We start from the raw sequence: 113,933 nt of genomic DNA on the forward strand, positions 1-113,933 counted from the left end.
GGGTCGCGACGAGGTCGGCGAGCTCGGGCTCGACGCCGGCTCGCGCGGCCGCGGCATCCACGACGGCGAGATCGAACGTCTCGCGACCGGTGCTCTTGGGCGTCGGCGCCGAGAAGTAGGGATGCGCGAGCAGCTCGCCCAGCATCCGCTCGTCCACGCGGCCGGTGGCGGCGAGCAGGCCATCGGTGTCCTGTCCCTGGCGACCGTCGGTCGCGCGGGCGACCGCGGCGTCGATGAGGGCGTTCGCCGGTCCGCTGTCGAACGCGACGAGGCCCCCGTCCGGCTCGACGATCTGCACGTTGGCGATGCCGCCGAGGTTGACCGTCGCGACGGGACGGCCGCTGCGCGCGGCCTCTCCCGCGAGCCAGGCGCGGTCGAAGAGCCCCATGAGCGGAGCACCCTCGCCGCCTGCTGCGATGTCGGCCGACCGCACGTCGGAGAGCACCGGGACGCCGAGGCGCTCGGCGATCCACGCCGGCTGGCCGACCTGGAGGGTGCCGCGGGCGTGGCCGTCCTCGACCCAGTGGTGGAGGGTCTGGCCGTGCGAGACCGCCAGCTCGACGCCGCCGGCCTCCTCGGCCGCGCCGGCCGCAGCCTCCGCGAACTCCTGACCGGCGAGGGTGTCCATCCGCACGAATTCGGCGGGAGTCAGACTCTGCCCTTCGACCGCCGCGAGCAGGAGGGCGCGGGTCGCCTCCGACCACGCCACCGTGCGGGCGACGACGGAGGTGAGCCGGACGACGGGACGGTCGCTCGCGTCGAGCGGGTCGATGTCGACCACGGCGACGTCGATCCCGTCGACGCTGGTCCCGGACTGCAGGGAGAGGATCCTCACGCCGCGACCCCCTCGAACGCCTCGGAGACGACCTGCGCCGTCACCCGGCTGGACCCGTACGTGTCGAGGCCGGGGAGCGCGAGCTCGTCCGGCGCGGGGAGTCCTGTGTTCACGATGACCGCGGACGGGCGAGCGGCGGCGAGGATCCCGAGCGCACGGCGCTGCGGCGATCCGGGCTGCACGGCATCGACCAGGGCGACCACCGCGCTGCTCTCCGGGATGCCGCCGAGGGCATCGCACATCGCGGCGACGACGTCGCGTCCTCCGAACGGGCCGACGACGACGCGCGTGGCGCCGAGGGCGACGCTGAAAGGCTCGGCGGTGGAGGCGACGGCGCCGCTGGCACGGTCGCGCAAGTCGAGCACGACGCGGTCGCCCGCCGCGACGGAGACGGTGCCGCGGACCACGATCGCCTCGCGCACGACCTGCCGCGCGTCGAACGCACCGACCTCGCCGGTGGAGGCGCCGCCCGCGCGAGATGCCGCGGCCGTCCAGTCGGAGAGGCCGGCGACCGAGTGCGAGGCGCGTTCGAGCGCCGGGATCGGGAGGGTGCCGTCGTCCACCGCGGCCAGCAGCGCGTCGCGCACCTCCGCGTAGTCGTCGAGGTCGCTCGTCGCGCCGTGCTTCGGGCCGAGATCGGACGGGTTGCCGATGCACAGGAGGTCCGCGCCGGCGAGGATCGCCCGGACCGCGCCAGGGCCCGCCCCGAACTCGGAGCGGATGGCGGCCATGTCGAGCGCGTCCGTGATGATCGTGCCCGCGAATCCGCGCTCGCGCAGCATCCCGAGCACCCGCGGGTCGAGCGTGGCGGGGAGGTCGCCGAAGGCATCCACGACGACGTGCGACGTCATGACGGCGGCGACGCCCGCATCGATCGCGGCCTGGAACGGCGGGAGGTGCTCCGCCTCCACCTCGACGCCGGGGAGCGTGACGTGCGGCAGTCCGAGATGCGAGTCGACGGCGGTGTCGCCGTGACCAGGGAAGTGTTTGACGCAGGCGGCGACGCCTCCGGCCTGGATGCCGGACACCATCGCGGCGACGTGCCGGCCGACCAGGTCGGCGGTCGCACCGAACGCGCGGGTGCCGATCACCGGGTTGCGCGGGTTCGTGTTGACGTCGGCGACCGGAGCCAGGGCGACGTTCGCGCCCGATGCGCGCAGGCGGCGCGCGAGCTCGACGCCGGCGGCGCGGGTGACCGCGGTGTCATCGACGCGACCCAACTGGGACGCGCTCGGCAGCGTGGAGCCGAGGGCGGCCTCCAGTCGCGTGACCGGTCCGCCCTCCTCGTCGACGCCCAGGAGGGCGCCGGGGCGCGCCTCCCGCAGCCGGGCGGAGAGCGCGGGCAGCTGCTCCGCATCCGACGGGTCGATGTTCTGACCGAAGTACACGACGCCGGCGAGCCCCTCGTCGAGGGCGTGCAGCAGCCAGTCCGGGGCCGTCCGCCCCAGGAAACCGGGCCAGAGCACGCTCGCGACCAGCGAGCGAACGGCCGGATCGGTGCTCGCGCTCATCCCGCTCCCCCTAGCCCTTGACGGCGCCGGCGACCAGGCCGCTCGACAGGCGGCGCTGCACCAGCACGAAGAACATCATGACCGGGATCGTGATGATGGTCGAGGCCGCCATCACGTAGCCCCACTCGTTGGTGTGCTCGCCGAAGAACTGCTTCAGACCGATCGCGACCGTGTAGTTGTCGCTCGCGCCGCCCAGCAGGGTCATCGCGAAGATGAACTCGTTCCACGCCGTGATGAAGGCGAAGACGCTCGTCGCGACCAGGCCCGGCATCACCAGCGGGAACAGCACAGAGCGGAACATCCGCCACCAGCTGGCGCCGTCGAGGTAGGCGGCCTCCTCCAGCTCCACCGGCACCGCCGCCACGAAACCGCGCAGCATCCAGATGCCGAAGGGCAGGGACAGCGCGACGTACACGACGATCAGGCCCAGCAGCTGGTTCAGGAGGCCGAGGTCGCGCACCTGAACGAACAGCGGGATGACGAGGGCCTCCAGGGGCACCATCTGCACCGACAGGATCATGAACAGCATCGCCGTGCGGAACTTGAAGTTGAACCGCGCCACCGCGACCGACGCCAGCAGGGCGAGGACCGCCGAGATCACCACGACCGCGACCGCGACGATCAGCGAGTTGCGGAGGAAGACGTCGAACCCGCCCTTGGTGAGCACGTACGCGAAGTTGTCGAGCGTGAACTCCTGCGGGATGAGCGACTGACCACCGCTCGACGCGCGCTTGTCGAACGCGCTGGACAGCATCCAGTAGACGGGGAAGAGCGTGAAGACGAGCAGCAGGGCGACGAGGACGCCCTTGCCGATCTTGCCGCCGATCGAGCGCTTCACAGCTTGTCCTCCTTGAGCATCGTGCGGACGTAGACGACCGTGATCGCGAGCAGCACCAGCGTGAGCAGGACGGCGATCGCGGAACCGAAGCCGTACCGGTTCTGACCGAACGACTCCACGTACGACCACACGCCGAGGTTGAGCACCTGGCGGTTGGACCCCGAGCCTCCCGGCATCAGATAGACCTGCGCGAACACTTTGAAGTCCCAGATCGTGGAGAGGATGATCACCACGGCGAAGACCTGCTTCAGCGACGGCACGATGATCGAGAAGAAGCGGCGCACCGCTCCCGCGCCGTCCATCGCCGCCGCCTCCAGCATCTCCTTCGAGACGCCGAGCAGACCGGCCAGAACCGTGATCGCCACGAACGGGAACCCGTGGTGGATGATGTTGAGGAGCACGATCCCGTAGAACGTGAACGGGTTGGTGAACCAGTTGAACGACTCGTGCATCAGCCCGAGGTTCTTGAGCACCTGGTTGACGATGCCGTTGTCCGCGTCGAAGATCCAGACCCAGACATAGGTGCCGGTCACCGCGGGCATCGCCCAGGCGACCATGATCGCGCTGCCGACGATGGTCCGCCAGGTCGGGCCGAGGCTCGCCATCAGCAGCGCGACGAGCGTGCCGAGGGCGACCGTGCCGGCGACCGACAGGATGGCGAAGATCACGGTGTTGGGGAGCGCGACCGTCCACAGCGTGGCATTGCCGAAGATCTCGGTGTAGTTGTCGAAGCCGATGAAGTTCGTCTTGCCGCTGACGATCTCGCGCAGACCGTAGTCCTGCAGCGAGATGATGACCACGCGGATCAGGGGCCACAGCAGCAGCCCGGCGAGCACGACCAGCGCGGGGGCGAGCAGCAGCCACGGCCGGCTCACGGCGATGAACGAGCGCTTGCGCTTCGGGGCGGGGGCGCCGGGGCGCCGGCCGCGCGCAGTGCGCACGGCCGGCGTCTCGGGACGAACGTCGATGGCCATCGGGCTACTTGTCGTTCAGCAGCTGGGTCATCTCCTTGGCCGCGTCGGTCGTCGCCTGGTCGACCGTCTTCTGCCCGGAGAGGATGGACTGGATCATCGCGTTGGTCGTCTGCTTGGCCTGCACCGCGCCGAACTGCGGGGTGACCGGCACGGACGCGCCGCCGTCGACCATCTGCGTGGCGAACGGCTTGACCAGCGGGTCGTCCGACTCCATCGCCTTCTTGACCAGCGAGTTCAGACCGGAGAAGTAGCCGGTCTGCGACGCCCACTCCTCGGCGTACTTGCCCGTGGTCATCATCTCGACGAACTTCCAGGCCAGGTCCTTGTTCTTGGCCGTGTTGAACACGCTCAGGTGCGAGCCACCGAGGACCGACGGGCTGATGCCGCCGTCCTTGCCCGGGATCGGGGTCGCGGCGATCTTGCCCTCGAGGTCGGGGGCCTTCTGCACGATCGTGGCCGGGGTCCAGGAGCCCTGGATGGCCATCGCGACCTTGCCCTGGTTGAAGTTGTCGAGCACGTCGGTCTCCTTCCAGGTGGTGGCGCCGGAGGTGGAGAAGCCGTACTTGGTGGCGAGGTCGGTGTAGAACTGGATGCCCTCACGCGACTTGGCGCTGTCGAGACCCGAGGTCCAGGTGCCGCCCTTCTCGGTGGCGACCTGGCCGCCCGCGCCCCAGACCCACGGGTACACGCCGAACTCGGCGGTGCCGGGAACGGCGAACGGGATCATGTCGGGCTTGGCGGCCTTGATCTTCTCGCCGGCGGCGACGATGTCGTCCCACGTCTTCGGAGCCTCGATGCCGAGCTCCTTGAACACGTCGGCGCGGTAGACCAGCGAGCGGACGCCGGCGTACCACGGCATGCCGTAGAGCTCGCCGTCGTAGGTGCCCGACTCCTTGAGGCCCTTCACCAGGTCATCCTCGAGTCCGGCCTTCTCGACGTAGTCGCCGATCGGGGCGAGCGCCCCGGCGTCGGCGAACTCGGCGGTCCAGGTGGTGCCGGTCTCCGCGACGTCCGGCGTCGTGTTGCCGGCGATGGAGGTCACGAACCGGTCGTGCGCGTCGGCCCACTGGACGAACTGCACGTCGAGCGTGGCTCCGGTCTCCTTCTTGAACTCGTCGCCGACCTCCTTGAAGAAGGCCGTGGAGTCGGGGTTGGTGCCCTGCATGATCCACACGCTGAGCTTCTGGCCCTTCGCGTCGACCGAGCCCCCATCGCCGCTGCCACCGCTCGAGCAGGCCGTGAGGGCCAGTGCTGCGATCGTGACGGCGGCGACGGAGAGGTAGCGCTTCTTCATGGTGCTGTCTCCTCTTCGAAACCGGGAATGTGTTGGTGGATGCCCTGCATCCGGGATGAAACTATCCTTCACACTTCGACGTGTGCTTGCAAGTTATTTCCACTCTACACATGTAAAAGGTATGTAACGGCGCCGTGACGGAGGTCTGGTGCTGCTCCGTCAGGCGATGCTGACCTGGCGCAGGAACGCCGCCGCTGCCGGGCTCGGCTCCTCCGACGCCGCGACCGCCACGGTCCACTTCGGGACGTCGCCGGAGAGCGGGACGGCCCGCAGCGTGTCGGGGCGCTTGCGGGCGAAGCTCGCGGGGACGACGGCCACTCCCAGGTCGTAGCCGACCAGGTCGAGCAGCGGGTGCACGTCGTTGACCTCCATCGCGGGCCGGTAGTCCAGCCCGGCCGCTGCGAACGCGCGCCGCGTCAGGGCTTGTGCGCCCCAGCCCTCCTGGAAGCCGATCATCGTCTCGCCTCGCAGGCTTTCGATCGGGAGGCTCTCCTCACCGGAGTAGCGGTGGTCGGGGTGGCAGAGCACGAGCAGGTCTTGCGTGCTGAGCCGGCGCAGGCGCACCCCGACGGGCGTGTGGCCGGTGTCGACGACGAGGGCGACATCCACCTGCCCGTTCGCGACCGCGTCGACCAGTTCGACCGATCCGGTCTGGCGGAGTCGCACCTCCACGCCCGGGTTGGCGGTGCGGAACGCGGCCAGTTCGGCGGGCAGGTCGACGGAGCCGAGGCACGGCTCGGCGCCGACGGTCAGTCGTCCGCGCTGCAGTCCGCGCACGGCCGCGACGGCGTCGCGTGCGGCGGCGGCGCTCGCGAGGGTGCGCACCGAGTCGGCGAGGAGGGCTTGTCCGGCCGTCGTCAGTTCGACGCGGCGGGTGCTCCGGATGAAGAGGGAGGTGCCCAGTTCCTGTTCGAGGGAGCGAATGGAGGCTGACAGTCCCGATTGGGAGATCTGCAGCAGCTCGGCTGCGCGGGTGAAGTGCCGCTCCTCTGCGACGGTGACGAAGTGCTCGAGCTGACGCAGTTCCATTCAGCAAGGATACTGCTGAATCCGGGCCTCTCGATTTGCTCGACCGATGCCTGGGGGTGCGCGGAGGAGCCTGTCAGCGGCCGCAGCGCCCCGTCGGCGCGGCGGTCGCTGCGTCGGTGTGGGCGTGGCGGTGGGGGTCGACGTTGCTCAGCGTGACGGGTCCGTGGGCGGGGAGGGCGACGAGGTCGCCCGGGTGCAGGTCCGCCGGCAGGTCCATGAGGCGGGGGCCGGCGTGGACGGTGCAGAGCGGCGCCGGGGACGCCCGCCCGATGAGCCGCGCTTGGGAGGTCTCCGCGGCGATGGTGCGCAGGTCGGCGTCGAGTTCGATGTCGAGGCCGCCGCCGGGGTGTCGCGCCACGTTCGTGACGCTGGTGACGACGGCGGCTGCGTCGTCGTCCGTGTGGACGCAGGGGGTGGTGCACCAGTCGGCGAGGCGGACGAGCGAGACGCCGGCGATGACCACGTCCGTCGTCGTGGGGTGGGTGTGGGCGGGCCAGCGGGTGGCGTCGAGGGGTTCGGGGATGCTGCAGCGGAGCGTGGGGATGATGCGGGTGAGGGTCATGCGTCCGGTCTACGCGGCGAGCGCCTCCCGCGGGCCGGTCCTGACGGATCCCATGCGGGAGGCGCGTCTTTCCGTGCGGATCCCTGACGGGGGCCGGTCAGCGCACTCCCTTCATCATGCGCAGGACCCAAGGGGTGAGCAGCACGAGGACGACACCCACGGCGACCGCCACTCCTCCGATGATGCCGAAGTAGACCCCTTCTGTTGCCGGCGTGTACAGCTTGGCGAGCTGTCCGGCCATCGCCGTCCCGAGAGCGACGGAGAGGAAGAAGAGGGCGACCATCTGCGCTTGGAACGCGTGCGGCGCGAGTTTGGTGGAGGCGGAGAGGCCGACCGGGGAGAGCAGGAGTTCGGCGATCGTGAAGGCGAGGAGGATGCCGACGACCGCCAGGAGGGGCGTGCTGTTCTTGCCGCCTCCCGCCCAGAACAGGAACAGCCAGAACGTGAGCCCCATGAGGATCGTCCCTGCGGCGAACTTGATCGGGGTGGACGGCTGCTTGTCTCCCCATTTCGTCCAGATCGCTGCGAAGACGCCGGAGAGGATGATGATGAAGATCGGGTTGATGGACTGCACCCACGAGACGGGGAAGTCCCAGCCGAACAGGTTCCGGTCGAGGCGTTCGTCGGAGTAGATCGTCAGCACCGTGAACTGCTGCTGGTAGAGGGACCAGAACGCCGCACTGGTGATGAAGAGCGGAATGAACGCCAGGATCCTGCTGCGTTCCTCCTTGGTGACAAGGCGGGACGTCAGGATGACCGTGAAGTACGCGATCGCGGCCGCGATGGTGACGACGATCACGACCAGCGCGAGGTTCTGCGCCGTGATCACCCCGGTGAGCACGAGTGCGACCACGACCACCAGGGCTGCGGTGGTGATGCCGATGACGAGCGGGTACCGCTTCGCCGGGAGCGGGTTCGGCACGGCGCGCGCTTCGTCGGGGAGCCGCTTGCGGCCGATGGAGTACTGGATGAGGCCGATCGCCATTCCGAGTGCGGCGAGCGCGAACCCGTAGTGGAAGCCGAGCGTGGTCTGCAGCAGTCCGGTGAGCAGCGGTCCGAGGAAGCCGCCCAGGTTGATCCCGAGGTAGAACAGCGAGAACCCCGCGTCGCGGCGGGAGTCGTGCTCGTCGTAGAGCGTCCCGACGATGCGGGTCGCGTTGGCCTTCAGGCCGCCGCTGCCGACGGCGACGAAGATCAGGCCGACGATGACACCCGCGAACCCGGGCAGGAGTGCCAGTGCGATGTGTCCGGCCATGATGACGACCGCGCTCCAGAACAGGATGCGTTCGGAGCCGAAGAGCCGGTCGGCGAGCCACGCGCCGAGGATGGTCGACAGGTAGACGGCTCCGCCGTACGCGCCGACGATCCCCGCCGCGGTCGCCTGGTCGAGCCCCAGGCCGCCCTTCTCGACCGAGTAGTAGAGGTAGATGAGCAGGATGCCCTGCATGCCGTAGAACGAGAACCGCTCCCACATCTCCACCCCGAAGATGTTCGCCAGGGCGCGCGGCTGGCCGAAGAAGCCGTGGCTCTCGCGGTCCTCCGGCTGCGGTGCCGGCTTCACTTCACTGGTGTCGCTCATGCGCACATGCTCCCACCGTGTCGGGGCGTGCGGGAGGCCGCACTCATTCGAACATCTCCGCGACGGCCCGGTCGACTTCGCGATAGGTCGCCGCCGCCGCCTCCGCGATCGCAGCGGCCCCGGCGAGCTCCTCCACCTGCGTCCGGTGGTCCTGGTCCCAGCGCGTGTGAGCCGCGACGAACTCGTCCCTCGCGCCCCCCGACCACTTTCCCGCGACCCCCCGCGCCGCTTTCGCGAGCACCTCACGCCCCTCCGAGAGCCGCTCCCCGCGCCTCCGCAACTCCCCCGCCAGCTCCTCGAGCTTGTCCGGATCCACCCTGAACTCGGTCATGACGGGACCTGACCTTCGAGGTCCGGATCCGAGGGGACGCACCGGCTGTAACCCCGAAAATCTGCGTAGCCCTCACCGACCGTGAAAACTGCCCCGAATCCTTCCGGCGTGGTTCCAGTCAAGTAGGCCGGATACGAGACCACCTTGCGCGGCGGGGTGAGGGTGTCATCGGTCTCGACCTTCACCGAGTACCCGAGTCGATTCCACTCTTCCGCTACCTGCTCAGCGATCACCAGCACGGGTGCGTTCAACTCCCCGAAACGTTGGTTCACTCGCGACCAGCTGTCCATGTAGTCACTTCGGCCGCTTCGCGCGCACCCTCCCCACGAGGATTCGGCGTCGGACGACCCCCACCCCGGCCCGACGACAGCGAGAGTCTCCTCGTATAACTCTTCGACCTCAGCCTTCGCCCCATCTCGATCCACGCTTCTTTCCCCTTCCTCAGCCGTCGAGCAGCCCGACAACACACCCATGAGGGCGGCCGTTCCAGCGACAGTCACGACGAGCCTGCGAAAACGTCTCGTCATCGTCCCCACTGCCGAAGCATTCCTTCTGCTCTCGCGCGCGATCGGTCGTCCGGTGTCCCGCCGCGCGCAAGCCAGTCCATTTCACCCGCGGCCCCGCGCGCCGCTTTCGCCAGCGCCTCGCGCCCCTCCGCGAGTCGTTCCCGTCGCCGCCACGACTCCCCCGCCAGCTCCTCGAGCTGCTCCGGATCCACTCTGAACGCGGTCATGACGGGTCCTGACCTTCGAGGTCCGGATCGGAGGGGACACACCGGCTGCGTCCCCGGAAATCCGCGTAGCTTTCACCGATAGTGAACACGGCTCCGAACCCGTTCTCGGTCGTGCCTGTGAGGTAGGCCGGGAAAGAGACGACCTTGCGTGGCGGCGTGAGCGAGTCGTCCGACACGACCGTGACGGAATACCCCATTCGGTTCCAGCCTTCGGCTACCCGCTCCGCAATCTCCTGAGGAGAAGCATCGAGCGGTCCGAACCGTTGATTGAAGCGCGCCCAACTATCCACCTCACGGGCGATACCGCTGCGCCCGCAGCCGCTCCATTCGGACTCTGAAGCGTTCCAGCCATCGCCCACGATTTCGAGCGTCTTCTCGTAGAGCCCCTCGATCTCCGCCTTGGCCCTCTTATGTTGCATCTGGATTGTCTTCCCATCTATCGGGGATTGAGCGCACCCGGCCAATGCGGTGAACCCAACGACCGTGCAGAAGACGACGGTGAGGCTCTTCACGAGCACGTGACTCATCTCGTAAGCCCTCCGACCCGGTTACCGGTCCTCAGACCTGATCGATCGTCGGGCGTTCCCTCGTATTGCAGTTCCGCACCCTTGCCCATCGATGCCATGGCGGCGGCGTACTGCGCAGAGGTGAAGTCATTCAGGTAGCTGGGCTCCTTCTCCGAACCGAATGGTCCGTGACTCGAAACTCCTTTGAGGTCTCTGCCATTTATGGAGGTGCCTTCTGATGTGAATACTTTCGCGCCGTAGCCAGGATCAGTCGGATCGGTCCGTCCGGACACAAATTGCCCGAGTGGCGCCCACTCGTCAGCGACCGCCTGAGTTGCGTACACCTCTCCCAGCGGCACATTCAGCACCCCTGCCACCGGCGCCCCGCCGGAGACTCCAGCTGACCCGAGCATCACGACGTTTCCAGCACTGACTCCCGGGCGCGCCAGGGCGATGGCAGCGACATTCGTACCGTAGGAGTGCGCAACCACGGACAGCTGTGATGACTGCGCGCCCCAGCCTTCTATGCCCTGAAGACCCTGAAGCGTCCGGCCGAGCCGATCCGCGCCTGCTTCAGCCAATTCGTTGCGGATCACGCCAACGACATCGATCGCTCCCGGTGGGTCGTAGTCGAGCCACGCGATGACGGCGATCTTGGACGCATCCAGACCGGATGCCACAGCTTGTGCTTCGCGAAGCGCCCGTGCCGCATTGCCGTAGTTCCAGATGTCCCCCGCCGTCGTCCCCATGCCCGGCACGATCAGGCTGACGTGTTCGGCGTCGTCGATGAGGCCGGTGCTCAGCGCCACCTTGGTGTGCTCGCCCGGCTGATACGCGTAGAGCTGGTGCGGCGGGGCGCCCTCGGGGCCGCCGCCGAAAGCGCGGCGGATGGCCGTGAGTTCGGCGAGGAGCTTCTCGTCCTTCTCGATGAGGCGGTCGAAGAGCGCGCGGGCGCCGGGGGCGAGGCCATCCCTGGTCCGCCTCAGTCTCTCGAGCTCGTCTTCCAGGGCGGCGATGTCTTTCGTCAGCATCCGTTCGTTCACCTCGGAGCGGGTGCGGGCGTCGACGCCGTCGAGATTGCCGACGACGCGCGGGATGCTGCGGGCGAGGCGGGAGCGGGTGGCGTCGTCGAGCTTCCGCCACCAGGCGGCGATGTGTCCCGGTCCGAGATCGAGAAGGCGGTCGAGCAGCTCGGGGTGCGCCGCAGCATACGCTTCGAGTTCGGAGCCGGACATGCGCCGGAGGTCGCGGAGCAACTTCTTCTCGCCGGCGTACGCCATGACCTCGGCGAGCCCCGCGGGCAGCGGAGCCGCCCCGAACACGGATCCCGTGAAGGCCCGGTCCGTGAGAGTGCGGAGCACCCGGGCGGTGTCACCGTCGCTCGCGGAGACCGCCGCGCGCGCATCCGTCAGGAGCGCTTCGGCGTTGTCCCGGATCGCCACTCCCGGATCGACGAAGACCGACAGCACCGGAAGCGCGAACGGCGCGCTCGCTGCACGTGCCTTCTCGTCGTCATGCTTGCGACGGGCGGCCGCGGTCGCCGTCTCGCCCCGCGACCACTCGGCGATCGCCCGGTCGGCGACGCGGAGTGCAGCAGCGATCTCCGCAGCGTGCGCGGAGAGTGCAGCGGCAGCCTCCCGATAGGCCGTCGCTGCCGCCGTCGTCCGGGTGAGGTGGCGCTCTCGCGCGGCGGTGAAGGCCTCCGCCGCAGCCCCTTCCCACACTTCCGGTACGGCTTTGCGATATTCCGCGGCGGCCGCGACAACTGATCGCGCCTGAACCTCCCACCGTTCCGCCTGCTCGCCGAGCGCGTGCGGGTCGCCCTCGACGAGGTCCTCCGGGCGCGAAGTCTGCCCCAGCTCGAGCGTCACGAGCCCGACCGCCTTCCTTGCTCGGCGATCGACGCCTCCGCTTCCGCGAAGAGGCTCGATGCCCGGGTCAGCCGCGCGACGAATTCCCCGTCGTCGTTCGCGATCCGCCCATCGGCCCTCCCCCACGCGACGGCGAAGCCCGACACGGCCGTACTCACGCTCTCGGACCCGGACATCGCGACAGCGACCGGCGATTCCGGATATCCCTCGAATCGCCTGCCGCACGCCCCGACGTCGTCGGTATCCACCCCCACAACAGACATGACTCGAAGGTATCGATCAAAAATACCCAGCTCAATATTTGGAATGCATGGAAAGAACGAGATGTCACGATCGGCGCAGAGGGCCCGTCGTTGACCACTCCCTGCGTATCCACGCACGATTCCCGCGTAACACTCCCGGCCACGCAACGATCCACCCTAAGCTTGCGCCGTGGACAACCTCGATCGCAGCATCCTCGACCTCCTCCGTCAGAACGCGCGGGCGGGATACGGCGACATCGGCTCGGTCGTCGGGCTGTCCGCGTCCGCCGTGAAGCGCCGCGTGGACCGGCTGGTGGCCGATGGCGTCATCCGCGGGTTCACCATCCAGGTCGACCCCGCGATCGACGGCATGAGCACCGAGGCCTACGTCGAGCTCTTCTGCCGTGGCACCGTCTCGCCCGAGGAGCTGCTGCGGATCCTCTCCGCCGTCCCAGAAGTCGTCGACGCCGGCACGGTGACGGGCAGCGCCGACGCGATCGTCCACATCCGCTCCCGCGACATCCCGAGCCTGGAGGCCGCCCTCGAGAAGGTGCGCCTGGCCCCCAACGTCGATCACACACGCAGCGCGATCGTGTTGTCGCGCCTGATCAACCGCGGCAACTCCTGACCGCGTCGCGAATCTTCAAGACGATCGGTCGGACCACGCGCACACTCGTGGCATGACCGAGACAGCACGCACGAGCCTCCCGATCGCCGCGCGTCGCGACGCGATCTGGCACGCACTGACCGACCCCGACACGATCGCCCGCTACATGTACGGCGCGCGCGTCACGACGGACTGGCAGGCGGGCTCGCCGATCACGTACCGCGGCGAGTGGGAGGGCAAACCCTACGAGGACAAGGGGACCATCCTCGAGATCGTCCCCGGCGAGCGCCTCGTGACCAGCTACTACAGCCCTCTCAGCGGCAAACCCGACGTCCCGGAGAGCTACCAGACGGTCTCTTATCTGCTCGCCGACGACGGCGATCGCACCCTCGTGACCATCACCCAGGACGGCTGCGCCGACCGGGCGGAGTCCGACCGGATGTCTGCGAACTGGGCGTCGACACTCGAGTCGTTGCGATCCGTGGTCGAGCAATCCTGAACGTCCTCTGCGAGAATCCTCAGACCGCGCGACGCCCGGCGACCACGGAACCGAGCGCCACCACGGCGAAGAGTGGCACGATGGGCGCATGAAGCTGCTCGTTGTGGAAGACGACCCCGACATGGGAGGCCTCGTTCAGCGCGGTCTCGCCGCCGAAGGTTACGAGGTCACCCTCGTCACCAATGGTGTCGATGCCCTGATCGCGCTGCGCAGCGACGCCTACTCGGCCGCCGCGATCGACGTGATGCTGCCCGGGATGAGCGGCTTCGAGCTGTGCCGCCACATCCGCGAGGCGGCGAACCCGATGCCGATCCTGCTCCTCACCGCACGCGACGCGATCGAGGACCGTGTCCACGGGCTCGACTCTGGCGCCGACGACTACCTCACGAAGCCGTTCGCCTTCGCCGAGCTCGCCGCCTGCGTGCGTGCTCTGCTGCGCCGCGAGCCGACCGGGATGCGCCCCCAGGTCACCGTGGGTCGGCTCACCGTCGACTCGCACGAACACCAGGCCCTCGTCGACGGACACGAGATGCCGCTCAGCCGCCGGGAGTTCACGCTGCTGCGCCTCTTCGCGACCAACCCGGACAAGACGCTCTCGCGCGCCGACATCCTGGAGTCCGTGTGGGGGACGACCGAGAACATCGGCACCAACGTCATCGACCAGTACGTCTCGTACCTGCGCAAGAAGCTCGACCTCGCCGAGGCCGGCCTCTCGATCGTCACCGAGCGCGGCCGCGGCTACCGGCTCGACGCCAAGAACGCGCTCGACGCCAAGGCGACGGGCGAGAGCAAGCAGGACGAGAAGCTGGAGACGTCGACGTCGTGAGGTGGCTGCGACGGCTGTCGATCACGGCGCGCATCACCATCGGCAGCCTCCTCGTCGCCTCGCTCTTCGGCCTCGCGGCGGTGGTCGTCATCCGCATCGGCGTCGCCTCGATCCTCCACAACGCGACGGTCACGCTGCTCGACAACGACATCGCGGCTCCCGCCGAGTCGGTGAAGAACAGTCCGCAGGGACCGTTCGACCTCCCCGGCGGCGGCCAGGAGCTCGCCGTCGTGGATGCCAGCGGCGCGATCCTCGCCTCCACTCTGCCCGCCGCGATGGAACCGAAGGTCGACAAGCTGATCGCGTTCGGCAGCACGCCGACCATGTACCAGCTCGGCGACGACCAGTACCTCGTGCTCACACAGACCGTCAGCACGCCCGAAGGGGTCGTGCACATCGTCGCGGCGCGCAACGACGAGACGACCGCGCTCATCCTCGACCGACTGACGGCCGCGCTGCTCATCGGCGCCGGCGTGCTCATCCTCGGCTTCGGCGGCGCGTCCTGGCTGCTGGCGCGGGCCGCCCTTCGACCGGTGAGCAGGATGCGCGAGCAGGCCGAGCTGATCGCGGGCGAGGAGCGCACGGGCCAGGAGGCGTCGACCAGCGTGCTCACCGTCGGGCCGGCGCAGGACGAGCTCTCGGAGCTGGCCACCACGCTCAACGACCTCATCCGCCGGCTGCGCGCCTCCGCCGACCGTGAACGCCAGATGGTCTCCGACGCCAGCCATGAGCTGCGAACTCCCCTGGCCGTGCTGCGCGGACAGCTGGAACTCGCCGAGCTCGATGCGGGCGACCCGACCGCGCTCCTCCACGACATCCGCTCCTCGCACGCCACCGCACTGCGTCTCGGTCAGCTCGCCAACAACCTGCTGGAGCTGTCGCGCATCGAGGCCGGCCCGACGAGCGGCCGCATCGACTGGCGCACCTTCGTCGACGAACTCACGGACGCGATCGATCGGGCTCGTCTCCTCGCCAGCGGTGACGACGACGCGGGTAGTATTTCGGTCGACTTCGAGTACGACCCTCGGCGCAGACCGGCCGCGGACGCCCGCATCGCGCTGAGCCCGACCGATGTCGGCCGCATCCTGGACAACCTCCTGGGCAACGCGATCACCGCGATCCGCTCGGTGCCCGGGCACGGGGATGCGACGGTGACGGCGGAGATCACCGTCGACGCCGACCGCGTCGTACTCACGGTGCGCGACACCGGTCCCGGGATGCCGGAGGATTTCATCCCGGTCGCGCTCGACCGTTTCACGCGTGCCGACGGGGCGCGAACGTCGACGTCGGGCGCCGGGGGCGGCCTCGGGCTGGCGATCGTCGCGGCTCTGGCCGGGGCGGCGGGCGGCGAGGTCGTCCTCGCCAACGGGCGACCGAACGGGCTGGTCGTCGCGGTGTCGCTGCCGCTCGTGCGGCCGGCGGATCAGTGACCGCTGCGGTCTGAGTCGACGCCGGCATCGGGGCCTTCGTCGAGGGTGGCGATCGCGGCGAGGTCGTCTGCGTCCAGCTCGAAGCCGAACGCCGCGAGGTTGTCGGCCATCCGCTGCGGGTTGGCCGACTTCGGAATGACGACGAGGCCGTTCTGGATGTGCCACCGCAGGACGATCTGACCGGGCGTGCGGTCGTGCTTCTCGGCCACGCGGGCGAGCACGCGGGAGGAGAGCAGGTCGCCCGAGCCTCCGCCCAGGGGGCTCCACGACTCGGTCAGGATGCCGTGCTCGGTGTCGTATGCTCGCTGCTCGCGGCGGGTGATCGCCGGGCTGAGCTGGATCTGGTTGACCCCGGGGACGACGCCCGTGGCGGCGATGAGCGTGTCGAGGTGCGCCGGCTTGAAGTTCGAGACGCCGATCGCGCGGGCCTTCCCTGCCTCGCGGAGACGGATGAAGGTCTCCCAGGTGGAGACGAACTCGCCGCGCGCGGGCAGCGGCCAATGGATCAGGAGCAGGTCGACGTAGTCCAGCCCCAGTCGCTCGAGACTCGCGTCGAGGCCGGCGACGGCTCGGTCCTGTCCCTGGTACTCGCCGTCGAGCTTGGTGGTGACGAACCAGTCTTCGCGGGCCACGCCGCTCGCGGCGACGCCCCGGCCCACACCGATCTCATTGCCGTACTTGACCGCGGTGTCGACGTGGCGGTAGCCCAGCTCCGCTGCCGCGACGATGGCCTTCTCGACCTCGGCGTCGTCGAGCGGCCAGGTGCCGAGTCCGAGCTGCGGGATGGAGCCGCCCGAGTTGAGGGCGAGAGACGGCACGGCGGACGGGACGGAGGCGGGGGTCGTCATGCCTTCAGCCTACGCTCGCGGTCCGGATCACCTCATCGGAGAACCGGGTCGGGTTGCCGAAGCGGTGGTTCGTGATCGAGATCGCCTGCTCGTGCAGGAACGGGAGCACCTCCACCCGCCCCGACGGCGTCACGGCCCCGGAGTACACGGCGATGTCAGGTGCGCCGCTGAGAGCGTCGGCGAGGGCCACCGGGTCGCCTCCGATGAGCCGGATGCGGTGTACGCCCGCCATACCGCCGCGCAGTCGCGCCAGCCACTGGGCGTCGTCCTCCACGGTGACCTCGATCTCGCGTTCGCGGAGGAGGTGGTGCGTCGCACGGGGCAGTTTGAGCGCGGTGCTCACCGAGAACGGCGAGCGCGCGATCGTCCCCGCCGCGATGATGCGCAGCAGTTCCGCGAGTGTGCTCCCCTCCGAGAGCCGGATGGTCACGGGGACGGGACGGTAGCGGAAGAGGTTGCGCTCCACCCCGAGCGCGGACACGTCCTTCACCTGGCGGTACTCGGTGGCGACGGCGATCGCGTCGCTGAGTGCCGAGCGACGGACGAGGTCGAACGCAGCGTAATCCATCGACGATTGCCCGGACTCGATCAGATCCGACACGCGGTCCTCGAGGCCGCGGAGATGCAGGCTGGCGCTGGACCGCCCCGTCTCGGGGACCCATCCGCCGAGTCCGAGGAGGTAGTTGGGACCGCCCGCCTTCGTGCCGGCCCCCACGGAGGAGCGCTTCCAGCCGCCGAACGGCTGCCGCCGCACGATCGCGCCGGTGATGCCGCGGTTGACGTAGAGGTTGCCGGCTTCGACGGTCTCCAGCCACTCGGCCAGCTCATCCGAGTCGAGGGAGTGCAGCCCGGCCGTCAGGCCGTACTCGACGGCGTTCTGGTACCGCACCGCCTCGTCGAGGGTGCGGGCGGTCATGATCCCGAGCACCGGGCCGAAGAACTCGGTGAGGTGGAAGTAGGAGCCGGGCTGGACCCCGGTGCGGATGCCCGGGGACCAGAGGCGGCCGGTGTCGTCCAGCCGCTTCGGTTCCACGAGCCACTCCTCGTCGGATCCGAGCGTGGTGAGGGCGTGCAGGAGCTTGCCTGCGGCCGGCTCGATCAACGGGCCCATCTGGCTGGTCGGATCGGAGGGATAGCCGACGCGCAGGCTCGTGGTGGCGTCGATCAGCTGGCGCCGGAACCGCTCCGAGCGAGCGACCGAGCCGACCAGGATGACGATGCTCGCCGCGGAGCATTTCTGCCCGGCGTGGCCGAACGCGCTCTTCACGATGTCGGAGACGGCGAGGTCGTAGTCGGCGCTCGGGGTCACGATGATGGTGTTCTTACCGCTGGTCTCCGCCAAGAGGGGGAGGTCGGGCCGCCACGAGCGGAAGAGCGTCGCCGTCTCGTACGAGCCGGTGAGGATTACGCGGCCGACCCGCGGGTCCGCGATCAGCGATCGGCCGAGCTCGTTCTCCGGCGCATCGGCGAGCGCGAGGAGTTCTCGCGGGATTCCGGCCTCCCACAGCGCCTCGACGAGCACCGCTGCACAGCGCTTGGCCTGCGGTGCCGGCTTGATGATCACCCCGCTACCCGCGGCGAGCGCGGAGAGCACGGATCCTGCCGGGATGGCGACGGGGAAGTTCCACGGCGGCGTGACAACCGTGAGTGCGGAGGGGACGAATCGCGCGCCCTGCACGCGGTCGAGGTCGCGCGCGAGCGCCGCGTAGTAGTGGGCGAAGTCGACGGCCTCGCTCACCTCCGGGTCGGCCTCGGCGATGGTCTTGCCCGTCTCGGCGGCCATCACCTCGATGAGGCGGTCGCGGTTGGCCTCCAGCGCGTGGCCGGCGCGGTCGAGCACGGCGGCGCGGTCGTATCCGCTGCGCGTCCCCCACGAGGTGCCGGCTGTGACGGTCTGCCGGAGGATGGTCTCGAGCCGGGTGGCGTCCGTCACGGCGGCGGCCGCGATGGTCGCGGAGCCGAGGTCGGAGGCGGTGGACCGGGAGAGGATGCGACGCCCCCAGCTGCGGTTCGCGGCGATCGATGGGTCGGTGTCCGGCGCCTTGCGGAAGGCGGCCGCCGCCGTCCCCGCCGCGACGGGAGCCGACGCAGCGGGCGCAGTCGCCGAGTCGGACGACGCCGCCGCTTCCACCGAGGGGAGCGCGGGATCCTCGACGTCGAACAGGCCGTCGCCCGCGGATCCGCGCGACAGACCGAGGACCACGCTCGTGAGGCCTTCGTCGGTCTGGCCGCTGGGAAGCACTGCGGGCGGCCGCGTGAACGACGGAGCGGTCGCCTCCTCCCATTCGCGGGTCCGGTCCTGCTGACGATGCGGCACGGGAGCGGCGCCGCGCGGGAGCGCGTCGGCCTCGAGGGCCGCCACCGAGGCGAGGAAGCGCTCCTTCTCCCGGTCGAACAGCGCCGGGTCCGAGTCCAGCTCGAAGACCGCGGACATGAAGTTCTCCTGGCTCGCGTTCTCCTCCAGCCGGCGGATCAGGTACGAGATCGCCACGTCGAACTCCCCCGGGTCGACGACGGGGGTGTAGAGCAGGAGGCCGCCAACAGTCCGCTTGACCGCGTCCGCCTGCGCCGTCGCCATCCCGAGCAGCATCTCGAAGTCGATCCGTTCCGTCACGCCCCGTTGCGAAGCAAGGAGCCATGCGTACGCCACATCGAAGAGGTTGTGACCGGCGACGCCGATCTTCACCGCGTCCGTGTGCTCGGGCGTCAGCGCCCAGTCCAGCACCCGTTTGTAGTTCGCGTCGGTCTCGAGCTTGCTGCCATAGGTCGCGAGCGGCCAGCCGTGGATCGCGGCATCCACGCGCTCCATGGCGAGGTTCGCTCCCTTGACGACACGGACCTTGATGGGGGCGCCGCCCTGCACGCGTCGCTCCGCAGCCCACTCGGTGAGCGTCTGCAGGGCGTCGAGAGCGTCGGGCAGGTACGCCTGCAGCACGATCCCCGCCTCGAGTCCTCTGAACTGCGGCTTGCCGAGGATGCCGGTGAAGACCGCGACGGTGAGATCGAGGTCGCGGTACTCCTCCATGTCGAGGTTGATGAATTTCGGGGTGGGGGAGGTCGCGGCCAGCTCGTAGAGCGGAGTGAGTCGTTCGACCACGCGCTGCACGGTCTCGTCGAACGCCCACATCGACAGCTGCGACGCGATCGAGGAGACCTTGATCGACACGTAGTCGACGTCGTCCCTGGCCAGGAGCGCCCGCGTGCCTTCCAGACGGCGTGCGGCCTCCGCCTCGCCGAGCACCGCCTCGCCGAGCAGGTTCAGGTTGAGCCGTGCGCCGTGGCCTTGCGGGTCGGCGGGAGCGCGGAGGTGCGCGATGGCCGGGCCCAGCTTCTGCGGCGTCGCGTCGACCACGAGGTGGCCGACCATGCGGCGGAGCACCTGCCGGGCGATGGGGATGACGATCCAGGGCACCACCGGACCCAAGGCGCCTCCGAGCCAGATCGCCAGCCGCATGTACCAGGGGAGGAAGCGCGGGATGCGCTTGGCGACCCGCTGCAGGTTGTAGCCCGCCACGAAGAGGTCCTGCGGGCGGGCGACGCCGTCCACGAACCCGACCGCGAAATCGAGGCCGTCCGGGTCGCGGAGCACGCCGGCGAGGCGTTCGGCCGCCGGGTCCTGCCGGGAGCCGTCGCTCGCGCGGGCACTCTCGGTCAGCCAGACGCGCACCAGCTCGACGGCCTCGTGGGCCAGCTGAGCAGGGCGCTGCGGGGCGCCGTCCGTGTCATCCACCATGATCACGACTGTAACGACCCCGGCCGCGCGGACGCTGGCGGCGCTCGAACATGTGGAGAAGTCGCAGCCGGAGCGACCGTTGTGGAGAGCATTCGTCTCCCCGTGGGCGTCGCCTAGGCTCTCTTGCATGACGGACAGCGCACCCTCCTCCCCCGCCGCGACGCACGACGTCGTGATCGTCGGCGGCGGCCACAACGGGCTCACCGCCGCGGCCTATCTCGCGAAGGCCGGCAAGAGCGTGATCCTGCTCGAGCGCCTCGACGACGTCGGCGGTGCAGCGGTCAGCGCGCAGGCATTCCCTGGGGTGGAGGCGCGACTCTCGCGCTACTCCTATCTCGTGAGCCTCCTCCCCCAGCGCATCATCGACGACCTGGGGCTCGACATCCGGCTCGCCCGGCGCCGGTACTCGTCGTACACGCCTGTCCCGGGAGACCCCACGGGCGCCGGCCTGCTCATCGACAACACCGACCAGGAGGCGACGGCGGCGTCCTTCGCGCGCGTCGGCGCAGCGGCGGACGCCGAGGCCTTCACCGCCTTCTACGAGTCGACGGGAGAGGTCGCGCGCGCCCTCTGGCCGACGGTGACCGAGCCCCTCCTGACCCGCTCGGAGGCCCGCGGCCTGGTCGGTGACGACGAGCTCTGGGACGCCCTGATCGAGCAGCCCATCGGCGGCTTCATCGAGTCGCGCCTGCAGAGCGACCTCGTCCGGGGCGTCGCCGCGACCGACGCACTCATCGGCACGTTCGCCAGCGTCTCCGACGCGTCGCTCGATCAGAACCGCTGCTTCCTTTACCACGTCATCGGCCAGGGCACGGGCGAGTGGGATGTCCCGATCGGCGGGATGGGCGCCGTCACCGGCGAGCTCGCCCGCGTCGCTCGCGAGGCCGGCGCGCGCATCGTCACGGGCGCCGAGGTCACGGCCATCCACCCCGACGGCTCGGTGTCCTACCTGCGCAACGGCCACGAGCGTCATGTCGAGGGCGAGCACGTCCTCGTGAACGTCGCGCCGGAGGTCCTCGACCGCCTGCTCGACGCGGACGGCGACCCCGATGCCCGCACCGGCACCGATACCCCGGCCCGCGCGCGCGCCGAGGGCGCACAGGTGAAGGTCAACCTCCTGCTGAGCCGCCTCCCCCGGCTCCGCGACGAGTCGCTCGACCCGCAGGCGGCCTTCGGCGGCACGTTCCACATCAACGAGACCTACACGCAGCTCGAGGCCGCTCACGCCGGGATGCTGCGCGGCGTCATGCCCGAATTCCTGCCCTGCGAGATCTACTGCCACACTCTCGCCGATCCCAGCATCCTCGATCCCGAGCTGGCGGAGAGCGGCGCGCAGACCATCACGGTCTTCGGCCTCCACACCCCTGACCGCTGGCTGACCGACGAGAACAACGACGCCACACGCCAGCGCCTGCAGGATGCCGTGCTCGCCTCGCTCGACTCCGTGCTCGCCGAGCCGATCGAGAGCCTCCTGCTCACCGACGGCGACGGCAACCCCTGCATCGAGACCAAGACCACGCGCGACCTCGAACGCGCCCTCAACATGCCCGGCGGCAACATCTTCCACGGGCCGCTGTCGTGGCCGTTCGCCGAGGACGACGAGCCCCTCGGCACGCCCGCGGAGCGCTGGGGTGTCGCGACGCAGCACCCCCGCATCCTCCTCTGCGGCTCGGGCGCCCGACGGGGCGGAGCGGTCAGCGGGCTCGGTGGGCACAACGCCGCGATGGCCGTTCTGGAGGGCTGAGAGCGGCACGTGCGCGGGCTGAGAGGACTCGCACCCACCACCCATCACCCGCCCAGCGCCACCACTGCCGCGATGCCCGGGCGGTGACTATGGTGAGGGACACGAGGGTCGGACTCAATGGGAGGTCATCATGACACCGCAGCCGACGGGAAGACTGGTCCGCAAGGACGACGGGGTCTATGTGGTGCTCGACCGCATCGTCCACGCGCCGATCGAGGAGGTCTGGGCCTTCTTCAGCAGGTCCGCGTACCTCAGCCGATGGATCGGCGAGTTCACCGGCACCCCCTCCACCGGGGCCGTGAAGTTCCGGATGAACGCGGAGGGCGACGGCGCCGAGTGGGAGAACGTGACCATCCGGCTGTGCGACGCCCCGCACCGCCTGCACGTCGACGTCGGCACCGCCCCGGCGCGCCGGATGTTCGTACACCTGACGGAGTCGAGCGGCCACACCACGATCACGTTCGGCGACCTCCTGCACACCGTCGCGGAGGGCGCGGATTACGGGGTGGGCTGGGACTACTACCTCGACCGGATGATCGCGGCGCACGACGGCAAGCCGCTGCCCGTCTGGGACGAGTACTACCCCGACTTCCTCGACCACTACAAGACGCTGTGCCGAGAACTCGACCACGATCTGAAGATCGAGCACGCCGAGGCCCTGCGCAACGGCACCACCGGCTGACCGGCTAGCCCACCGCAGGACGCGCCCCACAGCCCGCTCAGTGCCAGCGGTGATCCTGCACGGTCATCCGCGGCCCGCGACGTTCGAATCGGAATCCGCTCGCGAGGATCAGCCGCACCACGCGCTGCCGGTGCCCCGTCCACGGTTCCAGGAGTTCGAGCATCCCGTCGTCGTCCACGCGGCGCCCGATGAGGGCTTCGCCGACGTAGTGAGCCAGGTGGTAGTCGCCGACACTCACGAGGTCGGGATGCGCGTGCGACCGCTGCAGGGTCTCGGCGGCGGTCCACTGCCCGACGCCCGGCACCGTCCGCAGCGCGTCGGCCGCCGCGGCCAGCGTCTCCGCCCGCTCGGCCGCGCGCTCGAGCGAGGTGGCCACCACGAGCACCGCTTGGGCTGCACGCGCCCGCCGCGGGTCGACGCCCGCCCGATGCCAGTCCCAGGAGGGGATGCCACGCCACTGCTCGATCGTCGGCACCACGCGCATCCCCTCGGGCGCCGGTCCCGGTGCGGGCTCGCCGTACCAGCGGAGCAGTCGCGCCCACGAGCGGTAGGCCTCCAGGCTCGTCACCCGCTGCTCGATGATCGCCGGCAGGAGCGCCTCCAGGAGGCGTCCCGTGCGGGCGAGCCGCAGGCCCGGATTACGGTGCAGGCTTCCGCGGAGCAGTGGATGCCCGCTCACGTCGAGCCCGCTCCAGTCGTCGTCGCGGCCGAGCAGCGCCGGCACGGCGTCGATGGCCCACGCGGCACCCGGCCCCCATGCCGTCGCCCGGATCGAGCCGTCCCGCGCCGGCCGATGGATGCGCAGTGTCGCCGGGCCGTGGGGCGTGCGCCAGGTGCGCCAGACGCCCCCGAGGTCCCACTGGGTCGTCGGGTCGTAGGGCCCGCGCCCGAGGAGGCCGAGCGTGGCCGGCACGTCGATCGCGACGGCGGGCCGGTAGACGGTCTCCGCGTCGGGGAGGGCGTGCGACCCGGAGGCGGCGGGCAGCACGGCGGTCATGCGGCACATGCTACGTCAGCCTCCTGACAGCGGATGAGCGCCCCGGGCCCCTTCCCGCGTGTCGGTGGACTCCCCTACATTCGGCGCCATGGGAATCGAACTCGACGACGAACTCGTCGCGCAGCTGCGTGAATCCGTCCGCGGCACCGTCCTCCTCCGTGGCGACGATGGCCTCGCCGCCGAAGCCACGTGCTTCAACCCGACCATCCGTCACGACCCCGACATCCTCGTCGCCGCGCGCGACGAGGGCGACGTGGTGCAGGCCGTGCGCTTCGCCCGCGCGAACGGACTGCCGCTGCGCATCCAGGCGACCGGCCACGGGTCCGAGGCGCCGATCTCCGGCGGCCTGCTGCTGATCACCCGCGACCTCGACCTCCTCGACGTGGATGCCGCCTCCCGCCGCGCACGGATCGGCGCCGGCCTCCGCTGGGCGCCCGTCATCGCCGCGACGGCCGAGCACGGGCTCGCGCCGGTCACCGGCTCGTCGACCAGCGTCGGAGCGGTCGGGTACACGCTCGGTGGCGGTCTCGGCCCGCTCGCCCGCAGTCACGGCTTCACCGCCGACTGGGTGCGGGGGTTCCGTGTCGTGACCGCCGATGGCGAGCTCGTGACCGCCGACGACACCACCCATCCCGAACTCTTCTGGGCCCTGCGCGGCGGCAAAGGCGGACTCGGCGTCGTCACCGAGATGACGCTCGAGCTCGTCCCACTCTCCAGCCTGTACGGCGGCAGCGTCTTCTTCGAGGGCGACGCGATCGAGGACGCCTTCCGCGCCTGGACCGACTGGGCGGCCGGCCTCGCCGAGGAGGCGACCACGTCCGTGGCGTTCCTCCGCATCCCGGACGTGGAGGGTCCCCCGCCGCCCCTCCGCGGTCGCTCTCTGTTGAACGTGCGGTTCGCGTATCCCGGCGACGCCGAGGAGGGCGAGCGCCTCTTCGCGCCGATGCGCGCCGCGGCTCCGGTCTACCTCGACTTCGTCGCCGAGATGCCGGCGACGGCGGTGGCGACCATCCACAACGATCCCGAGGTGGGCGGCCCGAGCTGGATCCGTGGGCACATGCTCGACTCGTTCGATCGGGAGCTGGCGGAGGCGCTGCTGCCGCTGATCGGCCCGCGTGCGGAGTCGCCGTTCCTTGCGGTCGAGGTGCGCCAGCTCGGCGGCGCGACCCACCGCGACCCGGCGGGCGGCACGGCGGTCGGCGGCCGGGCGAGCACCCACACGTTCAGCTCGATCGCGGCCGACCCGACGACGTTCGCCGAGGCCGCGCCCGTTCACGCGGAGGCGATCGCCGCCGTGCTCGGCGATCGCGTCTCACCGGTGACGAACATCAACTGGGCGACCGATCTGGACGACCCTGCCGAGTTCGATCGCATGTGGCCGCCGACGATCGCCAGCCGTCTCGCCGAGACCCGGTCCCGGTGGGACCCGGAGCGCGTCTTCCCGTTCGGCCCCGCCTAGCGGCGAGCCCCGCTAGCGGCTGCGCCCGGCCGCGCCCGGCGTCACTCGTTCCAGACGCTGGGCGCGGCCGCGCGGGTCGACGGCAGCGCCGCGTCCGCACCCCACTCGAGCAGCCACTCGGGCACCGCGACATCGCTCGGCGCCGGGCCCACGGCCTCCAGCAGCTCGTCGATCGTCACGATGCCGCCACCGCGCTTGAGGAAGCGGCCGCGGATGAACGCCTGCGTGTAGATCTCGCCGTCCACCGTGAACCGCTGCTCCACGTAGACGGCCTTCTCGTCGAAGCCGAGGATGCGCGACTCGACCACGAACGGCTGCCAGAGTTCCAGCGACTTGCGGAACGAGATCGTCTCCGACGCCACCACCGGGTACCACCCGCGCTTCTTGAAGACGGCCCACACCCCGTTGCGGCTGAGCAGGTCGAAGCGGCCGATGTCGGCGATCGACAGGTACACCCCGTTGTTCATGTGCTTCAGGATGTCGAGGTCGGTCGGCATCACCCGGAACTTCGTGCGGGCCACATCCCAATGTCCGAGCCGCGGTCCGAAGCGGGAGAGCCAGAAGTGGAGCATCGTCCGGAAGATCATGTGCACCGAGCCAGAGTAGCCACCGGCCAACGATCTCGCGCAATCGTTGTGTCCGATCTCCAACTGCGATCGGCGCTCAGTATTCAGGTGTTGTGCGATTTCACCCGCGACACCGTTCCGCCACGCTCAACCACCGTGCGCGCCCGGGAAAGACGTGCACGCGGCCACTCCCGTAGCGTCGCAGCATGACCACCGCTCCGGCGCGCGCGGCCCGCACTCCGGCTCCGGCCCTCGCGCTGACGACGGCCGTCGCCGTGTTGTCCCTCCTGGCGACGGCCGCGATGTGGGCGGGTTTCCCGGTGGTGCCTCCGCTCGCGTGGGCAGCCGCGCTGGTCGCGGTGGCCGTGGGATGCGCGGCAGCGGCACGACGCGCACGCGGCACGCGGACCGGCGCAGCCTCCCACCTCGCCGTGGAACCGTTCGCCATGGCCCTCATGGTGGTGCTCGACCTCTTCCACACGCACGGGAGGGCGGAGTCGACGACGGCCGCGGCCCACGCGGGTCACGTCGACGGGCTCGCGCTCATCCTCCCGGTCGCCGTCGCGATGCTGGCCGCCCTCTGCCCGATGCTGGCCGTGCGTCACGCGCGCCGGGTCGGCTTCGCGCGCGGCGCCCTTCCCGTGGTCGCCGCGGTCGCGATGGCGATCATGGCCGCCGGGATGCTGCTCCCGCGCTGACGGACGAGGCCGGACGGCGTCGCCGGGACGCCCCGCCGACCCGTCACCACCTCAGTGCTCGCAGCTGCACTCCCCGCCCGCGCAGCAGCTCGTACCGCCGGCCGCGCCGTCCGGCAGATCGAGCGCCGGGTTGCGGTCGAGGAAGCCGTAGGGCTTGAAGTGGAAGCCCGAGTAGTCGACAGGCATGATCGGCCAGTCCTCGGGGCGCGGGATGTGCGTCGGCCCGAAGACGTGCCAGAGCACCAGGTCGGTCTCCTCGAGCGAGCGGTCTGCCGCCGTCCACGCGGGCAGCCCGGCGCCGCCGGCGTGCGCGTTCGGGTAGTCGCCGGCCGGGAACCGCTCGGCCGGGTCGAACGGCGTCGCCCAGAGGTGCTTGGTCGCGAAGGTCGCGCGCCCCCACACGGTCGACTCGGGCTGCGCGAGCAGCGTCGCGCTCGGCTGCGGCAGCAGGTGGTACGCGGTCGGGGCGCCGACGGCGTTGCGCCGGTCCGCGCTCCGCACCTCCCAGACCCGCGCCCGGGAGGGGTCGGCGAGCCGCTGCGCCTCCGACTCGCGCGCGAGCGGCGTGTTCGTCCACGTGAACGCGTTGCCGTGCGGGTTGTCGGGCCCCATCGGGATGCCGACCGCGTCGATCTCGGAGAGCGAGTTCCGGTCGCCGTCGATGGCGACGTCCAGGCGCGCGCAGAACAGGTGCTGGTGCACGGGCGCGAACAGGCCGGGGGCGATCTCGGGCGCGTGCGGGTCGGTCGATCCAGGCACGCCCGCGCCGGCGAACACGATGCCGGTGGCCTTGGCCTCCACCTGGATCGTGCCGTCGAGGTAGAGGTACCAGAAGAACCCGTAGTCGTAGTTTCCGATCGTCGAGAAGTACGAGATGACGAGCCGGCGAGAGCGGCGCACCTCGGTCTTGCCGTCGAGGTCGGTGTGCTTCCAGAGGATGCCGTAGTCCTCCTCGTGCATGCACACGACCTGCGGGATCGTCACCGGGTTGCCGTGGTCGTCGGCCACGACCCCGTCGAAGTAGTGGATGACGCCGAGGCAGTCGCAGCCGAGGGTCAACGTGTTCGCGTTCTTGCCGAGCAGGTACTCGCCCGCATCGAAGTAGCTGATCCAGAACCGGGTGGAGGTGGTGTCGCCGTAGGGCACGACCATCTCGGGCACCGAGCCGCGGTAAAGCACCGAGCGGTCCTCGTCGCCATCGCGAAAGGTCACCTGGTTCAGCACCAGCCCCTCGCGGGCGTTGAAGCCGACGCGCAGCTTCCAGTTCTCCCACTCCACGTGCTGGCCGTCGACGCGGAAGCTCGGCCCCTCGGGCTGGGTGATCTCGATGGGCTTGAGGGAGGTGCGGGCCGCGCCGATCGTGGCGGCGTCGTAGTTTCCGTCGAGCTCGGGCACCGGCACGTCGCCGTCGTCCTCCACGCGCAGGACCGCTCCGGTCGTGACGTCGATGTGCACGATCAGCCCCTCGACGGGATGCGACCACGGCGAGTCGGTCGGCGTGGAGCGCAGGAAGGTCAGCGACCGGATGACGCGGCGGCCGGTCTCCTCGGCGCGGTTGTGGAAGCCGGGTGCGAGCGGCGCACAGAAGGCCAGCTCGATCCGGTCTCCGAGCCCGCGCCGGACCATGGCCGCCTGCCATTCCGGCGACGCCTTCGCGATCTCCTCGGCGCGCGCGTACTCCTCGAAGAGGTACTGCGGCTGGCCGTAGGGCGCCTCGGCCGTGCCCAGCGGGCGGTGATCGACGAGCTCGCGGGTGGTGACCGACACGATGGCCTCGGCCGACGCGCCGGTCGCGGTGTCGAGCAGCACGAAGAGGATGCGCCGGTCGATGGCATCCCCGTCCCGGAACGCAGCCACCGCCTCCTTCGACGGCTCCACCGGCAGCACCGACGGGAACCGCGTGGTCTCCCCAACGAGCCCCGCCGCCACCAGGATGTCGCGGCCGTCGGCGATCTCCTGCGCGGTCAATGCGTCGAGGGGATGGCGGACCTCGGTGGGCGCCGTGACGGTGGAGGTGTGCTGGTGGGACATCGGTGTTCCTTACGTCGAGCTCGTCCGTTCAGTATCCGGGTTCGGCGCCGCGGCCAGGAAGGCGGGGCCGGGCGAACGTTCCGATTCAGACAACCGCTCTGCGTCGCAGGCCAACCCCTCGGAGCCGTCAACCGATTCAATCGTCAGCAATCGCGCATTCCCGAGCTCTTCCTTCTTTGCGCACCGATCGAGGAGAATCCGTTGACCTCCACTCAATCCGCCGACACCGCCGTCGGCACGCGAACCGCCGCCCACCGCCGGCTGGGCGTCCCCGCCGTCACCTTCATGATCGTCGCGGCATCTGCGCCGCTGACCGTCCTCGCGGGAGGCGTCACCACGACGTTCGCCGTCACCGGCGTGCTCGGCGTGCCCCTGTCCTTCCTCATCCTGGGCGTCACGCTCACGATCTTCGCCGTGGGGTACGCGGCGATGAGCCGGTTCGTGACCAACGCGGGCGCGTTCTATTCGTACGTCGCCCAGGGCCTCGGCCGGCCCGGCGGCGTCGGTGTCTCGATCGTCGCCCTCATCTCGTACAACGCGATGCAGATCGGCGTGTACGGGATGTTCGGCTTCCAGGTCTCCTCCCTCCTGTCGAGCAAGTTCGGCTGGGATGTGCCGTGGTGGATCCCCGTCCTCGTGTGCATCGCCCTGATCGCGGTGCTCGGCGTCAACCGCGTCGACCTCTCGGCCAAGGTGCTCGGCGTGCTCGTCGCGCTCGAGTTCGTGGTCGTGATCGTCTACGACATCGTCTCGTTCATCGTCGCGCCGGAGGGCGTCAGCCCCGAGGCGCTCAGCCCGTCCTCGCTCTTCGTCCCCGGTATCGGCGCCGTGTTCGCGTTCGGCATCGCCGCGTTCATGGGCTTCGAGTCGGCGGCGATCTACGGCGAGGAGTCGAAGGACCCCAAGCGCACGGTCGCCCGCGCGACGTACACGGCCGTCGCCGTCATCGCGATCTTCTACGCGCTCTCCTCGTGGGCGATGACCGTCGGCACCGGCCCGAGCGCCGTCATCAAGGCCTCCACGGAACAGGGCCCCGACCTCATCTTCAACTTCCTGTCCTCGCACGTCGGCGTGATCGTCAGCGACATCGCGCAGCTGCTCTTCATCACGAGCCTATTCGCCTCCCTCGTCAGCTTCCACAACGCCGTCGCCCGGTACTTCTTCTCGCTGGGACGCGAGGGCGTGCTGCCGAACTGGCTAGCCCGCATCCGTGCGCACAGCGGCGCGCCCTGGGCCGGCTCGCTCACCCAGACCGTTCTCGCCGCCGTCGTCATCGTCGCGTTCGCCATCGCGGGCACGGGATGGACGCCGCCGGAGGGAGCGCCGGCCGCACTGTTCCCGGTGCTCACCCTCTTCTCGTGGCTGACCAACAGCGGTGCGCTCGGGCTGGTGCTCCTGATGGCGATCGTGTCGTTCTCGGTGATCGGATTCTTCCGCCGCGACGGACGCGGGCTCGGCCCCTGGCAGCGCATCATCGCACCGGTGGTGTCGGGCGTCGCCCTGACCGTCGTCTTCGTGCTGATCCTGGTCTACTTCAACACGTTGCTCACGAGCGACCCCACGGCGCCGCCGAGCGCGACGACCTTCATCCTCCCGGCGATCGTGATCGTCCCGGGCATCATCGGGGTGTTCTGGGGGATGGCACTGAAGCACCGCAACCCGAAGGTGTACGCGCAGATCGGACACGGGACCGAGGAGACCGGAGCCCCCGAGCTCGGCGCCGAGGACGACTGACCCGGCTGACCGGCACGACGCGACACGGCAACGGGGCGCTCTCCACGGAGGGCGCCCCGTTCCGCGTGTGCCGGTCGCCGCTCAGGCGCGCGCTGCGGCCCGCACGTCCGACGGCGACTCGGAGTACGCCGCCTTGAACACCCGGCTGAAGTGCGCCGCATCCACGAACCCCCACCGCGACGCGATGGACGCGACCGACTGGTCGGCGTGCAGCGGGTCGACGAGGTCGCGGCGGCAGCGCTCGAGGCGGCGGGTGCGGATCCACGCCGAGACCGTCGTGCTCTGCTCCTGGAACAGGCCCTGCAGGTGCCGGGTGGAGATGAAATGCGCCGCCGCGATCTGGGTCGGCCCCAGATCGGTGGAGGCGAGATTCGCGTCGATGTACATCCGGATGCGCTGCATCAGTGCGCGGTGCGGGTCGATCGTCTCCGTGCGGGCGTCGAGCTCGTCGGCGAAGAGCGTGGTCACCAGGTCGAGCGCGCTGTGCGCGAGCCGGGTGCCGGTCGGCCCGGAGAGCTGGTCGAGGTTGCCGACCAGCTGGGCGAGGAACGGCACGATGATGCCGCCGACGCCCGAGCGTCCGTCGAAGCGCACCGCCGTCAGCTGCGCCACGAGCTCGCGTGGGAGGTCGATGAGGTGCTTCGGGAACATCACGACCATGGTTCGGAAGTCGTCGTCGAAGACGAGCGAGTACGGCCGGTGCGTGTCGTAGACGGCGAGGTCGCCGGGGCGCAGGAACGCCTCCCGGTTGTCCTGGATGAGCAGCCCGGTGCCCGAGAGCATCATGCTGAGCTTGTAGTAGTCGCGGTCGGAGCGCGCGATGAGCTCGGGGGTCCGTTCGACGACGTGCTGGGAGGCGCTCACCTCCGAGACGTGCACGGTGTCGGCGGTGGCCATCCGGATGCGGCCCCAGAACGGATCGGGCCGGTCGCTGGTGACGTGCAACGGCACGAACGATTCGGAGACCGCGGTGCGGAACGCGCTGAAGTCGCGCATGGCGCTGGACGCCACCCGACTCTCGGCGCGCGACAGCGCCTGGTGCGACGGTTGCGCCGGCTGATGCGACGACTGGGGAGCCTGCTGCTGGGCGATGAGCACGATCGACCTCACTGCGGACCGGGGACGACTTTGTATACGATCCGTGATGCGGATCGTATCACCCTGCCCTGCGGGACTGCCAGAGAACGAGTCTGTCCACCTCTCCGGCACCCGCCCCGGACAGCTCTGCACCGCCCGTCATCGGCCGTGCGTGCACGGTCAAGCGTCTCCGGCCCTCCCGGTCGGAGACTGGGGCGAGGACCGTTCCACTGGAGGAGACCCGATGTCGGATTACACCGAACTGCTCGCCCGCGTCAGCGCGCCGGAAGGATCGGGTCGCCCGATCCACGATCCCGCCACCGGGGCCGAGATCGGCCGCGCGCCCGAGGCGAGCGTCGACGACCTGGACGCCGCGATCGCGCGCGCCCGTGCCGCACAGCCCGCGTGGGAGGCGCTCGGCCACGAGGCCCGCACGGAGATCCTCCTGCGCGCCGCGGACACCATCGACGCGAACGCGGAGGCTCTCGCTGAGCTGCTCTCCCGCGAGCAGGGCAAGCCGCTGAACGGCCCGAACGCGCGCTTCGAGATCGGCGCCTGCTCCGCCTGGCTGCGGACCTCCGCGACCGTCGCCCTCGAGCCTGAGGTCATCGTCGACGACGGCGAGGTGCACGCCGAGCTCCACTATCGCGCCATCGGCGTCGTCGGCGCGATCGGCCCGTGGAACTGGCCGCTCATGATCGGCATCTGGCAGCTTGCCCCCGCACTGCGCATGGGCAACACCGTGGTGCTCAAGCCGTCGGAGTTCACCCCGCTCAGCGTCCTGGCTCTCGTGAGCGTGCTCAACGAGGTGCTGCCCGCAGACGTGCTGACCGCCGTCTCGGGCGATCGGGAGGTCGGCGCGCGTCTGGCGAGCCACCCCGACGTCGACAAGATCATGTTCACCGGCTCCACCGCGACCGGCCGGCGCATCATCGAGAGCTCGGCCGGCAACCTGGCCCGCCTCACCCTCGAGCTCGGCGGCAACGACGCCGGCATCGTGCTGCCGAGCGCCGACCCGCAGGCCATCGCGCAGGACCTGTTCTGGGGAGCGTTCATCAACACCGGCCAGACCTGCGCCGCGCTCAAGCGCCTGTACGTGCACGACTCGATCTACGACGCCACGGTGGAGGCGCTGGCCGAGGTGGCTCGCACCACGCCGATGGGCAACGGGCTCGACGAGCAGAACGTGCTCGGCCCCCTCCAGAACAAGCAGCAGTTCGACATCGTGAACCGTCTCGTCGAGGACGCGAAGGCGAACGGCGGCCGCATCGTCACGGGAGGATCCCCCGCCACCGAGCTCGGCGAGCTGTTCTACCCGATCACCCTGGTCGCCGACGTCGCTGACGGCGTCGCCCTGGTCGACGAGGAGCAGTTCGGCCCCGCGCTCCCGATCATCCGGTACTCCGACGTGGAGGACGCCGTAACCAGCGCCAACCGGCTGGACGTCGGACTCGGCGGTTCCGTGTGGGGCGACCGCGACGAGGCACGAGCGGTCGCCGCCCGCGTGCAGGCCGGCACCGTGTGGATCAACTCGCACGGCGGCGTCCACCCGATGATCCCGTTCGGCGGCGTGAAGGGGTCCGGCTACGGCCTCGAGTTCGGCGTCGAGGGCCTGAAGGCGGTCGCCGTGCCGCAGATCATCAACGGCTGAGCGGCACTTCCACGATGCTGACGCCCGCGGGCGGAGCGGAGAGCGCCTGATCGAGCTCGCCCTTCGTCCGCGCGGCGCGGTAGTCCCATCCGTACGCGCGGGCCAGCGACGGCACGTCGACCTCGTGCGGCGTGTACAGCACCCGGTCGAACGCCGCGGTGCCGGCGGTCGCGGCCACCTCGAGACCGTCGAAGATCGTTCCGCCGCCGTCGTTGCCGAGCACCAGCTGCAGGTGCGGCCGGTCCTCTCCAGGCGCGCCGAGCAGCGCTCCCACGTCGTGCAGGAGCGCGAGGTCGCCGAGCAGCACACGCGTCACGCCGGACGGGGTCCCCGCCTCGGCCGCGGCGGCCTGACTGGCGATCGCGATCCCCGTCGCCGTGGCGATCGTGCCGTCGATGCCGGCGAGGCCGCGGTTGGAGTGCACCTGGATCTTCTTGCCCGGGACGATGCGGTCGGCGTCGCGGATCAGACGGGAGGCCGCGAGCACCAGGCGGTCGTGCGGCCAGGTGTAGCGCCAGAGCGCCTCCGCCAGCAGTGGGCGCGTGATCGGAGCGCGCACCGCGGCGAGCTCGGCCTTCGCGAACGCGAGAGCGTCGGCCGGCTCGTACGAGCGGGCCTTATCGACGTCGGGCGCCACCGCCGCGGGATCGGCCGCGCGCTCGGCGGCATCGATGAGCCGGCGGCTGGCGAAGACCCAGCTGCCCACCCAGCCGCGCACCTCGGGCGAGCGGAGGTCGACCGTCGCGGGCGGCCGCGCGCCTCCGACGATCCGTGCGCGGTGGCCCGGGTCGTACGCCTGGGCCCCGGTAGGAGCGACGACGATCACCTCGACGTCGGAGCGCGTCAGCAGCGCGGGGACCTCCCGGCTGAGCGTGGGATGTCCGAAGACGATCGCGCGCTCGACGCGCGCGCCGAACGCCTCTTCGCGCAGGAGTTCGCGGTAGGCGACGACCAGGTTCGGCCCGAACCGAGCTCCGCTGGAGACCTCGGCGAGCAGCGGGTACCCGGCTTCGCGCGCGAGTTCCTCTGCTTCGGGCCCGGCGTCGGCGCCGGCGACCACGACGGTGCGCGGCCCTTCCGTCAGCTCGATCGTCTTCCTGCCGAGTGATTCGGGGCCCGCCGTGGCGGGGAGCGCTCCGTCGATCGGCTCCTGGAGCGCGGGGGCGGCGACGGACAACGGCTCGCGGAAGGCCACGTTGAGGTGGACCGGACCGGGGTCGGCCGTGTCGGCGCCGACGGCGGCGCGTACCGCGGCGAGCGCGAGGCCTTTCGCCGCGTTGGCCTCGGCGATCCGCTCCGCGTCATCCGTGGCTCGGGGCGCATCGACGTCTCGCGACAAGCGCACGGCGACACCGTAGAGGCCGTCCTGCTGGGTGGTCTGGTTGGAGCGGATGCCGCGCAGCTCGGCCGGGCGGTCCGCCGTCAGCACGATGAGGGGGATGCCCGCCTCGTGCGCCTCGAGCACGGCGGGGTGGAGGTTGGCCGTCGCCGTACCGCTCGTCGTGATCACGACGGCGGGCGCGCCGGTCTCACGGGCGAGGCCGAGCGCGAGGAAGCCGCCGACCCGCTCGTCGATCCGCACGTGCAGTCGCGCGTGACCGCTGTGCTCGAGCGAGGCCGCGACGAGGGCGAGCGCTTGGGAGCGCGATCCGGGGCTGACGACGAGGTCGCGGACACCGTTGCGCACGAATGCTCTCAGCAGCGCCGTCGAGTAGTCGGTGGCGGGATTACCGGTCGCCGTCTCGGCGTCGGGCACGGGCGTGCCTGACTCGCGGACTCCCTGGTCGGAGTCCGCGGTGAGAGGGTCAGCCATCCCGGCGGCCGGTTTGGTCGGAGTCGGGTCCGTTGTCGTCGAGGTCCGCGAGGTCCTTCTCGAGCTGGCGGATGCGCTCTTCCTGGTCACGGTCGAGCTTCAGCTTGCCGAGGAACTCGGGGTCGTCGTCCGGAGCGATCAGGCGACGGTCGCCGGCTCGCCGTCGGCCGCGGCCGATGAGGAACCAGAGGATCCCGCCGATGACCGGGAACAGGATGATGATGAGCAGCCACACGGGCTTGGGAAGGCCGCGCACCCTCAGTCGATCGAAGAGCGCGCAGTCCACCACCGAATAGATGTAGAAGACCGCGGCTGCGACGCCGAGGACTATCCAGAGGCGAACCATGCGTCAATCGTAACTCTCAGAGTCCGTCTCTAAGCTGGGAGGGTGAAGCGGATTCCCTCCTGGTTGATCTATACCGTCCTGCGCCTCCTGGTGTTCGCGATTCCGCTCGCCATCCTGCTGGTTCTGGGCATCGTCTGGTGGGCGTCGGTGATCGCGGCCGCCCTGATCGGGCTGTGCCTCTCGTACATCTTCCTGAGCAAGCCGCGCAACGCCGTCTCGTCAGACCTGTACGAGGTCCGTCACCGCGAGAAGCCCGTCCCGTCGGAGGACGACGAGGTCGAGGATGCTGTCGTCGACTCCGCCGAAGCGGCCCGCACAGATGCGCCTGTCGACGCTCCCGCTGAGGCTGCTGTCGACGCTCCCGTGGATCACCACGACGCGGGTACGAAGCCTCCGACCGCCTGATCCGCCAGGCGAAGCGCGCCGGTCAGAACGCGAACGCGACTCCGAGCGCGATCCCGACCAGCAGGCCCGTGATACTCGTCAGCTGCAGCGCCGTGATGAGCTCCCGTGACGTCTTCGCGAACAGGGTGATGGCGCACGCCGGCAGTGCGGCGAGCAGCGCGAACATCCCGAACCAGGCGATCGGGTAGAACAACGCGAGCAGGGCCACGATCAGGAACGGCACCAGCAGCAGGACGCAGAACACGATCCGGGACGCGACGTTGCCGATCAGGACGGCGAGGGTGCGCTTGCGCGCGGCCTTGTCCGGTTCGATGTCGCGGATGTTGTTGACCATCAGCACGGCGCACGCGATCAGTCCAGCGACGACCGCTCCGTACCAGGCCTCCTGGTTGACCGTTCCCGCGAGCATGAAGGTCGTGCCGGCGGTGGCCACGAGTCCGAAGAACACGAAGACGAAGAGCTCGCCGAGGCCGAAGTAGCCGTACGGACGCTTGCCTCCGGTGTAGAACCAGGCCGCGGCGATCGCTGCGGCGCCGATGAGCAGGATCCACCAGTGCTGCGTGAGGATGACGAGCACGAGCCCGGCGAGCGCGGCCAGCCCGAAGAACACGAGGGAGACGGTCAGCACCTTCTTGGGTGCGGCCTTCCCCGATCCGGTCAGGCGTCCGGGGCCGACCCGGTACTCGTCCGTGCCGCGGATGCCGTCGGAGTAGTCGTTGGCGTAGTTCACGCCGATCTGGAGCAGCACGGCGACGGCGAGGCAGAGCAGTGAGCGCACGGGGTGCCAGACGCCCGGCCCCTCGGCGACCTTCGCCGCTCCCACACCGATGAGCACCGGGGCGATGGCGAGGGGCAGGGTGCGGAGGCGAGCCCCGGCGATCCAGTCGGCCGCGGTCGCGGGACGCGCAGCGGTCGCCCGTGCGGCGCCGGGGCGTCCGCTCTTCCCTCCGCGCGGTCCGCGCGCCGGGGGCGGCGCCATCCTCTGCATGCGGGGCTTGTTCTCACTCATCACAGTGCGAATCTTAACAACATCGCCTATGCCCCGCTCTCGCGCGAGCCGGCCGCGATCCGGGCTGCCGCGACCCGGTCGGGCTTCCCGCTGCTCAGCAGGGGCAGCTCGGCCACCGCGACGATCCGGGAGGGCGCTCCTGCTCGGCCCACGCGCTCCGCGACGAGACCCCGCACGTCGCCCAGAAGGCTCTCGTCGTCCCGTTGCTCTCTCCCACCCGGCGCGACGACCACGGGCACCTGCCCCCACTCCTCGTCGTCGCTGGCGACGACCACCGCACCCTCCAAACCCGGGATGCTGCGCACCGCCTCTTCGACGGCGTCGAGGAGCACCTTCTCGCCGCCCGAGATGATCACGTTGTCCGCCCGGCCGAGCACGGTGACGCGCCCGTCGTCGACTCGACCCAGGTCGCCCGTCCGGTACCAGCGGTGACCGTCCGCTTCGTGGAAAGCGGCACGCGTCCGCCCCTCGTCCCCGAGGTATCCCTCGGCGAGCGTCGGGCCGGCGATCTCCAGGAGGCCGTCCACCGCGCGCACCACGGTCGTCCCGATCGGGACGCCGTCGTACACGCATCCCCCTGCGGTCTCGCTCGACCCGTACGTGCTCAGGATGCGTGCGCCCACTTCCTCGGCCCGCTCGCGCAGAGCGGGGGTGAGCGCTTGCCCGCCGACGAGGATCCCGTCGAACCGCCGCAGCGCTCTCGCGACGTCTCGGGCTCCCCGCTCGGCCGCCTCCACCAGCCGGGCCAGCTGAACCGGCACCAGGGAGGTGTACCGCAGATCGTGGCTCAGTCCTTCGGCGAGCGCCGCGAACCGTCCGGCGTCGAAGTGACCGCTCCCGTAGTACAGCGGCTCCGTCTCCGCTGCGAGGGACCGCACGAGTACCTGCGCGCCGGCCACGTAGTGGGCGGGGAGGGCGAGGACCCACTGCCCTTGTCCCCCCATCGCTCCCGCGGACGCCGCCGCACTGGCGAGCAGGGCATCGGCCGAGAGCGCGACGCGCTTCGGCACCCCCGTCGACCCGGAGGTCTCGATCACGAGCGCGATGTTCTGCGCGACCGTCTCACCAGCGGCGCGCTCATCCGAACGGTCAGCCGCCTCCTTCGGGACGACCGCCGGCCCGGCTCCGGCGAGCGCGTCGCGCAACGCCTCGAAGACCGTCTCCGGCTGCCCGGCATCGACAGCCCGCACCTCCCGTGTCATGTCGCTCCGCTCAGTACTGCCAGGGGAACGGCGACCAGTCGGGTTCGCGCTTCTGCAGGAAGGAGTCGCGCCCCTCGACCGCCTCGTCGGTGCCGTACGCCAGTCGCGTCGCCTCCCCGGCGAAGACCTGCTGCCCGACCAGGCCGTCGTCCACGGCGTTGAACGCGAACTTCAGCATCCGGATCGCCGTCGGCGACTTCGTCAGGATCTCCCTGGCCCACTCCAGAGCCGTCGACTCGAGCTCCGCGTGCGGGACGACGGCGTTCACGGCCCCCATCTCGTAGGCGCGCTGCGCCGAGTACTCCCGAGCCAGGAAGAAGACCTCCCGGCCCACCTTCTGCCCGACCTGCCGCGCGAAGTAGGCGCTCCCGTAGCCGGCGTCGAACGAGCCGACGTCCGCGTCCGTCTGCTTGAAACGTCCGTGCTCGGCGCTCGCGATCGACAGGTCGCACACGACATGCAGCGAGTGGCCTCCACCCGCCGCCCAGCCGGGCACGACCGCGATCACGACCTTCGGCATGAACCGGATCAGGCGCTGCACCTCGAGGATGTGCAGGCGGCCGCTGCGCGCCGCGTCGATCCCGGCAGCGGTCTCACCCTCCGCATACTTGTAGCCGTCACGACCACGGATGCGCTGGTCGCCGCCCGAGCAGAACGCCCATCCCCCGTCCTTCGGACTCGGCCCGTTGCCCGTCAGCAGCACCACACCGATGCGCGAGTTGGTGCGTGCGTCTTCGAGTGCCGCGTAGAGCTCGTCGACGGTGTGCGGCCTGAAGGCGTTGCGCACCTCGGGGCGGTTGAACGCGACGCGCGCGATCCGTCCCGAGTCGTCGTGGTGATAGGTGATGTCGGTGAGCCCACCGAAGCCGGGTGCCTCCACCCACTGCGTCGGATCGAAGATCTCTGAGATTGCCGCTGCCATGCATCAAGACTATGGTCGGCGGCTCCGTGCGGGGTCGGCCGTGCCAAACTTGTGGAATGGTGCCCCAGCTGCGCGACATGTTGATGACTGCGCGCGTGGTGAGCGTGCCGATGACCTCCCGCTTCCGCGGCATCACCGTCCGGGAGGCGGTCCTGTTCGAGGGCCCGGAGGGCTGGACCGAGTTCTCACCCTTCGTGGAGTACGCGGACCACGAGGCGGCCGCCTGGTTGCACGCGGCCATCGACTTCGGCTGGCATCCGACGCCTGCGCTCCGGCGCGACCGGATCCCCGTGAACGCCACCGTCCCAGCCGTCCCCGCCTCCGAGGTCGACTCCGTGCTCGATCGGTACCCTGGCGCACGGACCGCGAAGGTGAAGGTCGCCGAGCCCGGCCAGTCCCTCGCAGACGACGTCGAACGCGTCCGCGCCGTGCGGGAGCGGCTCGGTCCGGAAGGCCGGATCCGGGTGGACGCGAACACGCTCTGGAACGTGGATGAGGCGGAGCACGCCATCCACGCCCTCGCCCCCTTCGATCTCGAGTACGTCGAGCAGCCGTGCGCGACCGTCGACGAGCTCGCCGAGATCCGCCGCCGTACCGCCTACATGGACATCCCCATCGCAGCCGACGAGAGCGTGCGCAAGGCCGAGGATCCGCTCGCGGTCGCCCGTGCCGGCGCTGCGGATCTGCTGATCGTCAAGGCGCAGCCGCTGGGCGGCATCCACTCCGCGTTGCGCATCGTCGCCGAGGCAGGGCTGCCCGTCGTCGTCTCGAGCGCCATCGACACCTCGGTGGGAATCGCCATGGGCGCCCATCTCGCCGCTGCGGTTCCCGAGCTCGAGTTCGACTGCGGGCTGGGCACTGTCGCGATGTTCGTGCAGGATGTGGCGGTCGAGCCGCTCCTCCCGGTCGACGGGTTCATCCCGGTCGTCCGGCCGGCGGTCGACGCGTCGAAGCTGGCCGCGCTGGAGGCGCCTGCCGACCGGCGCGAGTGGTGGCTCGACCGGGTCCGCCGCTGCTACCGCATCGTGGAGCACGCCACGGCCCTGTGACCCGCTCGGCGGGCACGCTCAGACGTACAGGCTCTCCGGCACCTCGAGTCCGTAGATCGCCCGGCCGGAGTTCCAGATCGCGGCGCACGCGGCGCGGAGCAGATCGAGTTCGTCCGTCCCCGCGGCACGGATGCGAACGTCGTTGCCCTCGATCGCGACGGTCGCGTCGCCCACCGTCACGGCGCCGTCACGGGCGGTCGTGGTCGTGGGATACGGCTGGGCCAGCCCGCGCAAGTCGCGGAGGATGTAGGTCGGCCGGGAGTTGGCGTCAGCCGCGATGAGCTGCTTGGCGCCGTCGATGCCCGTCAGCACGAGCACCGAATCGATGCCCGCGCGGTTGGCGCCGAGGATGTCGGTGTCGAGGCGATCGCCGATGAAGAGCGGCTTCTTCGCGCCGAATCGCGCGACCGCCTCCTCGAAGATCGCCACCTCGGGCTTGCCCGCCACGAGAGGCAGCCGGCCGGCGGCTGTGTGCACCGCGGACACGAGCGTCCCGTTGCCGGGGGCGATGCCCCGCGTCACGGGGATCGTCCAATCGGTGTTCGTCGCGATCCACGGACGCTCGGTCTCCGTACGCCCTTGGAGCGCGAACGCGGCCTCCGCGAGCTGCGCCCAGCCGACTTCGGGAGCGAAACCCTGGATGACCGCGGCAGGATCGTCATCTGCGGACCGCGTGACGGTGAACCCGCCCTTCTCGACCTCGTCGACCAGGCCATCGCCGCCGATCACGAGGATCCGCGATCCGGCTGCCACGTGTGCACTGAGGAGGCGGACCGCTGCCTGCGGTGAGGTCACCACGTCACTCGGCTGCACCTGCAGGCCGAGCTCGCTCAGATGGGAGGCGACCGACGCATCGGTGCGGGACGCGTTGTTCGTGATGTAACCGACACGCACGGTTTCCGCCGCGTCGTTCAGGCTCTCGACCGCGTGCGGGATGGCTGACGGCCCTTTATAGACCACGCCGTCCAGGTCGGCGAGAAGCACGTCCACACCGTCCAGAGGAGTGGATGTGTCAGTGCTCCGTCGGAACAGCCCCATCGTCGGGCTCACCCTTCTCCTCGGCGGCCTCGAGCTCAGGCTCGTTTTCAGGCTCGGCCTCGGAATCCACATCCTCCACCGATTCCGCCTCAGCCTCGGGCTCGTCGGGCACCGGATCGCCGTCGACCTCCGCTTCGGCCGGCTCATCCTCGTCGTCGTCCGCGAGCAGCTCGTCGACCTCAGCCTCGACGGCCGAGGCGGAGAAGTCGGCAGCGGAGAAGTCGGCGGGATCCAGGAAGATCTCTTCCTCGATCACGTCGATGGTCTCGTGCTCGTCGAAGTCGAGGGCGTCCGCCAGCGCTTCGGCGGCGTGCTCGGCGCGCTCGCGCCACGAGGCCGCCTGATCGTCGCGGCCGAGCTCCTCGAGCACCTCCGCGTAGGCGTGGAAGAGGTCGGGGCTCCAGCTGAACGCACGATTCGGGTCCAGCTGCGGGATCTCGAGCTCGGCCAGCGCGGCGTCCGGCTGCTGGAGGTCCAGACGTGCGCCCGACATCGCGATGGCCAGGGACACCTGCACGTCGGCAGGCAGCGACGCCTTGTCGACGGACCGCCCGAGCTCGAGCGCTCGGTCGGGGCGTCCGACCCCGCGTTCGCTGTCGACCATCAGCGGAAGCTGGTCGTTGGATCCGGAGATGCGTCGGTACGTGCGGAGCTCGCGCAAGGCGAGCGCGAAATCGCCCGTCGCGTACGCCGTGATGGCGAGCGTCTCGCGCACCACGCCGATCCGGCCGGCACGTCGGGCTGCGGACAGTGCGTGGCGGTGCGCCTGCTCCGGGTCGCTCTCGATGAGTCGCGAGACCATCACCAGGTGCTGGGCGACCCACTCCGCGTTGTCCTTGCTGAGGGTCTTGAGCTCGACACGTGCCTCGCCCGGGAGGTCGCGGGCGACGATGCCCTCGGGGATCTCCGGGTCATCGTGGTGCGGCCGCACCGAGCGCAGCTCCCGCGAGCGTTCGATCTCTTCATCGGAGCGCAGTTCACGCTCTCGCGCGTCCCGATCTCCGCGCGCCGGCGCCCCGTCGCGCGTCCACAGCTTCTCATCGCGACCGCCACGACCGCCGCGGTCACCACCGGACCGCTGGCCGTCGCGTGAGTAGCCACCGCGATCGCCGCCGGACCGCTGACCATCACGCGAATACCCGCCACGGTCACCGCCGGAACGCTGACCGCCAGAGCCCTGACCGCCACGCGAGTACCCGCCGCGCTCACCGCCGGAACGCTGACCATCACGGGAGTACCCGCCACGGTCACCACCCGAACGCTGCGCGTCACGCGAGTATCCACCGCGCTCACCACCCGAACGCTGACCGCCCGAACCCTGACCGCCGCGGGAGTAGCCGCCACGGTCGCCACCGGAACGCTGGCCATCACGCGAATATCCGTCACGGTCACCACCCGAACGCTGCGCGTCACGCGAGTACCCGCCGCGCTCACCACCGGAACGCTGACCGCCCGAACCCTGACCGCCGCGCGAATACCCGCCACGGTCGCCACCGGAACGCTGGCCATCACGCGAATATCCGCCACGGTCACCACCCGAACGCTGCGCGTCACGCGAGTACCCGCCGCGCTCACCACCGGAACGCTGGCCGCCCGAACCCTGACCGCCGCGCGAATACCCGCCACGGTCGCCACCGGAACGCTGGCCATCACGCGAATATCCGCCACGCTCGCCGGCCGGCCGATCGGAACCCGATCGCTGCCCGCTCGAACCCTGGCCATCGCGCGAATATCCGCCACGCTTCGGAGCTCCACCGCGCTCGGCACCCTTACCGTAGCCGCGGTCGGATCCGCCCGAACGATCAGTTCTCCCGGAGCCAGCACCACGGTCACCGCGGTCACCACGACCGGAGTCCGAGCGTCGTCGATCGCCGCTACCCGCAGCTCCGCGATCACTGCGCCCGTTCTTCCGGGCGTCCTTGTCGTCTGGGGTGTCGCTCACGACGTCTCCTGTCGAATGGCGGGCTATCGAGCCCAGCCTACGTTGGGGTGTTCACGCGCGGGTCTGCGAGCGCGGAAAAGGACCTGTTAACGCGAAATGGCCACCCATCACTGGGTGGCCATCTCACAAAGAAGTCCGGCGGTGTCCTACTCTCCCACAGGGTCCCCCCTGCAGTACCATCGGCGCAGAGAGTCTTAGCTTCCGGGTTCGGAATGTAACCGGGCGTTTCCCTCTCGCTATGGCCGCCGAAACACTATTGATGTATCAAAGTGAACGAACAATCATCACGATTGTTTCAGTTCTCGACCGTACATCGAGAACCACATAGTGGACGCAAGCAATCTTGGCTCCTCATACCAGCCTTACAACAGTATGAAGATAGTGATTATCAAATTATCGGCTTATTAGTACCGGTCAGCTCCATGGGTCTTTAGTCCCCACTTCCACATCCGGCCTATCAACCCAGTAGTCTAGCTGGGAGCCTCTCGCCCGAAGGCATGGAAATCTCATCTTGAGGCCGGCTTCCCGCTTAGATGCTTTCAGCGGTTATCCATCCCGAACGTAGCTAATCAGCGGTGCTCCTGGCGGAACAACTGACACACCAGAGGTTCGTCCAACCCGGTCCTCTCGTACTAGGGTCAGATCCTCTCAAATTTCCTGCGCGCGCAGCGGATAGGGACCGAACTGTCTCACGACGTTCTAAACCCAGCTCGCGTACCGCTTTAATGGGCGAACAGCCCAACCCTTGGGACCTACTCCAGCCCCAGGATGCGACGAGCCGACATCGAGGTGCCAAACCATGCCGTCGATATGGACTCTTGGGCAAGATCAGCCTGTTATCCCCGAGGTACCTTTTATCCGTTGAGCGACAGCGCTTCCACAAGCCACTGCCGGATCACTAGTCCCGACTTTCGTCCCTGCTCGACTTGTCAGTCTCACAGTCAAGCTCCCTTGTGCACTTACACTCGACACCTGATTGCCAACCAGGTTGAGGGAACCTTTGGGCGCCTCCGTTACTTTTTGGGAGGCAACCGCCCCAGTTAAACTACCCATCAGGCACTGTCCCTGAACCGGATTACGGTTCTAAGTTAGATATCCAGAGTGACCAGAGTGGTATTTCAACATTGACTCCACGAACACTGGCGTGTCCGCTTCAAAGTCTCCCACCTATCCTACACAAGCCACACCGAACACCAATACCAAACTATAGTAAAGGTCACGGGGTCTTTCCGTCCTGCTGCGCGTAACGAGCATCTTTACTCGTAGTGCAATTTCGCCGAGTTCGCGGTTGAGACAGCTGGGAAGTCGTTACGCCATTCGTGCAGGTCGGAACTTACCCGACAAGGAATTTCGCTACCTTAGGATGGTTATAGTTACCACCGCCGTTTACTGGGGCTTAAATTCTGAGCTTCGCCGAAGCTAACCCTTCCTCTTAACCTTCCAGCACCGGGCAGGCGTCAGTCCGTATACATCGTCTTGCGACTTGGCACGGACCTGTGTTTTTAGTAAACAGTCGCTTCCCACTGGTCTCTGCGGCCTTCAAACGCTCCAGGAGTAAATCCCTTCACGCCTCAGGCCCCCCTTCTCCCGAAGTTACGGGGGCATTTTGCCGAGTTCCTTAACCACGATTCTCTCGATCTCCTTGGTATTCTCTACCTGACCACCTGAGTCGGTTTGGGGTACGGGCGGCTTGAACCTCGCGTCGATGCTTTTCTCGGCAGCATAGGATCACTGAATTCGCCTTGACGGCTATGCGTAAGATCTCAGGCTGTATGAGAGACGGATTTGCCTATCTCTCGCCCTACATCCTTGCCCCGGGACAACCATCGCCCGGTACAGCTACCTTCCTGCGTCACACCTGTTAATACGCTAGCCGCACCAGCATGGGGTCGAGCGTTAGGCCTGGAGCTTCACCCCGAAGGGATCCGTCACCAGGATTAGGACTCTTAGCACCACTGGATTAGCTTGGGCGGTTCTTCGCCGGTACGGGAATATCAACCCGTTGTCCATCGACTACGCCTGTCGGCCTCGCCTTAGGTCCCGACTTACCCAGGGCGGATTAGCCTGGCCCTGGAACCCTTGGTCTTTCGGAGGACGGGTTTCTCACCCGTCTTTCGCTACTCATGCCTGCATTCTCACTCGTGTGGCCTCCACGGCTGGTTTACACCGCCGCTTCGCTGGCCACACGACGCTCTCCTACCCATCAACACGGCTGGACCACGAAGGCCTACCAATAATGTCAATGCCACAACTTCGGTGGCGTGCTTGAGCCCCGTTACATTGTCGGCGCGGAATCACTTGACCAGTGAGCTATTACGCACTCTTTCAAGGGTGGCTGCTTCTAAGCCAACCTCCTGGTTGTCTGTGCAACTCCACATCCTTTCCCACTTAGCACGCGCTTAGGGACCTTAGTTGGTGGTCTGGGTTGTTTCCCTCTCGACGATGAAGCTTATCCCCCACCGTCTCACTGCTGCGCTCTCACTTACCGGCATTCGGAGTTTGGCTGACGTCAGTAACCTTTTGGGGCCCATCGGCCATCCAGTAGCTCTACCTCCGGCAAGAAACACGCAACGCTGCACCTAAATGCATTTCGGAGAGAACCAGCTATCACGAAGTTTGATTGGCCTTTCACCCCTATCCACAGCTCATCCCCTCAGTTTTCAACCTAAGTGGGTTCGGTCCTCCACGACGTCTTACCGTCGCTTCAACCTGGCCATGGATAGATCACTTCGCTTCGGGTCTAGGACATGCGACTGAATCGCCCTATTCAGACTCGCTTTCGCTACGGCTACCCCTCACGGGTTAACCTCGCCACATATCGCTAACTCGCAGGCTCATTCTTCAAAAGGCACGCTGTCACCCCTACAAGGAGGCTCCAACGGTTTGTAAGCAAACGGTTTCAGGTACTATTTCACTCCCCTCCCGGGGTACTTTTCACCTTTCCCTCACGGTACTTGTCCGCTATCGGTCATCTGGGAGTATTTAGGCTTATCAGGTGGTCCTGACAGATTCACACGGGATTTCTCGGGCCCCGTGCTACTTGGGATACTCTTCACGCCATTGGACCATTTCGGTTACGGGGCTGGCACCCTCTGTGGCTGGCCTTTCAATGCCATTCACCTATGATCCTTTGTAACGTTCGCTGTTCGGCAGAAGCAGCAGAAAAGTCCCACAACCCCGACCATGCAACGCCTGCCGGCTATCACACATGATCGGTTTAGCCTCTTCCGGTTTCGCTCGCCACTACTAACGGAATCGCTTTTGCTTTCTCTTCCTGTGGGTACTGAGATGTTTCACTTCCCCACGTTCCCTCTACCCGTCCTATATATTCAGACGGGAGTCACTGGGTCACCCAAAGGGCCCAGCGGGGTTTCCCCATTCGGAGATCCTCGGATCAAAGCTCGTTTATCAGCTCCCCGAGGCTTATCGCAGATTACTACGTCCTTCTTCGGCTCCAGATGCCAAGGCATCCACCGTTTGCTCTTAGAAATTTGAAATCACATGAGTTTGAATCGATCGGCTCACCTAAGTGAGCAGATTGACCAATGATCTAATAAATCAGATCATCTTTTGTGATCCGAACCCGAAGGTTCGAATCTAAGATGCTCGCGTCCACTGTGTAGTTCTCAAAGTACGGGCGGTACCTTCTCCGCCGGCCGAGTTATGACCGACAAGAAAAGGTCCAGAGGATTCGGTTCTCATCTGTTCCGATGAGGTCCGGTCCCTCAGGACCCAACAGCGTGCATGTGCAGGACTTCCGGGTCCGAACCTTTCCTATCCGCAAGGGATGTACTGAGTTCGAGCCGTTCGGCTCTGCACCAATGTCAATGTTCCACCCATGAGCTACCGGCTGAGACGTTTGCTCAGATCCGGCGCCTGGACACCCAAGGGTGCCAGATGCTCCTTAGAAAGGAGGTGATCCAGCCGCACCTTCCGGTACGGCTACCTTGTTACGACTTAGTCCTAATCACCGATCCCACCTTCGACGGCTCCTTCCACAAGGGTTAGGCCACCGGCTTCGGGTGTTACCGACTTTCATGACTTGACGGGCGGTGTGTACAAGGCCCGGGAACGTATTCACCGCAGCGTTGCTGATCTGCGATTACTAGCGACTCCGACTTCATGAGGTCGAGTTGCAGACCTCAATCCGAACTGAGACCGGCTTTTTGGGATTCGCTCCACCTTGCGGTATTGCAGCCCTTTGTACCGGCCATTGTAGCATGCGTGAAGCCCAAGACATAAGGGGCATGATGATTTGACGTCATCCCCACCTTCCTCCGAGTTGACCCCGGCAGTCTCCTATGAGTTCCCACCATTACGTGCTGGCAACATAGAACGAGGGTTGCGCTCGTTGCGGGACTTAACCCAACATCTCACGACACGAGCTGACGACAACCATGCACCACCTGTTTACGAGTGTCCAAAGAGTTGACTATTTCTAGCCCGTTCTCGTATATGTCAAGCCTTGGTAAGGTTCTTCGCGTTGCATCGAATTAATCCGCATGCTCCGCCGCTTGTGCGGGCCCCCGTCAATTCCTTTGAGTTTTAGCCTTGCGGCCGTACTCCCCAGGCGGGGCGCTTAATGCGTTAGCTGCGACACGGAAACCGTGGAATGGTCCCCACATCTAGCGCCCAACGTTTACGGCGTGGACTACCAGGGTATCTAATCCTGTTCGCTCCCCACGCTTTCGCTCCTCAGCGTCAGTTACGGCCCAGAGAACTGCCTTCGCCATCGGTGTTCCTCCTGATATCTGCGCATTCCACCGCTACACCAGGAATTCCATTCTCCCCTACCGCACTCTAGTCTGCCCGTACCCACTGCAGGCCCGAGGTTGAGCCTCGGGTTTTCACAGCAGACGCGACAGACCGCCTACGAGCTCTTTACGCCCAATAATTCCGGACAACGCTCGCACCCTACGTATTACCGCGGCTGCTGGCACGTAGTTAGCCGGTGCTTTTTCTGCAGGTACCGTCACTTTCGCTTCTTCCCTACTAAAAGAGGTTTACAACCCGAAGGCCGTCATCCCTCACGCGGCGTTGCTGCATCAGGCTTGCGCCCATTGTGCAATATTCCCCACTGCTGCCTCCCGTAGGAGTCTGGGCCGTGTCTCAGTCCCAGTGTGGCCGGTCACCCTCTCAGGCCGGCTACCCGTCGTAGGCTTGGTGGGCCGTTACCTCACCAACTACCTGATAGGCCGCGAGTCCATCCTTGACCGAAGTTCTTTCCAACTGCTGAAGATGCCTTCGCAGTTCGTATCCGGTATTAGCTTCCGTTTCCGGAGGTTATCCCAGAGTCAAGGGCAGGTTACTCACGTGTTACTCACCCGTTCGCCACTAATCCCCAAGAGCAAGCTCCTGGTTCATCGTTCGACTTGCATGTGTTAAGCACGCCGCCAGCGTTCGTCCTGAGCCAGGATCAAACTCTCCGTAAATGTTTAGCTCCACAGTCGCAAGCGACTGGGAAACATTGTGCAGGCAGGACAGGAAATGTGTCCAAGCACTGCGAGTTTGTCTTGACTAGTTTCGAATATCTACTGACATTCTGTTCTAATCCAAAGGAATCTCGTATCGACCATCAGACCGAAGTCTTTCAAGTCAATACCGAGGTTATTTGGCATTTGACATTGTGCACGCTGTTGAGTTCTCAAGGATCGGACGCTCTCACCTTTCACCCTCTCGGGCTGCTCTGTGAGGCAACTTCTCTACCTTACCACTCTCAGTCAGTTTGTCAAGTCGGCCGTTTCGCGCTCTTTCGTTCATCCATCGTGGGATACATCCGATTTGCACGAACCGAACCGGTTAGACCTGCTCAGTGAGTGGGGTGTTAATCCTAAGCGCAACAAAGGAACTCTTACAAGTTCCGATTTGCCGCTAGGCTAAGGATTTGGTCCCTCTTGAGGCCGGGAAGCTCTTCCGCTCTCCCGCACCTTTGGGGTGACAAGTAAGTACTTTACGCAGGTCCCCGAGAGCGTGCAAATCTCGCGTTCATCCCGGGCGTGTCGCGCTTGACTTCCGCGGAATCACGCGGATTTTCGTCAAGCGCCCCGGCGGGTGCTGCCCCGCCAGCGGCCGTGGTCCCACTGAAGAACCAGCCCAGGAATGACGAAAGCGCCGGCCCGGATCCTGTGCAGGATTCCGGCCGACGCTTTCCGGTCGACGTGAGGGGCGGGTCACAACCCCGAGTACGTGTGCAGTCCTTTGAAGAACACGTTCACGATCCCGAAGTTGAACATCACGGCGGCGAAGCCGATGATCGCGAGCCAAGCCGAACGGGATCCGCGCCATCCACGGGTGGCGCGCGCGTGGATGTACCCCGCGTAGATGACCCAGATCACGAAGGTCCAGACCTCCTTGGTGTCCCAACCCCAGTAACGACCCCATGCCTTCTCGGCCCAGATCGCTCCGGCGATGAGGGTGAAGGTCCAGGCGATGAAGCCGACGATGTTGATCCGGTAGGCGAGGTTCTCGAGCGCGACCGAGCTGGGCAGGGTCGCGAGGAACCGGAACTGCTGCGGACGCGACTCGGCGATCTGCCGCTCGCGCCGGTACTGCAGCAGCTGCAGACCGGACAGCGCGAAACCGAGCGCGAAGAAGGCCGTGCCCAGCACGGCGACGATGATGTGGATGACGAGCCAGTACGACTGCAGCGCCGGCTGGAGTGGCACCACCGGAACGTAGTACCGGAGCAGGGCGATGCCCTGGAGCACCAGGACCAACCCGACGATGAACGTCCCGAGGTACTTGATGTCCCACTTGAGGTTGGCGACCAAGAAGACGCCGATGATGACGAGGGTCCCCGTCATCGAGAACTCCCACATGTTGGCCCACGGGACCCGGGCGGCCGCGATCCCGCGGAGCACCGTCGCCACGAGGTGGAAGGCGAAGCCGATGATCGTGAGCGCGAAAGCCCAGCGGATCGACGTCGACGAGACGGACCCGTTCATCACATCGTCCTCGATGCGCGAGCTGATCCGGGACGAGAGCCGTCCGAGCGCAGAACTCGGTGGTGCCTCCACGCGCGGGGATCCACCGGTGTCGGCTGTGATCGTCGTGCGCGCTCCCGCGTTCGCCGGCACGGCGGCGCGCCGGGCGACGGCGCTGGGAACCGATGCGGCCTCGACCGCTGTCACTCGCGCCCCTCGTCTGGCGAGATCGAGCGCGAATGCGATGAACGCGGCGGCGTAGACCCCCATCGCCGCGTAGATGAACACGGTGGAGAGCTGGGACAGGGTCTCGGTCACGGTGAAAACCTAATTCTTCTGTTGGCGGGTGAGGGAGGTCGCGTGTTCCTCCGCGATAGCGGAGACGGCGGCGATCAGGTTGGGGTCCTCACCACGGGCGAGGCCAGCGTACTCCAGCGTGAGCGAGCCGTCCTGGTTCTCGACGGCTTTCACCCAGATACGACGTCGCGGGACGAACAGGGCGGTCAGCAGTCCGGCGAAGATCAGCACCGCGAAGGCGAGCACCCACCCCTGCGCGGGATCGTGATGAACGTCGAGCGAGACGTAACGCTTCACGTTGTCGAGCGAGATCGTCCCGAGGCCGTTCGGAAGCTCGACCGTCTGGCCGAGCTTGATCTGCAGGGCCTTGGTCGTGGTCGGCGGGCCGGCCACCTGCTTCAGCTTGTCCGTGTTCAGGCTGTAGACCGATTGCGGGACACCACTGTCGACGCCGAGATCTCCGACGTAGACGTTCAAGCTGAGAAGCGGATCGTTCAGACCCGGGAAGGTGGAGGTCAGGGCTCCGCTCGCCGTCTGGCTGTCGCCGACGGTCGGATAGAAGAAGCCCCTCATCCCGACCTGGTCCTTCAAGCCGTCCGGGATCTTGATCCAGCCCAACGAGGTGAGCCGTGCGTCCTCCGCCAGGAACGGGACGGAGTCGCTGAAGACGACCTTGCCGCTGGGGTCGCGCACCGTGACGGTCGGCGCATATCCGTTTCCGAGGAGGTACACGTTCGTCCCGCCGATGGCGAGAGGTTCGTTCACCTTGATGGTGGTCGAGCTCGACGCATCGCCCGGCCCCGTCGTCTTCACGTGCGCCGTGTAGTCGAGCGGAGCGCCGACCGCGTTCTTGTTCTTGGTCTCGTACGACACGTCGAGCTTGTCGACGCGGATGGAGAACGGTGCGAGAGCCGCGTCGCTGAAGAAGCGTCCCGGGTTGAACGAGTTGTACGAGGGAAGGCTGTTCACGAAGCTCTGCCCCTCGACGACCACCTTCTGCCCGGTGTAGCCGAAGCCGCCGCCGACGCCGATCGCGACCAGGACGCCCAGGAGGGCGATATGGAAGACGAGGTTTCCGCTCTCACGCAGATAGCCGCGTTCGGCCGAGACGGAGACCGAACGGCCGTCTTCGTAGATCGCGGTCCGGTAGCGGGCCTTCCGGAGGATCTCCCGCGCCTCGGCGATCGGCTCGGGCGCGTCGGCTCGGAGCTCCGACGGCAGGATCCGCGCCTGGAACCCCGCCATCCGGGTCAGGCGTACGGGCGTCTTCGGCGGCTTGGCGCGCATCGCGATGAAGTGGTGCTTCGTGCGCGGGATGATGCATCCGATCAGGGATGCGAACAGCAGCAGGTAGATGGCCGAGAACCATGCCGACGTGTAGACGTCGAAGAACTGCAGCTTGTCGAGAACCGGCGCGAGCTGCGGGTTGTCGGTGAAGTACTGGATGACGCCGTTCGGGTCGGCTGTGCGCTGCGGGACCAGGGATCCGGGCACGGCCGCGACCGCCAGCAGCAGGAGCAGGAACAGTGCCGTCCGCATGCTCGTGAGCTGCCGCCAGAACCAGCGCAGCCACCCCAGGGGGCCCAGCTTCGGCTGGACGACGTCGGGGTCGACGTGCGGAGGCGCGGAGTCGATGTGATCAGAGGGCCGGCTCAAAACCTTGGATCACCGCCAAGAACTGGGACATGATTGCGCTCCAGAGGCCCGAGGCCATGAGAATGCCGATGATCACCAGCAGGACGCCGCCGATGATGTTGATGGTGCGGATGTGGCGCTTGATGAAGGCGACCGACCCCGCAACCCAGTCGAAGCCGAGAGCCACGAGCAAGAACGGGATGCCGAGCCCGATGCAGTAGAAGAGCCCGAGGAGGGCACCGCGCCACGGTGAGCCCGTGCCCACGCTCAGCGCGCTGATGGCCGCGAGGGTCGGACCGATGCAGGGCGTCCAGCCGAGGCCGAACACGATCCCGAGGAGCGGGGCACCGATCAGTCCCGTCGCCGGCCGCCAGCCCGGCTTGATCGTGCGCTGGAGGAAAGAGAACTGCCCGATGAATACCAGGCCCATGATGATCACGAGGACGCCGAGGACCCGGATCACGATCTCCTGCCAGCGCACCAGCCAGAGCCCCAGCGCGCCGAAAGCGGCGCCGTAGGCGATGAACACGACGGCGAAGCCGAGGACGAACAGCGCGACTCCGGTGACCACACGGGACCGATCCCGCTTGCCTCCCGGGTCGCTGATGCCGCCGACGTAGGCCAGGTATCCCGGTACGAGCGGGAGCACGCACGGCGACGCGAACGACACGAGGCCGGCGAGCAACGCGATCGGCAGCGCCAGCGCCAGCTGGCCGCTGAAGACGATCTCTCCCACGCCTCCCACGTCAGTTCTCGGCCACGGCGTCGGAGATCAGCGAGTCGAGGATACTGCGGTCGGGGATCGCGCCCAGGATGCGCGCGGAGACGCGCCCCTTCTTGTCGATCACCAGAGTGGTCGGCGTCGCCTTCGGCGGGACGGTCTTGCTGAAGGCGAGGAGCACGGATCCGGTGTCACGGTCGAGGACCGACGGGTACGTCACGCCCTTGTCCTTCTCGAAGCTCGCGGCCGTGCTTGCCGAGTCGTAGAGGTTGACGCCGAGAAAATCGACTCCCTCGGTCTTGTACTTCTGGTAGAGCGCCTCGAGGTCGGGAGCCTCGACCCGGCACGGCGGGCACCCCGCGTACCAGAAGTTCACGACGAGGACGTCGCCGGTGTAGTCCTTGGAGGAGACCGGTGAACCGTCGGCGAGTTCGCCCTGGAAGCTGACCGCGTCGCCACGGCTGCCTGCGGCGAACTCGCTGACCGTGCCGTCCCCGGCGATGTAGTTCTGGCCGCTGCCGGAGCGGTACTGCGAGGCGAGGCTGTCGTTGGCCGTGCAGCCGCTGAGCAGGAGCGCGGTCGCGGCGGCCGCGGCGGGCAGCACGAGAGCGAGGCGCCGTCGGGTTCGGGTCTTCGGGGTGCGCATCACACGGCTCCCACATCGGTCGCCGAGGCTTGGAGATCGGCGGCGGGCTCGACGTACCCGACCTCGATGAGACGGAGGACAGGTGCGGTGGCATCGGCGGAATCGGCTGGGCCCGCAGCTGTTGCTCCGGCGGTCGGCGTCTCTGCCGGCTCGGTGGTGCGCTCGAAGGTCGTGATGCTCGAGAGCGCACAGCGCCGGGAACGCGGGTCGTGCCAGAACCGCTCGCCGGCGACCGACAGATGAGAGATCCAGATCGGGAGCTGGTGACTGACCAGGACGACATCGCCCTCGTCGACGGACTCGAAGGCATCGTCGATGGCCGCCCGCATCCGCTTCTCGATGCTCGCGTAGGCCTCGCCCCAGCTCGGGCGTACCGGATTGATGAGGAACGGCCAGTTCTGCGGCTTCTTGAGCGCGCGCCGCATGACGGTGCCTTCGAAGTGGTTCGTCGGCTCGATGATCCGTTCGTCGATCATGGGCTCCAACCCGACCGCTGCCAGGACAGGGGCCGCCGATTCGCGGGTCCGCTGCAGCGGTGAGACGCGAACGGAGGCCACGGGGCGGCCGCGCGAGATGATCTCGTCGGCCGCGGCCTGAGCCATCCGGTGCCCGAGTTTGGAGAGGCCGAAGCCCGGCAGCCTGCCATACAGGATGCCGTCGGGATTGAACACCTCGCCATGGCGGACGAGATGAACCTGGCTTGCTACCACAGCCCCAGTCTACGGAGCCTCTTCCCTTGAATTCACTGAGCGCGGGCACGGGCGCCCGCATCGGGGCCCCTCCAGGCGGTAGGCCCGGGCGGTAGGCTTGCTGATCGTGACCGCACGCGTTTTGATCAGAGACCTCGCCGCCCATCCTGACGGCCCCGTCAGCGTCGCCGGATGGGTTGAAACCGTCCGGGACCAGAAGAAGGTGCAGTTCGTCGTGCTGCGCGACGAGTCCGGAGCGGTGCAGCTGGTCAACCCGCGCACCGTCGCGGAGGACGGCACGGTCGTCGCCGACGAGCCCGCCACCACCATCTCCGGTCTTTCTCAGGGAAGCTTCGTGCGCGCCACTGGCGAGCTGAAGCACGATGAGCGCGTCAAGCTCGGCGGCATCGAGATCAAGCTGAGCTCTCTCACCGTGGAGACCGCCGCCATCCCGGAGACGCCCATCGCCGCCGACAGCGGTATCGACAAGCGCATGGACTGGCGCTTCCTCGATCTGCGCGAGCCGAAGAACAACCTGATCTTCCGCGTGCAGACGACGTTCGAGCACGCGCTCCGTCAGTACTGGGTCGAGAACGGCTTCGTCGAGATCCACACGCCGAAGCTGATGGCCTCCGCCTCCGAGTCGCGGGCCGAGCTCTTCGAGCTGGACTACTTCGAGACCACCGCCTACCTCGCGCAGAGCCCGCAGATCTTCAAGCAGATGGCTCAGGCCGCAGGCTTCGGCCGTGTGTTCGAGATCGGGCCGGCGTTCCGCGCCGACCCCAGCTTCACCAGCCGGCACGCGACCGAGTTCACGAGCATCGACACCGAGCTCAGTTGGATCGACAGCCACGAGGACGTCATGAAGGTGCACGAGGAGCTCCTCGTCGCCGGATTCACGGCGGTCAAGGAGAAGCACGGCGAGGAGATCGAGGCGCTGTTCGGCGTCGAGGTCACCGTGCCTGCGACGCCGTTCCCGCGGATCCCGCTCGCCGAGGCCAAGCGGATCGTGGCCGAGCGCGGCTACGAGGTTCCCCGTGACGACGACGACATGGACCCCGAGGGCGAGCGCCAGATCTCTGCGTATGTGAAGGAGACCTACGGCCACGAGTTCGTCTTCCTGACGGATTACGCCTCGACGATCCGCCCGTACTACCACATGCGGCACGAGGACGATGACTCGATCACCAAGAGCTACGACCTCATCTTCAACGGGGTCGAGATCTCCACGGGAGCCCAGCGCGAGCACCGGGTCGACATCATCGAGAAGCAGGCGCGCGAGAAGGGTCTCTCGGTCGAGGAGCTCGAGGACGTCCTTGCCTTCTTCCGCTACGGCGTACCGCCGCACGGAGGATTCGGGATGGGCCTGGCGCGCGTGCTGATGCTCATGCTCCACCTTTCGAACCTTCGCGAGACGACCTACCTCTTCCGCGGGCCGACCCGCCTGACCCCGTAGGACCCGTCCCGGGCGAGGCGATCGCCGACCACTGGTCGCCCGCGACGAGGATGTGGCCGAGGAAGCGGAGCCCGATCGTCGCAGCCGCCTGGTCGAGTCGACGGGTGAGCACGAGGTCAGCGACAGACGCGTCGGTGACCCCGGACGGATGGTTGTGCGCGACGGCGAACGACCTGCCTCCCCGGGTGATGACCGACTGCAGGACATCCGCCGGCTGGATGCGTGCGTCGTCGACTCCGCCGTCGCGGAGGAGGACGAGCTCGAGCGGACGGGACGCGCGATCGGCCACAACCACGAGAAAGCGCTCGCTGTCGCGATGCAGAAGCTCCGGCCGGACGATGTCGGCGATCGCCTTGTCGTCGACCAGGCGCGTCCAGGCGGATGACGTGCCGGCTCGCCGCCAGATCTCGATGATCGCGACGAGACGGCCCGCCGTCGCGGGGCCCACGCCGGGAAGGGTCTCGAGCCGCGCGAAGTCCATCGTCGCGAGGCCGGGGAACCCGCCCGTGCGGCGGAGGATCGACCGCGCGAGGGCACGCACGCTTTTTCCGGTCTGGCCGGATCCGAGCACGAGCGCGAGCACCTCGTCGTCGGTGAGTGATCCGACACCGAGCCGCCGCATGCGCTCGCGCGGCCGGTCGTGAACGGGGACGCTCGCAAGGGACTCCTCCTCATCTGGTGGTAGCTGGGACATGACACCACGGTAGGAATCGCTGGGTGCACCGGGCCGTGGGGCCTGAAATCTGTGGAGAAGTCTCCGATGAGGCATTGCTGTGGAGAAGCGCGACGAAAGTTCTCCACAGGCCTGTGGATCAACGATCTGTCCACGGATTCTTCGCGACCCGGGATGGTCGGCGCCGGCGGAGACACAATGGAGTGATCCAGCAACGTAAGGAGCAGCACATGGTCAGCCCGGACGACGTCGTCATCCTGTCCGCCGCCCGAACCCCGTTCGGCAAGATCAAGGGAGCCCTCGCCTCGCAGACCGCGGTACAGCTCGGTGCCGCGGCGCTCGCCCAGGCGCTGAAGCGTTCCGGACTCGATGCCGATGCAGTCGACGCGGTGATTTTCGGACAGGTGCTCCAGGCGGGCGCCGGCCAGAACCCCGCCCGACAGACGGCCATCGCGGCGGGGATCGGCTGGAACGTCCCGGCGACCACGATCAACAAGGTCTGCCTCTCCGGGCTCGCCGCCGTCACGGACGCGGCACGACTGATCCGCTCGGGCGAGGCGACGGTCGTCGTCGCCGGCGGTCAGGAGTCGATGACCAATGCGCCGCACGTCCTTCCCGGTTCACGCACGGGCTGGACCTACGGATCCATCCAGGCCCTCGACTCCGCCGCGCACGACGGACTGACCGACGCCTTCGACGGGATCTCGATGGGAGCGTCGACCGAGCGCTACACCGAACGACTCGGGCTCACCCGGGAGGCGCAGGACGCGTTCTCCGCTGCGTCGCACCAGCGAGCGGGAGCGGCGGCGGCCGCGGGCGTCTTCGACGACGAGATCGCACCGGTCAGCATTCCGCAGCGCAAGGGCGAGCCGCTCGTCGTCAGCAGTGATGAGGGGGTGCGCCCCGATTCGACGCCCGAAACACTCGCTCGGCTGGCTCCGAGCTTCGCGGAGGGCGGCACGCTGACGGCGGGCAACTCTTCCCCGCTGAGTGATGGCGCGGCTGCGCTGGTACTGACCACGCGTGGGAACGCCGAACGGCTCGGACTGGATTGGCTGGCCGTCGTGGGTGCGAGTGGCCAGGTGGCGGGACCGGACAACTCGCTCCATTCGCAGCCGTCGCACGCGATCGAGGCCGCCATGTCCCGAGCGGGGTGGAGCGTGGATGACCTCGACTTGATCGAGATCAACGAGGCGTTCGCCGCGGTGGCGCTGCAGTCGATGGCGGATCTCGGTGTGGACAGCGACATTGTGAACGTCCACGGCGGCGCGATCGCGCTCGGGCACCCGATCGGTGCGTCGGGTGCGCGGCTCGCCGGCCATGCCGCGCACGAGCTCGCTCGCCGAGGAACCGGGCGTGCGGCCGTGGCGCTGTGCGGTGGAGGCGGCCAGGGAGAAGCGCTGCTGCTCTGGCGCTGAGGGCGTCGGAAGCAACCGCGAGCACGCGGGCACTGGGGCGTCCGGTCACCGCGAGCTCGCGAAGCAGCTGGGGCGTCGCCCGGACTGATCAGCGGTCCAGGTGGCGCTCCTCCGGGCCCGTGTACTGCGAGAGGGGGCGGATGAGGGAGTTGGCTGCGTACTGCTCGAAGACGTGGGCGGTCCAGCCGGTGACGCGCGCGGCGGCGAACAGGGGGGTGAAGGTGTCGGTGTCGAAACCCATGAGGTTGTAGGCGGGGCCCGACGGGTAGTCGAGGTTGGGCTTGATGTTCTTGCGCTCGACCATCGCGGTTTCGAGGGCGTTGTAGAGGTCGAGCACTTCCTGCCGGTCGTAGTGCTCGACGAGGGACTCCAGGGCGGCCTTCATGGTCGGGACGCGGGAATCGCCGTTCTTGTAGACGCGGTGGCCGAAGCCCATGATCTTGCGCTTCTCGGCCAGGGCGGAGTCGAGCCAGGCTTCGGCCTTCTCGGCGGTGCCGATCTCGGCGAACGCGTGCATGACCGCCTCGTTGGCACCTCCATGGAGGGGGCCTTTGAGGGCGCCGATCGCGCCGGTCACGGCGGAGTAGACATCCGAGAGAGTGGAGGCGATCACGCGCGCGGTGAAGGTTGAGGCGTTGAAGGAGTGCTCCGCATAGAGCACCAGCGAGACGCGGAAGGCGTCGACGACCACGTCGTCCGGAACCTCCCCGAAGGTGAGCCACAGGAAGTTGCGCGAGTAGTCCAGATCGTCGCGGGGCTCGACCGGCTCCAGGCCGCGGCGGCGGCGCTGGATGTACGCGACGATCGTCGGGAGCTGGGCGAGGAGATAGATGGCCCGGCCCGCGTTGAGCTCGGGATCGAGGATTCCGTCGGACTGCTCGAGGGAGTCGTCCAGGCCGCCGAGCTGGCTGACGGCGGTGCGGAGAGCGTCCATCGGGTGGGCCGAGGTCGGGATGTCATCGAGAGCGCGGCGAGTACGGTCGTCGAGACGGCGGAGAGAACGCTCCTGGGCTTCGAACGCCTCGCGCTGATCCGCGGTGGGCAGTTCCCCGTTCCAGAGGAGGAAGGCGACCTCCTCGAACGAGCATTGCGCCGCGAGCTCCTGCACGGGATAACCGCGGTAGAGCAGGGAGTTGGTCTCCGGATTCACGGACGAGACGGTGGTGGTGTCCACCACGACTCCGGCGAGGCCCTTGTGGATCTGCGGATCGGTCATGCGAGCTCCTTCGCTCCGTCCTGCGTCGCGCTAGCGGCGCACGTCGAAATTGAACACCGAAGTGTCGAACGCGTTGTATCCCTCGTAGTCAATCAGGTCATACAGATCGGCGCGATGCTGCATCTCACCGAGCATCGGCTTCAGGGTTCCCTCGCCGAGAAGCTGATCGAGGCCGCGTTCGGCGGCACCCATAGCCAAACGGAGGAGGGAGACGGGCCAGATGACGATGTTCACCCCGACGTCGCGAAGCTGGTCGACGGTGAAGAGGTCGCTCTTGCCGAACTCGGTCATGTTGGCCAGCATGGGCACGTCGATCGCCTGGCGGACGGCTTCGAACTCGGACAGGTCGGCCATCGCTTCGGGGAAGATCGCGTCGGCACCAGCGTCGACGAGGGCTTTGGCCCGGTCGATCGCGGCGCCCAAGCCGTCGACGGCGCGGATGTCGGTGCGGGCCATGATGAGGAGGTTGGGGTCACGGCGGGCGTCGGCTGCGGCGCGGATGCGCTTGAGAGCAGTGTCCTCGTCGACGACCTGCTTGCCATCGAGGTGGCCGCACCGCTTCGGGTTGACCTGGTCCTCGATGTGCAGACCCGCGACGCCGGCATCCTCGAGGGACTGGACGGTGCGGGCGACGTTCATCGGCTCCCCGAACCCGGTGTCCGCATCGACCAGGGCGGGCAGGTCGGTCATACGAGTGATCTGCGCCGACCGGCCGGCGACCTCGGTGAGGGTGGTCAGGCCGATGTCGGGCAGACCGAGATCGGCGGAGAGGACGGCGCCGGAGATGTAGACGCCCTCGAAGCCTTTGCGCTCGATCAGCCGGGCGGAGAGGGGATTGAACGCCCCGGGCATCCGGATCAGTTCACCGGAGGCCAGTCGGGCACGGAACGCGGCCCGCTTCTCGTGGGCGGGGAGGGAGGAGTACAACATCAGAACAGTCCCTTCGGAGTCGGAACGGACGCGAGCACCCCCGGCGCGGCGGTGATCGTGAGACCACCGAGCTCCGCGGCCGACAGCGACGGGAGACGCTCGGCCAGGGCGAGGAAGCGTTCGATCTCTGCCTCCTCCAGCACGTCCTGCGCGAGGGTGCGGAACTTGGTCACATAGTCCGCCCGGGCGAACGGGCGAGCCCCGAGCGGGTGGGCGTCGGCGACGGCGATCTCATCGGTGATCACCCGGCCGTCAGCGAGCCGGATCTCCACCCGGCCGCCGAACGCCTTCTCCGCGGGGTCGATCGAGTGATAGCGGCGGGTCCACTCGGGATCCTCCGTGGTGGTCACCTTGCCCCAGAGCTCCACCGTGTCCGGGCGGGCCGCACGCGACGGCAGGTACGACTCGACGTGGTGCCAGCCGCCGTCCTGGAGGGCGACGGTGAAGATGTACGGGATCGAGTGGTCCAGGGTCTCCCGGGACGCGGTCGGGTCGTACTTCTGCGGGTCGTTCGCCCCCGAACCGATCACGAAGTGCGTGTGGTGCGAGGTGTGGATCAGGATCGACTCCACCCGGGACGGGTCCGCGACCTCCGGGTACGCGTGGTGCAGCTTGCGGGCCAGATCGATCCACGCCTGCGCCTGGTACTCCGCCGAATGCTCCTTCGTGTACGAGTCCAGGATCGCCCGCTTCGCCTCCCCCGAAACCGGCAGCGGCACGTCGTAGGAGGCGGACGGGCCGTCCAGCAGCCAGGCGATCACGCTGTCCTCACCCTCGTAGATCGGGGTCGGGCTCGTCTCGCCGCGCATGGCCCGGTCGATCGCCTCGACCGCCATCTTGCCGGCGAAGGCCGGGGCGTGCGCCTTCCACGACGAGATCTCCCCCTTGCGGGACTGCCGGGTCGCGGTCGTGGTGTGCAGCGCCTGCCCGATGGCCTGGAAGATCGTCTCCACCGGCAGGCCGAGCAGCGTCCCGATGCCGGCGGCAGCCGACGGGCCCAGGTGCGCGACATGGTCGATCTTGTGCGCGTGCAGACTGATCGCCTTCGCCAGATCGATCTGCACCTCGTACCCGGTCGCGATCCCCCGGACCAGCTCGCGGCCGGTCAGGCCGAAGGCGCGGGCCGCGTGCTGGGCGACCGCCGTGATCGGCGGGATGTTGTCGCCGGGATGTGAGTACTCCGCAGCCAGGAAGGTGTCGTGATAGTCGAGCTCCCGAACGGCCACGCCGTTCGCCCACGCGGCCCACTCCGGGGAGACGCGCACGGCCTCCTGCTCGCCGAAGACGGTGGCGCCGTCCTGCGGGCGTTCCGTGGAGCCGGTGAGCTCCTCGAGTTCGCGGACCGGGAGTGGGTGAGCGAGCGCCTGCGAGCGCGCGGAGACGACCGGCCGGCGAGTGAGGGACGCAGCGGCGACGGCCGCGTTGTCGATCACCCGGTTGATCACCATCTCGGTGACCTCGGCGTCGACCTCCACGGGGTCGGCAGCGACCTCCGCGATCTTCCAGGCGAGCTGGTCCTGACGGGCGAGGTTCTCCTCGCTGCGGTGCACACGGACGTTGTGGATCTTCACGTATCGAACCTACCTCGCTACGCTCTGCTCATGGTCCCGGGCCCCTCCCTCCTCGCGTTCGCGCTCGCCTCGGTGGCGCTCATCGTCATTCCGGGCCCGAGCGTGCTCTTCGTGATCGGCCGGTCGCTGGCGCTGGGCCGGGCGGGAGGCCTGCTCAGCGTCCTCGGCAACGCGCTCGGGATGCTGCCCCTCGTGATCGCCGTCGCACTCGGGATCGGCGCGCTCGTGGCGCAGTCGGTCGTCGTGTTCACGGTGATCAAGCTCGTGGGCGCGGCGTACCTGGTGTACCTGGGCATCCAGGCGATCCGCCATCGGCGGCACACCGCGGTGACGCACGAGGACCAGCCGTCGCGGTCGCCGTGGCGCATCCTGGGCGAGGGGTTCCTGGTCGGGCTCACGAACCCGAAGTCACTTGTGTTCTTCGTCGCCGTGCTGCCCCAGTTCGTCGACTACGGCGCCGGCGGCATCCCGCTGCAGCTGTTCGAGCTGGGCGTCGTCTTCCTCGTGCTCGCCCTGCTCTTCGACAGCATCTGGGCGCTGGCCGCGGGCACCGCACGCCAGTGGTTCGGGCGCTCGCCCAAGCGAGTGGAGCGCCTGGGCGCCGCCGGAGGCGTGATGATGATCGGCCTCGGCGGCGTCCTCGCCCTCACGGGCACCAAGCACTGAGGCGGCGGCCCGCACGACCGCCCATGGCCCCGCACGGCGCGGGCTGTGCTCAGATGTCGCCCGCGGTGGCGACCGGGGTGAGCACCGCACGCGCGAGCGTGTGGAAGTGCGCGTTGAAACCGAGCACGGCGGGCGTCGACCCGGGATCGAGGTCGAGGCGCTCGACGTCCAGGGCGTGCACGATCACGTTGTAGTGGTGGGTGCCGGTCCCGGGCGGAGGGCCCGCACCGGTGAAGCTCTTCGCGCCCAGCTCGTTCGAGAGCATCGAGGCGCCCTGCGGCAGATCGGCCCCGCCCTCGGCGCCGGCTCCGGCGGGAAGGGAGTTGACATCCGCCGGGATGTTGAACACCGCCCAGTGCCAGAATCCTGAGCCGGTCGGGGCGTCGGGGTCGTGGATGGTGACGGCGAAGCTCTTCGTCTCGGCCGGGAACCCGCTCCACGCCAGCTGCGGCGAGACGTCTCCGCCTCCGCCGCCGGCGCCCCACTGCTCACGGGAGAGCGGCCGGTCGTCGGCGATGTCGTCGCTGGTCAGGCTGAAGTGAGGGACGGCGCCGAAGCGCTCGAGGGGATCATTCGAGGTCATATCCGTAACCTACGCTCGCCCCGTGCGCAGTGGGCCGGAGGATCAGACGCGCTGAGCGGATTCGGAGATCCCGGCGGGCGCGGGACGCCGGCGGAAGCGCGCGGGGAGTCCGCTGATCCCCCATCCCGTGACGCGGAGCATCGCCTCGGCGACGATTCCGCCGGTCATCTTGGACGCGCCGTGCTCGCGCTCGACGAACGTGATCGGCACCTCGGCGACCGAGAGCCCCGCACGATAGGCGCGGCGCAGCATGTCGATCTGGAAGCAGTACCCCTGGCTCTCCACGTCTGCGAAGTGGATGCGGCTGAGCGCGTCGGCGGTGAAGGCGCGGTAGCCGCCCGTGACGTCACGGACCGGCACCCCGAGCGCGATGCGCGAATAGGCGCTGCCTCCCCGCGACAGCAGTCGGCGGCGGGCGGGCCAGTTGACGACGCCGCCACCGGGGACCCAGCGCGACCCGAGCACGAGGTCGGCGCCCGTTCCGGGCTCGCTCCCGCGCAGGGCGTCGAGCAGGCGGGAGAGCTCCTCCGGGCGGTGCGAGCCGTCCGCATCCATCTCGACGATGCGGTCGTAGCCGGCGTCGAGCGCCCAGCGCATCCCCTCGCGATAGGCGGCGCCGAGGCCGTCCTTACCGGCGCGGTGCAGCACGTGGACGTTGGCGTCGGTCGCCGCCAGAGCGTCCGCGATCTCGCCCGTGCCGTCCGGGGAGTTGTCGTCCACCACGAGCACCTCGGCCGAGGGGACGGACGCGCGCACCCGACCGACGATCGGGCCCACGTTCTCCCGCTCGTTGTAGGTGGGGATGATGACGATGGTTCGCAAGGAACCGCCTTTCTGCCGAAGTGCGCGCCGTGGAGGCTACTCCCACCTTGCCCGAACTGGCTGAACACTTGGCGAACGAAACTTCCGACGCTCGCAGTTTCGCGCGCGCGGGCCGCTGGCGGACGGGCCTCTCACGGCACGGGTCGCCTACCATCGTCAGGTGCCCGTGCCCAAGATCCTGCTCTACTACGCGTTCACACCGCTCCCCGATCCGGAGGCGGTGCGGCTGTGGCAGCGCGACCTCTGCGCGTCGCTCGGGCTGCGCGGCCGCATCCTCATCTCGAAGGACGGCATCAACGGCACAGTCGGGGGCGAACTCGATGCCGTGAAGCGGTATCTGCGCTCCACGCGCGAGTACCCCGGATTCCGGGAGCTGGACGCGAAGTGGAGCAGTGGTTCGGGTCTCGACGCCGACGGACGCAGCCTCGATTTCCCGAAGCTGTCGGTGAAGGTGCGGGAGGAGATCGTGTCCTTCGGCGCACCCGCCGAGCTGCGGGTCGATGAACACGGCGTCGTGGGCGGCGGCGAGCGCCTCGCCCCGCGAGAGCTGCACGAGCTGATCGAGGCGCGCGACGACGTGGTGTTCTTCGACGGGCGCAACCGCTTCGAGGCCGAGATCGGACGGTTCCGGGGCGCCGTCGTCCCGGACGTGGCCAACACCCGCGAGTTCGTGGCGGAGTTGGAGAGCGGCGCGTACGACCACCTCAAGGACAAGCCGGTCGTCACGTACTGCACCGGCGGCATCCGCTGCGAGGTGCTGTCGGGGCTGATGAAGTCGCGCGGGTTCCAGGAGGTGTACCAGCTCGACGGCGGGATCGTCCGGTACGGGGAGGCGTTCGGGGACAGCGGTCTCTGGGAGGGTTCGCTGTACGTCTTCGACGGGCGCGGGTCGGTGACCTTCGGCGAGGAGGCCGCGGTGATCGGCCGGTGCGCGGGATGCGGTGCGGCGACCAGCCGGATGCGCAACTGCGCGGACCCGTCGTGCCACGAGCAGCTCGTGGTCTGCGAGGAGTGCGATGTGCTGCGGTGCGCGGCGCACGCGAATGGCACTGCGGCCGTCCCTGCTGTCGGCACTGCTGCACCGGACGCTCCCCATCGCTGACGGCGAACGGGTTCTCCACCGACTCGTGGGAACCATTGCTGCCCGCTTCGCGTTGCGGCCATCATGAACAGCATGGATCCGGTAGCCACCATCGTCTGGATCGTGTCGTTCGTCCTCGTCACGGTCACCGTCACCGGGCTGTCCCGCCGCGTCGGCTGGTCGGCCCCGGTGGTGCTGGTCGTCGTCGGCGCCGTGGCGTCGTTCATCCCCGGAGTGCCGCAGATCGCCCTGGAACCCGAGGTCGTGCTCTACGGTCTGCTGCCGCCGCTGCTGTTCGCGGCCGCCATCCAGACCTCGATCGTCGACGTCCGCGCCAGGCGCGACGGCATCCTGCTGCTCTCCGTCGGGCTCGTGGCGTTCACCGTGATCGCTGTCGGATTCGCCACGTGGCTCGTGGTGCCGGCCATCACGCTCGCTGCGGCCTTCGCCTTCGGGGCGGTGGTCGCGCCCACGGACACGGTCGCCGTGACCGCGATCGCCGGCCGCGGTCACCTCCCGCGCCGGCTCGTGACCGTGCTCGAGGGCGAGAGCCTGCTCAACGACGCGACCGCGCTCGTGGCCCTGAACGCGAGCATCGCGGCCATCGTCAGCGTGATCAACCCGTGGGCGATCGCGGGCGAGTTCGGTCTGGCGGTCGTGGTCGGCATCGGGGTCGGGCTCGCCGTCGGCTGGGTCCTGGCGATCATCCGCAAGCAGCTCCGCTCCCCCGTGCTGGACACGTCGCTCGGACTCATCACGCCGTACCTGGCGTTCATCCCGTCGCAGTTCCTGCACGGGTCGGGCATCCTCTCGGTCGTCGTGGCGGGCCTGTACCTCGGGTACCGGTCGCCGACCATCCAGACGGCCGAGGCCCGCATCGCGGAGACGATCAACTGGCGCACCATCCAGTTCCTGCTCGAGAACGCGGTGTTCCTGTTCATCGGGCTGGAGCTCTCGAGCATCCTGAGCGGGGCGTTCCGGTCGGGCATCACGGTGTGGGAGACGGTGATCATCAGCGCGGTGGTGCTGGTGGCACTGTTCCTGTCGCGGTTCCTGTGGATGGTGGGCACGACCGCGCTCTACAAGTACGGCCCCCGGCGGCTGCGCGAGCGCGGGTGGTCGTGGCCGACCGGGATCGCGGTGTCGTTCGCCGGCATCCGCGGGGTGGTGACGCTCGCGGCGGTGTTCCTGCTGCCGAAGGAGACGCCGCACCGGGAGTTCCTGCAGTTCCTCGCGTTCGTGGTCGTGGTCGCAACCCTGTTGGAGGGGCTGGCCCTCCCCTGGGTCATCCGCCGCCTCCACCTGCCCTCCCCCGACTTCGCGCAGGAGGCGAGCGAGATGCAGCGGCTGCTCGCCGAAGCGCAGACGGCGGGGCTGGAGCACCTGGAGACGCAGGTGACGGGCAACGAGGACGAGCGGGTGATCGAACGGCTGCGGGTCAACGCCGTCTTCCTCTCGGACGCGCTGGAGAACCCGTCGCCGGACGAGACGGAGGACACCCCGATGGAGTACCGGCACCTGCGCCGCACGATGATCACCGCCGAACGGCAGGCCGTGCTGACCGCGCGCGCGGAGGGACGCTACCAGGAGCCGGCCGTGCGTTCCGTGCTGGCGTTCCTCGACGCGGAGGAGGCGGCGCTCAAATCGTCCGGGCCGGGCAAGAAGACTCTGATGTAGGTCGCGCGCCTACGCGGACACGCGGCCCAGGCGGCTACGCGGTCGTCGTGTCGTCCGCGGGCGCCCGCGCCGCGGCGAGCGCCTGCGCATCCGCCGTCGCGGTCCCGACCCGGCGCGAGCCGCGGGGGCGGCGCGCCCACTGACGGGCCCGCTGGGACGAGAGCGCGAGCACCACGAGGATGTCGAGCGGCAGGCCGAACAGGTTGTTGCGCAGCGAGACCTGCGGGCCACCGTTGAAGAAGTCGATGGCGGCGAACACGATCAGCATCGCGCTGAACGACATCGAGGCGATCCGCGCCCAGTTGCTCCCGAAGAAGACGAGCAGGCCGAGCAGGAAGTAGAAGACGAGCCCCGCACCGAAGATGCCGAGCAGGACACCGAAGATGACGTCGGCCTGATGGCGATCGACCCCGACCAGGTCTCCGGAGGCATACAGCGAGCCCACCCAGGCACGCCAGCTGAGGATCGTGAGGGCGATGAAGAGCGCGCCGGCTCCCACCCGCAGCAGCATGAGCAGGAACCCGAGCGCGATCGGGACCGGACGGCGCTCGGCGAGGGCGATCCTGCGCGCTTCCGCCTGCTGCACCACGCGCGTAGCCTCGGCGTCGACGGGCACCCGCTCCAGATCGATGACGGGGAGGTCGCCGTCGGTCTCGATGCTGTCCCCGCCGCCGTTGCGCGAGTGGTAGCCGGTGGAGAAGTCGCGGATGACGTCGACCTCCACCCCCACGTCGGCGGAGAGCAGGGTGCTGACGATGTGGTCGCGCTCGATGTCGGTGTTGGCGTCGATCTTGTGGGTGATCTGCAGGGTGAAGAGCGAGAACCCGACCGACTTGTCGAAGGTGCCGGCGGCGAGCCAATCCACCTTGTGGCCGCCCGGCAGGAGCCAGCCGTCCGGGCACTTCCAGAACCGCACGTGATGCCGCTTGGCGGGGTTGCCCTTCACCTCCTGCTGGTACGCGACGTCCTGCTGGTGACCGAACAGGAACAGCGGGCTGACCGGTGCCTCGTCGTAGCTGCGCCGCAGCAGGGTGGAGGTGACGATGCGGCGGCTGGAGGCGAAGGTGACGTCGTCGGCCCGCGTCCATCCGGCCGCGCGCATCGCGTCGTCCAACTGCTCCTCCGACCCGAGAAGCGCCAGGTTCACGGGATCGCCGAGCAATCCGTCGCTCGTGCGCGCCCGGCCGATGAAGTAGTCGGGGACGTAGATCTGGGTCAGGATGCGGTGCAGCCGCGGCAGCACCAGATACGCGAGCACGAGCCAGAACAGCACGAAGAACAGGATGAGGAACCAGCCCCAGCCGAAGCTCTCGGTGAAGACCAACCACGCCAGCCAGATCGCGGACGCCCCGCCGAAGAGGAAGAACGCGTAGTCGACGACGGCGTTGACCGACAGTCGGCGCCCCGTCGCCGACAGGGTCTTGCGTCCCTCGCCGGGGGCGTCGTGGGGCGCCTCGCTGGGCGCCACCGGCTGGGTCATGGGGCCATCCTAGAGGTCGCACGCGCGCGGTCGTATGGTGGCGTCATGGCCACCATCACCGAACGCGGCACCGAGCTGCGCCGCCTCCACCACGCCCCCGAACTCCTCCAGGTCGTCAACGTCTGGGATGCGATCACCGCCACGACGATCGCCGCGCTGCCCGAGACCCGCGCACTCGCGACCGCCAGCCACTCCATCGCCGCGACCCTCGGGTACGAGGACGGCGAGAACATCCCGCTCGACCTGATGCTCGACATGGTCGGCCGGATCGTCGCCGCCACCGACCTGCCGGTGAGCGCCGACCTCGAGGGCGGCTACGCCGACGCGGGCGAGACGATCCGCCGGGCGATCGGGGTCGGCGTCGTCGGCGCCAACCTGGAAGACCGGATGCGGCCGTTCGACGAGGCCGTCGCCGTGGCGCGCGACGCGGTCCGTGCGGCGGAGGCCGAAGGCGTGCCCTTCGCGCTCAACGCTCGAACCGACGCGTTCATCCGCGACGGACTCCCCACCGTGGAGGAGAAGACCGAGGAGGCGATCCGCCGCGGACGGGCCTTCCTCGACGTCGGGGCGACGAGCGTCTTCGTGCCGGGACTGCTCGACGAAGCCACCGTCTCCGCCCTGGTGGCGGGCCTCGGCGAACGCACCCTCAGCGTGATCGCGGTGCCCGGCTCCCTCGCGCCGGCGCGACTGCAGGAGCTCGGCGTCGCCCGGGTCTCCTACGGCCCGTGGACCCAGCGCGTGGCGCTCACCGCGCTGCAGGACGCGGCCCAGGCGATCTACGCCGGCGGCGCGCTGCCGGAGGGCACCCGTGACCTCAACTGACGTGACCGGACGGCTCCGGGGCGACCGCCGGACGACCCCGCGTAGGCTGCAGCCATGAGCGACTTCCGGGCGATCGTGATCGAGCAGGAGATCGAGGGCGGCACCATCACCGCCCACACGGCGGAGGTGCGGCGGGTGACCGACGCGTTCCTGATGCCGGGCGATGTCACCGTCGCCGTCGAGTACTCCGACCTCAACTACAAGGACGGCCTCGCCATCGGCGGCAGGCCCGGCGTGGCCCGAACGTCCCCGCTGATCCCCGGCATCGATCTGGTCGGGACGGTCGAGGCGAGCGACGATCCGCGCTGGTCGCCCGGCGACCGGGTCGTCCTCAACGGCGACGGGATCGGCGAGTCGCACCACGGCGGCCTCGCCGAACGGGCGCGGGTGCGCGGTGACGCCCTCGTGCGCATCCCGGACGCGATCGCGTCCGCGCAGGCCGCGGCGATCGGCACCGCCGGTTTCACGGCGATGCTCTCGGTGCTCGCGCTCGAACGCAACGGCGTGGACCCGGACGAGGTCCGCGAGAGCGGCAGCAGCGTCCTGGTGACGGGCGCGGCGGGCGGCGTCGGCTCGGTCGCCATCGCGGTGCTGGCCGGGCTCGGCTACCCCGTGACGGCCTCCACCGGCCGGCCGGAGGAGCTCGCCGGCTACCTGACCGACCTCGGCGCGTCCACGATCATCGACCGCGCCGAGCTCTCGGACCCGGGCCGTCCGCTGCAGAGCCAGCGCTGGGCGGGCGTCGTGGATGCTGTGGGCAGTCACACCCTCGTCAACGCCCTCGCGCAGACGCGCTACGGCGGCACCGTGACGGCGTGCGGGCTCGCTCAGGGCCCCGACCTGCCCGGCACCGTGCTCCCGTTCATCCTGCGCGGCGTGACGCTGGTCGGCATCAACTCGGTGGAGGCGCCCGCCGCGCTGCGCGAGACGGCCTGGCGGCGACTCGCCCTCGACCTCGACGAGGAGACGCTCGCCGCGATGACGACGGTCATCCCGCTCGCAGACGCGATCCCCGCCGCGGAGGACATCCTCGGCGGGCGGCTGCGCGGGCGCACCGTGGTCGACGTGCGCGCCTGAGCCCGCCGCCGCGGAGCCTCCCCGTATGCTGGGCGGCATGATCGTCCTCGCCACCGTCGTGGTCACGCTCGCCGCCGCCCTGCACGTCGCGATCTTCTTCATGGAGAGCGTCGCCTGGGGTCGCCCCACCGTCTGGAAGCGGTTCGGGGTCGCCGACCAGCAGGCGGCTGACACCACCAAGCCGATGGCATACAACCAGGGCTTCTACAACCTGTTCCTCGCGATCGGCGCCGTGGTGGGCCTCATCCTCTACGGCGTCGGACTGCACCCGGCCGGGTTGGCGCTCATCCTCTTCACGATGGGCTGCATGTTCGCCGCCTCGGTCGTGCTGCTGACGACCGGCAAGGGATACTGGCGCGCGTCGATCACCCAGGGCACGCTGCCGCTCATCGGCTTCATCCTGATGCTGCTCTCCTGAGCGGCGGCGGCGTGCGCCGGGGCGGCGTCAGCGGCGTCAGCGCAGCTCCGGCGCCACCGACTCGGGCCGGAGTCCCCGGCCGATCACCCGCGCGGTCACCTGCTGCAGCAGCGGGGTCCCTGCGGCGAGCGCCGTCCTGACCGCGGGAGGCAGCGGGTCGGGCAGCCCCTCCGGGCCGCCGGGCCGGGCGATCCCGCGGTGGGCGGCGAGCTGGATGCGCTGCATCGCCGCGACCGGGGGCAGCCGACGGCGCTGGATGCCGTCGAGCACCCGCAGGTCGACCTCCCCCGCGCGCAGGGGCGCGACCAGGGCGTTCGCGGCGGCCACGGCATCCTGCACGGCATAGTTCACGCCCACCCCGAACGCCGGCGACATGGCGTGGGCCGCGTCGCCGATCGCGAGGAAGCCCCGCCGGTACCAACGGTCGAGCCGGTCGATCTGCACGCTCAGGAGCTTGACCTGCTCCCAGTCGTCGATCGTCGCCAGAGACTCATGGAGGAACGGCGCGGCGGCCTCCACCGCCCGCCGGAACGCGTCGAGCCCCGCCGCCTTCAGCTGGTCGATGCCGCCCTTCGCGATGATGAGGCCGGTCTGGTAGTAGTCTCCGCGGTCGATCGTGATCACCATCGAACCGTGCCGGAGGTAGGCGAGGGTGCTCGGCGGCGGATCGGCCGGCTTCGGCACCCGGAACCAGAGCACGTCGATCGGCACCCCGAACCGGCGCGGCCGGAGCGCGGCGGCCTCCCGGAGCGCCGAGTCGCGGCCGTCCGCGGCAACGGTCAGCGTTGCCGCGATCGTGAGCTCGCCGTCCGGGCCGCGCGCCGTCACCCCGGTGACCGCGCCGTCGGCCCAGGTCAGCCCGGTCGCTGTTGTCTCCATCAGCAGCCGGAAGCCCGGATACTGAGCGGCCTCGCCCGCGAGGAAGGACAGGAAGTCCCATTGCGGCGCCAGCACGAGGAAGTCGTCCGGCGGCCCGAGGCGCGCGAAATCGACCGGGTGCAGCCGGGTGCCGCTCACCACCGCGTCGAGCGTGCGCACACTCGTGTGCGGCAGGCCGAGGAACCGGTCGCGCAGCCCCAGCTCCCCGAGCACGCCGATGGTGGAGGGGTGGATGGTGTCGCCGCGGAAGTCGCGGAAGAAGTCCGCGTGCTTCTCGAGCACGACGACATCGAGCCCGTTGCGGGCGAGGAGGAGGCCGAGCATGACGCCGGCCGGGCCGCCTCCGGAGATCACGCAGTCCGCCTGAAGCACATCCATGCTTCCGCAGCGTATCCTCCCGCCATGGCCATCGTCGCGTCCGTCTTCGTCTCCCTCGCCGCGGTGGTGCACCTCGCCGTGTTCGCGTCGCAGACGATCGGCTGGTCGTCGCCGTCCGTCTGGCGGCGCTACGGCGTCGCCTCGCAACGGGATGCCGAGGTCACCCGGCCGCTCGCCTACACGCAGGGCTTCCACAACCTGTTCCTGGCGGGCGGCGCCATCGTGGGCCTGGTGCTCTACTGGACGACCCTGCGGCACGTCGGGTTCGGGCTGATGTTCTTCACGTGCGCCTGCATGGTGCTCGCCGCGGTGGTGCAGCTGACCGTCGGCGGCCGTAAACCGCTGGCGGCGCTGGTGCAGGGCCTCCCGCCGCTCGTCGGGCTCGTGCTCTTCATCGTCGCCCAGGCCGGCTGACCGCCGAGCGCACTACTCGATGATCTCGCCCTCGGCCGGGAGGTCGTCGACGTCGACGCGGAGCGCCTCGACCAGCTTGGCGGCGTGCGGCGTCGAGACGATCACCCGCGAGTAGTCCTCGCCGTCGAGATCGATCACGACCGCGGCGCGCTGCTTGCCCTTGATGAGCAGGAAGTCCTGGCCGCCGTGGAACTTCCACGTGCCGACCGACAGCGTGAGGGGCACGGCCGCCCCGGGAGCGCGGATGCCGCGGATCCAGATCCACGGGTCCTCGGTGATGGCGACCGAACGGATGCTGTCACGCGGGATGACCAGGTCGTCCCGCTTGAGGGCGAGCACCTTCTCGGCCCGCGTGAGATGGACCTCCAGGCGGTCGGGGTGCACGTACAGGTCGGCCATGCCTCTATCCTGCCAAGCCCTCGGGTCGTGCGGCAGTGCCGAACCTCACAAAGCCATAACCCTTGGGTTGTGCTCGTCGGGTGACGCTCGACGAGTCCGTGCGCCGACGCTGCATGTATCCTTCTCGTCGTGGCAACCCAGAGACGGACTCCGGGCTCGCAGACTTCACTTCGTGAAGCCAACCGGGCTCGAATCGTCGATGCCATCAAGAAGCACGGCGGCCTGACCCAGGTCGAACTCGCGGGCGCGACCGGCCTCTCCCCCGCGACGGTGTCGAACATCGTCAAGGAGCTGTCGACCTCCGGCGTGCTGCACACCACGCAGAGCATCCGCAGCGGACGGCGCGCCCAGCACGTCACCCTGGCGCACGCCCTCGGCCTCGTCGTCGGCGTCCATTTCTCCACGCGGCACCTGCGCGTCGCGCTCGCCGACGTCGCGCACACCGTCGTCGCCGAGAACCACATGCCGCTCGCCCGTGACCACCGCGCCGACAACGAGCTCGACAAGGTCTCGATGCTGCTGAGCGACATGCTCGACTCGGTCGAGGCCTCCCGTGACGAGGTCCTCGCCGTCGGCATCGCCCTCCCGGCGCCGCTCGACCGCGCGAGCGGGACCATCGCCCGCAGCGGCATCATGCGCGGCTGGGACGGCGTGGTCGTGGCCGACGCCATGGAGCGCCGGGTGAAGCGCCCGGTGTTCGTCGACAACGCGGCCAATCTGACCGCGCTGGCCGAGTCGCGCTTCGGCGCGGGACGCGGCAAGGGCAACTCGATCACGCTCGACATCGGCGACGGGATCGGCGCCGGGCTGCTGCTGAACGGCCAGCTGTTCCGCGGCAACAACGGCGTCGCCGGCGAGTTCGGCCACACGACCATCCGCGAGAACGGGCCCCTCTGCCGCTGCGGCAACCGCGGCTGCCTGGAGGCGATCGCCGGGGGCCCCGCCATCCTGGACGAGCTGCGCGACCACCTCGGCAGCCTCAAGCTCGGCGACGTGGTGCTGCAGGCCATGGCCGGGGATGCGCGCTGCATCCGCGCGATCGCCGACGCCGGCAAGCACATCGGCGTCGCCACCGCGAACCTCTGCAACCTGCTCGACCCAGAGCGCGTCGTGGTGGGCGGCGAGCTGGCCCGCGCGGGCGAGCTCCTGCTCGGCCCGATGCGCCACGCGGTCGAGCGCTCCATCATCGTCGGCGAGGATCTGATGCCCGACATCGTGCAAGGCCAGCTCGGCACGCGCGCGGCGACGCTCGGCGCCGTCGCGTACGCGGTCGACCGGGTCTCGCTGACGCCGCAGAGCGCGTCGCTCTGACCCTCCGCATCCCGCTGTCCCCCACCGTCCCCCGAACGTGACCAACCGTTATCGAATGCGTTGACTTCAAGTATTGACGCCAAGACTCGCACCTGACACACTCAACCCAGCCGCCAAGGACGGCGGGCTCGAACCGGAGGTTTTTCAATGAAGATCGCCACCAAGAGAGGAATGATCGCGGCATCCGCGGTCCTCCTCGCAGCACTCAGTCTCACTGCCTGTTCGAACGGCTCCGGGAGTGGAAGCTCCTCCACTGCGGACGCCTCCAAGGCCCAGATCGGCCTTCTCCTCCCCGACTCCGTCACCGCCCGCTACGAAGCAGCCGACAAGCCCTTCTTCGAGGCCAAGATCAAGAGCCTCTGCCCCGACTGCAAGGTGCTCTACGCGAACGCCGACGGCGACGCCAGCAAGCAGCAGCAGCAGGCGGAGTCCATGCTGACGCAGGGCGTCAAGGTGCTCGTCCTCGACCCGTTCGACGGCGAGGCAGCGGCCTCCATCGTCGGCGAGGCCAAGGCCAAGAGCGTCCCGGTCATCTCCTACGACCGCCTCATCAACAGCAAGGACGTCAACTACTACATCTCCTTCGACAACGAGGAGGTCGGCAAACTGCAGGGCACGGCCCTGGTCGACAAGCTCAAGAAGGACGGCGTCCCCGCCGGCAGCGGCATCCTGATGGTCAACGGCTCGCCGACCGACAACAACGCGACCCTGTTCAAGAAGGGCGCCCACAGCGTCATCGACACGAGCGGCTACAAGGTGCTCGCCGAGTACGACACACCAGGATGGGACCCGGCACAGGCCCAGAACTGGGTCTCCGGCCAGATCACGCAGTTCGGCAGCCAGATCAAGGGCATCTACGCGGCCAACGACGGCACGGGCGGCGGCGCGATCGCCGCACTCAAGGCGGCCAACGTCTCGCCGATCCCGCCGGTCACCGGACAGGACGCCGAGCTCGCGGGCATCCAGCGCATCCTCGCCGGCGACCAGTACATGACCGTCTACAAGGCCATCCAGCCGGAGGCAGAGAAGGCGGCCGAGCTCGCGATCGCACTCACCAAGGCCCAGAAGCCGGCGGGTGACACGAGCGTCGACACAGCGGGCGGCGCGAAGATCGCGTCGTTCCTCCTGAAGCCGGTCGCGGTCACGACCGACAACATCGAGAGCACCGTCGTCAAGGACGAGTTCTACGGGGCCGACTCGGCCGCGAAGATCTGCACCGCGGACTACAAGGCGGCGTGCGACAAGTACGGAATCAAGTAACACCTGGCAGCACGGCCCTCCAGATGCGGATCGACGCACCTGGAGGGCCGTGTGCACCCGCCCTACGATGGACCCGAACCACCCAGCTCACCTCGAAGGAGAGAACGCCGTGACCATGGAAACCGCGATCGCCGAGGAGGAGCGGACCGAGCGTCGGCCCGTGCTCTCGCTGAGCGGCGTCTCGAAAGGCTTCGGCGCCGTGCAGGCGCTCACCGACATCAGCCTCGATGTCTACCCCGGCGAGGTGGTCGCCCTCGTCGGCGACAACGGCGCCGGCAAGTCGACGCTCGTCAAGATCCTGGCGGGCGTGCACCCGCAGGACTCCGGGACGATCACGTTCGACGGCCAGGAGGTCAGCATCCCGTCGCCGTCCGCGTCGCGCGAGCTCGGCATCGCGACGGTGTTCCAGGACCTCGCCCTCTGCGACAACCTCGACGTCGTCTCGAACCTCTTCCTGGGCCGCGAGATCACCCACGGCACCCTCGACGAGGAGGAGATGGAGAAGCGGTCGTGGAGCCTGCTCCGGCAGCTGTCGGCGCGCATCCCTTCCGTCCGCATCGCCGTCGCCTCCCTCTCCGGAGGCCAGCGGCAGACGGTCGCGATCGCCCGCTCGCTGATCGGCGACCCGCGCGTCGTCATCCTCGACGAGCCCACCGCAGCGCTCGGCGTCGCCCAGACAGCCGAGGTGCTCAACCTGATCGAGCGCCTGCGCGAGCGCGGGCTCGGCGTGCTGCTCATCAGCCACAACATGGCCGACGTGCAGGCCGTCGCCGACCGCGTCGCCGTGCTGCGGCTCGGCCGCAACAACGGCGACTTCCATGTGGCCGACGTCAGCTACGAAGAGATCATCTCCGCCATCACCGGCGCCACCGACAACGTCGTGAGCCGCCGGGCCGGCCGCGGCTCCGATGCCGACGCGGTCCTCGGCACCAGCGAAGGGAAGGCCGACGCATGAGCAAGGCAACAGCGGAGACACCCGCAGAGGTCGCGGCCGACCTGCAGGACGAGCGCCTCATCCGCGACGAAGGCCTCGGTGGTGCGTTGCGCGGCTTCGGCCGCCGGGTGCGCGGCGGCGACCTCGGCTCCTTGCCCGTCGTCATCGGCCTCATCGTCATCTGGGTCGTCTTCCAGGTGCTCAACCCGAACTTCCTGAGCGCCAACAACCTGGTGAACCTCACCCTGCAGTGCGCCGCGATCGGCACCATCTCGATCGGCATCGTCCTGGTGCTGCTGCTCGGCCAGATCGACCTCTCGGTCGGCTCGGTGAGCGGAGTCTCGGCCGCCATCCTCGGCGTCGGCTTCACCCAGCTCCACTGGCCGCTGTGGGCGACCGTGATCGTCGCGATCCTCGCCGGCGCGGTGATCGGCTACCTCTACGGTCTGCTCTTCACCCGCTTCGGCGTGCCGAGCTTCGTCATCACGCTGGCCGGCCTCCTCGGCTTCCTGGGTCTGCAGCTGTGGATCCTCGGGCCGAACAGCTCGATCAACATCCCCTATGACTCGTGGATCGTCTCGTTCGCACAGCAGACCTTCCTCCCGCCGTGGGCCGCCTACGGGCTGGCGGTGATCGCGGCCGGCGGGATGTTCCTCTCCGACTGGCGCCGCAACGTCCGTCGTCGTAACGCCGGGTTGTCGGAGGGATCGACGGCGGCCGTCGCGCTCAAGGCGGGTCTGCTGCTCGTCGGCCTCTGCATCGCGGTCTGGTACCTCTCGACGGACCGCGGCACGGGAGCGATGTTCTTGTTCTTCGTCGTGCTCGTGATCGTGATGAACTACCTCCTCACCCGCACCAAGTGGGGCCGCTCGGTCTTCGCCGTCGGCGGCTCGGTCGAAGCGGCCCGCCGCGCCGGCATCAAGGTGAACCGCGTGTTCATCAGCGTGTTCATCCTCTGCTCGACGTTCGCCGCGGTCGGCGGCCTGCTCGCGGCCGCGCGGCTCGCCTCCGTCGGCGCCGGATCCGGTGGAACGGACACCAACCTGAACGCGATCGCGGCGGCGGTCATCGGCGGGACCAGCCTCTTCGGCGGCCGCGGCTCCGCCTGGTCGGCCCTGCTCGGCATCCTGGTCATCCAGTCCATCACCAACGGCCTGACGCTGATGAATCTCGACTCGTCGTACCGCTACATGATCACCGGCGCCGTGCTGCTGCTCGCGGTCATCATCGACTCGCTGTCGCGCCGGTCGAGGGCGTCGCACGGCCAAGCCTAGGCGCGGGCGGGTGTGAGAAGGTGGTCGGGTGACCCGCACCACCACCTTCCGCGCCCGCCTTCTGCGTGAGGGCGAGCCGCCGCGCACGGTGACCGAGCGCGCACCGTCGGACGTGCCCCCGCGCACCCTGCGGCGCAGCGCCTCCGGGAGCGGGATCTACGACATCTACGCCCTGCTCGACGCCGAGGGCTGGCCGGCGACGGCCACCTACAGCTTCGTGCAGACGCTGTCGCCCGCCCGTTCCGCGGCGGACGACTAGACGGGTTCGGCGCCGGGCGGCCTCGCCGCTAGGCGCTCTCGTCGGCCGTGGCAGCCGCCGCCGCGCGGGCTGCGCCGGGCAGCGCGTCCAGGATGCGGCCGACGGCCGTGTCGTCGTGGGCCGCGGTCACGAACCACGCCTCGAAGACGCTCGGCGGGAGCGAGACGCCCGCGTCGAGCATCGCGTGGAAGAACGGCCGGTAGCGGAACGCCTCCTGCGTCTGCACCTCGGCGTACGTGCGCGGTGCCGCGGCGAAGTCGCCGAAGACGAAGCTGAACAGGTTGCCGGCGCGCTGCACGCGGTGCGCGACCCCCTCGGCCGCGAGTGCGTCGGAGACGGCGACGGAGACGGTCCCGGCGACGGCGTCCAGGCGGTCGTAGACGGCCTGGTCGGCGTGCGCGAGCGTCGCGAGTCCGGCGGCGACGGCGACCGGATTCCCGGAGAGGGTTCCCGCCTGGTAGACGGGGCCCGTCGGGGCGAGGAAGTCCATCAGCTCGGCACGTCCGCCGAGCGCCGCCAGCGGCATCCCGCCGCCGATGACCTTGCCGAACGTCACCAGGTCGGGCGTGTAGCCGCGGTCGAGGCCCCAGAAGCCGGATGCGCCGACCCGGAAGCCGGTGAGCACCTCGTCCAGGATGAGCAGGGCCCCGTACTCGTGAGCGAGGTCGGCGAGCGCGGCGTTGAAGCCGGCGTCCGGCGGGACGACGCCCATGTTGGCGGCGGCGGCCTCGGTGATGACCGCGGCGATGTCGGGGCCGTTCGCCTCGAAGGCGGCGCGGACCGCGTCGAGGTCGTTGTACGGCAGCACGAGGGTCTGGGCGGCGGTCGCCTCGGTCACGCCGGCCGAGCCGGGGAGAGACAGGGTCGCGAGACCGGAACCGGCCTCCGCGAGGAGTCCGTCGGAGTGGCCGTGGTAGTGGCCGGCGAACTTGATGAGCAGCGGGCGGCCGGTGAAGCCGCGGGCGAGCCGGATGGCGGTCATGGTCGCCTCGGTCCCGGTGGAGACGAGGCGCAGCTTCTCGACGAACGGCACGCGGCCGAGCACGGCCTCGGCGAGCTCGGTCTCGGCCGGCGTGGACGCGCCGAAGGACAGCCCCCTGGCGGCGGCCTCCTGCACGGCGGCGACGACCGCGGGATGGGCGTGGCCCAGGATGGCCGGGCCCCACGACGCGACGAGGTCGACGTACTCGCGACCCTGCGCGTCGGTGATGTAGGGACCCTGCGCCGACACCATGAAGCGCGGTGTGCCGCCGACGGAGCGGAAGGCGCGCACGGGCGAGTTCACGCCGCCCGGGATCACGCGCTGCGCGCGCTCGAACTGCGCGAGGTTCACGTCGCCGAGCGCGGCGCCGTCGGCGAGCCCCTGGATGTCTGCGCCCTGCACGTCGCTCATCGCAGCCACCCCGCGACCTCGGTCGCCCAGTAGGTCATGATGGCGTCGGCTCCGGCCCGGCGGGCGCCGATCAGCGTCTCCTCAACGATCCGGCGGCGGTCGATCCAGCCGTGCGCGGCAGCGGCCTCCACCATCGCGTACTCGCCAGACACCTGGTAGGCCCAGACCGGCACGTCGCTGATGGAGGCGACATCGCTGAGCACGTCGAGGTAGCTCAGCGCGGGCTTGACCATGAGGATGTCGGCGCCCTCGTCGAGGTCGAGCCGCGCCTCGCGCAGGCCCTCGCGGCGGTTGGCCGGATCCTGCTGGTACGCGCGGCGGTCGCCGGAGAGCTGGGAGTCGACGGCCTCGCGGAACGGGCCGTAGAACGCGGAGGCGTACTTCGCCGCGTAGGCGAGCAGGACGACGTCGTGGCGGCCCACGGCGTCGAGCGCTTCGCGCACCGCGCCGACCTGACCGTCCATCATCCCGGAGAGGCCGAGCAGCTGCGAGCCGGCCTCCGCCTGGGCGAGCGCCATGTCGCGGTAGCGCTCGAGGGTCGCGTCGTTGTCCACGTGACCCGCGTCGTCGAGCACGCCGCAGTGGCCGTGGTCGGTGAACTCGTCGAGGCACAGGTCGGTCTGCACGACGAGAGCGTCGCCCACCTCGGCGACGAGCGCACGGGTGGCGACGTTGAGGATGCCCTCGGGGTCGGTCGCGGCGCTGCCCACGGCATCCCGCGTCTCCGGGACGCCGAAGAGCATCACGCCGCCGACGCCGGCCTCGGCCGCCTCGACGGCGGCGCGCTTCAGCGAGTCGATGGAGTGCTGCTGCACACCGGGCATCGAGCCGATCGGCACGGGCTCGGAGGTGCCCTCGCGCACGAACATCGGCAGGATCAACTCCGCCGGGTGGAGCCGCGTCTCCGCGGTCAGGCGGCGGAGGGCCGGACTCTGCCGGAGGCGACGCGGGCGGATGACGGGATGCAGCTCACTCACTCTCACCACCCTACGCCTGCGCGGCTGTGCGCCAGCCCGGCGCGAGCCCCGCGAGATTCGGCACGAATGTCGGGTTTCGCGACGTCAAAGCCGCGATTCGGCACGAATGTCGGCTCGTCAGGAGGCGCGGGAGCGGGCCACGTCGACGACGGCGTCGATGAGGGAGGCGGCGGTGCGCTCCTCGGCGATGACGTCGACGCGCAGGCCGAAGGAGCGGGCGTCGCGGGCCGTCTGCGGGCCGATGGCGGCGACGAGGGTCGACTCGGGCACCGGGCCGAGCTGCAGCTGCACCTGCTCGGCGACCGAGCCGCTGGTGACGAGGATGGCCTGCACGAGCCCGTCGTGCACGTCCGTCACCACGTTCTCGGGCACCGAGACGCCGACGGTGCGGTACGCGACGACGGACTCGACGTCATGCCCGATCCGGCGCAGGCCCTCGGTGAGCAAGGGCTTCGCGATCTCGGAGCGCAGCGTCAGGATGCGCAGCGGCACGACGCCCTGCGTCGCCGCCTCCCACTCCTCCAGGAGGCCGCGGGCCGAGTTGTCCTCCGACGGCACGAGGTCGACCTTGTAGCCGGCGGCCGCGAGCGCCGCCGCCGTGGTCTCGCCGACCGCGGCGATCCGGGTCGACGACGGCACGACGACGCGCTGGGAGCTCAGCACGTCGACCGTGGTCGCACTGGTCACGGTCATCCAGTCGAACTCGCCGGCGGCGAGCCGCTCCAGGGCGCGCTCCAGGGCGGGCGCGTCCGCCGTGGGAGCGAAGTTGATCATGGCCGCGACGAGCGGGGACGCGCCCTTCGAGCGCAGGTCCGCCGCGACCGAGTCTCCCCACGGGCCGCCGCGCGGCACGAGGACGCGCCAACCGGCGAGGGGTTTGGGTGCAGCGGACGGCTGGGTCATCGGGTACTCCCCAGGGGGGCCAGGCCGGCGGCCCCCGCGCCGAGCAGTTCGGAGACCACCCGCTCCCCCACGTCGCGCGCGGCCTCGTCGAGGTGGCCGGCGCTGAGGGATTCGGGAGTCGCGGCATGGGATGCGGTGATCCGCTCGGAACCGTCGGGACGGTAGACCGAGGCGGTCAGGAACAGCAGGCCGTCGTCGACGAGGGCGGTCGCGCCGATCGGGGCTGCGCACCCCGCCTGCAGTCCGGCGAGCACCGCGCGCTCCGCGGTGACGACGGCGTGGGTGGTGACGTGGTCGACGGCGTGCAGGGCACGGGCGATCGGCCCGCGGCCCTTCTCGTCGCCGGCGCGGACCTCCAGGGCCAGCGCCCCCTGTCCCGGTGCGGTCGGCATCTGGGAGAGGGCGAAGTAGTCGGTGACGGCGTCGAGACGGCCGAGGCGGCCGAGACCGGCGGCCGCGAGCACCACGGCGTCGAGATCGCCCTCGGCGACGCGGCCGAGCCGGGTGTCGACGTTGCCGCGGATGTCGACGACCTCGAGATCCGGACGCGCGGACTTCAGCTGCGCGATGCGGCGCGGCGAGCCGGTGCCGACGCGCGCACCCTCGGGGAGCGACTCGAAGGTGAGCCCGTCCCGCGCGCACAGGGTGTCCCGGGCGTCGGCCCGCTTGGGCACGGCGCCGATCACGAGGCCCGGGGCTGCGGCGGTCGGGAGGTCCTTCAGCGAGTGGACCAGGAGGTCGCACTCGTCGGCGAGCAGCGCCTCCCGCAGCGCGGTGGCGAAGACGCCGGTGCCGCCCAGCTCGGAGAGGGATTCGCGGGAGGTGTCCCCGTGCGTCGTGATCGTGACCAGCTCGACGTCCAGGCCGGTCGCGCGGGCGATCGCCTCGGCGACCGCCGTCGTCTGCGCGACCGCGAGCGCGCTGCCACGTGTCCCCACGCGCAGCACGCCGTCGCGACGCTCGGCCGGGCCCTCGGCACGGCGCACGGAGCCGCTCACGGCGCCAGTCCGGCCGCGGCGGGCTTGAAGCCGAGGCGCACGTTCTCGCAGCAGCCCGGGCGGCAGACGTCGTACCAGGGCCCGAGGTCCGTCAGTGCGGGGCGCTGGTCCACCGGGACGCCGTCGCGGCGCTCGAGCACCAGGTCGACGAGACCCTTCACGTACTTCGCGTGCGTGCCGGGGGTGGGCACGCGGACGGCGACGAGGCCGTTCTCCTCGCTGCTCTCCATCGCCTCGTTGTCGAGATCCCAGAGGACCTCCATGTGGTCGCTCACGAAGCCCAGCGGCACGATGATGACGGCCTTGACGCCCGTGGCGGGCAGCTCGGCGATCCGGTCGTTGATGTCGGGTTCGAGCCACGGCATCGACGGCGGCCCGGAGCGGGACTGGTAGACCAGATCCCAGCCGATCACACCGCCGGTCGCGGCCTGCGACACGACCTCGGCCACCGCGAGGTGCTGAGCCGCGTAGGCACCGCCCTCACCGAAGCCGCGCTCGGCCGGCCCGGACTTCGCCGCGTCGGTCGACGGGATGGAGTGGGTCGAGTAGAGGATGCGGATCTCGGTCGCCGGGTCGATGCCGGGGATCTTCTCCTGCAGCTCGGTCACTGCGTTCTTCACGCCCTCGATGAAGGGCTCGACGAAGCCGGGGTGGTCGAAGAACTGGCGGACCTTGTCGATCTGGATCGTGCCCTCGAGGCCGGTCTCCTCCAGGACCCGCGCGAAGTCCTCGCGGTACTGACGGCAGCTGGAGTACGAGGAGTAGGCGCTCGTGGCGATGGCGATGAGCTTCGTGAAGCCCTGCTCCTGCGCCTCCTTCAGCGCGTCCTCGATGTACGGGTCCCAGTTGCGGTTGCCCCACAGCACGGGCAGGTCGATGCCGCGGGAGGCCAGCTCGGCCTCCAGCGCGGCCTTGAGCTCGCGGTTCTGGTCGTTGATCGGGCTCACGCCGCCGAAGTGGCGGTAGTGGTGCGCGACCTCCTCCAGCCGCTCCTCGGGGATGCCGCGGCCACGGGTGACGTTGCGGAGGAACGGGATGACGTCGTCCTGGCCCTCGGGACCGCCGAAGCCGGCGAGCAGGATGGCGTCGTACGCGACCGGCTCGGTGACGTGCTCGGGGCCGTCGGCGGCGGCGGGCGTCGCGCCGAGGACGCGCGCGGTGGTCTCGGCGCTCACTGGAGCACCTCCACGACCTCGGCCGGCTCGACGCGGCGGCCCGTGAAGAACGGGACCTCCTCGCGCACGTGCAGGCGGGCGTCGGTCTGGCGCAGGTCGCGCATCAGGTCGACCAGGTCGACGAGCTCGTCGGACTCCAGCGGGAGGATCCACTCGTAGTCGCCGAGCGCGAACGACGCGACGGTGTTGGCCAGCACGCTGCGGAACGCGGCGCCCTTGCGGCCGTGCTCGGAGAGCATCCGGCCGCGCTCCTCGTCGGGGAGCAGGTACCACTCGTAGCTGCGCACGAACGGGTAGACGCAGAGCCAGGCCTTCGGCTCCTTGCCGCGGAGGAAGCCGGGCACGTGCGCCTTGTTGAACTCGGCGTCGCGGTGCACGCCCATCGCGTTCCACGTGGGCAGCAGCGCCTTCAGCAGCTGAGTGCGGCGCAGCTGGCGGAGCGCCCACTGCAGTCCCTCGGCATCGGGGCCGTGCAGCCAGATCATCAGGTCGGCGTCGGCGCGCAGGCCGGAGACGTCGTAGAGGCCGCGGGTGGTGACACCCTGCAGCGTGATGTCCGCGATGACGCCCTCGAGCTCGGCGACGGCCTTGGGCACGTCGGTCCCGTCGAGGTCGTCGGGACGGGCGGGGTCTCGCCGGAGCACCGCCCACAGGGCGAAGCCGGTCGGAGTGTCGCTGGTTTCTTCGGGGGCGGTCGACTCTGCCGGTACGGCAGCCGGGGTACTCATACCCACAGTCTCTCTCTCAATCCTGTGAAGGCCAAAACCACGCGACGGGACCGCCGGCGCGGCACCGGCGGTGAGGGAGGCGCGTCAGCGCCGGGTGAGGCGCGCGATGCCCCAGACGACCCCGCCGACGGCGGCGGCCACGCCCACCACGACGCCGGTGAAGGCGAGGGGGTTCTGCGAGGCCAGCGTCTTCACGCGCTGCGTGGCACGCTTCGGGGCGTTCAGCTTGTACTCGATGGCGTCGAGGGTCGCGGCCAGCTCGGCGCGGGCGCGGTCGACGTCGCTGCGGTCAGTGGTCATACTTGCCCAGTCCCTTCAGAGCGTCGGCGTCTTCCTTGATGCTGTCGATGGTCTTCTGCGGGGCGACGCCCTGGATCTTCTTCAGCGAGGACACCCCGATCAGCGCCAGCACCGCGGCGATGACCAGCAGGGCGCCGAACACGATCAGCGCGGAGGCCCAGCCCGGGAGCACGACGGCCAGGCCCAGGATGGCCGCGGCGACGAGCACGCCGAGCGCGAAGAACAGCAACACCGCCGCGACGACGAAGAGGCCTATGCCCACCCCGGCATACTTCGCCTTCGCGGCGAACTCCGCCTTCAAGTGGGCGAACTCGGCCTTCAGGAGCTCGATCAGCAGCCGCGGCAGGTCGGAGATCAGCTCGACGAGGGACTTCGACCCTGCACGTTCACGATCTGTCATTCCGCTCACTCCCTTCGGGCGGACGCGCTCAGGCGTCCCGTTCGGCTCGCAGTGCGGCTTCGGCGGCCGGCGACGGGTACGTGCCGCGCGACTCGCGACGGCGCTCGTTGGCCCGGACGACGAACTTCTTGACGGTGACATACACCGTCTCGGGCAGCTCGCCCACCTTCTCGGCCACGAAATCCTCGACCGCGTGGACCTGCTTCTGCACGCCCTGCGACTCCCAGACCTTGGTCGCGGCCGCCTTCATCTGGTCGTAGCGCTTGCGCCCGGCACGCGTGCCGAGCACGTAGCCCACCGCCGCGCCCGTGACGAAGAGAAGCTTTCCGCGCATGTGGTCCCCTTTGCTCGGCCTACAGGTTGTCGGTCAGTGCCTTCCAGCGTAGACCCCGTGCATTCTCGGCGACCCGGCGTGCGTCCGGGACGACCGAGGCGAGGCCTGTGCCGGTCAGCCAGGAGCCGGTCACCTCGAGGCCTTCGATGGCGTCGGCTCCCTCGCGGACCCGTTGGATGCGGTCCCGCTGCCCCACTGTTGCATAGGGCAGGGCGTTCGTCCAGGGGGTGCGGGCGAATGCGACGAGATCGGATGCCCGCAGCGGAATATTGAGCAGGCGGCTCGCGTCGGCGATGGCCAGCTCGCGCAGCCGCGCGTCGTCCAGATCGCGCGATTCGGCCGGCCGGCCTGCCCGCCCGTACGAGAGCCGGACCACGTGGTGGCCGGGCCCCGCGGCCTCCGCCACCCACGCCCACTTGGCGCTCGAGTGCGTCATGGCCTTCGCCGTCACGTCGGCGTCCTCGGTGTCGGCGACGAGCACGCCGGTGCCCTGCGGCGCCGCGGCCAGCCGGTCGTCGGCGAGGACGAGGGTGACCAGCTCGACGCTGGACGCGGCGGGCCACTCCAGCTCGGCCAGCTCGGCGAGCGCGGGATCGGCGGTCGCCAGGAGGTCGAGGGCCGGGTCGGCGGGGGCGGCGACCACGACGACGTCGGCGGGGATCTCCCCGCCGTCCGCGAGGCGCACGGTCCAGCGCGCCGGGCGGTCCGCCTCCTCGACCGAAGGGAGGGCGTCGAGCTCTCCGGAGACGATGGTCTCGAGCACGGCCTCGACGGCTTCGGCGGCGAGCTCCTCCTCCGTGGGGGCGACGACCGGATCGATCGCGACGACGGGCGCGTCCACCCGGATGGAGCCGCCCCGCTCGCGGATGTCGTCGGCGAGCGCCGCCGGAAGCCGCCACATCCCGCCGCGGATGCCGCCGACCGCGCTGCCGGCCTTGGCCGTCGAGCGCAGCTCGCCGACCGCGCCGGACAGGGAGCCGAGGCGGGTCAGGGCAGCGTTGAGCCCGGGCGCCACCACGTCCACGTCGAGGTCGTCGGGGCTGGCGGAGTACACGCCGGTGACGACGGGGGCGACCAGGAGGTCGAGCACCTTGTCGCCCATCCGCTGGCGGACGAGCGCGCCCAGCCGCTTCTCCTGTCCGATCTTGAGCACGGGCTTGAGCCGGTCGAGATAGGCGCGGAAGGCGCCGCGGCGGCCGATCGCCGCCACCACGTCGCGCGCGAGCGGGGAGCTCGGGATGCCGAGAAGACCGGCCTTGGGCAGCGGGACGGACCGGCTGCCGTGGCGCACCCACGCGCCCGCCGCGTTCGGCTGCACGACGTCGTCCGAGAGGCCGAGCGACTCCAGCAGCGCGGCGACGTGGCCGCCGCGGGTGGCGAAGCTCTCGGCCCCCGCGTCGAGCGTGAGGCCGTCGAGCTCCAGGGGCGCGACGGAACCTCCCACGCGGCCGGAGGCCTCCAGCAGCGTCACCGCGAAGCCCGGCCGCGCGCACTCGCGTGCGACGACCAGGCCGGCGACTCCGCCGCCGACGACGACGATGCGGGTCGACGGCGCCTCGACGGCGTGCCGGATCTCGTCGGCGAGCGCGTCCTCGCTCATTCGGGCCGCCAGCCGTGCACGAACTCGACCAGGCGGGTCAGCACGGTCGGGTCGGTCTCGGGCGGGACGCCGTGGCCGAGGTTCAGGACGTGCGCCGGGGCGTCGCGGCCGCGCTCGAGCACATCGGCGACGTGGGCCTGCAGCACCTCCCACGGTGCATCCAGCATCGCCGGGTCGACGTTGCCCTGCAGCGGCACCACGTGGCCGAGGCGGCGGCTGGCCTCGTCGAGCGGGATGCGGTAGTCGACGCCGACCGTGTCGGCCCCGACATCGTGCATCGCCTTGAGCAGCTCGCCGGTGCCGACGCCGAAGTGCACGATCGGCACGTTGCGGGCCTCGGCCTCGCCCGTCGCGCTGCCCTCGGCGGCGGGCACCTCGTAGGTCAGGTCGCGCACATGGGACAGCGCCCGGGCGGACGCCGGCGCGACGTGCTGCACGTAGTCGTGGAGTGAGAGGGACCCGGCCCAGGAGTCGAACAGCTGGGCGGCGCTCGTGCCCGCCAGGACCTGCGCGCGCAGGAACATGCCGGTGATGTCGGCTGTCCACGCCATCAGGCGAGCCCAGGCCTCGGGGTCCGCGTGCATCAGGGTGCGGGCGCGGATGTGGTCCTTGGACGGCCCGCCCTCGACCAGATAGGCGGCGAGGGTGAACGGCGCACCGGCGAAACCGATCAAGGGGGTTTCCCCCAGCTCGGCGATGGTGAGCCGCACGGCCTCGGCGATCGGGGCGAACGCGTCGATGCCGAGGGAGGCGGGGTCGACGGCGGTCAGCCGGTCGACGTCGTCCGCCGTGCGCACCGCCTGCGCGAACACCGGCCCCTTGCCGGGCTGGATCTCGACCTCCACGCCCGCGAGCTTGAGCGGGACCACGATGTCGCTGAAGAAGATGCCCGCGTCGACGCCGTGGCGGCGCACCGGCTGCAGCGTGATCTCGCTCGCCATCGCGGGGTCGAGGCACGCGTCGAGCATGCGCGTGCCGACGCGCAGTTCGCGGTACTCCGGCAGGGAGCGGCCGGCCTGGCGCATGAACCAGACGGGCGTGGTCTCGGGACGATCGGCCCGGTAGGCGCGGACGAGCCGGCTGGAGGCGGTGAGGCCGGAGGCGAGGGGATGGGCGGGGGCGAGTGCGGTCACCCCCTGATTCTGCCAGGGGGGAATCTGCCAATCCCCCGGGAATCCGGGCGACGGTCCCGATCCGGGCCCTCGCGGATTCGAGGTTCGCGTCGCGCGAGCGTAGGCTTCCGCTCGTGCTTCTCTGCTTCTCGTCGAGCCACCGGACGGCGGATTTCGACCTCCTCGAACGGCTCGAGCGATCCGCTCCGGCCGTCACCGCGGCGCTCGCGGAGCACAGCGAGCTCGTCGCCGGGTCGGTGGTCGTCGCCACCTGCAACCGCTTCGAGGCCTATCTCGACATCGACGACCCGCTGCCCTCGGCGCGCGCGGTGTCGTCCGAGACCGTGATCGACGCGGTGAGCGCGGCCAGCGGCATCTCCGCGGACGAGCTGCGCCGGGCCAGCGCCGTCTACTGCGACCACTCCGTCGCCGAGCACCTCTTCGCCGTCTCGAGCGGACTCGAGTCCGTCGTCGTGGGCGAAGGCGAGATCGCCGGCCAGGTGCGCCGCTCGCTCGAGTCGGCCCGCGCCGCCGGCACCGTCACCAGCGACCTCGAGCGCCTGTTCCAGGTCGCCTCCCGCACCTCCCGGGGCGTGAAGAACCGCACCGGGATCATGACCGCCGGCCGCTCGATGGTCCGCCTCGCGCTCGACCTGGCCGAGAGCCGCATCACCGACTGGTCGCAGACCAAGGTGCTGCTCGTCGGCACCGGCAAGTACGCCGGCGCCAGTCTCGCCGCCCTGCGCGACAAGGGAGCGGAGGACGTGCGCGTCTACTCCGCGTCCGGCCGCGCCGCCAAGTTCGCACTCTCGCACGACGTGCGCCCGGTCGTCGAGGGCGGTCTGCTCGAGGCGCTCGGCCGCGCCGACCTCGTCGTCACCTGCACCACGGTCACCGACTACGTGCTCACCCGCGACCTGCTCGCCGAGGCCGCCGCACAGCCGGGGGCAGCAGAGCGCCGCCTGATCGTCGACCTCGGCCTGCCGCGCAACGTCGACCCCGCCGTCGCCGAGCTGGACGGGGCCGAGCTGCTCGACCTCGAGACCATCAGCATCCACGCGCCGCTCGAGGAACTCTCGGCCGCCGACGACGCCCGCAGCATCGTCGGCGCCGCCGCTGCCGAGTTCGCCGCCCAGACCGCCGAGCAGGCCGTGACGCCGGCGCTCGTCGCCCTGCGCAAGCACGTGTTCGACGTGCTCGACGCCGAGATCGAGCGAGCCCGCTCGCGCGGAGCGGACGAGCAGACGGAGGTCGCCCTGCGTCACCTCGCCGGAGTGCTCCTGCACACGCCGTCGGTGCGCGCCCGCGAGCTCGCCCGGAGCGGCGAGGCCGAGGCGTTCGTCGCCGGCGCCGCCGCCCTCTTCGGTCTCGAGATCGAACCCGAATCCGTCCGGCCGCGCCTCAGCGCGATCGACGACCAGACCGCCTGACCATCCCATCGGAGGACACGTGAGCAACGACGCCGCAGCCCCCACCGAGACCGTCGAGCCGCACGGCGCGACCGGCCTCCCCTACGCCGCGCAGGAGCTGCGCACCGAGCGCCTCGTGCTGCGCCCGCTCAACACCGGCGACCTGGACGACGTGCACGCGTACCAGAAGCTCAAGGACGTCGTGCGCTACCTCTACTGGGAGGTGCACGACCACGAGGAGTCGGCCAAGCACCTGCGCAAGCGCATCGCGATGAACCGCCTCGAGAAGGACGGCGAGGGCATCGTCTACGCCGTCGAGCTGCCCGACGCCGACGGCGGTCACGGCCGGGTCATCGGCGACATGAGCGTCTTCCTCAAGTCGGCCGCGTGGGGAAAGTTCGAGATCGGCTGGGTGTTCCACCCCGCCTTCCACGGCAACGGCTTCGCCAGCGAGGCGGCCGACGCCATCCTCGGGCTCTGCTTCGACACCCTCGGCGCGCACCGGGTCTTCGCCCAGCTCGACGCCCGCAACGAAGCTTCGGCCCGGCTGTGCGAGCGCATCGGGATGAAGCAGGAGGCGCTCCTGCGCGAGACCGAGATCTTCAAGGGCGAATGGTCCGACACCGCGGTCTACGCCCTGCTCGAAGAGGAGTGGCGCTCGCGCTGAGCCGAACCGCCCGGCGCGGGCACCGACGCATCCTCGTTAGGATGGTTGCGGACTTCTCCACCCACCCGCACCGACCCCACGAGCAGGGAGCACCATGGCCGCCACGTCGAAGCTGGATTCCGTCATCACGCTGGCACAGCACCGCGGATTCGTCTTCCCGTCCGGTGAGATCTACGGCGGCACCCGCTCGGCGTGGGACTACGGCCCCCTCGGCGTGGAGCTGAAGGAGAACATCAAGCGCGAGTGGTGGAACCGCTTCGTGCGCGGCCGCGGCGACATGGTCGGCCTCGACTCGGCGATCATCCTGCCGACGCCGGTGTGGGAGGCCTCCGGCCACGTCAAGGTCTTCAGCGACCCCCTCACCGAGTCGCTCATCACCCACAAGCGCTACCGCGCCGACCACCTCTTCGAGGCGTACGAGGCGCAGCACGGCCACCCGCCGGTGAACGGCCTGGACGACATCGCCGACCCCGACCACCCGGACAAGGTGGGCCAGTGGACGCCGATCCGCCAGTTCTCGGGCCTGATGAAGACCTACCTCGGCGTCGTGGACGACGAGTCCGGCCTCCACTACATGCGCCCGGAGACGGCGCAGGGCATCTTCACCGACTTCGCGTCGGTGCTGCAGACCTCGCGCAAGAAGCCGCCGTTCGGCATCGGCCAGATCGGCAAGGCGTTCCGCAACGAGATCACGCCGGGCAACTTCATCTTCCGCACCCGCGAGTTCGAGCAGATGGAGATCGAGTTCTTCGTCGAGCCCGGCACCGACGAGGAGTGGTTCCAGACCTGGATCGACCTCTGCTGGGACTGGTTCGTCGACCTCGGCATCGACCCGGCCAACATCCGCCGGCTCGAGCACCCGAAGGACAAGCTCGCGCACTACTCGAAGCGCACCATCGACATCGAGTACAAGTTCCAGTTCGCGGGCAGCGAGTGGGGCGAGCTCATGGGCGTCGCCAACCGCACCGACTACGACCTCAAGACCCACATCGAGAACTCCGGCAAGGACCTCAGCTACTTCGACCAGAACAAGAACGAGCGCTACGTGCCGTTCGTGATCGAGCCGTCCTTCGGCCTCACGCGCGCGCTGATGGCCTTCCTGGTCGACGCGTACGACGAGGAGGAGGTGCCGAACGCCAAGGGCGGCACCGACAAGCGCACCGTGCTGCACCTCGACCCGCGCCTCGCGCCGGTCAAGGTCGCCGTGCTGCCGCTCTCGCGCAACGAGGCCCTGTCGCCGCTCGCCCGCTCCCTGGCCGACCGGCTCCGCCAGCGCCGCAACGTCGACTTCGACGACTCGGGCGCGATCGGCCGCCGCTACCGCCGCCAGGACGAGATCGGCACGCCGCTCGCGGTGACGGTCGACTTCGACTCCCTCGAGGACGACGCCGTGACCGTGCGCGACCGCGACACGATGAAGCAGGAGCGCATCCCGCTGGAGGGCCTCGACCGCTACCTCGCCGAGCGCCTGCGCGAGTTCTGAGGCGTCCCGCGGCGACACGCTCCGCCGCGCCTGTCGGGTAGGTGGGCGCGCGTCCCCGGGCCATACTCGTCTTCAGAGATCCGCACGGACCTCCCCGCCGACGACCGGAACCGAGCATGAGCAGCGCACCCACCGCGAACGAGCGACGCGCGGACGCCGACCCGGCGGACCCGCAGCCGGGTCGCGGGCGCAGACCTCCGGCCGCCTTCTGGGTCGCGCTCGGCCGGTTCGCCCGCGTGGCTCCGGCGAGCATCGTGCTGGCGCTCGTCGTCATCGCCACCTCCGTCGTGACGGCGACGATGTGGAGCCCCGCGACCGAGAGCGGGACGGCCCTGGTCTGGGCGGCCGGGGTGACGACGACCATCCAGGGCGGGTTCTGGTGGACGCCGCTGACGGCGCTGTTCATACCGGAGAACGCTGTGCAACTGGTCGTGGGCGTGCTCCTGGCGCTCACCCTGATGGCGGTCGCCGAGCGGCTGCTCGGCACGCTGCGCGCGTCGATCGCCTTCGTCGCGACCGGAGTGCTCGGGATCACGATCGGCGTCGTGGGGCAGTGGGCCGCCGCGAGCATCGGCGAGCTGTGGGCCTCGGCCACCGAGTACGACTTCACCCTCGACCCGACCATCGGCATCGTGGGCGCCCTGATCACGGCGAGCGCCTTCGCCTCGGCGCTCTGGCGCCGGCGCATCCGCCTCCTGACGTTCGCGACCCTCCTGGCGTTCGTGCTCTACAACGGCGACCAGAACAACGTGTACCGGCTCTTCGCCGCCCTCCTCGGCCTCGCTCTGGGCGCGCTCCTGCGCGGCGGCCGCATCCAGCGCATCCGGCGCAGCTCGCACGGCGAGACCCGCAACCTCGTCGCGGCGATCGTCGCGATCACGGCCCTCGGACCGCTGGTGGCGCTGCTGCCGCCCGGCGGCCTGGGACCGTTCTCGTTCATCGCCACCCTGTTCCAGCACCAGCAGCTGGACACCGCGAGCGTGCTGCAGCAGTGCGACCAGGTCTACACCTCGAACTGCCGGCTGGAGCTCGCGGTCGTCTCGGTGCAGGGGCTCGGCCCGCTGCTGCTGACGCTGCTGCCCCTGGTCCTGCTGCTGGTGACCGCGATCGGCCTGCGCCGCGGGCGGCACTTCGCGCTCATCCTGGGCATCGTGGTGAACGCCGGGATGATGGTCCTGCCCTTCACGGCCCTCCCCGACGGCGACCTGCGCATCGACGTGGACGGCATCGACGCCCTCGCCCCCGCGATCGAGGCGCTCGCCTGGCTGCTGGCCGTCGTCGTGGTGCCGCTGGCCTCGATCATCCTGCTGCTGCTCACCCGCCGGCAGTTCCAGATCCGTGCACCCCGGGAGGCCGTGGTGCGGTTCACGCTGCTCGCGGTCTCCTCGTTCGTGCTGCTGGGCGTGGCGTACCTCGTCGCCGCGCTGGCCTCCCTGGTCGAGTTCGTGCCGGACGCGACGATCGGCGACGTCTTCGCCTCCACCCTCCGGCGGTTCGTGCCGTCCGGTTTCGAGTCGGTGCTCGGGCAGGTCATCGTGCCCACCACGCCGATCGTCATCGTGCTCTACCAGTGGGTCGGTCCGGTGTTCTGGCTGATCTTCGTGCTCGCCACGCTGCGGCTCTACCGCGCCACCTCGACCGGGCGCACCGTCGGCGACGAGCTGCACTTCCGCGAGCTGCTGCGGGCGGGCGGAGGCGGCACGCTCGGCTTCATGGGCACCTGGCCGGGCAACGTCTACTGGTTCAGCGAGGAGAACGACGCCGCGGTCGCCTACCGGGTGATCAACGGCATCGCCATCACCCTCTCCGACCCGGTTTGCCGGCCGGAGCGGGCCGAGCGCACGATCATCGAGTTCATCGGATTCTGCGACGCGAACGGCTGGACGCCGGTCTTCTACAGCGTCCACGGGGAGTACCTGCCGGTCTTCGAGTCGCTGGGCTGGCAGTCCGTCTCCGTGGGCGAGGAGACGCTGATGCACCCGCAGACCTTCGACATGCAGGGCAAGCCGTGGCAGAAGGTGCGCCAGGCCCACAACCGCGGGCTCAAGGAGGGCATCACGACGGTGTGGTCCACCTGGGACGACCTGCCCCCGCTCTACCAGACCCAGATCGCCGCGATCAGCGAGCAGTGGGTGGCCGAGAAGGAGCTGCCCGAGATGGGCTTCACCCTCGGCGGGATGGCCGAGCTCAAGGATCCGGACGTGCAGCTGTACCTCGCGTTCGACCCGTCCGGAGCGCTCCAGGCGGTCACCAGCTGGATGCCCAGCTGGCGCGACGGCCGGGTGGTCGCCTACACGATCGACTTCATGCGCCGGGCCGACGGCAGCATCCCGGGAATCATGGAGTTCATCATCGCGTCGGCCGCCCTGCGCATGCGGGAGGAGGGCGTGGAGGTGCTGAGCCTGTCAGGCGCACCCCTCGCCAGCAAGCCGGTGGCGCCCGGTGAGGAGCCCGGAGAGCCCGACACCATGGACCGGCTCCTCGGCTTCCTCGCGAAGACGCTGGAGCCCGCGTACGGCTTCGCGTCGCTGTTCAAGTTCAAGAGCAAGTTCAACCCGACGTACGAGACCATCTACATGACGTACGCGGACCCGCTTGCCCTCCCGGCGATCGGCAGCGCCATCGGCAAGGCGTACCTGCCGGACGCGAATGCGCGCGAGTACGTGGCGCTGGCGCGCACCCTTCTTCGCTGACGGCAGACGTCGCCGCCCCTTCGCCGGTCCCGGCGTACGGTGGGGCCATGTCGGACACCACGCGCACGGCCATGCTCATCGGCGGCACCGGGCAGATCGGCTCCGCCGTCGCCAGGCGGCTCGCGGCGGACGGCTGGTCCGTCCTCGTCGCGCACCGGGGCGAGCACCACGGCGACACCGAGCTGTCGGAGCTGGACGTCACCAGCATCCGGCTCGACCGCGACGACACCGACGCGCTCATCGAGCGGGCGCGCGGCCACGACCTCGTGCTCGACACGGTGGCGTACGAGCCCCGCCACGGCGAGCAGCTCGCCCGGCTCGCCGGGGAGGTGGGCTCGCTCGTCGTGATCTCCACCGGGTCGGTCTACACCGGCCGCGACGGCGGCTACCTCGACATCGTGACCGGCCCCGACGACTTCCCCGACTATCCCGTGCCGCTGCGCGAGACGGATCCGACGGTCGACAACGACGAGCGCACCTACTCGCCGCTCAAGGCCGCGCTGGAGCGCACGCTGCTCGCCGTCGACGACCTCCCGGTCAGCATCCTCCGCCCCGGCGCCGTGTACGGGCCGTTCAGCCCCGCGTTGCGCGAGTGGTACTTCATCAAGCGCGCGCTGGACGGCCGCGACCGGGTCGTGCTCTCGGACGACGGCGCCAACCGCTTCAGCACCTCCTCGACCGTCAACATCGCCGAACTCGTCGCCCTGTGCGCCGACCGGCCGGGCAAGCGCGTGCTGAACGCCGTCGACACGGACGACCTCAGCGTCGCCGACATCGCCGGCGCCGTCTACCGCGCGCTCGACCGCGACCTGGAGGTCGTCGCCTTCCCCGGTCCGCCAGTCGACGGCGTCGGCAGCACGCCCTGGACGGTCGCGCATCCCCTGCTCCTCAGCATGGCGGGCGCCGCGGTCGAACTCGGCTACCGTCAGCAGGTGCACTACGAGGAGGCCGTCGCGGCCGCCGTCGACTGGGCCGTCCGCGAGGTGAAGGCGGCGGAGCTGCGCCAGGAGGACTGGACGGCGGCGTTCCCGGGTCTCGCGAAGCGGGCCGAGGCCGACCGCTGGTTCGACTACTCGGCGGAGGACGCGTTCGTGGCGGCGCGCTGAGCCGTCACGGGATCACTCAGAACACGTACTCCAGCAGGTCGATGCCGACCGTGCGCATGCCCTCGATGACCGCGAGGCGCTCGGGCAGCTCGGTGTCGTCGAAGTAGGTCGAGACCGCGTACGTCACACCGGCGTTGGGTCCGCGCAGCACGCCGACCTCGCTGCGCACGCCCGCATCGATGCCGGTCTTGTTGACGAGCAGGATGCCGTGCTCCGCGTGGCGGTGCGAGTGCGGGTCGAGCCCGAACGCGCTCGAGACCAGGGAGAAGTCGCTGTTCAGGGACAGCCAGGAGATGACGCGCTGGCTGGTGGCCGCATCCACGACCTCTCCGCGGGCGAGCGCCGAGAACAGCCAGGTGAGCTCGTTGGCGCTGCCGACCGAGAGCTGCGGGGCGTCGTCCGGTCCGCGGTGGTCGCGGGCGAGGTCCAGCAGCCCGGTGCGGGTGAGGCCGAGCGCCTCGGTGCGGGCGCTGACGGCCTCCAGGCCGACGCGGCGCAGGAGGACGTTGGTGGCGAGGTTGTCGCTGGAGGCGCCGACGAGGGCCGCGAGATCGGCGACCGGCAGGGCCGGGACCTGGAGGTGCTGCCAGATGCCGGAGTCGCCGGCGGCGTCCTGCGGCAGGCGGTCGAGCTGCACGAGCGGGCTCAGCTGCCCCGACTCCAGGCGCGCCGCGACCTCCACCAGCAGCAGCACCTTGCCGATGCTGGCCGTCGGCATCACGACGTGGTCGTCGACCGAGAAGAGCACCGCGCCCGTGCTGAGATCCGTCGCGCGGGCCGAGACCTGCACGCCTTGCAGTGCGAGCTGGCCGAGGCTGTTGAAGCTGCGCGCGAAGGCGTCGTCGGGCGTCGCGGGGCCGCGGTGGCGGGCGCGCCGGGCCGTGGCATGGCGCCGGCGGCGCTCGGACTCCTGGGTCTGCATCGTCACGTGGTTCGGGTCTCTCCTGCGAGCGTTCTTCGGGTTCGCGCGCTCCCCCCGAAGCCGCGGCTGGGGTCGATGCTACCCCGATCGGGGGACGCGTGCGTCACCGATCGGCGACGCACGCGTCCACCTCACCAGATCGTGACGCGGGAGGCCGGGTCGAGCCAGAGCGCGTCGCCCTCGACGACCCCGAAGGTGTCGTAGAACGCGTCGATGTTGCGCACGATCTGGTTGCAGCGGAACTCGTTCGGCGAGTGCAGGTCGATCGCGAGCAAGCGGATCACCTCGGCGTCGCGGCCCTTCTGCTGCCACGCCTGCGCCCAGGAGAGGAAGAACCGCTCGGCGCCGGTGAGGCCGTCGACGACGGGAGGCTCCTGGCCGTCGAGCGACAGCAGGTACGCCTTCCAGGCGATGCCGAGGCCGCCCAGGTCGCCGATGTTCTCGCCGATGGTGAGCGCGCCGTTCACGTGGTGGTCGGGCACCTGCTCCGGGGCGAGGGCGTTGTACTGCTCGATGAGGCTGGCTGTGCGCTTCTCGAACGCGGCGCGGTCGGCGGCGGTCCACCAGTCCTCGAGCCGGCCGTCGCCGTCGAACTTGGAGCCCTGGTCGTCGAAGCCGTGACCGATCTCGTGGCCGATGACCGCGCCGATGGCGCCGTAGTTGGCGGCGGCGTCCCGGTCGGCGTCGAAGAACGGGTACTGCAGGATGGCTGCCGGGAACACGATCTCGTTGAAGCCGGGGTTGTAGTACGCGTTGATCGTCTGCGGCGTCATGAACCACTCGTCGCGGTCCAGCGGCTTGCCGATCTTGCCCAGCTCGCGGTCGAACTCGAACAGCGCAGCGGCCCGCACGTTGCCGACGAGATCGGTCGGGTCGACCTGCAGGGCCGAGTAGTCGCGCCACTTCACCGGGTACCCGATCTTGGGCGTGAACTTCTCGAGCTTGTCGAGGGCGCGGTCGCGGGTGTCCTCGCCCATCCACTCGAGGGTGCGGATGCTCTGCCGGTAGGCCTCGATGAGGTTCGCGACCAGGGCGTCCATCGCGTCCTTCGCGGCGGGCGGGAAGTGCTTCTCGACGTAGATGCGGCCGACGGCCTCCCCCATCGCGCCCTCCACCAGCGAGACGCCGCGCTTCCAGCGGGCCCGCATCTGCGGCGTGCCGGTGAGGGTGCGGCCGTAGAAGTCGAAGTTCGCGTCGACGAAGTCGCCAGGGAGGTACGGGGCCGCACCGTGGATGATCTGCCACGCGAGCCAGTCCTTCCACGCGTCCAGGCGGGACTCGGTGAGCAGACCGGCGAGGCCGGAGGTGAACGACGGCTGGCGCAGCACGACCTCGGCGAGCGCACCCTCCGGAGCGCCCAGGGCGGTGGCCCACACGTCGAGGCTCGCCGCGGGGTCGCCGGCGCCTCCCGAGAACAGCGCGTCGGCGTCGGCCCAGCTGTAGAGGTTGTAGGTCTTCTCGGAGTCGCGGGAGGTCACGTTGTCCCAGTGCTGGGCCGCGATCTCGGTCTCGAGGTCGAAGACGCGCTGCGCGCGCTCCGGGGCGCCTTCCAGCCCGGCCAGCTCGAACAGGCGCTGGATGTGCGCGACGAACGCCTCGCGGATGGGCGCGAAGCGCTCCTCGCGGAAGTAGGACTCGTCGGGCAGCGAGATGCCGCCCTGCTCGGCGAACACCAGGTAGCGCTCGGGGTCGCCCGGGTCGTTGTCGACGAACAGCTGGTAGAAGCCGCCGACGCCGTGGCGCTCCAGCTTGCCGAGGGTCTGCAGCAGCTCGGTGACCGAGCTCACGTCGCTCGCGAGAGCGAGCTGCGCCTCGATCGGGCGGATGCCCAGCGCATCCACCCGCTCCTCGTCCATGAAGCTCGCGAACAGGTCGCCGAACTTGCGCTCCTCCGTGCCCTCCGGTGCCGTCTGCGCGGCTTCGATGATCTCGCGCACCGCCGCCTCCGACTGCTCGGCGAGGACCATGAACGAGCCCCAGCGGGCCTTGTCGTCGGGGATCTCGGTGCGGGCGATCCACTTGCCGTTCACGTGGCGGAACAGGTCGTCCTGCGGGCGGATCGTGGGGTCGAGTTCGTCGGAGGCGATACCGGAGGCGAGCGTCATGCCCCCAGCCTACGGCTCAGGCCGGGACGCGGGCCAGGGCGCGCAACCGGCTGGCCGAGGTGAGGAACAGCGCGGCGAGCGCGGCCTGCGCGAGCACCGACACCCAGCCGGAGAGGCTCCCGTAACCGGCGACCGAGAACACCGCGTTCGCCAGCGCCGACAGGGCGTACACACCGCCGAGCACGGCCGAGAGCAGCCACCGGTTCGTCATCCGCCACCAGGGCCGTGCGGCGGCCGGAGACTCCCCCGGACCGCGGAACATGCGCGTGGCGATGTACCAGCCGAGCACCTGCAGCACGGTCAGGATGATTGACCCGGCCTCCGAGTGCAGGGCGTCGAAGAGGAGGACGAGCACGATGTCGACCGCGACCAGGACGGCGATGACGATCGCCTTCTGCGTGGGCGTGGTGAAACGCATGGGTCCCCCTGGTGGTGCGTGCGGTGCGTGGTGCGTGGTGCCTGCGGTGCGGTCGTGCGTGGAGCCTGGTGATGCTCCACGCCCAGTCTCGCCGACGAACGGCCCGGAGCCGTGGAGGCGGGTCAGCGTGGGGCGGAATGAGGTGGCGTCGGGATCGGGTCGCGACCGATCAGCACGTACTTCCCTCATCGCGCGATTCGTCAGGCGAGACGGCGATGACTCGAATCTGAGCAGCACATCCGCCCGCCCCGCCTGATCGTGATTGCCGGAGTTGTGAGGTTGGGATGGTGGAACCCGACAGTCGGTGGCCGCCGCTCCTTCTCGACCGGACCGTGGCGATCCTCGATCGGGGGTTGCCGATCAGTGCGCGTCTTAGTCGATGAATATCGGTCGCAACCACAGGGATGATATTCCTGCCGAGTTCGTTCCAATCACAGTGTCGGTAGCGATACGAGTCAAGGCGTCGCTGTGAGTGCCATTCGTCGCCTGAAACCAGCCAGAGTCGGCGTCGAACTGCGTCCACCACACATCCGAATCGTCACTGTGAACACCGATGGCCAGTCCTTCCTGAACACGGTCGTCGTCCACAATGACAACCCCGTCGGCGCAGTCGCCGGGCGAGCCCTGCATGGGAACCCACGAAGATCGCGGCGAGTAGCCCCGGGCGTAGGTGAGAAGACCGCTCGGCAGGCTCACCCCGATCTCGATCATGCCGATCACAAGAGACCCGGACGCCCCCACGGGTCGGAGGACTCCCGCGACCTCATCGGGGACGAAGTCGAATGAACTCTCGTGTTGTCGGTACACCACACGGCCGGACAGCGGAGCAGTAACGCTGTAAGCAAACACGTGCGCCTACGATCCGAATAGGACGTGTTCGACGGTCTGAGTTTTCATAGCGATCACCGATTCCCAGGTTCCCTCTGTTCCGCCGAGACTCCTGCGGACTCCCCACGATAACGGTTGGGTGCACCTCGGATCCCGTCTCATCTCGCCCGTAGCGGGGACCTCCTGCACCGGCCCTCGCGGCAGAGAAGGTCGCTACGAGCGTGGGGCGGAACCGGCGCGCAGCGCTTCCCACTCCCCGATCATCTCCGGCAGCCGCCCCTGGAGGAAGCGGTAGAAGCCGGCCATGTCGCGGAGGCGCTCTGTTGCCGGCGAGTCCGGGTCGCCGACGGCGGCGAGGCCGAGGTCGGCCTGGTCAGCGAGGGCGGCGTAGATCGGGCTGTTGCGGACCATGAGCGCGTACCAGTCGGACGGCAGCTCGTAGCGGTCGCGGCGGCTGGTGGACTGCGAGACCCGTCGGATGATGCCGAGGGTCTGGAGGTAGCGGACGGCGCCCGAGATCGCGGCGGCGCTCGCGGAGAGGGTCTCGGCGAGCTCGGCGGCGGTGAGGCCCGGCTGCTCGGTGACCGTGAGCGCCATGAGCACGCGGGCCGGCATCTTGGGGAAGCCGGCCGCGGTGAGGATCGCCGACGAGTGCTCCCGCACATCGCCGAGCGCGGTCGGGTCCTTCGCCATGCCTGCTCCCTATCCGATCGCGACGTCTCGGCGGCGGATGAGCGCTGCCGCAGCCGCCAGGGCCACGACCGCGATGCCGAGCATCCAGTATCCCCCGGTCCAGTCCACGTGGCCCACGACGACCGGGACGTCGGCGAACGGCGAGAGGTGCCGCACGGCGTCGGGCAGGTCGATCAGGCCGCCGAAGATGCCGATGAACGCGCCGAGTCCGAGCGTCGCCCAGCCGACCGCGACGGTCCAGCTCGGGAGCAGGACGAACACCAGCGTGAGGACGCCGAGATAGACGAGCGCCACCGGGAGCTGCGCGGTCGCCGCGACGAAGGAGTCCCCGATACGGGCCGCGGCCTCCCCGGCAGCCACCGCCGAGAGCCCCGAGGCGAGAGCGGCCGCGATCAGCACGAGCAGCACAGCGACGATGCCGACGACGACGAACCCGAAGAGCCAGCGGACCCGCGACACGGGCGTCGTGAGCATGACCTCCGCGGTGCCGGCGGCCTCCTCCTGCCGCAGCCGGATGACCGCCTGTACGGCGCACGCGGCCGCGAGCACGCCCACGATCGAGAAGATCGCCGCGATGAAGAGCTGCGTGAGCGGACCGCTGCCCCCGGCCCCGATGCGCCCGATGGCGGAGCGGATGTCAGAGAGGTTCGGATCGTTCGCGATCGAGCTGCTGACCACGCTGCCGAGCGCCCCCGCGAGCGCGCCGGTCGCGGCACCACCGATCGTCCAGCCGAGGATGGTCGGCCACTGCAGCCGCCAGGCGAGACCGAGCGGACCGCGCAGGGTGGGCAGCGCATCCCGCCGGCCCGCGCGCTCCGGAATGACGCCGGCGCCGGAGTCGCGCACCGTCTGGATCCAGAAGGTCACGGCGATCAGCACCGCGGCGAAGCCGAGCTGCAGCAGCAGCGGCCACCAGTTCGCTCCCGAGTACGGCGAGAACTGCTCGCCCCAGCCGATGGGGCTCAGCCAGCTGAGCCATCCGGTCACCATGTGCGTGCCGTCGCCGGTGATCGTGCCGGTGGCGTCGCCGATACCGCGCAGCACGTACGCCAGCACGACCAGCGCGGCGGCGAAACCGTTGGCGCCGCGGGAGGTGCTCATGATCTGGGCGAGCAGCAGGCCGACCGCGAGGAACGCGATCCCGACACCGCCGACCGCCGCACCGGCCGCGAGCGATCCGCCCGCAGGGAGCCCGGCCGCGATGAATCCGAGCGCCGTCACGAGCGCGAGCACGACATCGACGAGGACGCCGTGCACGACCGTCGCGGCCGTCGGCAGCAGGCGACCGGCCGGCGTCGAGCCGATGAGCTCGGCGCGTCCCGACTCCTCCTCCGCCCGGGAGTGCCGCACGGCCAGGAAGGTGTTCATCAGGCCCGCGAGCAGCGCGAGGAAGGTGAAGATCTCGAAGAACGTGACCGCCGCGAGGCCCGTGCCCGCGGGGAGGCCGCGCAGCAGCAGGACGGTCGGGTTGGCGATCGCGAGACGCAGAAGCTCGGTGCGGCTGGCCTCGTCGCCATAGGTCTGCTGGATGGCGGCGGCGGAGAACAGGGCGAGGACGGCGATGCTGACGAGCCAGATGACGAGCTGCCAGCGGTCGCGGCGCAGACGCTGGCGGAGCAGGGCGCCGAGCGTGCCTCCCGCACCGCCGGCGCGCGCGGGTGCTGCGGCGGAGTGATGGCCGGCCGGGCGACCGGTCGCGGTGGTGGCGCTCATCGTGCCGTCGCCGCTTCGGCGTCGTAGTGCCGCAGGAACAGCTCCTCCAGCGAGGGCGGCGCGACCGTCAGGCTCTTCGCGTCCAGCGCGGCCAGGGCGGTGAGCACCGGCGGCAGGGCGTCGCTGTCGGCCGTGAAGGTCACTCGGCCGTTCTGCACGCGCAGATCGTGGGCGTCCGGGATGCTCGCGAGCGCGGCCTCCGCGACCCCGTCGGCCGCGAACGAGACCTCGGTGCGGGTCAGGTGGCGCAGCTGGTCGAGCGTGCCGGTCTCGACCGTCCGGCCTTCCCGGATGATGCTGACGCGATCGCAGAGCTGCTCCACCTCGGAGAGGATGTGGCTCGACAGCAGGACGGTCGCGCCCTCCCGGGCGATGCGGGCGATCTCGGCGTCGAACGTCGCCTCCATCAGCGGGTCGAGACCGCTGGTCGGTTCGTCGAGGATGTAGAGGTCCGCGGGAGTCGCGAACGCTGCGACGAGGGCGACCTTCTGGCGGTTGCCCTTGGAGTAGGCGCGCCCCTTCTTCGTCGGGTCGAGCTGGAAGACGTCGATCAGGCGCTTCTTGCGCTCGGCGTAGGCCGCACGGTCGGCTGTCCCGCCGCGCAGTCGGGAGAGCAGGTCGATGGCCTCCCCGCCGGAGAGGTTCGGCCAGAGGTTCACGTCGCCCGGCACGTACGCGATGCGGTGGTGGAGGCTGACCGCATCCGTCCACGGGTCGCGTCCGAACACGGTCGCGCTACCGCCCGACGAGCGGGCGAGACCGAGCAGGATGCGGATGGTGGTCGACTTGCCTGCACCGTTGGGGCCGAGGAAGCCGTGCACCTCGCCCGCGGCGACGGACAGGTCGAGCCCGTCGAGGGCGCGCACGCGCCCGAACCGCTTCTCGAGGCCGGAGGCCTCAATCACTGTGTCCATGCGCGGGACTCTACGCTTGTTTCACTAATTTGTGAAAACTCTAACGGAATCCTTACGGGCGGCAGGTGCCGCGGAGTCAGGTGCCGCAGTCGATCGCGTCGATGCTCGCGTACTGCAGGCTCGACGCGTCGTAGGGCACCGAGTACACGTGCGGTTGACCCGCCTCGAGCGCGACAGTGTCGGTGAACTCCTCCTGGGCCGGCCCGCTGACGTCGTCGCCGAACCCGACGGTCACGGTGGCGGCCGGGCAGTCGCGCGGGGAGGTGAGGGTGAAGTCCCAGCCGTCCTCGTTGTACTCGACGCGCACCCCGTCGACGACGTACTCGCCCGACGCGGAGTCGCTGGAGCCGCCGCCCGCGTCGGTGTACGAGACCTGCGACCGCGCGGATCCCACGATCGCGACGACGGCGACCACCACGATCACGAGGAGCACCGCGAACCCGCCGAGCACCCAGCCGACGATCGCGCCGGTGGAGGGGCCGCGCCGAGGCGGCGCGAAGGGCGGGTACGGCTGTGCGTAGGGGTACGGGGCGTAGGGCGGCTGACCCGGCTGCGGATGAGGATGCGCGCCGTAGGGCTGCCCGCCATAGGGCTGCTGCGGGTACGGCTGGGCGCCGTAGGGCTGCTGCGGGTACGGCTGTTGCAGGGAGAGCTGCTGCGGAGCGGGTTGCGCGCCGTATGCCTGCTGCGGATTCGGGGTCGCGGTGACCTGCTGCGGCGGACCGGGCTGCACGGGCGCGGCCGACTGCTGCACGGGCGCGGCCGGCTGGCCCAGCGGAGCCCCGGGCACGCCCGGCGCCTGCCATCGGGCCGCCGCCACCAGCGCATCGCGTGCGGCGGTGAGACGATCGCGCGTCTCGACATCGGATGCGGGCACGACGTTCAACCGGGCGAGGTAGGCGCTCTCGACGTCGTGGGAGGCGGCGGACGGGCTCACTCCGAGGAGCGCCGCGGCCTCGACAGGGCTCAGCATGGCTCGATGCTAGTGCTCGGGATGGCGCAGCGACCCGCGCCGCGCGACCACGATCCCGACGGCGACGACGGCAGCCCCGATCACAGCGACGACGATACCGACCCAGAGACCGGCGTAGTCCGGTGGGAGGAGGCGCTGAGTGAACTGCGTGTACTGGTGGACGGGCAGCGTGGGCATGGTGTCGGTGAACGGCGACGGGTGATCGATGGAGGACTTCACCACGAGCGCACGCACTGCGCCCCCGATCGCCAACGCCGCACCGAGCCCCAGCAGGAGCAGGACGACGGCGGGGCTCCAGCGCCGTCGGGCGCGAGGCGCATCGGTCATGAGACGAAGCTAGACGATCGGCCGCGGCGGGCGCATCCCCGGAAAGTCACATCCCGCCCGCGCCGAACGGCGCTCTCAGCAGGCCGCGAGGATGCGCTCGAGCGCGGCGCGTTCGGCGGGCACGACCCAGAGGCCGTAGGCCGACTTCACCGCGACCTGCCGGGCCGCGTACGTGCAGCGGTAGCCCTTCGCTGGCGGCAACCAGGTGGCCGCGTCGCCCGCACCCTTCTGCTGGTTGGTCGGGCCGTCGACCGCGACCAGGTTGAGCGGGTCGTTCGCGAGGTGCTCCCGCGCCTCCTGCGAGAGGGCCTGCGCCCCCGTGCGCCATGCATCCATGAGCGGGACGACGTGGTCGATCTGCACCCGTGCCGACGTGTCGACCCCGCGTTCGAAGGCGATGCGCGTGCCGGTGTACGGGTCGTCGAGCGTTCCCGAGACCACGGTGCAGCTCCCCCGGCGCACGACGCCGGTCAGGTCGCGGGCGAGGATGTCGTCGCGGGTGTCGCACCCGTTGCCGTCCACGTCGAGCCACGCTTCGCCGAAATCGGCGACACGGTCGTAGCCCGTCTTCGGCGCGCTGCCCTTGACCGGGAGGCCGGCGAGCAGGGTGCGCGCCTCCGCCGCCGACGGGACGCCCGCATCCCGGGCACCCGGCGTTGCGGGGGCGACCCCGGTCGTCGTTCCCGGCGTGGCGACCGCCGAGCCGTCGAACGCGCCCGCACCACCCGCGCCTCCACCTGTCACCACGGCGTACCCGCAGAGCCCGAGCACGGCCGCGAGCGTCATCCCTGCCAGGGTCGTCACGAGCCGGGCGGGGGAACGCCGCCGCGTCACCGGATGCTGTCGCTCGGGATGCCGCGGTGCAGCCCGCGGCCGCCCAGGTGCACGCCGGGACGCTCGCTGGTGGAGATCTCGCCGAGCTCGCGCATCACGCGGCCGTAGTACGGGTTGGCGGTGGAGTTGCGGTACGCGCCCGGGTGCAGGTCGGCCTCGTTGCGCAGGCGGATCTCGGCGCGCGCGGCCTCCACCGGGTCGATGATCTTGGCGCCGTTGCGGTACCGGATGAGCCGGTGCACCCACTGGTCCAGCATCTCGGGAAGACCGCTGGGCACACGGTCGTGCTCGGGCGCGAGCGACACCCGGCCACGGTCGGTCGACGCGATGGGCGCGTCGTCGCCCTCGCGGCGGCGGCGCTCCGTCGAGAGCACGGAGAGCAGGTCGTCGCGGCGGTTCTGCTGCTGCGCGAGCACCTGCAGCGCGTCGAGCGCGGCGGTGTACTCCTCGTCGTAGTCCACGTAGGCCTCGGGCTGCGCGGCCCGGTCGTTGACCAGGTCGGACCGCGCGGTGGACGCCTGTGAACGGCTCAGGATGGTGCGCCCGCTGCGCACGCGCTCCAGACGCCAGGTCCAGGTGGCGAGGAGCTGCGGCATGAGGGTGCTCATGTGTCCACTGTAGGAAGGACCACCGACATCGGCGACCCCGACACGACCGCGGCCTCCACCGGGCCGTCGAAGCGCCCGGATGCGCGCCGACCGGGTGTCGGGGTTCCGCGCTACCGTTGACCTCGCCGTGAAAGCCCTCCTCCGCCGCCCGGTCGACCGGGAGATCCTCCGCCTCGCCGTCCCCGCGCTCGGGTCGCTGATCGCGGAGCCCGTCTTCCTGCTCGCCGACTCGGCGATGGTCGGGCACCTGGGCGTCGCCCCGCTCGCGGGGCTCGGGATCGCCAGCGCCGTGCTGCAGACGATCGTGGGGCTGATGGTGTTCCTGGCGTACTCCACGACCCCCGCAGTCGCGCGGCGCCTCGGCGCCGGCGACGAGCGGGGCGCGGTCGCGGCCGGCGTCGACGGCACCTGGCTGGCGCTGGGTCTCGGTGTGGTGCTCGCGGCGGCGGGATGGTTCGCGGCGCCCGCGCTCGTCGGCCTCTTCGGCGCCTCGGCCGAGATCTCCGCGCAGGCGACGCGCTACCTGGAGCTCTCGATGCTCGGGCTGCCCGCGATGCTGATCGTGTTCGCCGCCACCGGCCTGCTGCGCGGCCTGCAGGACACCCGCACGCCCCTCGCGGTCGCCGTCGCCGGCTTCGCGGCCAATATCGTCTTGAACTACCTCTTCATCTACGTCGCTGGCTGGGGCATCGCGGGATCGGCCGCGGGCACCGTCGCCGCCCAGTGGGGCATGGTGCTGGTCTACGTGGTCGTCGTGGCGCGCCACGCGCGGCGGGTGGGTGCGCCGCTCCTCCCGCACCACTCCGGGATCGGCCGCAGCGCACGCGCCGGCGGCTGGCTGCTGCTGCGCACCGCGAGCCTGCGCGCCGCGATGCTGCTCGCCGTGTTCGCCGCCACCCGGCTCGGCCCGGACGAGCTCGCGGCGTTCCAGGTGACGATGACGATCTTCGCGACGCTCGCCTTCGCGCTCGACGCGCTCGCGATCGCCGCGCAGGCCCTGATCGGCAAGGGACTCGGAGCGGGCGATCTGGAGCAGGTGCGTGCCGTCCTGCGCCGCTGTCTGCAGTGGGGCGTCGGCGCCGGCGTCGTGCTCGGAGCGGTGACCGTGCTGCTCAGCCCCGTCGCCGCCGGGCTGTTCACGAGCGACGCGACCGTGGCCTCCCTGCTCCCCGTCGGCCTGGCCCTGGTCGGGATCAGCGCGCCGCTCGGCGGGTACGTGTTCGTGCTCGACGGCGTGCTGATCGGCGCGGGAGACGCCCGCTATCTGGCGCTCACGGGAATCGCGAACGTCGCCGTGTTCGTGCCGCTCGCCCTCGCGGTGGTCGCCTGGGGCGGCCACGACGCCGCCGGGCTGGCGTGGCTCACCGCGGCGTTCGTGTTCGGGTACCTCGGGGCGCGCGCGGTCACGCTCGGGCTCCGCGCCCGCGGGCGGGTGTGGATGCGCGCGGGCGCGGAGCTCTAGCGGCTGCGACCGCGTACCGGGCGGGCCGGGTTCAGCCCAGCCACTCCCGTGCGGCCACGACGAGGGCGCGCACGCCGGTCGGGATGGTCGGCTGCGCGAGCGGCGCGAAGTACGGGGAGTGGTTCGACGGGATGTCGGTGTCGGCCGTCCCCGCGGCGATCGCGGCCTGCACGACCTCCGGGTCGCCGCCTCCCAGCATCCAGTAGACCAGCGGAGCACCGGCTGCGGTCGCGAGGTTGCCGACGTCCTCGCTGCCCGAGAGCGCGCCCGGGTCGAAGATGCGGTCGGCGCCGAACTCGGCCGCGAAGGCCGCCGTCACGCGCGCGGTCGCCTCCGGCTCGTTCACGGTGACGGGGTAGCGCTCGCCCCACACCACATCCGGAGCCTGCGGCGCGCCCGAGGCCTCGGACTCGGCGCGCAGGATGCGGTCGACACCACCGAGCACGCGCTCGCGCACGTCCTCGTTGAAGCTGCGCACACTGATCCCGAGCGTCGCCTCCGCCGCGATGATGTTGTTCTTGGTGCCGGCGTGCAGGGTGCCGACGGTGACGACCGCGGTGTCCTGCGGCGCGATCTCGCGCGAGACGACGGTCTGCAGGCGCATGACCGCGGAGGCCGCCATCACGACCGGGTCGATGGTCGTCTCGGGGCGCGAGCCGTGGCCGCCGCGGCCGTGGAGGGTGACCTCCATCGTGTCGACGGCGGCCATCGCGGCGCCGGAGTGCGCGCCGAGCATGCCGGCGGGCAGCGGGGTGACGTGCTGGCCGAGCACGACGTCCGGGGTGGGGACGGTGTCGTAGAGCCCGCTGTCGACCATGACCTGCGCGCCGCCGCCGTGCTCCTCGGCGGGCTGGAAGACGGCGACCACGGTGCCCGACCAGGCGTCGCGCGAGCCGACGAGCTCCTCCACCGCGCCCAGCAGGCAGGTGATGTGGATGTCGTGGCCGCACGCGTGCATGACGGGGACCGGGTTGCCCGCCTCGTCCTCGGTGGTGACGGTCGAGGCCCAGGGCAGGCCGGTCAGCTCGCGGACGGGCAGGGCGTCCATGTCGGCGCGGAGGAGCACCGTCGGGCCCTCCCCGTTGCGGAGCACGCCGGCGACGCCGGTGCCGGCGATGCCCGTGTGCACCTCCACCCCCAGTGCGGTCAGCTGGTCGGCGACGATGCCGGCGGTGCGGTGCTCGGCGAACGAGAGCTCGGGGTGGGCGTGGAGATCGCGGTAGAGGGCCTCAAGATCCATACCCCTCACCCTACGCACCCGGGGGCGCGGGCCGTCAGGTGCGTTGTGCGGGCCGCGCATTCTGCACGAATGTGGGGATAGCGCGGCGCTTTCGCGACATTCGTCACGAATGTGCGCGGGAGTGGGCGGCGGGAGGGAGGCGGGGTCGCGGGAGGGAGGGAGGCAGCGCTAGCGGCGCGCGGGGGCGGCGGTCGTGTTGCCCTGGTGGAACTCGGAGGTGAACGACTCGGGAGTGATCTCGCGGCCCTCCAGCATGTCGACGACGGCGCGGCCGGCCGCGCGGCCCTTGTCGACGGCGGGCTGGACGAGGGTGGTGAGGTCGTAGGGCCAGAGGCCGTCGACGCGCACGCCGTCGAAGCCGACGACGCTGACGTCCCACGGCACCTCGAGCCCGAGCTCCTCGGCGGCGCGGATGACGCCGGCGGCGAGCAGGTCGCTCTGCGCGACGATCGCGGTGGGGCGATCCTGCGCCCGCTCGAGCAGGGCGGTGCCGGCCAGGCGGCCCTCCTCGACGAAGGAACCGCGGGTGACCCATCCCCCGACTCCCGTGAAGACATCCTGCACCCCGGCGAGGCGGTCGACGGCGGTGGTCGAGCTGGCGCTGCGGGCCGACTCGGTGGTGAACCGGCCGCGGTTGCGGTCGCGCGTGAGCGGCAGCGCCACCACGGCGACGTCGCGGTGGCCGAGATCGTGGAGGTGCTGCGCGGCGATGCGCGACGCCTCCCGGTTGTCCTGGCCGATGACGGGCACGCCGACAGCCGGGTCGCCCTCGATCGCGATCAGCGGGATGCCGCGCTGGCGGAGCATGGCGACCGACTCGTCGAGGCGCGGGCTGCAGCCGACCAGCACGACCGCGTCCATCGGGGCGTCCTCGATGCGCTGGGCGGCGTCGCCCGCGTCGGTGAGGATGAGCAGCCCGGCGTCGATCGCGCCGATCTCCTCGGTGATGCCGTCGAGCAGCGCGATCTTGATCGGGTCGCGGAACGCATCCCCGACCCGCTCCTCCATCACCACGCCGACGATTCCCGAGCGGCCGCGGCGCAGCGAGCGCGCCCGCGGGTCGGGTCCGGCGTAGTTGAGCTGCTTCGCCGCGGCGAGCACGCGGTCGCGCGTGGCATCGGAGACCGGTCCCGTGCCCGAGAAGGCGAGCGAGGCGGTCGAGTTGGAGACGCCGGCGAGGCGGGCGACCGCGGCCAGCGTCGGCCGGGCGGTCACAGGGGCTGTGCTGCTGTCGTTCACGTGTGGTAGCTTAGTCGAATCGTTTCGATCGAAACGATTCGATAGCCAAAAAACCCCACCCGTCGCCCGCTCGAACCACCAGGACAGCCGATGTCACAGCCGACCCCGACCTCATCCACCTCCGTGCCGGCGCGCAGCCGCCGCGAACTCGTCGCCTGGCGCAACGCCGTCTTCGCCGTCTTCGTGCTGAGCGGTCTCGCGATGGCCACGTGGGTGGCCCGCATCCCGGGCGTCCGCGACGATCTCGGGCTCGGCAAGGACCCGTCCGCAGTCGGCCTGCTCATCCTGGGCATGTCGGCCGGCGCCGTGCTCGGCCTCGCCCTCTCCTCCCCCGTCCTGGTCCGCTTCGGGCCGCACAAGGGGATGTTCGGGTCGCTGACGATCGCCGCCGCCGGCACCGTCGTGCTCGGACTCGGCTCGACGGTCTTCCACGCCGTGCCGATGGTGGCGATCGGCCTCATCCTGCTCGGCTTCGGCAACGGGATGCTCGACGTCATGATGAACGTCGAGGGCACCGCGGTCGAGCGCGAGATCGGCAAGACCCTCATGCCGCTGATGCACGCCTGCTTCAGCCTCGGCACCGTGATCGGCGCGGGCGTCGGCGCCGCGGCCGCCGCCCTCCACATCGGCGTCGCCTGGCACCTGATCGGCATCGCTGTCGTTCTGGTCGCGGGCATCGCCGTCGCCATCCGCTTCATCCCGCGCGAAGCCGAGCTCGGCGACGAGGCCGCGACCACGCGCGTCCCTTTCGGCGAGCGCATGCGCACCGCTCTCGCCGTCTGGGCCGACTGGCGCCTCATCCTCATCGGCGTCGTCATGCTCGGCATGGCCTTCGGCGAGGGCTCGGCCAACGACTGGATCTCCCTCGCGGTGGTCGACGGCCACGGCCAGGCGAACTCCACCGGCGCCGTCGTGTTCGGCTGCTTCGTGGCCGCCATGACCGTCGGACGCGTCGCCGGCGGACCCATCGTCGACCGCATCGGCCGCGTGAACGCCATCCGCATCACGGCGGGGATGGGCGTGGTCGGCCTCCTGCTGTTCATCCTGGGCGGCCCGATGTGGGTCGTCGTGATCGGCACGGTGCTCTGGGGCTTCGGCGTCTCGCTCGGCTTCCCGCTCGGGATGTCGGCGGCGGCGGACGGCGCGAAGAACCCGGCCGCGCGCGTCTCCGCCGTCGCGATCATCGGCTACTGCGCCTTCCTCGTCGGGCCGCCGCTCATCGGCTTCCTCGGCAAGGACTTCGGCCTCCTGAACGCGCTCTACCTCATCCTGGTGCTTCTGCTCGCGTCGTTCCTCGCGGCACCGGCGGTCCGGCCGCAGAGGGAGCGCGTCGCGGCCTGAGCCGCGTCGGCAACGGAGGAGATTCCGAGGTCGGGACGCCCGAAACGCAGGGAACGGAGGGGATCCGGGCCGTTGAGGCCGGGATCTCCTCCGTTCGCCGTGGATGGGGTGCTGCTGCCGGGCGCGGGGCCCGGTCGCCGCGGGTCAGACGAAGGCCAGGCAGACCGGGGTCGGGACCGACGAGGCGCCGAGGAAGCGCAGGGAGCGGGTGCGCGCGTCGAACGCGAAGACGGTGACCTCGTCGCTGTCCTGGCAGGCGGTGAGCACCCGGTCGCCCTCGGGCGCGATCACGAGGTCGCGCGGGGAGCGCCCGCGCGCCGGCTCGGTCGCGACGAGCGCCGCGCGCGAGACGTCGGCGTCGAACGAGAAGACGGCGATCGTGTCGTCGCCGCGATTGGTCACGAAGACGGTGCTGCCGTCGTCGCTGACGCGCACGGCGGCCGGCGAGTTGTCCCCGGTCGCGCCCGGCTCGCGGGTGGAGACGGTGGAGACGCGCACGAAGCGGTCGCCGTCGCGGCGCAGCACGTCCAGCGTGCTGTCCAGCTCGTTGACCACGACGGCGTGACGGCCGTCCGGGTGGAAGGCGAGGTGCCGCGGACCGGCCGCGCCCGAGGAGAGCGTCGCCTCGGGCCGGAGGGTGAGACCGCCGTCATCGTCCAGCGCGTACCAGCGCACCTCGCCGAGGCCGAGGTCGACGACCACGACGTCGCCGGTCACGGGGTCGACGCTGAGCTGGTGGACGTGCGGCGCCTCCTGCCGCGCATCGTCCGGACCGCGGCCCTCGTGCTGCACGAACGCGGTGCGCGCGCCGATCGATCCGTCCCCGTTGAGGGTGAAGACGGAGACGGTGCCGCCGCTGTAGGTGCCGGCGATCAGCCGCCGGCCCGAGGGGTGCACGGTCAGGTGCGCGGGATCCGCGCCTCCACTCGACACCTCACCGAGGAGAGTGAGCGCGCCGTCGCCCGAGCGGGAGAAAGCGAGGAGGCCGCCGTCCGGTCCGGTCTCGGCGACCGCGTAGACCCGGGTGCCGTCGGGCGTCACGGCCACCCACGAGGGGTTGCGCACGCGCGCGGCGACGGAGACGCCCGACACCTCCGACCCGTCGAACCGGGCGGCGAGCACGCCCTCCGCGTGACCGTCGATGTGCGGGAGCTGCTCGGTGTACGTGCCGATGACGAGATCGTGAGGCATGCCCCCATCCTGCCAGGGCGCCCCCGTAGGATGTTCCGGTGCGTCTCGTCATTGCCAACTGCTCCGTGGACTACGCCGGACGCCTGAGCGCGCACCTGCCGCTGGCGAAGCGGCTGCTCATGCTCAAGTCCGACGGCAGCCTGCTCGTCCACTCCGACGGCGGCTCGTACAAGCCGCTCAACTGGATGAGCCCGCCCTGCACGCTCGCGGTCATGGAGCCCGACGAGCTGCAGCGGGAGGCCGGCGTCACCGAGGTCTGGCGCGTCACCCAGGCGAAGACCGCCGACATGCTGATCGTCTCCATCCACGAGGTGCTGCACGATTCGGCGCACGAGCTCGGCATCGACCCCGGCCTGCAGAAGGACGGCGTGGAGGCGCACCTGCAGAAGCTGCTCGCGGAGCAGATCCACCTGCTCGGCGACGGGCACGTGCTCGTGCGCCGTGAGTACATGACGGCGATCGGGCCGGTCGACATCCTCGCCCGCGACGCCGCGGGAGCGTCCGTCGCCGTGGAGCTCAAGCGCCGCGGCGACATCGACGGCGTCGAGCAGCTGACCCGCTACCTCGAGCTGATGAACCGCGACCCCCTCCTCGCGCCCGTCTCCGGCGTCTTCGCCGCGCAGGAGATCAAGCCCCAGGCGCGCACGCTCGCCGAGGACCGCGGCATCCGCTGCCTGGTGCTCGACTACGACGCGATGCGCGGCCTCGACGACAGCGACAGCAGGCTCTTCTGATGGCACCCTCCCCCCGCTTCCCGCAGACCTACGAGAACGTCCCCGTGCGCAAGGCGCTCGCGGACATCGCCGCCGAGCCGACCCTCCCGAACCTGGAGGCGCTGCTCGCCGCCGCGGTCAAGGGCGGCCTGGTCGTCGACGTCACCGGGTCCACCCCGGAGGACACCCGCCTGCGCACGATCAGCTCGACGACTGGCGAACCGGTGCTCCCCCTCTTCACCTCGATGAAGGCACTGCGCTCGGCGGTCGGGCAGACCGCGGAGGGCGCGGGCACGAAGGTGCAGGCCGTCATCGTCCCGGCCGTCGAAGCGCTCGGATTCGTCCGCACCGCGGAGTTCGTCGCCGTGCAGTTCGACCCGGGCTCGGAGCAGACGATGGTCGTGGCCCGATCGCACATCGAGACGGCACTCGGCGACCGCTGAGCGAACGTTCACAAACGCCACATACGATGGGTGGGCTATGACCACCACCCCCACCCCCACCGTCACCCGGACGTGGACGTGCGTGCTGTTCGACCTCGACGGCACCCTCACCGACTCCGCCCCCGGCATCACCGGCTCCCTCGTCAGCATGTTCGAGGACCTCGGCCGCCCCGTCCCCACCCCCGCCGAGCTCGTCGAGTACGTCGGCCCGCCGCTGCTGGACTCCCTCGAGAAGTTCGCCGGCATGGACGAGGCCGAGGCGCGTGCCGCGCTCGCGGTCTACCGCACCCACTACGCCGAGCACGGCGCCTTCGACAGCGCGGTGTTCCCCGGCATCCGCGGCCTGCTCGAGCGCCTCCACGCCTCCGGCATCCCACTCGCCATCGCGACCAGCAAGCCCGAGTCGCAGGCGATCCGCATCCTGGAGCACTTCGGCCTGGCCCAGTACTTCACCGTCATCACCGGCGCCAGCGAGGACGAGTCCCGCAGCGCCAAGGCGGACGTGGTCGAGGAGGCCCTGCGCCGCCTCACCGCGGAGGGCGTCGACCTCGACCACACCGTCATGGTGGGCGACCGCCAGTACGACGTCGAGGGTGCGGGAGCGCACGGGCTGCCGACCATCCTCGTCGAGTGGGGCTACGGCTCCCCCGCCGAGGCCGCCGGCGCGATCGCCGTCGTGCATTCGGCGGATCAGCTGCGGAGCCTACTGCTCGGCTGAACGGAGGCGGGGCCCCAGCGGGGGCGCGAGTACGCTGGAGTGTTGTTGCAACACCGCACCACCAGACATACAGCACTAGGAAGATCATGCGCACCCGTACCTCTCTGTTCGCTCCCGCCGCCCTCGTCGCGGCTCTCTCCATCGCCACCCTCGCCGGCTGCTCCAGCACCGGATCGGACTCGTCGTCCACCCCCAGCTCGTCGCAGTCGCAGGCCTCGGCCACGCTGCCCTCGGACTTCCCGAAGAGCGACGTCCCGCTCGTCGACGGCCAGGTCGTCGTCGCCCGCGGCGACAAGGACAACGGCTGGTCGGTCACCGTCCAGCCCACCACCAAGACCGGCTTCGCCGACGCGACCGCCGCCCTCGAGAAGGCCGGCTACACGAAGCAGGCCGGTTCGACGGACACCAAGGCCGTCTACACCAACGACAAGTACACCGTCGCCGTGGGCACCCCCGGCGTCTCGGTGACCTACACCGTCACGGCGAACTAGGCTCCGCGCCGCTTCGCCTCCCGGACCGCCGGCTGCCTCGTGCGCCGGCGGTTCGTCGTTTCTCCCCCGCCCGGCCCGCGAGTACGCAAAAAGTGGGGCGAAAACCGCCGAGTACGCAGAGAATCCGCGTACTCGAGGGCCGAACAGGACCCTACGAGTCGATGATGCGGACGAGCTCGTCGATGAAGGCGGTGAAGGTGTCGGCGCGGCGGATGAGGCCGAGCACGGCCTCCCGATCGCCGAAGACCTCCACGAACTGGTCGAACACGGTCTGGAACGACGCGCGGCCCCCGGCGTCGAAGGCGATGAACGCGATGACGTTGACGCGCGCGTCACCCCAGTCCATCGCCGTGTCGTTGACCACGATCGCGATCGCCGTGCGCTTGGCGCTCATCGTCATGGCGTGCGGCACCGCGAGGGAGTCCGTGAACGCCGTGGACGACATCTGCTCCCGCTCGATCGTCTGGTCGACGTAGTCCTGGTCGATGGCTCCGACCGCGATCATCCGGTCGCCGAGCGCGCGGATCATCGTGATCGCGTCGCGGGCGTAGAAGTTGCGCAGGAAGAGGCGCTCGTCGAAGTACTCGAGCAGGTCGTTCTTGATGCGCGCGCGGCGGCGCTGCCGGCGGATGCGCGCGACGGCCTGGCGGATGTGCTCCACATCCGTCTCGGTCACGAACGGCTGCACGATGACCGCGTTCTCGCGGCGGCCGCGGGGGTCGATCGTCGTGAGCACCAGGTCGGCGTCGAGGGCGGCCCAGTCCACGTCGGTCGAGGTGATCACGCTCGTGACGTCGAGCTCGTCGCCGAGGGCGCTCTCGAGCCGCTCCCGCAGCAGGATGTGCATGTCGTAGTAGTTCGGGCAGACGACGGCGCAGGTCACCGCATCCCGGCGCCGTGACTGCTGCTCCAGGTAGGCGCCGACGTGCATCGCGATGTACGCGATCTCGTCCTCGTTGA

104 protein-coding genes and 3 rRNA genes (2 of these 107 only partly in view) are annotated in these 113,933 nt (G+C 69.8%); 38 read left to right on the top strand and 69 right to left on the bottom strand.

All coding sequences use genetic code 11. From position 1 onward, the window contains the following. From FHX33_RS10370 to FHX33_RS10430, 13 genes are all read right to left on the bottom strand, one after another. Window positions 1-835: the 5' portion of an anhydro-N-acetylmuramic acid kinase gene (locus tag FHX33_RS10370; protein ID WP_183428475.1), read on the bottom strand. Its footprint begins 386 nt before the window's first position; the window shows 835 of its 1,221 coding nt (coding positions 1-835); the start codon lies at window positions 833-835; its stop codon lies beyond the left edge, outside the window. Continuing rightward, a complete protein-coding gene (locus FHX33_RS10375; RefSeq protein WP_183428476.1) occupies window positions 832-2,346 on the bottom strand; it encodes a glycoside hydrolase family 3 protein in 1,515 nt (504 codons plus the stop codon). The genes FHX33_RS10370 and FHX33_RS10375 overlap by 4 nt, the downstream gene beginning before the upstream one ends. 10 nt (window positions 2,347-2,356) lie before the next feature. Then, on the bottom strand, window positions 2,357-3,184 hold the full coding sequence (locus tag FHX33_RS10380; RefSeq protein WP_021765284.1) for a carbohydrate ABC transporter permease: 828 nt from the start codon (window positions 3,182-3,184) through the stop codon (window positions 2,357-2,359). Further along, entirely contained in the window at window positions 3,181-4,158 is a 978-nt protein-coding gene (locus tag FHX33_RS10385) for a carbohydrate ABC transporter permease (protein WP_183428477.1), read from the bottom strand. The genes FHX33_RS10380 and FHX33_RS10385 overlap by 4 nt, the downstream gene beginning before the upstream one ends. Window positions 4,159-4,162: 4 nt before the next feature. Continuing rightward, a complete protein-coding gene (locus tag FHX33_RS10390; RefSeq protein ID WP_021754919.1) occupies window positions 4,163-5,452 on the bottom strand; it encodes a sugar ABC transporter substrate-binding protein in 1,290 nt (429 codons plus the stop codon). A gap of 159 nt (window positions 5,453-5,611) precedes the next feature. Beyond that, window positions 5,612-6,481: a LysR family transcriptional regulator gene (locus FHX33_RS10395; RefSeq protein ID WP_179700523.1), complete on the bottom strand. Its 870-nt coding sequence runs from the start codon at window positions 6,479-6,481 to the stop codon at window positions 5,612-5,614. A 73-nt stretch (window positions 6,482-6,554) separates the two neighbouring features. Beyond that, the gene (locus FHX33_RS10400; protein WP_021763680.1) at window positions 6,555-7,043 is read right to left on the bottom strand and encodes a hypothetical protein; all 489 of its coding nucleotides are present in this window, start codon (window positions 7,041-7,043) and stop codon (window positions 6,555-6,557) included. A 97-nt stretch (window positions 7,044-7,140) separates the two neighbouring features. Continuing rightward, entirely contained in the window at window positions 7,141-8,622 is a 1,482-nt protein-coding gene (locus FHX33_RS10405) for a peptide MFS transporter (protein WP_021763681.1), read from the bottom strand. Window positions 8,623-8,665: 43 nt separating this feature from the next. Then, a complete protein-coding gene (locus tag FHX33_RS10410; protein WP_021763682.1) occupies window positions 8,666-8,953 on the bottom strand; it encodes a WXG100 family type VII secretion target in 288 nt (95 codons plus the stop codon). After that, window positions 8,950-9,243, bottom strand: a complete 294-nt coding sequence (locus tag FHX33_RS10415) for a hypothetical protein (RefSeq protein WP_169730343.1) — start codon at window positions 9,241-9,243, stop codon at window positions 8,950-8,952. The genes FHX33_RS10410 and FHX33_RS10415 overlap by 4 nt, the downstream gene beginning before the upstream one ends. Before the next feature lie 439 nt (window positions 9,244-9,682). Beyond that, the gene (locus FHX33_RS10420; RefSeq protein WP_021763685.1) at window positions 9,683-10,213 is read right to left on the bottom strand and encodes a hypothetical protein; all 531 of its coding nucleotides are present in this window, start codon (window positions 10,211-10,213) and stop codon (window positions 9,683-9,685) included. Further along, window positions 10,210-12,063: an alpha/beta hydrolase gene (locus tag FHX33_RS22125; protein ID WP_021763686.1), complete on the bottom strand. Its 1,854-nt coding sequence runs from the start codon at window positions 12,061-12,063 to the stop codon at window positions 10,210-10,212. Before FHX33_RS22125 ends, FHX33_RS10420 begins: the two co-directional genes overlap by 4 nt. Next, complete coding sequence (locus FHX33_RS10430; RefSeq protein ID WP_183428478.1) at window positions 12,060-12,311, bottom strand: hypothetical protein; 252 nt, start codon at window positions 12,309-12,311, stop codon at window positions 12,060-12,062. The genes FHX33_RS22125 and FHX33_RS10430 overlap by 4 nt, the downstream gene beginning before the upstream one ends. A gap of 184 nt (window positions 12,312-12,495) precedes the next feature. Between FHX33_RS10430 and FHX33_RS10435 the strand changes: the two genes are divergently transcribed. The 4 genes from FHX33_RS10435 (at window position 12,496) to FHX33_RS10450 (ending at window position 15,667) form a co-directional block, all read left to right on the top strand. Then, entirely contained in the window at window positions 12,496-12,933 is a 438-nt protein-coding gene (locus FHX33_RS10435; protein ID WP_021763688.1) for an Lrp/AsnC family transcriptional regulator, read from the top strand. Window positions 12,934-12,985: 52 nt separating this feature from the next. Further along, window positions 12,986-13,411, top strand: a complete 426-nt coding sequence (locus FHX33_RS10440; protein ID WP_021763689.1) for an SRPBCC family protein — start codon at window positions 12,986-12,988, stop codon at window positions 13,409-13,411. Window positions 13,412-13,499: 88 nt separating this feature from the next. Beyond that, window positions 13,500-14,237, top strand: coding sequence for a response regulator transcription factor (locus FHX33_RS10445; RefSeq protein ID WP_183428479.1), 738 nt, complete (start codon window positions 13,500-13,502; stop codon window positions 14,235-14,237). After that, on the top strand, window positions 14,234-15,667 hold the full coding sequence (locus FHX33_RS10450; protein ID WP_183428480.1) for an ATP-binding protein: 1,434 nt from the start codon (window positions 14,234-14,236) through the stop codon (window positions 15,665-15,667). The genes FHX33_RS10445 and FHX33_RS10450 overlap by 4 nt, the downstream gene beginning before the upstream one ends. On the opposite strand, the gene FHX33_RS10455 is transcribed toward FHX33_RS10450, so the two are convergent. Continuing rightward, a complete protein-coding gene (locus FHX33_RS10455; RefSeq protein WP_021764595.1) occupies window positions 15,661-16,515 on the bottom strand; it encodes an aldo/keto reductase in 855 nt (284 codons plus the stop codon). The two genes, FHX33_RS10450 and FHX33_RS10455, sit on opposite strands and share 7 nt — an antisense overlap. A 4-nt stretch (window positions 16,516-16,519) precedes the next feature. Then, complete coding sequence (locus FHX33_RS10460; RefSeq protein WP_183428481.1) at window positions 16,520-20,248, bottom strand: proline dehydrogenase family protein; 3,729 nt, start codon at window positions 20,246-20,248, stop codon at window positions 16,520-16,522. 127 nt (window positions 20,249-20,375) lie between these two features. On the opposite strand from FHX33_RS10460, the gene FHX33_RS10465 reads away from it, so the two are divergent. Together FHX33_RS10465 and FHX33_RS10470 are read left to right on the top strand one after the other, a co-directional pair. Further along, entirely contained in the window at window positions 20,376-21,992 is a 1,617-nt protein-coding gene (locus FHX33_RS10465; RefSeq protein WP_021763887.1) for a phytoene desaturase family protein, read from the top strand. Window positions 21,993-22,122: 130 nt separating this feature from the next. Further along, window positions 22,123-22,674 carry an SRPBCC domain-containing protein gene (locus FHX33_RS10470; protein WP_021763888.1) on the top strand — a complete coding sequence of 184 codons (552 nt, stop codon included), beginning with the start codon at window positions 22,123-22,125 and terminating at the stop codon, window positions 22,672-22,674. Between the two features lie 37 nt (window positions 22,675-22,711). Here the strand turns inward: FHX33_RS10470 and FHX33_RS10475 are convergent, their stop codons facing one another. After that, window positions 22,712-23,671, bottom strand: a complete 960-nt coding sequence (locus FHX33_RS10475; protein WP_183428482.1) for a DNA-3-methyladenine glycosylase family protein — start codon at window positions 23,669-23,671, stop codon at window positions 22,712-22,714. 88 nt (window positions 23,672-23,759) lie between these two features. Between FHX33_RS10475 and FHX33_RS10480 the strand changes: the two genes are divergently transcribed. After that, window positions 23,760-25,130, top strand: a complete 1,371-nt coding sequence (locus FHX33_RS10480; protein WP_183428483.1) for an FAD-binding oxidoreductase — start codon at window positions 23,760-23,762, stop codon at window positions 25,128-25,130. Between the two features lie 41 nt (window positions 25,131-25,171). Here FHX33_RS10480 and FHX33_RS10485 read toward each other — a convergent pair whose 3' ends face one another. After that, window positions 25,172-25,717, bottom strand: a complete 546-nt coding sequence (locus FHX33_RS10485; protein WP_021764723.1) for an acyl-CoA thioesterase — start codon at window positions 25,715-25,717, stop codon at window positions 25,172-25,174. A gap of 185 nt (window positions 25,718-25,902) precedes the next feature. Between FHX33_RS10485 and FHX33_RS10490 the strand changes: the two genes are divergently transcribed. Beyond that, window positions 25,903-26,394, top strand: coding sequence for a hypothetical protein (locus FHX33_RS10490; RefSeq protein WP_183428484.1), 492 nt, complete (start codon window positions 25,903-25,905; stop codon window positions 26,392-26,394). 51 nt (window positions 26,395-26,445) lie between these two features. Here the strand turns inward: FHX33_RS10490 and FHX33_RS10495 are convergent, their stop codons facing one another. Next, window positions 26,446-28,425: a primary-amine oxidase gene (locus FHX33_RS10495; protein WP_183428485.1), complete on the bottom strand. Its 1,980-nt coding sequence runs from the start codon at window positions 28,423-28,425 to the stop codon at window positions 26,446-26,448. Window positions 28,426-28,710: 285 nt separating this feature from the next. Between FHX33_RS10495 and FHX33_RS10500 the strand changes: the two genes are divergently transcribed. Further along, the gene (locus FHX33_RS10500) at window positions 28,711-30,159 is read left to right on the top strand and encodes an APC family permease (protein WP_221209582.1); all 1,449 of its coding nucleotides are present in this window, start codon (window positions 28,711-28,713) and stop codon (window positions 30,157-30,159) included. An 81-nt stretch (window positions 30,160-30,240) separates the two neighbouring features. On the opposite strand, the gene FHX33_RS10505 is transcribed toward FHX33_RS10500, so the two are convergent. Beyond that, a complete protein-coding gene (locus FHX33_RS10505; RefSeq protein ID WP_051337083.1) occupies window positions 30,241-31,155 on the bottom strand; it encodes an AraC-like ligand-binding domain-containing protein in 915 nt (304 codons plus the stop codon). 325 nt (window positions 31,156-31,480) lie between these two features. Between FHX33_RS10505 and FHX33_RS10510 the strand changes: the two genes are divergently transcribed. Continuing rightward, complete coding sequence (locus tag FHX33_RS10510) at window positions 31,481-32,887, top strand: aldehyde dehydrogenase family protein (RefSeq protein WP_183428486.1); 1,407 nt, start codon at window positions 31,481-31,483, stop codon at window positions 32,885-32,887. Here the strand turns inward: FHX33_RS10510 and menD are convergent. Together menD and FHX33_RS10520 are read right to left on the bottom strand one after the other, a co-directional pair. After that, a complete protein-coding gene (menD, locus tag FHX33_RS10515; protein WP_183428487.1) occupies window positions 32,877-34,700 on the bottom strand; it encodes a 2-succinyl-5-enolpyruvyl-6-hydroxy-3-cyclohexene-1-carboxylic-acid synthase in 1,824 nt (607 codons plus the stop codon). The two genes, FHX33_RS10510 and menD, sit on opposite strands and share 11 nt — an antisense overlap. Next, entirely contained in the window at window positions 34,693-35,046 is a 354-nt protein-coding gene (locus FHX33_RS10520) for a PLD nuclease N-terminal domain-containing protein (protein ID WP_021764959.1), read from the bottom strand. Before FHX33_RS10520 ends, menD begins: the two co-directional genes overlap by 8 nt. A gap of 42 nt (window positions 35,047-35,088) precedes the next feature. Here FHX33_RS10520 and FHX33_RS10525 point away from each other — a divergent pair, with 42 nt between their 5' ends. Next, a complete protein-coding gene (locus tag FHX33_RS10525; RefSeq protein WP_051337054.1) occupies window positions 35,089-35,451 on the top strand; it encodes a DUF4229 domain-containing protein in 363 nt (120 codons plus the stop codon). A gap of 22 nt (window positions 35,452-35,473) precedes the next feature. Here the strand turns inward: FHX33_RS10525 and FHX33_RS10530 are convergent, their stop codons facing one another. The 3 genes from FHX33_RS10530 to FHX33_RS10540 are packed head-to-tail and all read right to left on the bottom strand — an operon-like array spanning window position 35,474 to window position 38,584. Further along, complete coding sequence (locus FHX33_RS10530; protein ID WP_179700543.1) at window positions 35,474-36,460, bottom strand: 1,4-dihydroxy-2-naphthoate polyprenyltransferase; 987 nt, start codon at window positions 36,458-36,460, stop codon at window positions 35,474-35,476. A 26-nt stretch (window positions 36,461-36,486) separates the two neighbouring features. Continuing rightward, window positions 36,487-37,662 (bottom strand): AMP-binding protein, encoded by a 1,176-nt coding sequence (locus tag FHX33_RS10535; RefSeq protein WP_021765014.1) that lies wholly within the window; start codon window positions 37,660-37,662, stop codon window positions 36,487-36,489. 10 nt (window positions 37,663-37,672) lie between these two features. Continuing rightward, the gene (locus tag FHX33_RS10540) at window positions 37,673-38,584 is read right to left on the bottom strand and encodes a 1,4-dihydroxy-2-naphthoyl-CoA synthase (protein WP_021765013.1); all 912 of its coding nucleotides are present in this window, start codon (window positions 38,582-38,584) and stop codon (window positions 37,673-37,675) included. Window positions 38,585-38,640: 56 nt separating this feature from the next. Here FHX33_RS10540 and FHX33_RS10545 point away from each other — a divergent pair, with 56 nt between their 5' ends. After that, the gene (locus FHX33_RS10545; RefSeq protein ID WP_021765012.1) at window positions 38,641-39,633 is read left to right on the top strand and encodes an o-succinylbenzoate synthase; all 993 of its coding nucleotides are present in this window, start codon (window positions 38,641-38,643) and stop codon (window positions 39,631-39,633) included. An 18-nt stretch (window positions 39,634-39,651) separates the two neighbouring features. On the opposite strand, the gene FHX33_RS10550 is transcribed toward FHX33_RS10545, so the two are convergent. Together FHX33_RS10550 and FHX33_RS10555 are read right to left on the bottom strand one after the other, a co-directional pair. After that, a complete protein-coding gene (locus FHX33_RS10550; protein WP_021765011.1) occupies window positions 39,652-40,671 on the bottom strand; it encodes an HAD-IIA family hydrolase in 1,020 nt (339 codons plus the stop codon). Next, complete coding sequence (locus FHX33_RS10555; RefSeq protein WP_183428488.1) at window positions 40,646-41,602, bottom strand: hypothetical protein; 957 nt, start codon at window positions 41,600-41,602, stop codon at window positions 40,646-40,648. Before FHX33_RS10555 ends, FHX33_RS10550 begins: the two co-directional genes overlap by 26 nt. Here FHX33_RS10555 and FHX33_RS10560 point away from each other — a divergent pair. Further along, complete coding sequence (locus tag FHX33_RS10560; RefSeq protein ID WP_183428489.1) at window positions 41,591-41,764, top strand: hypothetical protein; 174 nt, start codon at window positions 41,591-41,593, stop codon at window positions 41,762-41,764. The two genes, FHX33_RS10555 and FHX33_RS10560, sit on opposite strands and share 12 nt — an antisense overlap. A 982-nt stretch (window positions 41,765-42,746) precedes the next feature. Here FHX33_RS10560 and rrf read toward each other — a convergent pair. The 8 genes from rrf to FHX33_RS10600 all read right to left on the bottom strand — a co-directional run bounded on the left by rrf (window position 42,747) and on the right by FHX33_RS10600 (window position 53,545). Next, a 5S ribosomal RNA gene (gene rrf, locus FHX33_RS10565) occupies window positions 42,747-42,863 on the bottom strand. A 134-nt stretch (window positions 42,864-42,997) separates the two neighbouring features. After that, window positions 42,998-46,110, bottom strand: a 23S ribosomal RNA gene (locus tag FHX33_RS10570). Window positions 46,111-46,521: 411 nt separating this feature from the next. Further along, window positions 46,522-48,045, bottom strand: a 16S ribosomal RNA gene (locus tag FHX33_RS10575). The 16S, 23S and 5S rRNA genes sit together here, the layout of an rRNA operon. Window positions 48,046-48,783: 738 nt before the next feature. Beyond that, window positions 48,784-49,854 (bottom strand): c-type cytochrome biogenesis protein CcsB, encoded by a 1,071-nt coding sequence (gene ccsB, locus FHX33_RS10580; RefSeq protein WP_183428490.1) that lies wholly within the window; start codon window positions 49,852-49,854, stop codon window positions 48,784-48,786. 9 nt (window positions 49,855-49,863) lie between these two features. Continuing rightward, window positions 49,864-51,489 carry a cytochrome c biogenesis protein ResB gene (resB, locus tag FHX33_RS10585; protein ID WP_021765522.1) on the bottom strand — a complete coding sequence of 542 codons (1,626 nt, stop codon included), beginning with the start codon at window positions 51,487-51,489 and terminating at the stop codon, window positions 49,864-49,866. Then, a complete protein-coding gene (locus tag FHX33_RS10590; RefSeq protein ID WP_039924229.1) occupies window positions 51,473-52,213 on the bottom strand; it encodes a cytochrome c biogenesis CcdA family protein in 741 nt (246 codons plus the stop codon). Before FHX33_RS10590 ends, resB begins: the two co-directional genes overlap by 17 nt. A gap of 1 nt (window position 52,214) precedes the next feature. After that, complete coding sequence (locus FHX33_RS10595; RefSeq protein WP_021765520.1) at window positions 52,215-52,835, bottom strand: TlpA family protein disulfide reductase; 621 nt, start codon at window positions 52,833-52,835, stop codon at window positions 52,215-52,217. Then, on the bottom strand, window positions 52,835-53,545 hold the full coding sequence (locus FHX33_RS10600; protein ID WP_039924227.1) for a histidine phosphatase family protein: 711 nt from the start codon (window positions 53,543-53,545) through the stop codon (window positions 52,835-52,837). The genes FHX33_RS10595 and FHX33_RS10600 overlap by 1 nt, the downstream gene beginning before the upstream one ends. 106 nt (window positions 53,546-53,651) lie before the next feature. Between FHX33_RS10600 and aspS the strand changes: the two genes are divergently transcribed. Continuing rightward, window positions 53,652-54,980, top strand: a complete 1,329-nt coding sequence (aspS, locus tag FHX33_RS10605) for an aspartate--tRNA(Asn) ligase (protein ID WP_169730365.1) — start codon at window positions 53,652-53,654, stop codon at window positions 54,978-54,980. Here the strand turns inward: aspS and FHX33_RS10610 are convergent. Beyond that, the gene (locus FHX33_RS10610; RefSeq protein ID WP_169730364.1) at window positions 54,910-55,674 is read right to left on the bottom strand and encodes a JAB domain-containing protein; all 765 of its coding nucleotides are present in this window, start codon (window positions 55,672-55,674) and stop codon (window positions 54,910-54,912) included. The two genes, aspS and FHX33_RS10610, sit on opposite strands and share 71 nt — an antisense overlap. Before the next feature lie 209 nt (window positions 55,675-55,883). On the opposite strand from FHX33_RS10610, the gene FHX33_RS10615 reads away from it, so the two are divergent. Then, window positions 55,884-57,071, top strand: coding sequence for an acetyl-CoA C-acetyltransferase (locus FHX33_RS10615; RefSeq protein ID WP_039924223.1), 1,188 nt, complete (start codon window positions 55,884-55,886; stop codon window positions 57,069-57,071). Window positions 57,072-57,159: 88 nt separating this feature from the next. On the opposite strand, the gene FHX33_RS10620 is transcribed toward FHX33_RS10615, so the two are convergent. Genes FHX33_RS10620 through FHX33_RS10630 form a run of 3 tightly spaced genes read right to left on the bottom strand, consistent with a single transcriptional unit; the run spans window position 57,160 to window position 60,788 of the window. Continuing rightward, entirely contained in the window at window positions 57,160-58,287 is a 1,128-nt protein-coding gene (locus tag FHX33_RS10620) for a bifunctional 2-methylcitrate synthase/citrate synthase (protein ID WP_021765514.1), read from the bottom strand. A 30-nt stretch (window positions 58,288-58,317) separates the two neighbouring features. Further along, on the bottom strand, window positions 58,318-59,217 hold the full coding sequence (prpB, locus tag FHX33_RS10625) for a methylisocitrate lyase (protein ID WP_021765513.1): 900 nt from the start codon (window positions 59,215-59,217) through the stop codon (window positions 58,318-58,320). Further along, on the bottom strand, window positions 59,217-60,788 hold the full coding sequence (locus tag FHX33_RS10630) for an MmgE/PrpD family protein (protein ID WP_039924222.1): 1,572 nt from the start codon (window positions 60,786-60,788) through the stop codon (window positions 59,217-59,219). The genes prpB and FHX33_RS10630 overlap by 1 nt, the downstream gene beginning before the upstream one ends. A 30-nt stretch (window positions 60,789-60,818) precedes the next feature. Here FHX33_RS10630 and FHX33_RS10635 point away from each other — a divergent pair, with 30 nt between their 5' ends. Further along, window positions 60,819-61,454: a LysE family translocator gene (locus tag FHX33_RS10635; RefSeq protein ID WP_021765511.1), complete on the top strand. Its 636-nt coding sequence runs from the start codon at window positions 60,819-60,821 to the stop codon at window positions 61,452-61,454. A 49-nt stretch (window positions 61,455-61,503) separates the two neighbouring features. Here FHX33_RS10635 and FHX33_RS10640 read toward each other — a convergent pair whose 3' ends face one another. Together FHX33_RS10640 and FHX33_RS10645 are read right to left on the bottom strand one after the other, a co-directional pair. Then, window positions 61,504-62,037: a YbhB/YbcL family Raf kinase inhibitor-like protein gene (locus FHX33_RS10640; RefSeq protein ID WP_021765510.1), complete on the bottom strand. Its 534-nt coding sequence runs from the start codon at window positions 62,035-62,037 to the stop codon at window positions 61,504-61,506. A 42-nt stretch (window positions 62,038-62,079) separates the two neighbouring features. Next, the gene (locus tag FHX33_RS10645) at window positions 62,080-62,859 is read right to left on the bottom strand and encodes a polyprenol monophosphomannose synthase (RefSeq protein WP_021765509.1); all 780 of its coding nucleotides are present in this window, start codon (window positions 62,857-62,859) and stop codon (window positions 62,080-62,082) included. 160 nt (window positions 62,860-63,019) lie between these two features. Between FHX33_RS10645 and trhO the strand changes: the two genes are divergently transcribed. Further along, on the top strand, window positions 63,020-63,961 hold the full coding sequence (gene trhO / locus FHX33_RS10650; RefSeq protein ID WP_021765508.1) for an oxygen-dependent tRNA uridine(34) hydroxylase TrhO: 942 nt from the start codon (window positions 63,020-63,022) through the stop codon (window positions 63,959-63,961). Between the two features lie 72 nt (window positions 63,962-64,033). After that, a complete protein-coding gene (locus FHX33_RS10655) occupies window positions 64,034-65,617 on the top strand; it encodes a Na+/H+ antiporter (RefSeq protein WP_246397250.1) in 1,584 nt (527 codons plus the stop codon). A 34-nt stretch (window positions 65,618-65,651) separates the two neighbouring features. Here the strand turns inward: FHX33_RS10655 and FHX33_RS10660 are convergent, their stop codons facing one another. Further along, complete coding sequence (locus FHX33_RS10660; protein ID WP_183428491.1) at window positions 65,652-67,097, bottom strand: LssY C-terminal domain-containing protein; 1,446 nt, start codon at window positions 67,095-67,097, stop codon at window positions 65,652-65,654. A gap of 45 nt (window positions 67,098-67,142) precedes the next feature. On the opposite strand from FHX33_RS10660, the gene FHX33_RS10665 reads away from it, so the two are divergent. From FHX33_RS10665 to FHX33_RS10675, 3 genes are read left to right on the top strand one after another with little or no spacing between them, the layout of a single operon-like run. After that, the gene (locus tag FHX33_RS10665) at window positions 67,143-67,919 is read left to right on the top strand and encodes an isocitrate lyase/PEP mutase family protein (RefSeq protein WP_039922234.1); all 777 of its coding nucleotides are present in this window, start codon (window positions 67,143-67,145) and stop codon (window positions 67,917-67,919) included. Window positions 67,920-67,973: 54 nt separating this feature from the next. Beyond that, on the top strand, window positions 67,974-68,996 hold the full coding sequence (locus FHX33_RS10670) for an MDR family oxidoreductase (RefSeq protein ID WP_021763028.1): 1,023 nt from the start codon (window positions 67,974-67,976) through the stop codon (window positions 68,994-68,996). A 37-nt stretch (window positions 68,997-69,033) separates the two neighbouring features. After that, on the top strand, window positions 69,034-69,414 hold the full coding sequence (locus FHX33_RS10675) for a DUF1304 domain-containing protein (protein ID WP_039922237.1): 381 nt from the start codon (window positions 69,034-69,036) through the stop codon (window positions 69,412-69,414). A 36-nt stretch (window positions 69,415-69,450) separates the two neighbouring features. On the opposite strand, the gene FHX33_RS10680 is transcribed toward FHX33_RS10675, so the two are convergent. Continuing rightward, window positions 69,451-70,671: an FAD-dependent oxidoreductase gene (locus FHX33_RS10680; RefSeq protein ID WP_183428492.1), complete on the bottom strand. Its 1,221-nt coding sequence runs from the start codon at window positions 70,669-70,671 to the stop codon at window positions 69,451-69,453. A gap of 24 nt (window positions 70,672-70,695) precedes the next feature. Here FHX33_RS10680 and FHX33_RS10685 point away from each other — a divergent pair, with 24 nt between their 5' ends. Continuing rightward, the gene (locus tag FHX33_RS10685) at window positions 70,696-71,085 is read left to right on the top strand and encodes a DUF1304 domain-containing protein (RefSeq protein WP_021763040.1); all 390 of its coding nucleotides are present in this window, start codon (window positions 70,696-70,698) and stop codon (window positions 71,083-71,085) included. Between the two features lie 12 nt (window positions 71,086-71,097). Here the strand turns inward: FHX33_RS10685 and FHX33_RS10690 are convergent, their stop codons facing one another. Beyond that, a complete protein-coding gene (locus FHX33_RS10690; protein ID WP_021763039.1) occupies window positions 71,098-71,484 on the bottom strand; it encodes a hypothetical protein in 387 nt (128 codons plus the stop codon). 129 nt (window positions 71,485-71,613) lie between these two features. Between FHX33_RS10690 and FHX33_RS10695 the strand changes: the two genes are divergently transcribed. The 5 genes from FHX33_RS10695 (at window position 71,614) to FHX33_RS10715 (ending at window position 76,522) form a co-directional block, all read left to right on the top strand. Then, window positions 71,614-72,795 carry an ROK family transcriptional regulator gene (locus FHX33_RS10695; protein ID WP_021763038.1) on the top strand — a complete coding sequence of 394 codons (1,182 nt, stop codon included), beginning with the start codon at window positions 71,614-71,616 and terminating at the stop codon, window positions 72,793-72,795. A 147-nt stretch (window positions 72,796-72,942) separates the two neighbouring features. Then, on the top strand, window positions 72,943-74,055 hold the full coding sequence (locus FHX33_RS10700; RefSeq protein ID WP_021763037.1) for an ABC transporter substrate-binding protein: 1,113 nt from the start codon (window positions 72,943-72,945) through the stop codon (window positions 74,053-74,055). Window positions 74,056-74,170: 115 nt separating this feature from the next. Next, the gene (locus FHX33_RS10705) at window positions 74,171-75,010 is read left to right on the top strand and encodes an ATP-binding cassette domain-containing protein (protein WP_021763036.1); all 840 of its coding nucleotides are present in this window, start codon (window positions 74,171-74,173) and stop codon (window positions 75,008-75,010) included. Next, window positions 75,007-76,263, top strand: a complete 1,257-nt coding sequence (locus FHX33_RS10710; RefSeq protein ID WP_021763035.1) for a sugar ABC transporter permease — start codon at window positions 75,007-75,009, stop codon at window positions 76,261-76,263. The genes FHX33_RS10705 and FHX33_RS10710 overlap by 4 nt, the downstream gene beginning before the upstream one ends. 28 nt (window positions 76,264-76,291) lie before the next feature. Then, window positions 76,292-76,522 carry a hypothetical protein gene (locus FHX33_RS10715; protein ID WP_021763034.1) on the top strand — a complete coding sequence of 77 codons (231 nt, stop codon included), beginning with the start codon at window positions 76,292-76,294 and terminating at the stop codon, window positions 76,520-76,522. Window positions 76,523-76,550: 28 nt separating this feature from the next. On the opposite strand, the gene hemL is transcribed toward FHX33_RS10715, so the two are convergent. The 11 genes from hemL to hemE form a co-directional block, all read right to left on the bottom strand. Next, complete coding sequence (hemL, locus tag FHX33_RS10720) at window positions 76,551-77,915, bottom strand: glutamate-1-semialdehyde 2,1-aminomutase (RefSeq protein WP_221209564.1); 1,365 nt, start codon at window positions 77,913-77,915, stop codon at window positions 76,551-76,553. Continuing rightward, a complete protein-coding gene (gene hemB / locus FHX33_RS10725) occupies window positions 77,912-78,883 on the bottom strand; it encodes a porphobilinogen synthase (RefSeq protein WP_051336916.1) in 972 nt (323 codons plus the stop codon). The genes hemL and hemB overlap by 4 nt, the downstream gene beginning before the upstream one ends. A 126-nt stretch (window positions 78,884-79,009) precedes the next feature. Then, window positions 79,010-79,795 (bottom strand): uroporphyrinogen-III synthase, encoded by a 786-nt coding sequence (locus tag FHX33_RS10730; RefSeq protein WP_021760113.1) that lies wholly within the window; start codon window positions 79,793-79,795, stop codon window positions 79,010-79,012. Beyond that, on the bottom strand, window positions 79,792-80,793 hold the full coding sequence (gene hemC, locus FHX33_RS10735; protein ID WP_183428493.1) for a hydroxymethylbilane synthase: 1,002 nt from the start codon (window positions 80,791-80,793) through the stop codon (window positions 79,792-79,794). The genes FHX33_RS10730 and hemC overlap by 4 nt, the downstream gene beginning before the upstream one ends. Then, window positions 80,790-81,968 (bottom strand): ferrochelatase, encoded by a 1,179-nt coding sequence (locus FHX33_RS10740; protein ID WP_021762327.1) that lies wholly within the window; start codon window positions 81,966-81,968, stop codon window positions 80,790-80,792. Before FHX33_RS10740 ends, hemC begins: the two co-directional genes overlap by 4 nt. Then, a complete protein-coding gene (hemQ, locus tag FHX33_RS10745) occupies window positions 81,965-82,696 on the bottom strand; it encodes a hydrogen peroxide-dependent heme synthase (RefSeq protein WP_021762330.1) in 732 nt (243 codons plus the stop codon). Before hemQ ends, FHX33_RS10740 begins: the two co-directional genes overlap by 4 nt. An 84-nt stretch (window positions 82,697-82,780) precedes the next feature. Then, the gene (locus tag FHX33_RS10750; protein WP_021762332.1) at window positions 82,781-82,996 is read right to left on the bottom strand and encodes a DUF3618 domain-containing protein; all 216 of its coding nucleotides are present in this window, start codon (window positions 82,994-82,996) and stop codon (window positions 82,781-82,783) included. Further along, window positions 82,986-83,396 carry a phage holin family protein gene (locus FHX33_RS10755; protein ID WP_021762334.1) on the bottom strand — a complete coding sequence of 137 codons (411 nt, stop codon included), beginning with the start codon at window positions 83,394-83,396 and terminating at the stop codon, window positions 82,986-82,988. Before FHX33_RS10755 ends, FHX33_RS10750 begins: the two co-directional genes overlap by 11 nt. Window positions 83,397-83,424: 28 nt before the next feature. Beyond that, complete coding sequence (locus FHX33_RS10760) at window positions 83,425-83,730, bottom strand: scorpion antimicrobial peptide (protein WP_021762335.1); 306 nt, start codon at window positions 83,728-83,730, stop codon at window positions 83,425-83,427. Window positions 83,731-83,749: 19 nt separating this feature from the next. Then, a complete protein-coding gene (gene hemG / locus FHX33_RS10765) occupies window positions 83,750-85,330 on the bottom strand; it encodes a protoporphyrinogen oxidase (RefSeq protein WP_183428494.1) in 1,581 nt (526 codons plus the stop codon). After that, window positions 85,327-86,463, bottom strand: coding sequence for a uroporphyrinogen decarboxylase (gene hemE / locus FHX33_RS10770; protein ID WP_021757982.1), 1,137 nt, complete (start codon window positions 86,461-86,463; stop codon window positions 85,327-85,329). The genes hemG and hemE overlap by 4 nt, the downstream gene beginning before the upstream one ends. A 113-nt stretch (window positions 86,464-86,576) precedes the next feature. Here hemE and FHX33_RS10775 point away from each other — a divergent pair, with 113 nt between their 5' ends. The 5 genes from FHX33_RS10775 (at window position 86,577) to FHX33_RS10795 (ending at window position 93,800) form a co-directional block, all read left to right on the top strand. Beyond that, window positions 86,577-87,872, top strand: coding sequence for a glutamyl-tRNA reductase (locus FHX33_RS10775; protein WP_021757983.1), 1,296 nt, complete (start codon window positions 86,577-86,579; stop codon window positions 87,870-87,872). A gap of 19 nt (window positions 87,873-87,891) precedes the next feature. Then, window positions 87,892-88,518 (top strand): GNAT family N-acetyltransferase, encoded by a 627-nt coding sequence (locus FHX33_RS10780; protein ID WP_021757984.1) that lies wholly within the window; start codon window positions 87,892-87,894, stop codon window positions 88,516-88,518. 94 nt (window positions 88,519-88,612) lie between these two features. After that, window positions 88,613-90,001: a glycine--tRNA ligase gene (locus tag FHX33_RS10785; protein ID WP_021757985.1), complete on the top strand. Its 1,389-nt coding sequence runs from the start codon at window positions 88,613-88,615 to the stop codon at window positions 89,999-90,001. Window positions 90,002-90,117: 116 nt separating this feature from the next. Beyond that, window positions 90,118-92,694, top strand: coding sequence for a bifunctional lysylphosphatidylglycerol flippase/synthetase MprF (locus FHX33_RS10790; protein ID WP_021757986.1), 2,577 nt, complete (start codon window positions 90,118-90,120; stop codon window positions 92,692-92,694). A 47-nt stretch (window positions 92,695-92,741) separates the two neighbouring features. Then, a complete protein-coding gene (locus FHX33_RS10795) occupies window positions 92,742-93,800 on the top strand; it encodes an NAD-dependent epimerase/dehydratase family protein (RefSeq protein ID WP_021757987.1) in 1,059 nt (352 codons plus the stop codon). A 16-nt stretch (window positions 93,801-93,816) separates the two neighbouring features. On the opposite strand, the gene FHX33_RS10800 is transcribed toward FHX33_RS10795, so the two are convergent. The 11 genes from FHX33_RS10800 to FHX33_RS10850 all read right to left on the bottom strand — a co-directional run bounded on the left by FHX33_RS10800 (window position 93,817) and on the right by FHX33_RS10850 (window position 104,135). Beyond that, window positions 93,817-94,728, bottom strand: a complete 912-nt coding sequence (locus tag FHX33_RS10800; protein WP_179700592.1) for a serine hydrolase — start codon at window positions 94,726-94,728, stop codon at window positions 93,817-93,819. Between the two features lie 125 nt (window positions 94,729-94,853). Then, entirely contained in the window at window positions 94,854-96,827 is a 1,974-nt protein-coding gene (locus tag FHX33_RS10805; RefSeq protein WP_021762354.1) for a M13 family metallopeptidase, read from the bottom strand. A 16-nt stretch (window positions 96,828-96,843) separates the two neighbouring features. Beyond that, window positions 96,844-97,245 carry a hypothetical protein gene (locus FHX33_RS10810; RefSeq protein WP_021762355.1) on the bottom strand — a complete coding sequence of 134 codons (402 nt, stop codon included), beginning with the start codon at window positions 97,243-97,245 and terminating at the stop codon, window positions 96,844-96,846. Window positions 97,246-97,617: 372 nt separating this feature from the next. Next, a complete protein-coding gene (locus FHX33_RS10815; protein ID WP_155828989.1) occupies window positions 97,618-97,956 on the bottom strand; it encodes a hypothetical protein in 339 nt (112 codons plus the stop codon). Window positions 97,957-98,286: 330 nt separating this feature from the next. Beyond that, window positions 98,287-98,766 carry a GbsR/MarR family transcriptional regulator gene (locus tag FHX33_RS10820; RefSeq protein WP_021762358.1) on the bottom strand — a complete coding sequence of 160 codons (480 nt, stop codon included), beginning with the start codon at window positions 98,764-98,766 and terminating at the stop codon, window positions 98,287-98,289. Window positions 98,767-98,775: 9 nt separating this feature from the next. Then, on the bottom strand, window positions 98,776-100,479 hold the full coding sequence (locus FHX33_RS10825; RefSeq protein ID WP_183428495.1) for an ABC transporter permease: 1,704 nt from the start codon (window positions 100,477-100,479) through the stop codon (window positions 98,776-98,778). Then, window positions 100,476-101,393, bottom strand: coding sequence for an ABC transporter ATP-binding protein (locus tag FHX33_RS10830; RefSeq protein ID WP_021765259.1), 918 nt, complete (start codon window positions 101,391-101,393; stop codon window positions 100,476-100,478). Before FHX33_RS10830 ends, FHX33_RS10825 begins: the two co-directional genes overlap by 4 nt. 76 nt (window positions 101,394-101,469) lie before the next feature. Beyond that, window positions 101,470-102,366 carry a hypothetical protein gene (locus FHX33_RS10835; RefSeq protein WP_183428496.1) on the bottom strand — a complete coding sequence of 299 codons (897 nt, stop codon included), beginning with the start codon at window positions 102,364-102,366 and terminating at the stop codon, window positions 101,470-101,472. Window positions 102,367-102,375: 9 nt separating this feature from the next. After that, window positions 102,376-102,693 carry a hypothetical protein gene (locus tag FHX33_RS10840; RefSeq protein WP_021765261.1) on the bottom strand — a complete coding sequence of 106 codons (318 nt, stop codon included), beginning with the start codon at window positions 102,691-102,693 and terminating at the stop codon, window positions 102,376-102,378. A gap of 75 nt (window positions 102,694-102,768) precedes the next feature. Beyond that, window positions 102,769-103,479 carry an HNH endonuclease family protein gene (locus FHX33_RS10845; RefSeq protein ID WP_183428497.1) on the bottom strand — a complete coding sequence of 237 codons (711 nt, stop codon included), beginning with the start codon at window positions 103,477-103,479 and terminating at the stop codon, window positions 102,769-102,771. A gap of 44 nt (window positions 103,480-103,523) precedes the next feature. Continuing rightward, on the bottom strand, window positions 103,524-104,135 hold the full coding sequence (locus FHX33_RS10850; protein WP_021765292.1) for a hypothetical protein: 612 nt from the start codon (window positions 104,133-104,135) through the stop codon (window positions 103,524-103,526). A gap of 79 nt (window positions 104,136-104,214) precedes the next feature. Here FHX33_RS10850 and FHX33_RS10855 point away from each other — a divergent pair, with 79 nt between their 5' ends. Next, window positions 104,215-105,597, top strand: a complete 1,383-nt coding sequence (locus FHX33_RS10855) for an MATE family efflux transporter (protein WP_183428498.1) — start codon at window positions 104,215-104,217, stop codon at window positions 105,595-105,597. A 31-nt stretch (window positions 105,598-105,628) separates the two neighbouring features. Here FHX33_RS10855 and FHX33_RS10860 read toward each other — a convergent pair whose 3' ends face one another. Beyond that, window positions 105,629-106,837, bottom strand: coding sequence for an amidohydrolase (locus FHX33_RS10860; protein ID WP_021764999.1), 1,209 nt, complete (start codon window positions 106,835-106,837; stop codon window positions 105,629-105,631). Between the two features lie 168 nt (window positions 106,838-107,005). Continuing rightward, window positions 107,006-108,076 carry a LacI family DNA-binding transcriptional regulator gene (locus FHX33_RS10865; RefSeq protein WP_039923694.1) on the bottom strand — a complete coding sequence of 357 codons (1,071 nt, stop codon included), beginning with the start codon at window positions 108,074-108,076 and terminating at the stop codon, window positions 107,006-107,008. 90 nt (window positions 108,077-108,166) lie between these two features. Between FHX33_RS10865 and FHX33_RS10870 the strand changes: the two genes are divergently transcribed. Then, on the top strand, window positions 108,167-109,417 hold the full coding sequence (locus FHX33_RS10870; protein ID WP_021764997.1) for an MFS transporter: 1,251 nt from the start codon (window positions 108,167-108,169) through the stop codon (window positions 109,415-109,417). 144 nt (window positions 109,418-109,561) lie between these two features. Here the strand turns inward: FHX33_RS10870 and FHX33_RS10875 are convergent, their stop codons facing one another. Further along, window positions 109,562-110,608 (bottom strand): lactonase family protein, encoded by a 1,047-nt coding sequence (locus tag FHX33_RS10875; RefSeq protein ID WP_183428499.1) that lies wholly within the window; start codon window positions 110,606-110,608, stop codon window positions 109,562-109,564. Between the two features lie 38 nt (window positions 110,609-110,646). Here FHX33_RS10875 and nucS point away from each other — a divergent pair, with 38 nt between their 5' ends. From nucS to FHX33_RS10895, 4 genes are all read left to right on the top strand, one after another. Continuing rightward, window positions 110,647-111,342, top strand: a complete 696-nt coding sequence (gene nucS / locus FHX33_RS10880) for an endonuclease NucS (RefSeq protein WP_021763703.1) — start codon at window positions 110,647-110,649, stop codon at window positions 111,340-111,342. Beyond that, window positions 111,342-111,764, top strand: coding sequence for an SseB family protein (locus FHX33_RS10885; RefSeq protein ID WP_021763704.1), 423 nt, complete (start codon window positions 111,342-111,344; stop codon window positions 111,762-111,764). The genes nucS and FHX33_RS10885 overlap by 1 nt, the downstream gene beginning before the upstream one ends. A gap of 37 nt (window positions 111,765-111,801) precedes the next feature. Next, a complete protein-coding gene (locus tag FHX33_RS10890; RefSeq protein ID WP_021763705.1) occupies window positions 111,802-112,482 on the top strand; it encodes an HAD hydrolase-like protein in 681 nt (226 codons plus the stop codon). A gap of 86 nt (window positions 112,483-112,568) precedes the next feature. After that, window positions 112,569-112,973 carry a hypothetical protein gene (locus tag FHX33_RS10895; protein WP_021763706.1) on the top strand — a complete coding sequence of 135 codons (405 nt, stop codon included), beginning with the start codon at window positions 112,569-112,571 and terminating at the stop codon, window positions 112,971-112,973. Between the two features lie 151 nt (window positions 112,974-113,124). On the opposite strand, the gene FHX33_RS10900 is transcribed toward FHX33_RS10895, so the two are convergent. After that, a protein-coding gene (locus FHX33_RS10900; protein ID WP_039922741.1) for a BglG family transcription antiterminator crosses the window boundary here: on the bottom strand, window positions 113,125-113,933 show its final stretch. It continues 1,093 nt past the right edge of the window; only the last 809 of its 1,902 coding nucleotides appear in the window; its start codon lies off the right edge, out of view; it ends in the stop codon at window positions 113,125-113,127.

This window comes from Leifsonia aquatica (genome assembly GCF_014190775.1).
Classification (GTDB): Bacteria; Actinomycetota; Actinomycetes; order Actinomycetales; family Microbacteriaceae; genus Leifsonia; species Leifsonia aquatica.

Coding starts and splice junctions, on each gene's coding strand:
- FHX33_RS10375 (WP_183428476.1), bottom strand. CDS start 2,346: ATGAGCGCGAGCACCGATCCGGCCGTTCGCTCGCTGGTCGCGAGCGTG.
- FHX33_RS10385 (WP_183428477.1), bottom strand. CDS start 4,158: ATGGCCATCGACGTTCGTCCCGAGACGCCGGCCGTGCGCACTGCGCGC.
- FHX33_RS10390 (WP_021754919.1), bottom strand. CDS start 5,452: ATGAAGAAGCGCTACCTCTCCGTCGCCGCCGTCACGATCGCAGCACTG.
- FHX33_RS10395 (WP_179700523.1), bottom strand. CDS start 6,481: ATGGAACTGCGTCAGCTCGAGCACTTCGTCACCGTCGCAGAGGAGCGG.
- FHX33_RS10400 (WP_021763680.1), bottom strand. CDS start 7,043: ATGACCCTCACCCGCATCATCCCCACGCTCCGCTGCAGCATCCCCGAA.
- FHX33_RS10405 (WP_021763681.1), bottom strand. CDS start 8,622: ATGAGCGACACCAGTGAAGTGAAGCCGGCACCGCAGCCGGAGGACCGC.
- FHX33_RS10410 (WP_021763682.1), bottom strand. CDS start 8,953: ATGACCGAGTTCAGGGTGGATCCGGACAAGCTCGAGGAGCTGGCGGGG.
- FHX33_RS10415 (WP_169730343.1), bottom strand. CDS start 9,243: ATGGACAGCTGGTCGCGAGTGAACCAACGTTTCGGGGAGTTGAACGCA.
- FHX33_RS10420 (WP_021763685.1), bottom strand. CDS start 10,213: ATGAGTCACGTGCTCGTGAAGAGCCTCACCGTCGTCTTCTGCACGGTC.
- FHX33_RS10440 (WP_021763689.1), top strand. CDS start 12,986: ATGACCGAGACAGCACGCACGAGCCTCCCGATCGCCGCGCGTCGCGAC.
- FHX33_RS10445 (WP_183428479.1), top strand. CDS start 13,500: ATGAAGCTGCTCGTTGTGGAAGACGACCCCGACATGGGAGGCCTCGTT.
- FHX33_RS10455 (WP_021764595.1), bottom strand. CDS start 16,515: ATGACGACCCCCGCCTCCGTCCCGTCCGCCGTGCCGTCTCTCGCCCTC.
- FHX33_RS10460 (WP_183428481.1), bottom strand. CDS start 20,248: ATGGTGGATGACACGGACGGCGCCCCGCAGCGCCCTGCTCAGCTGGCC.
- FHX33_RS10465 (WP_021763887.1), top strand. CDS start 20,376: ATGACGGACAGCGCACCCTCCTCCCCCGCCGCGACGCACGACGTCGTG.
- FHX33_RS10470 (WP_021763888.1), top strand. CDS start 22,123: ATGACACCGCAGCCGACGGGAAGACTGGTCCGCAAGGACGACGGGGTC.
- FHX33_RS10475 (WP_183428482.1), bottom strand. CDS start 23,671: ATGACCGCCGTGCTGCCCGCCGCCTCCGGGTCGCACGCCCTCCCCGAC.
- FHX33_RS10480 (WP_183428483.1), top strand. CDS start 23,760: ATGGGAATCGAACTCGACGACGAACTCGTCGCGCAGCTGCGTGAATCC.
- FHX33_RS10485 (WP_021764723.1), bottom strand. CDS start 25,717: ATGATCTTCCGGACGATGCTCCACTTCTGGCTCTCCCGCTTCGGACCG.
- FHX33_RS10490 (WP_183428484.1), top strand. CDS start 25,903: ATGACCACCGCTCCGGCGCGCGCGGCCCGCACTCCGGCTCCGGCCCTC.
- FHX33_RS10495 (WP_183428485.1), bottom strand. CDS start 28,425: ATGTCCCACCAGCACACCTCCACCGTCACGGCGCCCACCGAGGTCCGC.
- FHX33_RS10500 (WP_221209582.1), top strand. CDS start 28,711: ATGATCGTCGCGGCATCTGCGCCGCTGACCGTCCTCGCGGGAGGCGTC.
- FHX33_RS10505 (WP_051337083.1), bottom strand. CDS start 31,155: ATGCGCGACTTCAGCGCGTTCCGCACCGCGGTCTCCGAATCGTTCGTG.
- FHX33_RS10510 (WP_183428486.1), top strand. CDS start 31,481: ATGTCGGATTACACCGAACTGCTCGCCCGCGTCAGCGCGCCGGAAGGA.
- menD (WP_183428487.1), bottom strand. CDS start 34,700: ATGGCTGACCCTCTCACCGCGGACTCCGACCAGGGAGTCCGCGAGTCA.
- FHX33_RS10520 (WP_021764959.1), bottom strand. CDS start 35,046: ATGGTTCGCCTCTGGATAGTCCTCGGCGTCGCAGCCGCGGTCTTCTAC.
- FHX33_RS10530 (WP_179700543.1), bottom strand. CDS start 36,460: ATGAGTGAGAACAAGCCCCGCATGCAGAGGATGGCGCCGCCCCCGGCG.
- FHX33_RS10535 (WP_021765014.1), bottom strand. CDS start 37,662: ATGACACGGGAGGTGCGGGCTGTCGATGCCGGGCAGCCGGAGACGGTC.
- FHX33_RS10540 (WP_021765013.1), bottom strand. CDS start 38,584: ATGGCAGCGGCAATCTCAGAGATCTTCGATCCGACGCAGTGGGTGGAG.
- FHX33_RS10545 (WP_021765012.1), top strand. CDS start 38,641: ATGGTGCCCCAGCTGCGCGACATGTTGATGACTGCGCGCGTGGTGAGC.
- FHX33_RS10550 (WP_021765011.1), bottom strand. CDS start 40,671: ATGGGGCTGTTCCGACGGAGCACTGACACATCCACTCCTCTGGACGGT.
- FHX33_RS10595 (WP_021765520.1), bottom strand. CDS start 52,835: ATGCGCACCCCGAAGACCCGAACCCGACGGCGCCTCGCTCTCGTGCTG.
- FHX33_RS10610 (WP_169730364.1), bottom strand. CDS start 55,674: ATGTCCCAGCTACCACCAGATGAGGAGGAGTCCCTTGCGAGCGTCCCC.
- FHX33_RS10615 (WP_039924223.1), top strand. CDS start 55,884: ATGGTCAGCCCGGACGACGTCGTCATCCTGTCCGCCGCCCGAACCCCG.
- FHX33_RS10620 (WP_021765514.1), bottom strand. CDS start 58,287: ATGACCGATCCGCAGATCCACAAGGGCCTCGCCGGAGTCGTGGTGGAC.
- prpB (WP_021765513.1), bottom strand. CDS start 59,217: ATGTTGTACTCCTCCCTCCCCGCCCACGAGAAGCGGGCCGCGTTCCGT.
- FHX33_RS10635 (WP_021765511.1), top strand. CDS start 60,819: ATGGTCCCGGGCCCCTCCCTCCTCGCGTTCGCGCTCGCCTCGGTGGCG.
- FHX33_RS10640 (WP_021765510.1), bottom strand. CDS start 62,037: ATGACCTCGAATGATCCCCTCGAGCGCTTCGGCGCCGTCCCTCACTTC.
- FHX33_RS10655 (WP_246397250.1), top strand. CDS start 64,034: ATGGATCCGGTAGCCACCATCGTCTGGATCGTGTCGTTCGTCCTCGTC.
- FHX33_RS10660 (WP_183428491.1), bottom strand. CDS start 67,097: ATGACCCAGCCGGTGGCGCCCAGCGAGGCGCCCCACGACGCCCCCGGC.
- FHX33_RS10665 (WP_039922234.1), top strand. CDS start 67,143: ATGGCCACCATCACCGAACGCGGCACCGAGCTGCGCCGCCTCCACCAC.
- FHX33_RS10670 (WP_021763028.1), top strand. CDS start 67,974: ATGAGCGACTTCCGGGCGATCGTGATCGAGCAGGAGATCGAGGGCGGC.
- FHX33_RS10675 (WP_039922237.1), top strand. CDS start 69,034: ATGATCGTCCTCGCCACCGTCGTGGTCACGCTCGCCGCCGCCCTGCAC.
- FHX33_RS10680 (WP_183428492.1), bottom strand. CDS start 70,671: ATGGATGTGCTTCAGGCGGACTGCGTGATCTCCGGAGGCGGCCCGGCC.
- FHX33_RS10685 (WP_021763040.1), top strand. CDS start 70,696: ATGGCCATCGTCGCGTCCGTCTTCGTCTCCCTCGCCGCGGTGGTGCAC.
- FHX33_RS10690 (WP_021763039.1), bottom strand. CDS start 71,484: ATGGCCGACCTGTACGTGCACCCCGACCGCCTGGAGGTCCATCTCACG.
- FHX33_RS10700 (WP_021763037.1), top strand. CDS start 72,943: ATGAAGATCGCCACCAAGAGAGGAATGATCGCGGCATCCGCGGTCCTC.
- FHX33_RS10705 (WP_021763036.1), top strand. CDS start 74,171: ATGGAAACCGCGATCGCCGAGGAGGAGCGGACCGAGCGTCGGCCCGTG.
- FHX33_RS10710 (WP_021763035.1), top strand. CDS start 75,007: ATGAGCAAGGCAACAGCGGAGACACCCGCAGAGGTCGCGGCCGACCTG.
- hemL (WP_221209564.1), bottom strand. CDS start 77,915: ATGAGCGACGTGCAGGGCGCAGACATCCAGGGGCTCGCCGACGGCGCC.
- FHX33_RS10730 (WP_021760113.1), bottom strand. CDS start 79,795: ATGACCCAGCCGTCCGCTGCACCCAAACCCCTCGCCGGTTGGCGCGTC.
- hemQ (WP_021762330.1), bottom strand. CDS start 82,696: ATGAGTACCCCGGCTGCCGTACCGGCAGAGTCGACCGCCCCCGAAGAA.
- FHX33_RS10750 (WP_021762332.1), bottom strand. CDS start 82,996: ATGACCACTGACCGCAGCGACGTCGACCGCGCCCGCGCCGAGCTGGCC.
- FHX33_RS10755 (WP_021762334.1), bottom strand. CDS start 83,396: ATGACAGATCGTGAACGTGCAGGGTCGAAGTCCCTCGTCGAGCTGATC.
- FHX33_RS10760 (WP_021762335.1), bottom strand. CDS start 83,730: ATGCGCGGAAAGCTTCTCTTCGTCACGGGCGCGGCGGTGGGCTACGTG.
- hemG (WP_183428494.1), bottom strand. CDS start 85,330: ATGAGCGAGGACGCGCTCGCCGACGAGATCCGGCACGCCGTCGAGGCG.
- FHX33_RS10785 (WP_021757985.1), top strand. CDS start 88,613: ATGGCCGCCACGTCGAAGCTGGATTCCGTCATCACGCTGGCACAGCAC.
- FHX33_RS10790 (WP_021757986.1), top strand. CDS start 90,118: ATGAGCAGCGCACCCACCGCGAACGAGCGACGCGCGGACGCCGACCCG.
- FHX33_RS10795 (WP_021757987.1), top strand. CDS start 92,742: ATGTCGGACACCACGCGCACGGCCATGCTCATCGGCGGCACCGGGCAG.
- FHX33_RS10805 (WP_021762354.1), bottom strand. CDS start 96,827: ATGACGCTCGCCTCCGGTATCGCCTCCGACGAACTCGACCCCACGATC.
- FHX33_RS10810 (WP_021762355.1), bottom strand. CDS start 97,245: ATGCGTTTCACCACGCCCACGCAGAAGGCGATCGTCATCGCCGTCCTG.
- FHX33_RS10815 (WP_155828989.1), bottom strand. CDS start 97,956: ATGATCGAGATCGGGGTGAGCCTGCCGAGCGGTCTTCTCACCTACGCC.
- FHX33_RS10820 (WP_021762358.1), bottom strand. CDS start 98,766: ATGGCGAAGGACCCGACCGCGCTCGGCGATGTGCGGGAGCACTCGTCG.
- FHX33_RS10825 (WP_183428495.1), bottom strand. CDS start 100,479: ATGAGCGCCACCACCGCGACCGGTCGCCCGGCCGGCCATCACTCCGCC.
- FHX33_RS10830 (WP_021765259.1), bottom strand. CDS start 101,393: ATGGACACAGTGATTGAGGCCTCCGGCCTCGAGAAGCGGTTCGGGCGC.
- FHX33_RS10835 (WP_183428496.1), bottom strand. CDS start 102,366: ATGCTGAGCCCTGTCGAGGCCGCGGCGCTCCTCGGAGTGAGCCCGTCC.
- FHX33_RS10840 (WP_021765261.1), bottom strand. CDS start 102,693: ATGACCGATGCGCCTCGCGCCCGACGGCGCTGGAGCCCCGCCGTCGTC.
- FHX33_RS10845 (WP_183428497.1), bottom strand. CDS start 103,479: ATGACGCTCGCGGCCGTGCTCGGGCTCTGCGGGTACGCCGTGGTGACA.
- FHX33_RS10850 (WP_021765292.1), bottom strand. CDS start 104,135: ATGAGCACCCTCATGCCGCAGCTCCTCGCCACCTGGACCTGGCGTCTG.
- FHX33_RS10855 (WP_183428498.1), top strand. CDS start 104,215: ATGCGCGCCGACCGGGTGTCGGGGTTCCGCGCTACCGTTGACCTCGCC.
- FHX33_RS10860 (WP_021764999.1), bottom strand. CDS start 106,837: ATGGATCTTGAGGCCCTCTACCGCGATCTCCACGCCCACCCCGAGCTC.
- FHX33_RS10870 (WP_021764997.1), top strand. CDS start 108,167: ATGTCACAGCCGACCCCGACCTCATCCACCTCCGTGCCGGCGCGCAGC.
- FHX33_RS10875 (WP_183428499.1), bottom strand. CDS start 110,608: ATGCCTCACGATCTCGTCATCGGCACGTACACCGAGCAGCTCCCGCAC.
- FHX33_RS10885 (WP_021763704.1), top strand. CDS start 111,342: ATGGCACCCTCCCCCCGCTTCCCGCAGACCTACGAGAACGTCCCCGTG.
- FHX33_RS10890 (WP_021763705.1), top strand. CDS start 111,802: ATGACCACCACCCCCACCCCCACCGTCACCCGGACGTGGACGTGCGTG.
- FHX33_RS10895 (WP_021763706.1), top strand. CDS start 112,569: ATGCGCACCCGTACCTCTCTGTTCGCTCCCGCCGCCCTCGTCGCGGCT.